114 protein-coding genes and 2 tRNA genes (2 of these 116 running past the window's edge) are annotated in these 112,601 nt (G+C 64.8%); 73 read left to right on the forward strand and 43 right to left on the reverse strand.

Features of this window, described 5'->3' with window-relative positions:
• Nucleotides 1-848, forward strand: partial view of a methyltransferase family protein gene (locus CH290_RS08345; RefSeq protein WP_033190717.1) — the 3' portion only. 454 nt of this gene lie to the left of the window's left edge; 848 of the gene's 1,302 nt are visible here — the last part of the coding sequence; its start codon lies off the left edge, out of view; its stop codon occupies nt 846-848.
• A gap of 77 nt (nt 849-925) precedes the next feature.
• Entirely contained in the window at nt 926-2,575 is a 1,650-nt protein-coding gene (locus CH290_RS08350; RefSeq protein WP_033190718.1) for a purine-cytosine permease family protein, read from the forward strand.
• A gap of 4 nt (nt 2,576-2,579) precedes the next feature.
• On the opposite strand, the gene CH290_RS08355 is transcribed toward CH290_RS08350, so the two are convergent.
• Nucleotides 2,580-3,380 (reverse strand): crotonase/enoyl-CoA hydratase family protein, encoded by an 801-nt coding sequence (locus tag CH290_RS08355; protein ID WP_033190719.1) that lies wholly within the window; start codon nt 3,378-3,380, stop codon nt 2,580-2,582.
• 2 nt (nt 3,381-3,382) lie between these two features.
• A complete protein-coding gene (locus CH290_RS08360) occupies nt 3,383-4,345 on the reverse strand; it encodes an ABC transporter permease (RefSeq protein ID WP_033190720.1) in 963 nt (320 codons plus the stop codon).
• 93 nt (nt 4,346-4,438) lie between these two features.
• On the opposite strand from CH290_RS08360, the gene CH290_RS08365 reads away from it, so the two are divergent.
• Nucleotides 4,439-5,020 carry a TetR/AcrR family transcriptional regulator gene (locus tag CH290_RS08365; protein ID WP_033190721.1) on the forward strand — a complete coding sequence of 194 codons (582 nt, stop codon included), beginning with the start codon at nt 4,439-4,441 and terminating at the stop codon, nt 5,018-5,020.
• A gap of 85 nt (nt 5,021-5,105) precedes the next feature.
• On the opposite strand, the gene htpG is transcribed toward CH290_RS08365, so the two are convergent.
• The gene (gene htpG / locus CH290_RS08370) at nt 5,106-7,031 is read right to left on the reverse strand and encodes a molecular chaperone HtpG (RefSeq protein WP_019664419.1); all 1,926 of its coding nucleotides are present in this window, start codon (nt 7,029-7,031) and stop codon (nt 5,106-5,108) included.
• A gap of 44 nt (nt 7,032-7,075) precedes the next feature.
• A complete protein-coding gene (locus tag CH290_RS08375; RefSeq protein ID WP_019664420.1) occupies nt 7,076-8,068 on the reverse strand; it encodes an ABC transporter substrate-binding protein in 993 nt (330 codons plus the stop codon).
• A gap of 65 nt (nt 8,069-8,133) precedes the next feature.
• Here CH290_RS08375 and CH290_RS08380 point away from each other — a divergent pair, with 65 nt between their 5' ends.
• From CH290_RS08380 to CH290_RS08435, 12 genes are all read left to right on the forward strand, one after another.
• The gene (locus CH290_RS08380) at nt 8,134-9,234 is read left to right on the forward strand and encodes an MBL fold metallo-hydrolase (protein WP_019664421.1); all 1,101 of its coding nucleotides are present in this window, start codon (nt 8,134-8,136) and stop codon (nt 9,232-9,234) included.
• Between the two features lie 19 nt (nt 9,235-9,253).
• Nucleotides 9,254-11,644 (forward strand): HAD-IC family P-type ATPase, encoded by a 2,391-nt coding sequence (locus CH290_RS08385; protein ID WP_026347669.1) that lies wholly within the window; start codon nt 9,254-9,256, stop codon nt 11,642-11,644.
• Nucleotides 11,645-11,686: 42 nt separating this feature from the next.
• Nucleotides 11,687-11,878: an antitoxin gene (locus tag CH290_RS08390; protein ID WP_019664423.1), complete on the forward strand. Its 192-nt coding sequence runs from the start codon at nt 11,687-11,689 to the stop codon at nt 11,876-11,878.
• A 60-nt stretch (nt 11,879-11,938) separates the two neighbouring features.
• Nucleotides 11,939-13,576 carry a Na+/H+ antiporter gene (locus CH290_RS08395; protein WP_033190722.1) on the forward strand — a complete coding sequence of 546 codons (1,638 nt, stop codon included), beginning with the start codon at nt 11,939-11,941 and terminating at the stop codon, nt 13,574-13,576.
• On the forward strand, nt 13,576-14,757 hold the full coding sequence (locus CH290_RS08400) for a lipase family protein (RefSeq protein WP_033190723.1): 1,182 nt from the start codon (nt 13,576-13,578) through the stop codon (nt 14,755-14,757). Before CH290_RS08395 ends, CH290_RS08400 begins: the two co-directional genes overlap by 1 nt.
• A 1-nt stretch (nt 14,758) precedes the next feature.
• On the forward strand, nt 14,759-15,133 hold the full coding sequence (locus CH290_RS08405; RefSeq protein WP_026347670.1) for an MmcQ/YjbR family DNA-binding protein: 375 nt from the start codon (nt 14,759-14,761) through the stop codon (nt 15,131-15,133).
• Nucleotides 15,134-15,144: 11 nt separating this feature from the next.
• Nucleotides 15,145-16,296 (forward strand): sensor histidine kinase, encoded by a 1,152-nt coding sequence (locus tag CH290_RS08410; RefSeq protein ID WP_371828072.1) that lies wholly within the window; start codon nt 15,145-15,147, stop codon nt 16,294-16,296.
• A 42-nt stretch (nt 16,297-16,338) separates the two neighbouring features.
• A complete protein-coding gene (locus tag CH290_RS08415) occupies nt 16,339-17,121 on the forward strand; it encodes a LytR/AlgR family response regulator transcription factor (protein WP_019664428.1) in 783 nt (260 codons plus the stop codon).
• Nucleotides 17,118-17,486 carry a DUF485 domain-containing protein gene (locus CH290_RS08420; protein ID WP_019664429.1) on the forward strand — a complete coding sequence of 123 codons (369 nt, stop codon included), beginning with the start codon at nt 17,118-17,120 and terminating at the stop codon, nt 17,484-17,486. The genes CH290_RS08415 and CH290_RS08420 overlap by 4 nt, the downstream gene beginning before the upstream one ends.
• 2 nt (nt 17,487-17,488) lie before the next feature.
• Nucleotides 17,489-19,225 (forward strand): sodium/solute symporter, encoded by a 1,737-nt coding sequence (locus tag CH290_RS08425; protein ID WP_033190724.1) that lies wholly within the window; start codon nt 17,489-17,491, stop codon nt 19,223-19,225.
• Between the two features lie 210 nt (nt 19,226-19,435).
• A complete protein-coding gene (locus CH290_RS08430) occupies nt 19,436-19,735 on the forward strand; it encodes a DUF485 domain-containing protein (protein WP_019664431.1) in 300 nt (99 codons plus the stop codon).
• Nucleotides 19,732-21,402 carry a monocarboxylic acid transporter gene (locus tag CH290_RS08435; RefSeq protein ID WP_052083321.1) on the forward strand — a complete coding sequence of 557 codons (1,671 nt, stop codon included), beginning with the start codon at nt 19,732-19,734 and terminating at the stop codon, nt 21,400-21,402. Before CH290_RS08430 ends, CH290_RS08435 begins: the two co-directional genes overlap by 4 nt.
• 84 nt (nt 21,403-21,486) lie before the next feature.
• On the opposite strand, the gene CH290_RS08440 is transcribed toward CH290_RS08435, so the two are convergent.
• The gene (locus CH290_RS08440; protein ID WP_033190725.1) at nt 21,487-22,050 is read right to left on the reverse strand and encodes a hypothetical protein; all 564 of its coding nucleotides are present in this window, start codon (nt 22,048-22,050) and stop codon (nt 21,487-21,489) included.
• 254 nt (nt 22,051-22,304) lie between these two features.
• Here CH290_RS08440 and CH290_RS08445 point away from each other — a divergent pair, with 254 nt between their 5' ends.
• The 3 genes from CH290_RS08445 (at nt 22,305) to CH290_RS08455 (ending at nt 26,153) form a co-directional block, all read left to right on the forward strand.
• Nucleotides 22,305-22,739 (forward strand): type II toxin-antitoxin system Rv0910 family toxin, encoded by a 435-nt coding sequence (locus CH290_RS08445; RefSeq protein ID WP_019664434.1) that lies wholly within the window; start codon nt 22,305-22,307, stop codon nt 22,737-22,739.
• A gap of 18 nt (nt 22,740-22,757) precedes the next feature.
• Nucleotides 22,758-24,407: a VWA domain-containing protein gene (locus CH290_RS08450; protein WP_371828601.1), complete on the forward strand. Its 1,650-nt coding sequence runs from the start codon at nt 22,758-22,760 to the stop codon at nt 24,405-24,407.
• Nucleotides 24,408-24,503: 96 nt separating this feature from the next.
• Complete coding sequence (locus CH290_RS08455; protein WP_033190727.1) at nt 24,504-26,153, forward strand: substrate-binding domain-containing protein; 1,650 nt, start codon at nt 24,504-24,506, stop codon at nt 26,151-26,153.
• 2 nt (nt 26,154-26,155) lie between these two features.
• Here the strand turns inward: CH290_RS08455 and CH290_RS08460 are convergent, their stop codons facing one another.
• On the reverse strand, nt 26,156-26,887 hold the full coding sequence (locus tag CH290_RS08460) for an energy-coupling factor transporter transmembrane component T family protein (RefSeq protein WP_019664437.1): 732 nt from the start codon (nt 26,885-26,887) through the stop codon (nt 26,156-26,158).
• On the reverse strand, nt 26,884-28,881 hold the full coding sequence (locus CH290_RS08465; RefSeq protein ID WP_230621137.1) for an ABC transporter ATP-binding protein: 1,998 nt from the start codon (nt 28,879-28,881) through the stop codon (nt 26,884-26,886). The genes CH290_RS08460 and CH290_RS08465 overlap by 4 nt, the downstream gene beginning before the upstream one ends.
• Before the next feature lie 65 nt (nt 28,882-28,946).
• Between CH290_RS08465 and CH290_RS08470 the strand changes: the two genes are divergently transcribed.
• Nucleotides 28,947-29,399 (forward strand): GNAT family N-acetyltransferase, encoded by a 453-nt coding sequence (locus CH290_RS08470; RefSeq protein ID WP_019664439.1) that lies wholly within the window; start codon nt 28,947-28,949, stop codon nt 29,397-29,399.
• A gap of 79 nt (nt 29,400-29,478) precedes the next feature.
• Here the strand turns inward: CH290_RS08470 and CH290_RS08475 are convergent, their stop codons facing one another.
• The gene (locus tag CH290_RS08475; RefSeq protein WP_052060188.1) at nt 29,479-30,969 is read right to left on the reverse strand and encodes a DEAD/DEAH box helicase; all 1,491 of its coding nucleotides are present in this window, start codon (nt 30,967-30,969) and stop codon (nt 29,479-29,481) included.
• Between the two features lie 252 nt (nt 30,970-31,221).
• The gene (locus CH290_RS08480; protein WP_019664441.1) at nt 31,222-32,559 is read right to left on the reverse strand and encodes an HNH endonuclease; all 1,338 of its coding nucleotides are present in this window, start codon (nt 32,557-32,559) and stop codon (nt 31,222-31,224) included.
• Nucleotides 32,560-33,077: 518 nt separating this feature from the next.
• Between CH290_RS08480 and CH290_RS08485 the strand changes: the two genes are divergently transcribed.
• Nucleotides 33,078-33,683 (forward strand): pentapeptide repeat-containing protein, encoded by a 606-nt coding sequence (locus CH290_RS08485; protein ID WP_019664442.1) that lies wholly within the window; start codon nt 33,078-33,080, stop codon nt 33,681-33,683.
• 6 nt (nt 33,684-33,689) lie between these two features.
• On the opposite strand, the gene CH290_RS08490 is transcribed toward CH290_RS08485, so the two are convergent.
• Nucleotides 33,690-33,762: transfer RNA gene (locus CH290_RS08490), tRNA-Arg, on the reverse strand.
• A 257-nt stretch (nt 33,763-34,019) separates the two neighbouring features.
• Complete coding sequence (locus CH290_RS08495) at nt 34,020-35,252, reverse strand: PucR family transcriptional regulator (RefSeq protein WP_019664443.1); 1,233 nt, start codon at nt 35,250-35,252, stop codon at nt 34,020-34,022.
• Between the two features lie 360 nt (nt 35,253-35,612).
• On the opposite strand from CH290_RS08495, the gene CH290_RS08500 reads away from it, so the two are divergent.
• Both CH290_RS08500 and CH290_RS08505 read left to right on the forward strand, forming a co-directional pair.
• Nucleotides 35,613-36,524 (forward strand): acyl-ACP desaturase, encoded by a 912-nt coding sequence (locus CH290_RS08500; protein ID WP_033190823.1) that lies wholly within the window; start codon nt 35,613-35,615, stop codon nt 36,522-36,524.
• Between the two features lie 167 nt (nt 36,525-36,691).
• The gene (locus tag CH290_RS08505; protein WP_033190824.1) at nt 36,692-37,549 is read left to right on the forward strand and encodes a universal stress protein; all 858 of its coding nucleotides are present in this window, start codon (nt 36,692-36,694) and stop codon (nt 37,547-37,549) included.
• Nucleotides 37,550-37,568: 19 nt separating this feature from the next.
• Here the strand turns inward: CH290_RS08505 and CH290_RS08510 are convergent, their stop codons facing one another.
• The 3 genes from CH290_RS08510 to CH290_RS08520 all read right to left on the reverse strand — a co-directional run bounded on the left by CH290_RS08510 (nt 37,569) and on the right by CH290_RS08520 (nt 39,264).
• Nucleotides 37,569-37,895 (reverse strand): cupin domain-containing protein, encoded by a 327-nt coding sequence (locus tag CH290_RS08510; RefSeq protein ID WP_019664446.1) that lies wholly within the window; start codon nt 37,893-37,895, stop codon nt 37,569-37,571.
• 62 nt (nt 37,896-37,957) lie between these two features.
• Nucleotides 37,958-38,461 (reverse strand): dihydrofolate reductase, encoded by a 504-nt coding sequence (locus tag CH290_RS08515; RefSeq protein ID WP_033190730.1) that lies wholly within the window; start codon nt 38,459-38,461, stop codon nt 37,958-37,960.
• Nucleotides 38,458-39,264, reverse strand: coding sequence for a thymidylate synthase (locus CH290_RS08520; protein WP_020111453.1), 807 nt, complete (start codon nt 39,262-39,264; stop codon nt 38,458-38,460). The genes CH290_RS08515 and CH290_RS08520 overlap by 4 nt, the downstream gene beginning before the upstream one ends.
• Before the next feature lie 91 nt (nt 39,265-39,355).
• Here CH290_RS08520 and CH290_RS08525 point away from each other — a divergent pair, with 91 nt between their 5' ends.
• Nucleotides 39,356-40,222: an Fpg/Nei family DNA glycosylase gene (locus CH290_RS08525; RefSeq protein ID WP_026347676.1), complete on the forward strand. Its 867-nt coding sequence runs from the start codon at nt 39,356-39,358 to the stop codon at nt 40,220-40,222.
• Here CH290_RS08525 and CH290_RS08530 read toward each other — a convergent pair.
• The gene (locus tag CH290_RS08530; RefSeq protein ID WP_020111451.1) at nt 40,215-41,759 is read right to left on the reverse strand and encodes a carboxylesterase/lipase family protein; all 1,545 of its coding nucleotides are present in this window, start codon (nt 41,757-41,759) and stop codon (nt 40,215-40,217) included. The genes CH290_RS08525 and CH290_RS08530 overlap by 8 nt on opposite strands.
• A gap of 65 nt (nt 41,760-41,824) precedes the next feature.
• Here CH290_RS08530 and CH290_RS08535 point away from each other — a divergent pair, with 65 nt between their 5' ends.
• Nucleotides 41,825-42,400, forward strand: coding sequence for a hypothetical protein (locus CH290_RS08535; RefSeq protein ID WP_019664451.1), 576 nt, complete (start codon nt 41,825-41,827; stop codon nt 42,398-42,400).
• A 3-nt stretch (nt 42,401-42,403) separates the two neighbouring features.
• On the opposite strand, the gene CH290_RS08540 is transcribed toward CH290_RS08535, so the two are convergent.
• Nucleotides 42,404-43,840 carry a dihydrolipoyl dehydrogenase family protein gene (locus CH290_RS08540; RefSeq protein ID WP_033190731.1) on the reverse strand — a complete coding sequence of 479 codons (1,437 nt, stop codon included), beginning with the start codon at nt 43,838-43,840 and terminating at the stop codon, nt 42,404-42,406.
• 29 nt (nt 43,841-43,869) lie between these two features.
• On the opposite strand from CH290_RS08540, the gene CH290_RS08545 reads away from it, so the two are divergent.
• On the forward strand, nt 43,870-44,628 hold the full coding sequence (locus tag CH290_RS08545; RefSeq protein ID WP_019664453.1) for an SDR family oxidoreductase: 759 nt from the start codon (nt 43,870-43,872) through the stop codon (nt 44,626-44,628).
• A 6-nt stretch (nt 44,629-44,634) separates the two neighbouring features.
• Here the strand turns inward: CH290_RS08545 and CH290_RS08550 are convergent, their stop codons facing one another.
• The 3 genes from CH290_RS08550 to CH290_RS08560 form a co-directional block, all read right to left on the reverse strand.
• Nucleotides 44,635-44,880: a DUF2630 family protein gene (locus tag CH290_RS08550; protein ID WP_019664454.1), complete on the reverse strand. Its 246-nt coding sequence runs from the start codon at nt 44,878-44,880 to the stop codon at nt 44,635-44,637.
• 64 nt (nt 44,881-44,944) lie between these two features.
• Nucleotides 44,945-46,153, reverse strand: a complete 1,209-nt coding sequence (locus tag CH290_RS08555) for a hypothetical protein (protein ID WP_033190732.1) — start codon at nt 46,151-46,153, stop codon at nt 44,945-44,947.
• The gene (locus tag CH290_RS08560; protein ID WP_027498754.1) at nt 46,150-46,905 is read right to left on the reverse strand and encodes a crotonase/enoyl-CoA hydratase family protein; all 756 of its coding nucleotides are present in this window, start codon (nt 46,903-46,905) and stop codon (nt 46,150-46,152) included. Before CH290_RS08560 ends, CH290_RS08555 begins: the two co-directional genes overlap by 4 nt.
• 60 nt (nt 46,906-46,965) lie before the next feature.
• Here CH290_RS08560 and CH290_RS08565 point away from each other — a divergent pair, with 60 nt between their 5' ends.
• Both CH290_RS08565 and CH290_RS08570 read left to right on the forward strand, forming a co-directional pair.
• The gene (locus tag CH290_RS08565) at nt 46,966-47,628 is read left to right on the forward strand and encodes a TetR/AcrR family transcriptional regulator (RefSeq protein WP_033190733.1); all 663 of its coding nucleotides are present in this window, start codon (nt 46,966-46,968) and stop codon (nt 47,626-47,628) included.
• Complete coding sequence (locus CH290_RS08570) at nt 47,625-49,250, forward strand: acyl-CoA dehydrogenase family protein (RefSeq protein ID WP_019664458.1); 1,626 nt, start codon at nt 47,625-47,627, stop codon at nt 49,248-49,250. Before CH290_RS08565 ends, CH290_RS08570 begins: the two co-directional genes overlap by 4 nt.
• Nucleotides 49,251-49,253: 3 nt before the next feature.
• On the opposite strand, the gene CH290_RS08575 is transcribed toward CH290_RS08570, so the two are convergent.
• The 3 genes from CH290_RS08575 to pgi all read right to left on the reverse strand — a co-directional run bounded on the left by CH290_RS08575 (nt 49,254) and on the right by pgi (nt 53,028).
• Nucleotides 49,254-50,237, reverse strand: coding sequence for a type IV toxin-antitoxin system AbiEi family antitoxin domain-containing protein (locus CH290_RS08575; RefSeq protein WP_230621139.1), 984 nt, complete (start codon nt 50,235-50,237; stop codon nt 49,254-49,256).
• A gap of 67 nt (nt 50,238-50,304) precedes the next feature.
• Nucleotides 50,305-51,261, reverse strand: coding sequence for a hypothetical protein (locus CH290_RS08580; protein ID WP_033190735.1), 957 nt, complete (start codon nt 51,259-51,261; stop codon nt 50,305-50,307).
• A 117-nt stretch (nt 51,262-51,378) separates the two neighbouring features.
• Nucleotides 51,379-53,028, reverse strand: a complete 1,650-nt coding sequence (gene pgi, locus CH290_RS08585; protein ID WP_033190736.1) for a glucose-6-phosphate isomerase — start codon at nt 53,026-53,028, stop codon at nt 51,379-51,381.
• Nucleotides 53,029-53,109: 81 nt separating this feature from the next.
• On the opposite strand from pgi, the gene CH290_RS08590 reads away from it, so the two are divergent.
• Nucleotides 53,110-54,561, forward strand: a complete 1,452-nt coding sequence (locus tag CH290_RS08590; protein WP_033190737.1) for an NAD-dependent succinate-semialdehyde dehydrogenase — start codon at nt 53,110-53,112, stop codon at nt 54,559-54,561.
• Nucleotides 54,562-54,659: 98 nt separating this feature from the next.
• Here the strand turns inward: CH290_RS08590 and CH290_RS08595 are convergent, their stop codons facing one another.
• Nucleotides 54,660-54,950, reverse strand: coding sequence for a chorismate mutase (locus CH290_RS08595; protein WP_019664463.1), 291 nt, complete (start codon nt 54,948-54,950; stop codon nt 54,660-54,662).
• 386 nt (nt 54,951-55,336) lie between these two features.
• Between CH290_RS08595 and pcrA the strand changes: the two genes are divergently transcribed.
• Nucleotides 55,337-57,811: a DNA helicase PcrA gene (gene pcrA, locus CH290_RS08600; protein ID WP_020111442.1), complete on the forward strand. Its 2,475-nt coding sequence runs from the start codon at nt 55,337-55,339 to the stop codon at nt 57,809-57,811.
• Nucleotides 57,812-57,897: 86 nt separating this feature from the next.
• Here pcrA and CH290_RS08605 read toward each other — a convergent pair whose 3' ends face one another.
• A complete protein-coding gene (locus CH290_RS08605; RefSeq protein ID WP_033190738.1) occupies nt 57,898-59,001 on the reverse strand; it encodes a M23 family metallopeptidase in 1,104 nt (367 codons plus the stop codon).
• Between the two features lie 265 nt (nt 59,002-59,266).
• Between CH290_RS08605 and CH290_RS08610 the strand changes: the two genes are divergently transcribed.
• The 12 genes from CH290_RS08610 to CH290_RS08665 all read left to right on the forward strand — a co-directional run bounded on the left by CH290_RS08610 (nt 59,267) and on the right by CH290_RS08665 (nt 75,422).
• The gene (locus CH290_RS08610; protein ID WP_230621140.1) at nt 59,267-61,075 is read left to right on the forward strand and encodes a hypothetical protein; all 1,809 of its coding nucleotides are present in this window, start codon (nt 59,267-59,269) and stop codon (nt 61,073-61,075) included.
• A 147-nt stretch (nt 61,076-61,222) separates the two neighbouring features.
• Nucleotides 61,223-62,386 carry an ADP-forming succinate--CoA ligase subunit beta gene (sucC, locus tag CH290_RS08615; RefSeq protein WP_019664467.1) on the forward strand — a complete coding sequence of 388 codons (1,164 nt, stop codon included), beginning with the start codon at nt 61,223-61,225 and terminating at the stop codon, nt 62,384-62,386.
• An 8-nt stretch (nt 62,387-62,394) separates the two neighbouring features.
• The gene (gene sucD, locus CH290_RS08620) at nt 62,395-63,306 is read left to right on the forward strand and encodes a succinate--CoA ligase subunit alpha (RefSeq protein ID WP_019664468.1); all 912 of its coding nucleotides are present in this window, start codon (nt 62,395-62,397) and stop codon (nt 63,304-63,306) included.
• Nucleotides 63,307-63,439: 133 nt separating this feature from the next.
• Nucleotides 63,440-64,666, forward strand: a complete 1,227-nt coding sequence (locus tag CH290_RS08625) for an acyl-CoA dehydrogenase family protein (protein WP_052083331.1) — start codon at nt 63,440-63,442, stop codon at nt 64,664-64,666.
• Between the two features lie 19 nt (nt 64,667-64,685).
• Nucleotides 64,686-65,798: a dimethylsulfone monooxygenase SfnG gene (gene sfnG / locus CH290_RS08630; RefSeq protein WP_019664473.1), complete on the forward strand. Its 1,113-nt coding sequence runs from the start codon at nt 64,686-64,688 to the stop codon at nt 65,796-65,798.
• Between the two features lie 96 nt (nt 65,799-65,894).
• On the forward strand, nt 65,895-67,133 hold the full coding sequence (locus CH290_RS08635; protein WP_033190740.1) for a DUF5336 domain-containing protein: 1,239 nt from the start codon (nt 65,895-65,897) through the stop codon (nt 67,131-67,133).
• 57 nt (nt 67,134-67,190) lie between these two features.
• A complete protein-coding gene (locus CH290_RS08640) occupies nt 67,191-68,651 on the forward strand; it encodes a cell division protein PerM (RefSeq protein WP_230621141.1) in 1,461 nt (486 codons plus the stop codon).
• A 127-nt stretch (nt 68,652-68,778) separates the two neighbouring features.
• Entirely contained in the window at nt 68,779-69,435 is a 657-nt protein-coding gene (gene purN, locus CH290_RS08645) for a phosphoribosylglycinamide formyltransferase (protein WP_052060217.1), read from the forward strand.
• Nucleotides 69,432-70,982, forward strand: a complete 1,551-nt coding sequence (gene purH / locus CH290_RS08650) for a bifunctional phosphoribosylaminoimidazolecarboxamide formyltransferase/IMP cyclohydrolase (RefSeq protein WP_033190743.1) — start codon at nt 69,432-69,434, stop codon at nt 70,980-70,982. The genes purN and purH overlap by 4 nt, the downstream gene beginning before the upstream one ends.
• Nucleotides 70,983-71,123: 141 nt before the next feature.
• The gene (locus CH290_RS08655; protein WP_033190744.1) at nt 71,124-71,990 is read left to right on the forward strand and encodes a DUF559 domain-containing protein; all 867 of its coding nucleotides are present in this window, start codon (nt 71,124-71,126) and stop codon (nt 71,988-71,990) included.
• 97 nt (nt 71,991-72,087) lie between these two features.
• Nucleotides 72,088-73,473, forward strand: coding sequence for a sigma 54-interacting transcriptional regulator (locus CH290_RS08660; protein ID WP_033190745.1), 1,386 nt, complete (start codon nt 72,088-72,090; stop codon nt 73,471-73,473).
• Complete coding sequence (locus tag CH290_RS08665) at nt 73,473-75,422, forward strand: vWA domain-containing protein (protein ID WP_033190746.1); 1,950 nt, start codon at nt 73,473-73,475, stop codon at nt 75,420-75,422. The genes CH290_RS08660 and CH290_RS08665 overlap by 1 nt, the downstream gene beginning before the upstream one ends.
• Here CH290_RS08665 and CH290_RS08670 read toward each other — a convergent pair.
• The 7 genes from CH290_RS08670 to rpmB all read right to left on the reverse strand — a co-directional run bounded on the left by CH290_RS08670 (nt 75,419) and on the right by rpmB (nt 78,557).
• Nucleotides 75,419-75,988: a DUF1707 SHOCT-like domain-containing protein gene (locus CH290_RS08670; RefSeq protein ID WP_019664481.1), complete on the reverse strand. Its 570-nt coding sequence runs from the start codon at nt 75,986-75,988 to the stop codon at nt 75,419-75,421. The two genes, CH290_RS08665 and CH290_RS08670, sit on opposite strands and share 4 nt — an antisense overlap.
• A gap of 13 nt (nt 75,989-76,001) precedes the next feature.
• Nucleotides 76,002-76,463: a hypothetical protein gene (locus CH290_RS08675; protein WP_019664482.1), complete on the reverse strand. Its 462-nt coding sequence runs from the start codon at nt 76,461-76,463 to the stop codon at nt 76,002-76,004.
• A 63-nt stretch (nt 76,464-76,526) separates the two neighbouring features.
• The gene (locus tag CH290_RS08680) at nt 76,527-77,450 is read right to left on the reverse strand and encodes an AEC family transporter (protein WP_020111432.1); all 924 of its coding nucleotides are present in this window, start codon (nt 77,448-77,450) and stop codon (nt 76,527-76,529) included.
• Between the two features lie 108 nt (nt 77,451-77,558).
• Nucleotides 77,559-77,813, reverse strand: a complete 255-nt coding sequence (rpsR, locus tag CH290_RS08685) for a 30S ribosomal protein S18 (protein ID WP_008719028.1) — start codon at nt 77,811-77,813, stop codon at nt 77,559-77,561.
• 17 nt (nt 77,814-77,830) lie between these two features.
• On the reverse strand, nt 77,831-78,136 hold the full coding sequence (gene rpsN, locus CH290_RS08690; RefSeq protein WP_019664484.1) for a 30S ribosomal protein S14: 306 nt from the start codon (nt 78,134-78,136) through the stop codon (nt 77,831-77,833).
• A 17-nt stretch (nt 78,137-78,153) separates the two neighbouring features.
• The gene (gene rpmG / locus CH290_RS08695; RefSeq protein ID WP_170947607.1) at nt 78,154-78,324 is read right to left on the reverse strand and encodes a 50S ribosomal protein L33; all 171 of its coding nucleotides are present in this window, start codon (nt 78,322-78,324) and stop codon (nt 78,154-78,156) included.
• Nucleotides 78,321-78,557: a 50S ribosomal protein L28 gene (gene rpmB / locus CH290_RS08700; protein ID WP_019664486.1), complete on the reverse strand. Its 237-nt coding sequence runs from the start codon at nt 78,555-78,557 to the stop codon at nt 78,321-78,323. The genes rpmG and rpmB overlap by 4 nt, the downstream gene beginning before the upstream one ends.
• Nucleotides 78,558-78,633: 76 nt before the next feature.
• Between rpmB and mrf the strand changes: the two genes are divergently transcribed.
• The 5 genes from mrf (at nt 78,634) to CH290_RS29940 (ending at nt 82,242) form a co-directional block, all read left to right on the forward strand.
• Nucleotides 78,634-79,917 carry a ribosome hibernation factor-recruiting GTPase MRF gene (gene mrf, locus CH290_RS08705; RefSeq protein ID WP_170947601.1) on the forward strand — a complete coding sequence of 428 codons (1,284 nt, stop codon included), beginning with the start codon at nt 78,634-78,636 and terminating at the stop codon, nt 79,915-79,917.
• Nucleotides 79,914-80,174 carry a type B 50S ribosomal protein L31 gene (locus tag CH290_RS08710; RefSeq protein ID WP_019664488.1) on the forward strand — a complete coding sequence of 87 codons (261 nt, stop codon included), beginning with the start codon at nt 79,914-79,916 and terminating at the stop codon, nt 80,172-80,174. The genes mrf and CH290_RS08710 overlap by 4 nt, the downstream gene beginning before the upstream one ends.
• Nucleotides 80,175-80,177: 3 nt before the next feature.
• Entirely contained in the window at nt 80,178-80,345 is a 168-nt protein-coding gene (gene rpmF, locus CH290_RS08715; RefSeq protein WP_033190748.1) for a 50S ribosomal protein L32, read from the forward strand.
• 133 nt (nt 80,346-80,478) lie between these two features.
• A complete protein-coding gene (locus tag CH290_RS08720; protein WP_033190749.1) occupies nt 80,479-81,627 on the forward strand; it encodes a lipase family protein in 1,149 nt (382 codons plus the stop codon).
• Nucleotides 81,628-81,738: 111 nt separating this feature from the next.
• Nucleotides 81,739-82,242, forward strand: a complete 504-nt coding sequence (locus CH290_RS29940; RefSeq protein ID WP_141216207.1) for a hypothetical protein — start codon at nt 81,739-81,741, stop codon at nt 82,240-82,242.
• Between the two features lie 109 nt (nt 82,243-82,351).
• Here the strand turns inward: CH290_RS29940 and CH290_RS08725 are convergent, their stop codons facing one another.
• Nucleotides 82,352-83,368 carry a magnesium and cobalt transport protein CorA gene (locus CH290_RS08725; RefSeq protein WP_027498747.1) on the reverse strand — a complete coding sequence of 339 codons (1,017 nt, stop codon included), beginning with the start codon at nt 83,366-83,368 and terminating at the stop codon, nt 82,352-82,354.
• Between the two features lie 76 nt (nt 83,369-83,444).
• Here CH290_RS08725 and CH290_RS08730 point away from each other — a divergent pair, with 76 nt between their 5' ends.
• From CH290_RS08730 to CH290_RS08775, 9 genes are all read left to right on the forward strand, one after another.
• The gene (locus CH290_RS08730; RefSeq protein WP_020111428.1) at nt 83,445-83,879 is read left to right on the forward strand and encodes a VOC family protein; all 435 of its coding nucleotides are present in this window, start codon (nt 83,445-83,447) and stop codon (nt 83,877-83,879) included.
• A gap of 7 nt (nt 83,880-83,886) precedes the next feature.
• Nucleotides 83,887-84,348, forward strand: coding sequence for a DUF6194 family protein (locus tag CH290_RS08735; protein WP_033190750.1), 462 nt, complete (start codon nt 83,887-83,889; stop codon nt 84,346-84,348).
• A gap of 55 nt (nt 84,349-84,403) precedes the next feature.
• A complete protein-coding gene (locus CH290_RS08740) occupies nt 84,404-85,021 on the forward strand; it encodes a trimeric intracellular cation channel family protein (RefSeq protein WP_033190751.1) in 618 nt (205 codons plus the stop codon).
• Nucleotides 85,022-85,060: 39 nt separating this feature from the next.
• On the forward strand, nt 85,061-85,753 hold the full coding sequence (locus CH290_RS08745; protein ID WP_170945144.1) for a response regulator transcription factor: 693 nt from the start codon (nt 85,061-85,063) through the stop codon (nt 85,751-85,753).
• Nucleotides 85,753-87,234 (forward strand): HAMP domain-containing sensor histidine kinase, encoded by a 1,482-nt coding sequence (locus CH290_RS08750; RefSeq protein ID WP_033190752.1) that lies wholly within the window; start codon nt 85,753-85,755, stop codon nt 87,232-87,234. The genes CH290_RS08745 and CH290_RS08750 overlap by 1 nt, the downstream gene beginning before the upstream one ends.
• A gap of 104 nt (nt 87,235-87,338) precedes the next feature.
• On the forward strand, nt 87,339-88,787 hold the full coding sequence (locus CH290_RS08755) for a S1C family serine protease (protein WP_080748812.1): 1,449 nt from the start codon (nt 87,339-87,341) through the stop codon (nt 88,785-88,787).
• Between the two features lie 89 nt (nt 88,788-88,876).
• A complete protein-coding gene (locus CH290_RS08760; RefSeq protein WP_019664499.1) occupies nt 88,877-89,374 on the forward strand; it encodes a MogA/MoaB family molybdenum cofactor biosynthesis protein in 498 nt (165 codons plus the stop codon).
• Between the two features lie 772 nt (nt 89,375-90,146).
• Nucleotides 90,147-90,815, forward strand: a complete 669-nt coding sequence (locus CH290_RS08770; RefSeq protein WP_052061961.1) for an MspA family porin — start codon at nt 90,147-90,149, stop codon at nt 90,813-90,815.
• Between the two features lie 169 nt (nt 90,816-90,984).
• The gene (locus tag CH290_RS08775) at nt 90,985-91,410 is read left to right on the forward strand and encodes a hypothetical protein (RefSeq protein ID WP_033190754.1); all 426 of its coding nucleotides are present in this window, start codon (nt 90,985-90,987) and stop codon (nt 91,408-91,410) included.
• Between the two features lie 154 nt (nt 91,411-91,564).
• Here CH290_RS08775 and mscL read toward each other — a convergent pair whose 3' ends face one another.
• A complete protein-coding gene (gene mscL, locus CH290_RS08780; protein WP_019664505.1) occupies nt 91,565-92,044 on the reverse strand; it encodes a large conductance mechanosensitive channel protein MscL in 480 nt (159 codons plus the stop codon).
• Between the two features lie 274 nt (nt 92,045-92,318).
• Between mscL and CH290_RS08785 the strand changes: the two genes are divergently transcribed.
• The 3 genes from CH290_RS08785 (at nt 92,319) to CH290_RS08795 (ending at nt 94,417) form a co-directional block, all read left to right on the forward strand.
• A complete protein-coding gene (locus CH290_RS08785) occupies nt 92,319-92,987 on the forward strand; it encodes an MspA family porin (protein ID WP_033190755.1) in 669 nt (222 codons plus the stop codon).
• Between the two features lie 43 nt (nt 92,988-93,030).
• Nucleotides 93,031-93,753, forward strand: coding sequence for an MspA family porin (locus CH290_RS08790; protein ID WP_033190756.1), 723 nt, complete (start codon nt 93,031-93,033; stop codon nt 93,751-93,753).
• 139 nt (nt 93,754-93,892) lie between these two features.
• Nucleotides 93,893-94,417 carry a hotdog family protein gene (locus CH290_RS08795; RefSeq protein ID WP_033190757.1) on the forward strand — a complete coding sequence of 175 codons (525 nt, stop codon included), beginning with the start codon at nt 93,893-93,895 and terminating at the stop codon, nt 94,415-94,417.
• A 5-nt stretch (nt 94,418-94,422) separates the two neighbouring features.
• On the opposite strand, the gene CH290_RS08800 is transcribed toward CH290_RS08795, so the two are convergent.
• The 3 genes from CH290_RS08800 to CH290_RS08810 all read right to left on the reverse strand — a co-directional run bounded on the left by CH290_RS08800 (nt 94,423) and on the right by CH290_RS08810 (nt 96,234).
• Nucleotides 94,423-95,136 carry an SAF domain-containing protein gene (locus CH290_RS08800; protein ID WP_033190758.1) on the reverse strand — a complete coding sequence of 238 codons (714 nt, stop codon included), beginning with the start codon at nt 95,134-95,136 and terminating at the stop codon, nt 94,423-94,425.
• A gap of 81 nt (nt 95,137-95,217) precedes the next feature.
• A complete protein-coding gene (locus tag CH290_RS08805) occupies nt 95,218-95,547 on the reverse strand; it encodes an FmdB family zinc ribbon protein (RefSeq protein WP_027498745.1) in 330 nt (109 codons plus the stop codon).
• 90 nt (nt 95,548-95,637) lie between these two features.
• Entirely contained in the window at nt 95,638-96,234 is a 597-nt protein-coding gene (locus CH290_RS08810; protein ID WP_170947600.1) for a 5-formyltetrahydrofolate cyclo-ligase, read from the reverse strand.
• 81 nt (nt 96,235-96,315) lie between these two features.
• Here CH290_RS08810 and CH290_RS08815 point away from each other — a divergent pair, with 81 nt between their 5' ends.
• The 9 genes from CH290_RS08815 to CH290_RS30190 all read left to right on the forward strand — a co-directional run bounded on the left by CH290_RS08815 (nt 96,316) and on the right by CH290_RS30190 (nt 102,902).
• Complete coding sequence (locus CH290_RS08815) at nt 96,316-97,257, forward strand: UTP--glucose-1-phosphate uridylyltransferase (protein WP_019664512.1); 942 nt, start codon at nt 96,316-96,318, stop codon at nt 97,255-97,257.
• Between the two features lie 34 nt (nt 97,258-97,291).
• Nucleotides 97,292-98,551, forward strand: coding sequence for a molybdotransferase-like divisome protein Glp (gene glp / locus CH290_RS08820; RefSeq protein WP_033190760.1), 1,260 nt, complete (start codon nt 97,292-97,294; stop codon nt 98,549-98,551).
• A 74-nt stretch (nt 98,552-98,625) separates the two neighbouring features.
• Complete coding sequence (locus CH290_RS08825) at nt 98,626-99,273, forward strand: GNAT family N-acetyltransferase (protein WP_019664514.1); 648 nt, start codon at nt 98,626-98,628, stop codon at nt 99,271-99,273.
• A gap of 150 nt (nt 99,274-99,423) precedes the next feature.
• Nucleotides 99,424-100,248 carry a divisome protein SepX/GlpR gene (gene sepX, locus CH290_RS08830; protein WP_019664515.1) on the forward strand — a complete coding sequence of 275 codons (825 nt, stop codon included), beginning with the start codon at nt 99,424-99,426 and terminating at the stop codon, nt 100,246-100,248.
• 52 nt (nt 100,249-100,300) lie between these two features.
• Nucleotides 100,301-100,376: transfer RNA gene (locus CH290_RS08835), tRNA-Ala, on the forward strand.
• 550 nt (nt 100,377-100,926) lie between these two features.
• The gene (locus CH290_RS08840; protein ID WP_019664517.1) at nt 100,927-101,382 is read left to right on the forward strand and encodes a GyrI-like domain-containing protein; all 456 of its coding nucleotides are present in this window, start codon (nt 100,927-100,929) and stop codon (nt 101,380-101,382) included.
• 8 nt (nt 101,383-101,390) lie between these two features.
• Nucleotides 101,391-101,813, forward strand: a complete 423-nt coding sequence (locus tag CH290_RS08845) for an effector binding domain-containing protein (protein WP_033190761.1) — start codon at nt 101,391-101,393, stop codon at nt 101,811-101,813.
• A 194-nt stretch (nt 101,814-102,007) separates the two neighbouring features.
• The gene (locus CH290_RS08850; RefSeq protein WP_026347686.1) at nt 102,008-102,685 is read left to right on the forward strand and encodes a ScbR family autoregulator-binding transcription factor; all 678 of its coding nucleotides are present in this window, start codon (nt 102,008-102,010) and stop codon (nt 102,683-102,685) included.
• Between the two features lie 43 nt (nt 102,686-102,728).
• Nucleotides 102,729-102,902 (forward strand): hypothetical protein, encoded by a 174-nt coding sequence (locus CH290_RS30190; protein WP_020111410.1) that lies wholly within the window; start codon nt 102,729-102,731, stop codon nt 102,900-102,902.
• On the opposite strand, the gene CH290_RS08855 is transcribed toward CH290_RS30190, so the two are convergent.
• A complete protein-coding gene (locus CH290_RS08855) occupies nt 102,899-103,603 on the reverse strand; it encodes a ferredoxin reductase (RefSeq protein WP_052083342.1) in 705 nt (234 codons plus the stop codon). The genes CH290_RS30190 and CH290_RS08855 overlap by 4 nt on opposite strands.
• Nucleotides 103,600-104,199: a molybdopterin-dependent oxidoreductase gene (locus tag CH290_RS08860; RefSeq protein ID WP_033190828.1), complete on the reverse strand. Its 600-nt coding sequence runs from the start codon at nt 104,197-104,199 to the stop codon at nt 103,600-103,602. The genes CH290_RS08855 and CH290_RS08860 overlap by 4 nt, the downstream gene beginning before the upstream one ends.
• Nucleotides 104,200-104,297: 98 nt before the next feature.
• On the opposite strand from CH290_RS08860, the gene CH290_RS08865 reads away from it, so the two are divergent.
• Nucleotides 104,298-105,137 (forward strand): SDR family oxidoreductase, encoded by an 840-nt coding sequence (locus tag CH290_RS08865; RefSeq protein WP_033190763.1) that lies wholly within the window; start codon nt 104,298-104,300, stop codon nt 105,135-105,137.
• Here CH290_RS08865 and soxR read toward each other — a convergent pair.
• Together soxR and arsC are read right to left on the reverse strand one after the other, a co-directional pair.
• On the reverse strand, nt 105,132-105,590 hold the full coding sequence (soxR, locus tag CH290_RS08870; protein ID WP_020111406.1) for a redox-sensitive transcriptional activator SoxR: 459 nt from the start codon (nt 105,588-105,590) through the stop codon (nt 105,132-105,134). The two genes, CH290_RS08865 and soxR, sit on opposite strands and share 6 nt — an antisense overlap.
• A gap of 19 nt (nt 105,591-105,609) precedes the next feature.
• The gene (gene arsC, locus CH290_RS08875) at nt 105,610-105,957 is read right to left on the reverse strand and encodes an arsenate reductase (glutaredoxin) (protein WP_027498741.1); all 348 of its coding nucleotides are present in this window, start codon (nt 105,955-105,957) and stop codon (nt 105,610-105,612) included.
• 54 nt (nt 105,958-106,011) lie between these two features.
• Here arsC and CH290_RS08880 point away from each other — a divergent pair, with 54 nt between their 5' ends.
• The 4 genes from CH290_RS08880 to CH290_RS08895 all read left to right on the forward strand — a co-directional run bounded on the left by CH290_RS08880 (nt 106,012) and on the right by CH290_RS08895 (nt 109,245).
• Nucleotides 106,012-106,677 (forward strand): SDR family oxidoreductase, encoded by a 666-nt coding sequence (locus CH290_RS08880; protein ID WP_033190764.1) that lies wholly within the window; start codon nt 106,012-106,014, stop codon nt 106,675-106,677.
• Between the two features lie 29 nt (nt 106,678-106,706).
• Nucleotides 106,707-107,060 carry a GntR family transcriptional regulator gene (locus CH290_RS08885; protein WP_019664527.1) on the forward strand — a complete coding sequence of 118 codons (354 nt, stop codon included), beginning with the start codon at nt 106,707-106,709 and terminating at the stop codon, nt 107,058-107,060.
• Between the two features lie 61 nt (nt 107,061-107,121).
• Complete coding sequence (locus tag CH290_RS08890) at nt 107,122-107,553, forward strand: DoxX family protein (RefSeq protein WP_019664528.1); 432 nt, start codon at nt 107,122-107,124, stop codon at nt 107,551-107,553.
• A gap of 78 nt (nt 107,554-107,631) precedes the next feature.
• Nucleotides 107,632-109,245: a BCCT family transporter gene (locus CH290_RS08895; RefSeq protein ID WP_230594181.1), complete on the forward strand. Its 1,614-nt coding sequence runs from the start codon at nt 107,632-107,634 to the stop codon at nt 109,243-109,245.
• Here CH290_RS08895 and CH290_RS08900 read toward each other — a convergent pair.
• On the reverse strand, nt 109,196-110,737 hold the full coding sequence (locus tag CH290_RS08900) for a dolichyl-phosphate-mannose--protein mannosyltransferase (RefSeq protein WP_020111400.1): 1,542 nt from the start codon (nt 110,735-110,737) through the stop codon (nt 109,196-109,198). The genes CH290_RS08895 and CH290_RS08900 overlap by 50 nt on opposite strands.
• A 36-nt stretch (nt 110,738-110,773) precedes the next feature.
• Between CH290_RS08900 and rsmI the strand changes: the two genes are divergently transcribed.
• Nucleotides 110,774-111,622, forward strand: a complete 849-nt coding sequence (gene rsmI, locus CH290_RS08905) for a 16S rRNA (cytidine(1402)-2'-O)-methyltransferase (protein ID WP_033190765.1) — start codon at nt 110,774-110,776, stop codon at nt 111,620-111,622.
• On the opposite strand, the gene CH290_RS08910 is transcribed toward rsmI, so the two are convergent.
• Complete coding sequence (locus CH290_RS08910; RefSeq protein WP_020111398.1) at nt 111,599-112,027, reverse strand: SRPBCC family protein; 429 nt, start codon at nt 112,025-112,027, stop codon at nt 111,599-111,601. The genes rsmI and CH290_RS08910 overlap by 24 nt on opposite strands.
• Before the next feature lie 15 nt (nt 112,028-112,042).
• On the reverse strand, nt 112,043-112,601 hold the 3' portion of the coding sequence (locus CH290_RS08915; RefSeq protein ID WP_020111397.1) for an alpha/beta hydrolase. It continues 473 nt past the right edge of the window; only the last 559 of its 1,032 coding nucleotides appear in the window; the start codon falls outside the window, past its right edge; its stop codon occupies nt 112,043-112,045.

Consider the following 112,601-nt stretch of genomic DNA (forward strand, 5'->3'; position numbering starts at 1 on the left):
ACCAGCGGGCGCTCAGGACCCGCGCGAGCATGCAGGTCGTGCTGTTCGGCGCGGTCCTCGTGTTCGGCCTCCCCACCGTCTCCTTCGAGCTCGCGAACGTCCTCCTGGCGTCCGATTCCGGATGGTCGACGGTCGGGAACCGGCTCGCGGCCGGCGGCGGTGGCGTCGTGGATTCCCTGTTGCTCCAACTTGCCCTCGTCGTCGTCGTGATCGCCCTGCGGGCTGTCGCCGATTTCGCGGTGATCGGCGGCGGCACACCGTTCCCGTGGGATCCACCGATTCGGTTGGTCACCACCGGGCCGTACGCATACGTCGCCAATCCCATGCAGGCGTCCGCCGTGATGCTCCTGCTGATTCTCGCGGGTCTGTTCCGCGAGCCGTTTCTCGCCGGCGCGGCGTTGCTCGCGGGCGCATTCGGTGCCGGGCTCGCGACATGGCACGAGAAAGCAGACCTGGTGACGAGGTTCGGGCCTGGCTGGGACGACTACCGCCAGTCGACGAGGGACTGGATTCCCCGGTGGACACCCGCTCGGATTCCGTCGGCGACGCTCTACGCGTCGGTCACGTGCGACCCGTGCTCGACCGTCGGACCGTGGTTCGCTCGTCGACGCCCGGTGTCGCTCGAGACCGCGGCCGCCGAGGACCATCCCGAGAGCTTGACTCGTGTGCGTTACGAAGGAGCGGTGACGCTGACCGGGACCAGAGCGATCGCGGCAGCGCTCGAACACGTCTCGTTGGGATGGGCCGTGCTGGGCTGGATCCTGCGTGCGCCGATCCTCGGGTGGTTCCTGCAGATACTCGTCGACGCAGCCGGGGGAGCCCCACGCACCGTCAGAGTGCCCGATTAGTCAGGTTTGCGGCTCTGCGTAACAGCATCTGTACTTCGCGTGACGTGGGCGACACGTAGCGCTTCTACCTTCCTTGCATGACCGCTGTGCAGCCTGCGCCGACAGATTCGGCACTGAAGGAAACGCTGGAGGACTACACGCTGCGCTTCGCGCCGCGTAGCTACCGCAAGTGGGGCACAGGCGTCGTCGCCACGTCCGCACTGGGCGGCATCGCGTACCTCGCCGACTTCGCGATCGGCGCCAACATCGGCATCTCCTACGGCACCGGAAACGCGCTGTGGGGAATTCTCGTCTTCGCCGTCGTCATCTTCCTCACCGGTCTACCGCTGGCCTACTACGCCGCCCGGTACAACATCGACCTCGACCTCATCACGCGCGGAAGCGGATTCGGGTACTACGGATCCGTCGTCACCAACGTCATCTTCGCGACGTTCACCTTCATCTTCTTCGCCCTCGAAGGTTCCATCATGGCGCAGGGCCTCGAGCTCGGGCTCGGCGTCCCGCTGCCGATCGGGTATGCGGTATCGACTCTGATGGTCATTCCGCTCGTCATCTACGGCATGAAAGCGCTGGCCAAGCTGCAGGTGTGGACGACGCCGCTGTGGCTCGTCCTGATGGTCTTTCCGTTCATCTACCTCGTTGCTGCACATCCCGATTCGGTCGGAACGTTCTTCGCCTACGGCGGCGCCGACGGTGCCGAGGGCAAGGGCGTCAACTTCGGCTCGGTCATGCTGGCGGCCGGTGTCTGTCTGTCGCTGATCGCGCAGATCGCCGAGCAGATCGACTACCTGCGGTTCATGCCGCCCAAGACTCCGGAAAACCAGCGCCGCTGGTGGACTGCAGTACTGCTCGCCGGGCCCGGCTGGGTCATCTTCGGTGCACTCAAGCAGGTCGTCGGACTCTTCCTGGCGGTGTACCTGATCGCCAACGTCGCCGACGGAGCCACCATCGCCAACGAACCCGTGCACCAGTTCCTCGAGATCTACGAGAACATGATGCCGGGCTGGCTTGCCATGACTCTCGCGGTCATCCTCGTCGTCATCAGTCAGATCAAGATCAACGTGACCAACGCGTACTCGGGCTCGCTCGCGTGGACCAATGCGTACACACGCGTCACCAAGACCTACCCCGGACGCATGGTGTTCGTGCTGTTCAACCTCGCCATCGCGTTGATCCTGATGGAAGCCGACATGTTCAGCTTCCTCAACGACATCCTCGGCTTCTACGCCAACTGCGGCATCGCCTGGATCGCGGTGGTGGCGTCGGACATCGTCTTCAACAAGTACATCCTGAAGTTGTCGCCCAAGGTCCCGGAGTTCCGTCGCGGCATGCTCTACAACGTCAACCCCGTCGGCTTCGTCTCCATGCTGCTCGCTGCCGGCCTGTCGATTCTGACGTTCTTCGGTGGCCTCGGTGGCGCATTGGAGCCGTATTCGCCGATCGTCGCACTGATCATCGCCATCGTCATGCCGCCTGTGCTGGCTGTCGCGACGAAGGGGAAGTACTACCTTCGCCGTACCGACGACGGAATCGATCTGCCGATGTTCGACGAGCACGGAAACCCTTCGGACGCAACGCTTCTGTGCCACGTGTCCGGCATGGAATTCGAGCGACCGGACATGATCGCCTCCAACGTTCCCGGTCCCGACGGCGAGAAGCAGTACATCAGCTCGCTCTCGCTCAGTACCGACAAGACGGGTGAACACATTCTGCCGGAACAGAAGTGAGGGTCTACCGGCCGGAGAACCTCGGATCGCGACGGCTCAGCATGGCGTCGACTGCTTCGGCGTGGTCGGCCGTGGTGTGGGCGACGGCCTGATACGCGGCGGACAGCTCCAACAAGGATTCGAGGCTCTGGTGCTGACCTTCGCGCAGTAACTTCTTGGTCATGCGCAGTACCTGAGGGGGATTGGCGGCGACACGGTCTGCCAGCGCGTGGGCGGCGCCGAGCAGGTCACCGGGCCCGACGACCTGCGACACCAATCCCCACTCGAGTGCAGTTGCCGCGTCGATCGCCTCACCGGTGAACGCCATCTCGCTGGCGCGCGCCATACCGATCGCTCGGGGAAGAAGCCAGGCCCCGCCGTCGCCGGGGATGATGCCCACTTTGACGAAGCTCTCGGCGAACGTGGCCGTCGTCGACGCGATGCGGAGATCGCACATCAACGCCAGATCGCAACCGGCACCGATCGCGGCACCGTTGACCGCGGCAATCGTCGGAATTTCGCAGTGATACAACGCTTTCGGGATCCGCTGAATGCCGTGTCGGTACCCCTGCCTCAGCTCGGCGGGGCTACCGCCGAACATTCCTTCCTTGTCGCGCATGTGCTTGACGTTTCCGCCGGAGGAAAACGCGGAACCTGCCCCGGTGAGAATCGCGACCCGAACGCTCGGATCGCGATTCACGTCGGAGACGGCGTCTTCGATCGCCTCCACCGTCTCGATGTCGGAGATCGGATTGCGCGACTCGGGATTGTTCAGCGTCCATACGACGGCATCGCCGCGGCGCTCGATCAGCAGGAGTTCGGTCATGCCTACAGTGCAACACGCTCGGGTTCGGTCTCCGACGAGGCGCGCACCGTGCTGCGGCTCGCAACGGTGAGCTTGCGGTGTCCGACGGCCATGAGTACCGCCCCGGCCGCCACCCACGCGGCGAGAACCAGCCAGGGCTGAGTCGTCGACGCGCCAGGGAAGTACGACAGGTCGCGGAGCAGGGTGGCACCTGCTCCCGGCGGGAAGAACTGCCCGACGGCTCCCCAGGGCTCGGGGAGGAACTGCCACGGCTGCATGGCGCCGGAGATCTGGTTTCCGATGAACATCATCAGGACCGCCACGACGCCGATTCCTGCGGGTCCGATCAGCGAGGTCAGGCCGACGATCAGCGCGCTCACCGCCAACACCGACAGCGCTACGGCGGCGATGTTCGGAACGAACGCGCCCTGCAGGATTCCGAACCACCCCTGCGTGATCGCGACGACGACGATACCGGCGCCGACGCCGTACAGCGCGGTCGCCAGAAGCCGTCGCCCTGTGCCCTTGACGAGCATGGAGATGATGACGCCGCCGACGATTCCGCCGATGACAAGGGGGAAGGCCATCGCGGAGAGCCCGGCACCTCGGGCGTCGGTCACCGCAAGGGGCACGATGTCGGTTGCCGTCGTGTTCAGGGCAGCGGCCACGCCGTCGAACATCTGAGTGACGACGGTGCCGTTGGCGGATGCGGTGAGGACCTCGGGCGAGGGTCCGGGAACGACGGCGCCGTAGACCTCGCGTGTGGTGATCAGATCGAGGGCCGCAGCGCGGTCGGGCACGGTGGTGACGTCGAACGACGATGCCAACTGGCTGGTCAAGGCCGGATTGTCGCCGACGACCGCGACAGGAACATCGTGGGCCGTCGACGTGACCGAGGGCCACAGAAAGGCAAGTACGACGACGGCGAGCGCGGCAGCGCCTGCGAGTGCGACGACCACTGCACGTGGCCACGGGGTGGACTTCATGACGACTCCTCATTTAAAACGAATAACCGTTCTTTATCTTGGGTGGGCGGGTCTCGGTTGTCAAGAACGAAGATTCGTTTTTAATATGGACGCGTGCCCAAGGTAAGCGAAGACCACCGTGAGGAACGCCGCAGGCAGATCATCGACGCGGCGATGACGTGCTTCGCGAGGTCAGGTTTCGAGAAGACGTCGATGGCGGACATCATCGCCGAGTCGGCGTTGTCCGCGGGCGCGATCTACAGCTACTTCAAGAACAAGCAGGATCTGGTTCTGCACGTCACGCGGGATGTGCTGAAGAGTCGGACCGAGGATCTCGACGGACTGGAGAAACAGCACCCTCTGCCGCCGCCTGCTGTCGTGGTGCGACTGTTCCTGGACGGCATGACCCGCGACGTCGGCAATCCCAGCATTCTGCTGCAGATCTGGGCCGCGGCAGCCAGGGAGACCGACGCGGACTCCACCGTGGTGCCGGTCGTGACGGAGTTGCGCGATCTGTACGAGCGATACTTGCGAGTGTGGTTCACCCGCAACGGCTTCGATGATCCAGACACCCGGGCGCAGTCGATGGCGCCGTTGGTGGTCGGCCTCTGTCAGGGATTCATCCTGCAGTCGGCACTGCTACCCGACTTCGATTCCGAGGGCTATCTGAAGGCCCTGGATCACCTCTCGCTGTGAGTGGAAATGTAGCGTTCCCTGGTCGCTCCGCAGGCTCCGCTCCTGACCCAGGGCCTACATTTCCACTCACGTGCGGCGGAGCCGCCTAGACGGTTCTGGTCAACCGATCGGCCAGCAGACGAGAGAACTTCGCCGGATCCTTCAACTCGGTGCCTTCGGCGAGAAGAGCCGTCGCATAGAGCAGTTCGGCGGTCTCGGCAAGGGAGGCGTCGTCGCTGCGCTCCTCGCGTGCCTTCTTGAGCCCCGTCACCAGATCGTGCGTCGGGTTGAGTTCGAGGATGCGCTTGGAGGTCGGAACGAACTGTCCCGACGCCTTGTACATCTTCTCGAGCTGCGGGGAGAAGCTGAACTCGTCACCGACGACGCAGGCGGGCGAGGTGGTCAGGCGGGTCGAGAGGCGAACCTCCTTGACGTCCTCGGACAAGGTCTCGGTGAGCCACTTCAGCAGCTCCTCGAACTCCTTGTCCTGCTCCTCGCGCTTGGCTTCGGCGTCCTTCTTCTCCTCTTCGGTGTCGAGGTCGACCTCGCCCTTGGAGATGGACTGGAAGGATTTGCCGTCGAACTCGGGGACGTTGCCGACCCAGACCTCGTCGACGGAGTCGGTCAGCAGCAGCACCTCGATGCCGCGCGCCTTGAACGCCTCCATGTGCGGCGAGCTTTCGATCTGCTGACGGGATTCGCCCGTCATGTAGTAGATCTGCTCCTGTCCGCCCTTCATCCGGTCGACGTACTCGGCGAGGGTGGTCAGACCCTCCTCGGAGTTGGTGGACGCGAACGACGACACCGACAGCAGCGTCTCGCGGTTGTCGGCGTCGGAGATCAGGCCTTCCTTGAGCGCGCGGCCGAACTGAGACCAGAACGTCTGGTACTTCTCGGCGTTCTCGCTCTGCAGCTCCTTGACGGTGGAGAGGACCTTGCGCGTCAGGCGACGACGGATCGCACGGATCTGACGGTCCTGCTGCAGGATTTCACGAGAGACGTTGAGCGAGAGGTCCTGTGCGTCGACGACACCTTTGACGAAGCGCAGGTACTCCGGTAGCAGCTCCTCCGAGTCGTCCATGATGAACACGCGCTTGACGTACAGGTGCACGCCCGACTTGCCTTCGCGCATGAACAGATCGAACGGTGCCTGCGACGGAATGAACAGCAGCGCTTGGTATTCGAACGTGCCTTCGGCCTTGAACGGGATGACCTCGAGCGGCTCGTCCCAGGCATGGGAGACGTGCTTGTAGAACTCCTTGTACTCCTCGTCGGACACTTCGTCCTTCGGCCGAGTCCACAGAGCCTTCTGCGAGTTGATCGTCTGCGTCTCGATTTCGACGGTGTCCTCGGCGCCCTCTTCGGTTGCCTTGACCGTCTTCTCGACGTCGATGCGGATGGGCCACGCGATGAAGTCCGAGTACTTCTTGACGAGCTGCTTGATCTTCGATTCCGACGCGTAGTCGTAGAGGTGATCCTCTTCGTCGGTCGGCTTGAGGTGCAACGTGATCGAGCTGCCCTGCGGTGCGCCGTCGACGTCGGAGATCTCGTAGGTGCCCTCGCCGGTCGACTCCCAGCGGGTGGCGCTGGTTTCGCCGGCCTTGCGGGTCAGCAGCGAGACCTTCTCCGCAACCATGAACGTCGAGTAGAAGCCGATGCCGAACTGGCCGATCAGCTCCTCCGACGCCGCGGCGTCCTTCGCTTCCTTGAGCTTCTTGCGCACCTCGGCCGTGCCGGACTTGGCGAGCGTGCCGATGAGGTCGATGACCTCGTCACGCGTCATGCCGATGCCGTTGTCACGGATCGTGAGCGTCCGTGCTTCCTTGTCGATGTCCAACTCGATGTGGAGATCGGAGACGTCGACGTCGAGGTCCTTGTTGCGGTAGGACTCGAGCCGCAACTTGTCGAGGGCGTCGGATGCGTTGGAGATCAGCTCCCTGAGGAAGCTGTCCTTGTTGGAGTAGATGGAGTGAACCATCAGGTCCAAGAGCTGGCGCGTCTCGGCCTGAAATTCCCGCTGTTCGGTGGTCATGAGTGTGTGCGATCTCCTTCTAGAGCAAAACCGTCGCGAGCATTCTACTTACGAGCCGCATCGCCCAGCTGCGGGACTATCTCGTTCAATGCCCAATCCAGACTGAGCGGCGACGGGAACGCGATCGATTGTGCCTGCGTGGGCGAGAGCGGCACGAACGCACCCCGTCCAACGGCGGGGAGAGACTGCACGGCGGGCTGGGCGGCGAGCTCGTCGACGGAACCTGGCAGGCCGGTCGCGATGATGACGTCCGCGTCCGTCTCCGACAGGTAGTCGTAGCTGATCTGCGCGCGGCCCGGGATGGTGCTGACGGGTTGGGCGGTGGCGAACTCCGTCGGGGTCATGCCGAGCTGTCCCAGCAAGCTGGCACCCGCGTCGTCCGGTGAGTTGACGATGTAGACCGCGCCCTCGCTCGGTCCGACGAAGAACGTGAAGGTCTTGCCGTTCAGTTCGGGGAACTGCGCGGCCGCGTCGGCGATGCGGGACTCGGTGTCGGCGATCACCTGCTCGCCCGTCTCGGGAACCCCCAGCGCCGACGCCACCGTCGCGGTCGCGCTCTGCCACGTCTCCGACGACGGGGTGTCGGCGAAGTGGACGACCGGCGCGATCTCTTTCAGCTGGTCGTACGCGCGCGCGAGGGTGAAGGACTTGGTGGCGACGATCAGATCGGGTTGCAGGGCCGCGATCTCCTCGATGGGGATCGTGGCTCCGCTCGCTTCCCACACGGGAGGGGTCTGCGGCACCGCGTTCTCGAACCACGGTTGATAGCCGGAGTCCGTCTGGGCCTGTGCCACGGAAATCGGCGTTACGCCCAGGGAGAACACGATGTCCGCGTCGGTCCACGTCAAGGCAACGACGCGTTCGGGCTTGTCCGGCACGTCGGCGGTGCCGAGGGCGCCGGCTACCGAGACCGGAAAAGCGCTGTTCGACGCCGTTTCCTGGGTCGGTTCGCCGTCGTCGGCCGAGGAGCATGCGACGAGGGTCAGAGCTGCGGTGGCGGTGACCAGCGTCATGGCCAGTGTGCGTCCGAAAGGCATGAGGTGAGGCTAGCCAACGACCGCCTGTCCTGTTCGCCCGGTTCGGCTCACCTATCCTCGCGGGGGTGACCAAACAGCGGATCGTGCCGATCGCCCTCGGCATCGCAGGTGCAGCATGGGTGGCCCGAGCGGCGTGGGGACTACCGGCTCAGATCGGTGCGACAGCAGGCAAGATCGCGCCGTACGCGGCAGGGTCGGCACGCTACCGCGACCGCCGATTCCACAACACCGAACCCAGCTCGAGCTTCTCCGGCGGCGGCGACGAGTCGATTCTGGTGTCCTTCCTCCGGCGCCGCGCGCTGGGCAAGCCGCAGCAACCGATTCCCCTCGCACCCCAGGTCGCTCCCGTCGACGCCGGTGAAACAGCCGTCACCTGGTACGGCCACTCGTCCGTGCTGATCGAACTCGACGGCAAGCGCATCCTCGCCGACCCGGTGTGGAGCCACCGAGTGTCGCCCTCGCGCACCGTGGGGCCGTCGCGGCTGCATCCGACGCCGGTTGCCCTCGACGCGCTTCCCTCCGTCGACGCGATCGTCATCTCCCACGACCACTACGACCACCTCGACAAGGCGACCATCGTGCGCCTCGCGAGCCTGCAGACGGCGACGTTCGTCGTCCCGCTGGGGATCGGTGCCCACCTGCGCCACTGGCGGATACCCGAGGACCGAATCGTCGAGTTGGACTGGGACGAACAGACCGAGGTCGCCGGCATCACCATCACCTGCACCGAAGCCAGGCACTTCTCGGGTCGAGGGCTCAAGCGTGATCTGACGCAGTGGGCGTCCTGGGCGTTCGCTGGACCGAAGCACCGGGTCTTCTTCGGCGGTGACACCGGCTACACGGTCAAGTTCGCGGAGATCGGCGCCAAGTACGGCCCGTTCGATCTGACGTTGCTGCCGGTCGGTGCCTACGACCCACGCTGGGCGGACATACACATGAACCCGGAGGAAGCCGTGCGGGCACACGGAGATCTGGGCGGCAACGTGCTCGTCCCCGTGCACTGGGCGACGTTCAATCTGGCGTTCCACCCGTGGTCCGAACCCATCGTTCGGCTGAAGGCCGCAGCCGACAGCGTCGGCGTTCCCACGGTCGTGCCGATGCCGGGTCAGCGGATCGATGCATCCAGGGGAACACAGGACGATCGGTGGTGGGCGAGGCTCGGCTGACGACCACTACTCTGTGTCCATGTCGATCGAGACGGACGCGCAGTGGGAACGTGGACTCACCGAAGCGGAAGTAGCGCAACTTCGAGCCGACGGAAAATCCAACGACGTTCCGGCCCGGGCGAGTCGTTCGGTCAAGGACATCGTCCGCGGCAACGTGTTCACGCGGATCAATGCCATTCTGGGTGTCCTGCTGATCATCGTGCTCTCGACGGGATCGATCGTCGACGGCATGTTCGGGTTGCTGATCATCGCCAACAGCGGTATCGGCATCATCCAGGAGATCCGGGCCAAGAAGACTCTGGACGAACTGGCGATCGTCGGCCAGAGCAAACCGGTCGTTCGACGGGACGGCGTCGCGCGCGAGGTCGCCCCCGACGAGGTGGTTCTCGGTGACGTCATCGAGTTGGGCCCGGGTGATCAGATCGTCGTCGACGGCAGCGTGGTCGAAGCGTCGTCGCTGGAGGTCGACGAGTCGCTGCTGACCGGTGAAGCGGACGCGGTGCACAAGGAGATCGACGCGCCCATCCTGTCCGGCAGTTTCGTCGTGGCCGGTAGTGGTGCCTACCGCGCGACGAAGGTCGGCCGCGATGCGTACGCCGCCAAGCTCGCCGAGGAGGCGAGCAAGTTCACCCTGGTGCACTCCGAGCTGCGGAGCGGCATCGACAAGATTCTGAAGTTCATCACCTACCTGATGATCCCGGCAGGCGCGCTCATCATCTACAACCAGCTGTTCTCGTCGGGGCAGTCGCTGGGCCCTGCGCTGAACGGCATGGTCGCAGCTCTCGTTCCGATGGTGCCCGAAGGTCTGGTGCTGATGACGTCGATCGCGTTCGCCGTCGGTGTCGTTCGGCTCGGGCAACGCAAGTGCCTCGTCCAGGAGCTTCCTGCAATCGAGGGGCTTGCGCGAGTCGACGTGGTCTGTGCGGACAAGACGGGCACGTTGACCGAGAACGGTATGCGGCTCGCGGAGCTTCGCGTCGTGGAGGAAGGGGACACGGCCGTGCTGCCCCGCGTCCTCGCCGCGCTCGCACACGACGATCCACGCCCGAACGCCAGTGTTCTGGCGATCGCCGAAGCGTTCCCGGAGGATCCGGGGTGGACCGAAACCGCGGTCGCGCCGTTCTCGTCGGCGAAGAAGTGGAGCGGCCTGTCCTACGGAGACGACGGCAACTGGCTTCTCGGAGCGCCCGACGTGCTGCTGGACCCGACCAGCGACATCGCCCGCCAGGCAGAGGAAGTCGGCTCGTCGGGACTGCGTGTTCTGCTGCTCGCCAGCAGTGATCTCCCGGTCGACGACGACGCGGCCCCCGGTGTGGTCACTCCGCGGGCGCTGGTGATCCTGGAACAGAAGGTGCGGTCCGACGCCCGCGAGACACTCGAGTACTTCGCGAGCCAATCCGTTGCCGTGAAGGTCATCTCCGGGGACAACGCCGTGTCGGTGGGGGCCGTCGCGGGATCTCTCGGCCTCGCCGGCAGCCCCATCGACGCACGCAACCTACCCGAGCGCACCGAGGACCTCGCCGACACCGTCGAGAATTCCACCACGTTCGGACGAGTGCGCCCCGATCAGAAGCGTCGGATGGTCGGCGCCCTGCAGTCCCGGGGACACACCGTGGCGATGACCGGCGACGGCGTCAACGACGTGCTCGCACTCAAGGACGCCGACATCGGTGTCGCCATGGGCTCGGGCAGTGCCGCGACACGCGCAGTCGCGCAGATCGTGTTGCTGGACAACAAGTTCGCGACGCTGCCGTACGTCGTGGGTGAAGGCCGACGCGTCATCGGCAACATCGAACGCGTCTCGAACCTGTTCCTCACCAAGACCGTGTACTCGGTGTTGCTGGCGTTCCTCATCGGCCTGTCCGGGGTGCTGTCGCAGATCTTCCACTTCGAGCCGATTCCGTATCCGTTCCTGCCGCGTCACGTCACCATCGCCGCGTGGTTCACGATCGGCATCCCTGCATTCATCCTGTCGCTCGCCCCCAACAACGAGCGTGCGCGGTCCGGGTTCGTCCCGCGCGTGATGCGCCTCGCGGTGCCGTCGGGCCTGATCGTCGGCGTCGCGACGTTCGTGTCCTACCTGCTCGCCTACCAAGGACCGCAGGCGACCGAGGAACAGGTGACCCAGGCCAGCACGACGGCACTGATCACGTTGATCATGATCGCCGTATGGGTGCTCGCCGTCGTCGCTCGGCCGTACGTGTGGTGGAAGATCGTGCTGCTCGCCGGTTCGGTGCTGGGCTACCTGGCGCTGTTCACCATCCCGTTCTGCCGCACGTTCTTCAAGCTCGACCCGTCGAACATCGCGCTGACGACTTCGGCGTTCGTGATCGGCGCCGTCGGAATCGTGCTCGTGGAGGTGTCCTGGCGCATCAGCGCGGCCCTGCAACGAAACGGTTCCGCGAAGTAAGCTTCATCCCGCCAGCACAATCACAGCGAATGGAGTGATCTCATGGGTTTCGCAGACAACCTCAAGGGCATCGTCGACAAGGGCAAAGAGCTCGCCGCCGAGAACTCCGACAAGATCGAGGACGTCGTCGACAAGGCAGGCGATTTCATCGACGACAAGACCGGTGGCAAGTACGCCGACAAGGTCGACAAAGTGCAGGAAGCGGCGAAGAAGGCCATCCCGGACAAGCCGTGAACGGATGATCGTGTGCGAGTCGGCTGCGCGAGGCCGCGCAGCTGACGGCATGATCTAGCTGTGGACGGACCAGTACTACTACTCGTCGTGATCGCGGCCGTCGCGGTGGCGGGTTTCGCCAAACGCTTCGACCTTCAGGTGCCGCTGGTGCTCGTCGCGGTCGGATCGGCGGCGTCGTTCGTTCCAGGAGTTCCTCAGCTGACCCTGTCACCCGAGCTGATCCTCGGCGTGGTGCTGCCTCCGCTGTTGTACTCGGCCGCCCTCGACTTCTCGTTCGTCAGCTTCCGCAAGAACCTGGGACACATTCTCCGGCTCGGCATCGTCATGGTCATCGTGACCGCGGTGGCCGTGGGGTACTTCGCCAACTGGCTGGTCCCCGAACTCACTCTCGGCGCCGCACTGGTCCTGGGCGCTGTGGTGGCGCCGCCCGACGCCGTGGCCGCGATCGCCGTCGGCCGCAAACTCGGACTGCCCTCCCGCATGATGGCGATCCTTACCGGGGAAAGCCTGGTCAACGATGCGGCCGCCTTGACTCTGTTCACCCTCGCCGTCGCGTCGGTGACGGGCAAGAAGATCGAGATCGACTCGCCCGTACTGTTCTTCGCGTACGAGATCGCGGGCGGAGTGATCGTCGGCTACGTACTGGCCCGCATCGTCCGCTTCGTTCGTTCGCGCATCCGCGATTCCTCGCTGGAAACCGTTCTGGGACTCGTGCTTCCGTTCACCGCGTATCTGGCTGCCGAGGAGATCCACGCGTCGGGAGTGCTGGCCGTCGTGACCGCGGGATTCGTGCTCGGCAGGGTCACCGCCGACGTCGCGGTCCCGACGCGGATCCAGGAACGCCAGGTCTGGCCGTTGATGGACCTGCTGCTCGAAGCATTCGTGTTCGCCTACATGGGGTTGCAACTCAAATCGGTCATCGAGGAAGTGCAGCGGGACGGACTGCCGGTGCACCACATCTTCGCCTACGCCCTGCTCGTTCTGCTCGTCGTCATTCTCGTCCGGCCGGCCTGGATCTTCGTCAACACCTCCAGACGATCCGTGGTGCGCAAACTCCTGCGCAGAAAGGCGTCGGAGACGTCCGACGTACTCGGACTGACGTGGCGACAGAACCTCGTCCTGTCCTGGGCGGGGATGCGCGGCGTGGTGACGCTGGCCGCGGCGTCGGGTGTGCCGCTCGCCACCGTGGCGGGAGATCCGTTCCCGGGCCGCGCCGTCATTCAAGCGGTCGCATTCGTCGTTGCGGTGGGGACGTTGGTGATCCAGGGGCTGACGTTGCCGATGCTGATCCGGAGACTCGACGTCGCCGACGCCGACGAGCAGCGTCGAACCGACGAACAGGCGGCTCTCGCACGGTCCATCTCGAGGTCGGCGGCCGAGCAGTACCTCTCCGAGGCCGCGGTGAACGGGATCGACGGAGCCAGCCGAGAATCCGTCGAGCACGTCCTGGAGCGGGTGCGGCGATCGGTTCGCGCGCGACTCGACGCCGACGAAACCGAAGACCACGAAGAGCGGATCGCCGCAGCAAGCGCACTGTTCGACACGTTGCGGCGCAACGTCCTCGTCGCGCAGCGCGCAGCACTGGTGCACGCCCGTGATGCGGGTGAACTGGACGACGAGGTCCTGCGGACCGTGCTCGACGGTCTCGACGTGGAAGAAGCTGCGGCCGAAGCGCGACTGGAACGGAGAAACCGATAGTGCGGCGGTGGCTGGTCGGTGCCCTGGCTCTGACTCTTCTCGCCGGGTGCGGCGGGCCCGAGGCGCAGCCTGCGCTCGATTCGTCCGTACCCGCTGTCGCACCGGCACCCGTCGGCGACGAACGTGGTGCGATCGTCTCGCAGACGGACATGGGTCATCTCGACCTAGCTGTGCGGTTCCTCGGTGCGTCCGCCACCCGCGTGGTGTACGCGTCCACGTCGGGTGACGGCACGTCGCGGACCGAAGTGTCCGGGGTGATCTTCGCCCCGAAAGGTGCACCGCCGCAGGGTGGTTGGCCCATCGTGTCCGTGGGTCACGGCACGACCGGAGTCACCGACGAGTGCGCTCCGTCGCTGTACCCGAACCTGTTGGGCACCATCGGCACGGTCGCCCCGTTCCTCGAACGAGGCATGGTCGTCGCGGTCACGGACTACGAGGGCATCGGCACTCCCGGTATTCATCCCTACCTGGACCCGAATGCCGCGGCGTACAACGTCATCGACGCAGTCCGCGCGGCCGCGAACGTCGTACCCGGCACCGGTGCCCGGTGGGGAGCGATCGGTAATTCCCAAGGTGGACAGGCCGTGTGGGCGGCAGCGGAGCATGCGGACTACGCCGACGGGTTGGAGCTCGTCGGCAGCGCCGCGCTGTCTCCCGTCCTCGATCTCGCGCCCATGTTCGACGCGGGGCACGTGAACACCCTCCCGCAGATTCTGCTGACACCGTTTCTCGTCGACGGCCTGCAGTACCGGCATCCGGAGGTGACCGGAACGGAGTTCGTCCGGGGCGCACTCGAGGCCGACAGGCGCGCGCTGACCGCGTGCACGGACCTCCTCGGTGTGCAGAAGGCGGAAGCCGCTGTGCGTCTGACGCCGTCGGACGCGATGCCGGCCACCGAGGCGTCACGTCTGAAGATGGTGGAGTGGTTGACGTCCGTCGCACTGCCGCGGACGCGGACGGATGTGCCGTTGCTGGCTGTCGTCGGGCAACAGGATCAATTGATCGACCCGAAATGGACACGCGACGCCGTAGCGCGGGCATGCTCGATGGGAGACGTCGTGTCCCTCCGGGAAGAGCCCGGCCAGGGGCATTCGGACCAGGCGGCCGTCGCCGACGGGGTGGCGTGGTTGGCCGACAGATTTGCCGGCGTACCACCGCCCGACACCTGTGCAGGAGGATGACATGGATCCGAACCCACTGACGATGGTGCGGGCGCTGTGCCTGGCGCTTCCCGAGGCCACCGAGCGCATCAGCCACGGCGAACCGTCCTGGTTCGTCAGAAAGTCTCCACAGTTCGCGATGTTCTCCGATCATCACCACGACGACCGCGTCGGATTCGTCGCCGCCGCCCCGGCCGGGGCGCAGCAAGCCTGGGTTGCGAAGGACAGCACCCGCTTCTACGTACCCCCGTACTTCGGCGGGCGAGGGTGGATCGGCGTCTACCTCGACGTGCCGCAGGACTGGGAGGACATCGCGGACATCGTGGAGGATGCGTACCGGACGGTGGCGCCCAAGACGCTGCTGACCCAACTCGATGCCGAGCGCCAACCCGAATGACCTCGGCTCTGATGTGGTTCGCGGTCATCGTGGCCTGCGCGATCGTTGCCGTCGCCGTGATCAGTCTGCGGGGACGGCGGGATCTGACGACGCCCGAGGAGCGCGCGGTCCACGCGACGCTGCACACCGCATCGTTGGCAGCCCGCCCGCTGCGCCGCGGCCTGGACACCCAGTCCGCGGCTGAGGCCGCGCCTCATCTGCGCGCGCTCACCGGTGGTGACGCACTCGGCGTCGCCGACGCCGACGCGCACCTGCTGGCGTGGAACGGTCCCTTCGAGGAGGTGGTCGGGCAGTTCCTCGAGGCGGCCGCGCGGGCAGTCGGCGGCCAGCGCCGAATTCTGATCACCGCGCCTGCGGGTGCCACGTGGCGCACCGTGGTGGTCCAACCGTTGCTCGTCGAGGACGTCGGTGTCGTCGGGGTCCTCGGTGTCGTCACCACGTCGACGCCCGGACCGGGCATGCTCGGAGCCGTCGGCGAGGTCGCCCGCTACGCCTGCGGGCAGATCGAGTTGGCCGAACTCGACGCCTCGCGTGCACGCCTCGACCGCGCCGAAGTCCGAGCACTGCGCGCTCAGATCAGCCCGCACTTCATCTACAACGCTCTCGGCACGGTCGCCTCGTTCGTCCGTACCGATCCCGACAGAGCACGAGAGCTGGTGCTGGAGTTCGCGGATTTCACCCGCTACTCGTTCCGTAACTCCGGCGAGTTCACCGTCCTGTCCGACGAACTACGCAACATCGATCGGTACCTGACGCTCGAGCGGGCACGCTTCGGCGACACTCTGCAGGTCACGTTGCAGGTCGCGCCCGAGGTACTGAACGTCGCACTGCCGTTTCTCGCGCTGCAGCCCCTGGTCGAGAACGCGGTGCGGCACGGGATCGCGGGTCGCGCCGGTGGCGGCACCATCACCATCGTCGCGGCCGACGAGGGAACCGACTGCCTTATCAGCGTCGAGGACGACGGCGTCGGAATGGATCCGGAACTGCTGCGATCGGGAACGCTGGACTCCGACGAGGCCGCGCACGTGGGTCTGTCCAATGTGGACGATCGACTGCGCGCGGCGTTCGGCAACGACTACGGTCTCGTCGTGGACACGGGCATGGGTGCCGGAACGAAGGTCAGCATGCGGGTTCCCAAGTTCAAAGCGGGGATTCGGGCATGACCGCCGTGGTCGGCAGCGCTGGATGTCTGGGATGATGCGGTGATGACCGGTCTTGTTGTGCTCGCAGTCGACGACGAGAAGCCGGCGCTCGACGAGTTGGCTTTTCTGCTGAACGCGCAGGATTCGGTGGCCGAGGTCTTCGTCGCGTCGGACGCCACGACGGCACTGCGACGACTGCAACATCCGGTCGACGCGTCCTACCCGGCGATCGACGCAGTGTTCCTCGACATCAACATGCCCGGTCTCGACGGGTTGGAGCTCGCCGGGATCCTCTCGAACTTCGTGCGTCCACCGGCGGTCGTGTTCGTCACCGCCCACGACGACCGAGCACTGGCCGCATTCGACCTCGGCGCCGTCGACTACCTGCTCAAACCCTTGCGCGAGGACCGTCTGGCGGAATCTCTGCGCCGAATCACCGCCGCGGGCCGACGACCGGAGGGTCAGGAACCGGCTACAGGGGACGAGATCATCCCGGTCGAGCTCGGCGGCACGACGACGCTCGTGCAACGTGCGAGCGTGGGGTGGGTGGAAGCGGACGGCGATTACGCCCGGCTGCACACCTCCACAGGCTCTCACCTCGTGCGGATCCCTATCTCCACCCTCGAAAGTCGTTGGGCAGAAGTCGGTTTCCTCCGAGTGCACCGGTCCTACCTGGTGTCCCTGTCGTTGGTGACGGGCATCAAGAGCGTCGGATCGGGGCTCGTGGTGTGCCTCCGACGCCACGGAGACCTCGCGGCCGTCGAACTCCCGGTGAGCAGGCGTCACACCCGGGCACTCAAGGATCGTCTCGTCCGCGGCCCGCTGCAATCCTGGTCGAATCGGTGACGGAGCCCGGTCGGAACCCGCGTGAACGCGTGGTCCTTGCCCGCAGGCGCGGCGCCCGGATCGTCAGAACGCGGGTGGAAGTGCAGGAACACACCGAGGTCGGCGACGCCATGGTGCGCGGCCTCGTTCGCGCTCAACTGCTGCTGTCGATCCGCCTCGCCGTGGTGACGCTCGCCGTACTGTTCTCGATTCCGTTGCTGGGCCTGCTCGTTCCCGCGTTCTCCGACGCCGTGGTGTTCGGAGTTCGGTTGCCGTGGGTCGTGCTCGGGGTCGCGGTCTACCCGTTGCTGCTGGGTGTCGGCTGGATCCACGTCCGCCGCTCCGAGCGCATCGAGCAGCAATTCCTCGACCTGGTGGACGACTGATCATGACGGGGGTGCCGTGGCTCACGGTGGGAGCGTTGCTGATCGCTGCCGCCGCGACCGTCGCCATCGGTGTGTACGGCGTGCGCCTGGCCCGCACCACGTCGGACTTCCTCGTCGCGTCACGCACCGTGGGGCCGAAATGGAATGCGGCCGCCATCTCCGGCGAATACCTCTCGGCTGCATCGTTTCTCGGGGTCGCCGGCCTCATCGCGAAGTACGGTGCCGACGCCCTGTGGTATCCGATCGGTTTCACTGCCGGGTATCTGGGTCTGCTGCTGTTCGTTGCCGCGCCGCTCCGGCGCAGCGGCGCCTACACCGTTCCCGATTTCGCCGAGTTCCGGCTGGGCTCCGGGCGATTGCGCACCCTCGCGATGTTCGTCGTCGTGGTCATCTGCGCTCTGTACCTCGTGCCGCAGTTTCAGGGTGCGGGCCTCACTCTGAATATCTTGCTGGGAGTTCCCGGGTGGGTGGGCGCGGCGGTCGTCGGGTTCATCGTCATCGCCAACGTCGTCGGTGGAGGCATGCGCTCCATCACGTTCGTGCAGGCCTTCCAGTACTGGTTGAAGCTGACGGCCGTCGCTGTTCCGGCCCTCGTGCTTGCCGTGCACTTCTTCGCCGACGATCGTGCGGTCGGTAGTCCGGCGCCACCGACGGTGGACCGGGTGACGACGGTCGAGATCAACACCGATGTTCTCGTTCAGGTGGATTCACCGATCGGCGCGCTCATCAGCGGCACTCTCGACGGTGACAGCGTCGACGGCGCGGTGGTGCTGGGTGCAGGCACGCACGAGTTGTCCGAGGGAACGTCCCTGGTGCTCGACGCGGGTTCGGCCGTTCCCGTCGTGGCGGGCGCACCGACGACGGACCGTCAGTGGGCGATGCCCGGTGGCGGGCTCGGCGGCATGCATCCGCTGTACCAGGTGTATTCGCTCATTCTGGCGACGTTCCTCGGCACCCTCGGTTTGCCTCACGTGCTCGTGCGGTTCTACACCAATCCCGACGGTCGTGCCGCGCGAGTGACGTCGCTGACGGTCCTCGGTCTGCTCGGCTTGTTCTATCTCTTTCCGACTCTGCTGGGAGTCTTCGCGCGTTTGTACGTTCCGCAGTTGTTGATCACCGGGAACTCCGACGCGGCGGTACTGCTGCTCCCCGGGTCGGTGTTGTCCGGTGTGGGAGGCCAACTCCTGGCCGCTCTCGTCGCAGCCGGGGCCATCGCGGCGTTCCTGTCGACGTCGTCGGGTCTGTTGGTGAGCATCGCCGGGGTGCTGAGCACCGATGTTCTTCGTGGACGCGTCCGAGACTTCCGCATCGCAGCGGTGCTCGCAGGAGCCGTGCCGCTCGCGATGTCCCTCGGGCTCGCGTCGCTCGATCTGTCTCGCACGGTGGGGCTGGTGTTCGCGGTTGCCGCGTCGACGCTGTGCCCCCTCCTCGTGCTGGGCATCTGGTGGCGCGGACTGACCGCGGCCGGTGCAGCAGCTGGGCTGATCGGCGGCGGAACCGTCTCGCTCGTGGCAGCGTCGCTGTCGGTGTTCGGAATTCCGGAGGCATGGTTCGGGGGATGGGCGGCGACCGTCCTCGGGTACCCGGCCGCCGTCAGCGTGCCCCTCGCTTTCGGGTTGATGTACCTGGTCAGCAAGGCGACATCGCGGACGGTTCCCGTCGACATCGGCGGCATCTTCACCCGATTGCACGCTCCCGAACGCCTGGATGTCGGCAAGGACCGCGAGCGCGAACTCTGACACCTCGGCCGTTTGTCGCGGTGAGACAACCGTTCGGCGCAGACCTACGCAGCTGAACGTGTGACCGACGCCACCACGTTCTTTTGTGATCCCCATCTCACTACTCTCAGTCCAGATCTTCCGTCACACTCCGTGACGCCACGACGAGGGAGCACTTTCGTGACAACACCGGACACATCTCCACCACCGGACGAGCAGGCGTTCATCGACATGCAAGCAAGCCCGGAATTTCAGGAACTGCGTCGACGCCTGCGCAGCTTCGTCTTCCCGATGACCGCGTTCTTCCTGATCTGGTACATCGTCTACGTGCTGCTGAGCAACTACGCGCACGACTTCATGTCCACCCCTGTGTGGGGCAACGTCAACGTCGGCCTGCTCCTCGGACTGGGGCAGTTCGTCACCACCTTCGCGATCACGGGCATCTACGTTCGCTTCGCGAACCGTGAACTCGACCCGCGCGCCGAGGCGCTGCGCAACGACATGATCGCATCCCAGGAGGCCAAGCGATGACCTCGAGCCAGATTCCGATTCCTTCCGCAGGCACTCACTTCCTGGCGCAAGCCGCAGACACCACCGTCGGCGAACCACTCGTCAACATCGCGATCTTCGGAGCGTTCGTCGCCGTCACGATGTTCGTCGTCATCCGCGCCTCGAAGAAGAACGCGACCGCCTCCGAGTTCTTCACCGCCGGTGGCGGATTCTCCGGACCACAGAACGGCGTCGCCATCGCAGGCGACTACCTCTCCGCGGCAAGCTTCCTCGGCATCGCGGGCGCTATCGCCGTCTACGGGTACGACGGCTTCCTCTACTCCATCGGCTTCCTCGTCGCCTGGCTCGTCGCGCTGCTGCTCGTGGCCGAGTTGCTCCGCAACACCGGCAAATTCACGATGGCCGACGTGCTGAGCTTCCGCCTCAAGCAACGTCCGGTGCGCACCGCGGCCGCGCTGTCGACACTGACGGTGTCGCTGTTCTACCTCCTCGCGCAGATGGCGGGCGCAGGCGGACTCGTCGCACTCCTGCTCGACATCTCCGACCGCACCGGGCAGTCCATCGTCATCGCCGTCGTCGGTGTGTTGATGATCGTCTACGTCCTCGTCGGCGGCATGAAGGGCACCACGTGGGTCCAGATCATCAAGGCGGTTCTGCTCATCGCCGGTGCACTGTTCATGACGGTGCTCGTTCTCGCGAAGTTCGGCTTCAACATCTCCGAGCTGCTCGGTAGTGCACAGGAAACGATCACCGGCTCCGCCGATGATGCAGTCGCAGCCCGCCAGGTTCTCGAGCCGGGCGCTCAGTACGGCGGCAGCAACATGTCCAAGCTCAACTTCCTGTCACTCGGTATCGCACTCGTGCTCGGAACTGCGGGTCTCCCACACGTTCTCATGCGCTTCTACACCGTCCCCACCGCGAAGGAAGCCCGTCGCAGCGTCGTCTGGGCCATCGCACTCATCGGCGCGTTCTACCTCTTCACCCTGGTGCTCGGCTACGGAGCCGCAGCAATCGTCGGACCGGACCGCATCCTGGCGTCGGCAGGCGGACAGAACTCCGCGGCACCGCTGTTGGCCTTCGAGCTCGGTGGCGTCATCCTGCTCGGTGTCATCTCGGCGGTCGCCTTCGCGACGATCCTCGCCGTGGTCGCCGGACTGACCATCACCGCGTCGGCGTCCTTCGCTCACGACATCTACGCCAGCGTCATCAAGAAGGGCGATGTCGACGAGAAGAAGCAGGTCAAGGTCTCGCGCATCACCGCCGTCGTGATCGGTGCACTCGCCATCGGCCTCGGCATCCTGGCGAACGGTCAGAACATCGCGTTCCTCGTCGCACTCGCCTTCGCGGTCGCTGCCGCGGCGAACCTGCCGACCATCGTGTACTCGCTGTTCTGGCGTCGCTTCAACACCACCGGCGCACTGTGCAGCATGTACGGCGGCCTGATCTCGACGCTCGTGCTCATCGTCTTCTCCCCGGCCGTGTCCGGATCGAAGACCGCGATGATCCCCGGCTCGGACTTCGCCTGGTTCCCGTTGTCCAACCCCGGAATCGTCTCCATCCCACTCGCATTCGTGCTGGGAATCGTCGGTACGCTGCTGTCGAAGGACAGCGAGAGCCGCGCCAAGCAAGCCGAGATGGAGGTTCGCTCGCTCACCGGTATCGGTGCGGAGAAAGCCACCGCCCACTGAGGGTTCCATCTCTCTCGCACACCTTCCAGTCCCTCGCACAGGTTGCAGCCTGTGCGGGGGACTGCAGTGTGTGCGGGAAGGGGGTCACCTTGCCGACCGCCGGACCACGGTGCGTGGGGTGGGGAGTGCGGCCGCGAGCTCGATCGACGCTCGCAGCTTGGACACCAGCCTGTCGGGGTTCTCGAGGTCGGACCACGTCAACCGGAGAACGATCCAACCGTGCGCTCGCAGCGCGTCCTCGCGCTTCTTCTCGGCGACCACAGCAGCAGCCGGTGTCTGCCCAGGTTTCAGATACTCGAGAGGTGCGGGATGAACGTTCCGCCCACCGGTCTTACGGCCACCACCGCTACGACCGACGGTGAAATGAACACGCTGCAGATCCGGGGCCCACAGTGCGATCCCGTGGACCAGGGCAGCGGACTGGTGACTCACGACGAGTCGGCCACCGGCGGCGTTCGCGTGCGCCCGCGTCCGGAGAACGTGGCGATCCTCGGGCCCCAGAGCCTGGAGCGCCGACCAATCGGCGAATGCGCCGCGTCGGATTCGCTTCATCGTCCCGTTCCTGGTCGCGGTCCGTATCTCGCTGTCCAACGTTCCGGTGCGCACGAGCTGGCTACGCATCAGCAACGGGTCCTCGTCGAATCGCATGGCGACGATCGTGGTCGATCGGGCGCGTTCGCGATAGCTGTGGATGAACGATCCTGGGGATAACTCGATTGTGTTGTACGATGCGCGATTTCGTTCTGCTCCCGCACACCTTCCAGTCCCTCGCACAGGTTGCAGCCTGTGCGGGGGACTGCAGTGTGTGCGGGGGTGGGAGCTGGTAGCTATCACAACTCCGCGGGCCCCGGTGAGGTCTGCCTCACACATCGGGGTTGACGCGTTTGGTTACGATCCCTTCCGTGGCCAAGCTGAAGGTAACCGTCAACGTCCCGCTCGACCCCGAGACCGCGTGGACTCATGCGTCCGATCTCGCCGACTACGACAAGTGGTTGTCCATCCACGAGGGATGGCGCTCCGACCTGCCGGAACAACTGTCCGTCGGCACCACTCTGGAGTCCGTCGCGTCGGTGAAAGGGATGCGTAACCGCGTCCGGTGGACCATCGAGAGCTACGACCCGCCGAAGAAGCTGAAGTTGAAGGGCAACGGCAAGGGCGGAGTGAAGATCGGGCTGGTGTTGTCGGTCGCGGAGGGCAAGAGCGGCGGCTCCGACCTGACGCTGGACGTCGAGCTCGGTGGTGCCCCCTTGTTCGGCCCGATCGGCTCCGGCGTCGCTCGGGCGCTGAAGGGCGACATCGAGAACTCGATGAAGACCTTCGAATCGCTGTACGCCTGACAACGGAGAGGCCTTTCCATGCCCGGCAGACACAGTGCCCCTGGTAGACACAGTGCCCCCGCGTCGGGTGCAAGCGCCGTTCCGGCGGTGAAGTACGGGATCATCGCCGTCGTTCTCCTGCTCGTCGTCGGCGGTGGAGTGTTCGCGGCGCAGAAGGCCTTCGGTTCCGATTGCACGGATCCGGCCACGTACTCCCTGGCCGCGGACCCTGCTATCGCCGGAGTGGTCCAGCAGGTCGTCGGCGACACCTCGGCCGAGGATCTCGGGTGCGCGACGGTGGAGGTCACCGCGACCGATTCCGGCACGGCGTCGGCTGCGGTGTCGATGGGTGCGGATGCGCCGTCGTTGTGGATCCCGGATTCCGCACTGTGGGTGGGAAAGGCCGTGCGCGCGACGGGTTCGCTGGTGGATGTGGCAAGCCAGTCGGTGGCGAGTTCCCCGGCGGTGATCGCCGCACGCAAGGACGAGGTTCCGTTCTTCGACTCCTGGTTGACTGCTCTGCAGCTGAAGAGTCTGCGCATCGGAAATCCGTTGACCAACACCATCTCCGACGCTGCCATTCTCGGGGCGCTCTCGGAGGCGGGCTCCGACGCGGACGCCGTGGATTCGGTGTCGGCCGCGCTGGTGCCGATCGCGCAGGCGCAGGCCGCTACCCGCGGTGAAGCAGATCCGACGGTGCGTCTGGAGGAGATGGTCGCCGACGGCGGAGTGTCGGTGGTGTCCGAGCAGTCGTACCTCGACTTCCAGAAATCCACCGGCGCCGAACTCGGCACGACGACGCCTCCCACCGGCAGTTTCTTTCTCAACTTTCCGCTGGCCGTAACCGAACCGGCCGACGATCGCGTCGAGGGCGCGAAGGCCGTCGGGCTCGCCGTGGCGCAGGCCCTGGCGTCGGAGACGGGGTTGCAAGCTCTGTCCGACGCCGGATTCCGAGCACCCGACGGCACTCCGCTCAGCGACGGCCGTGGCGTCGGGGACATCGAGGCGTTGACCATCGCCGACCAGCAGACTGCCGAGGAGACCCTGCGTCGCTACCAGGTTCTGGCCCTGCCGTCGCGCACCCTCGTGATGGAGGACGTGTCGGGGTCGATGGGGTACAGCGCGGGTGCGGACACCCGTATCGGGCTCACCGTGCAGGCCAGCGATACCGGCAATCGGTTGTTCCCGAACAACGCCGCGCTGGGGTTGTGGGCCTTCTCGGTCGGCCTCGGTGGGGGAGACCAGGACTACCGCGAGTTGGTTCCGATTCGTCGGCTCGACGAGGACGTGAACGGCACGTCGCAGCGTGACCTTCTGCTGCAGGCGACGCGCACGCTCCCAGGTCTCGTGGGCGGCGGAACAGGCCTGTACGACACGGCGCTCGCGGCGTTCCGCCAGGTCAAAGAGGGATACGACCCCGATTACATCAACAGCGTCATCATTCTCACCGACGGTTCCAACGAGGATCCGGGCAGCATCTCGCTCGACGAACTCCTCTCGACGTTGCGTGCCGAGCAGGATCCCACCAAGCCTGTCGTCATCGTCACGATCGGTATCACCGACGACGCCGACGCCGGGGTTCTCCAGCAGATCTCCGCGGCGACCGGCGGAACCAGCTTTCTGGCCAGAAATCCGGCGGAAATCCCCAACGTTTTTGTGAATGCTCTCAAGAGCCGCGCAGGACGCTGATTTTCCCGCTATTTTTGGGTTTGCCGTTTGCTCGGCGCGCTTCGTCGTGCATGATGCAGCGTGCAACGGAAGCTGACTGTTTGGGGGAACACGGGGATGTCGGGGCGTCACGGAACGGGAACGCGCAGAAATCCGCTGTACGTGGGGGGCGCGATCGTCGTCACGGCAGTAGTGGTCGTCGTCGGCGGATACTTCGGAGTGCAGGCCGTCCGTGCAGGTGGCGCCGAGTGCGACACCGTCGCGCAGGTGTCCGTTGCAGTCGATCCCACCGTCGCCCCGGTCGTCACGGACGTGCTGTCCACCGTGGAACCCGTCGACCGAGGGTGCACCGATTTCGACATCAGGGCCGAGGCGCCGACGGACACGGCCACCGAACTTGCCGGCAACAACGAGAACCGTCCGGACCTGTGGATCCCTGATTCGACGCTGTGGCTGCTGAAGACTCTCCGGTCGACCGGGGCTCTTCCCGAGGTGGCCAAGTCCTCGGTGGTCAACACCATGCCCGTCGTCGTCACGCGTCCGGGTGAGTCGGTTCCGGTGAACACCTGGCTGGAGGTGCTGCAGAATCCGGGCCTTCGGATCGGCGATCCGCTGGACAGCAGCGGATCCCTCGCCTCGATTCTCGGAGCTCTGTCGGAATCGGAGGTCGCGATCTCCGACGCCAAGGCAGTCTCTGCCGCACTGGTCCCGAAAGCTCAGGACTACGGCCGGATCGCGAATCTGCCGCACGGAACGGCGGATCTCGTCGACCAGGTCGCGGCCGAGGGTGGAACGTCGGTTGCAACCGAGCAGAGCGTGCTCGCGTACAACGCCGCGCATCCCGATGCCCCGCTCGAAGCGTCGGTTCCACCGACGGGCAGCTATTTCCTGAACTATCCGCTCGCGGTCACCGCGGCAGCAGGCCCGGACTACGACCGCGTCAAGGATGCCGGTACCGCGTTGGCGTCGGCGCTGTCGACCACCTCGGCTACCGAGGCCCTGACGGCCGCCGGTTTTCGGCAGGCCAGCGGTGTTCCAGTGGCCGACGGTAGGGGTGTGGGTTCGGTCGCGTCGCTGGAGTTGAAGAATCCGCTGGCCATCGAATCGACGCTGCGTGACTGGTCGGTGCTGGCCCTTCCGCTTCGCACCCTCGTCGTCGAGGACGTATCCGGGTCCATGGCGGCGCGGTCCGGTGACTCGACACGGATAGCTCTGACCGTCGATGCAAGCCTCGGGGCCAACGCTCTCTTCAGCGACCAGACCGAGATGGGGCTGTGGGCGTTCTCCATCGGTCTCGGCGGAGGACAACAGGATTATCGCGAGTTGGTTCCCCTGGGAGCGGTGGACACGGTGTTCAACGGTCTGCCACAGCGCGAAGCGATTCTGTCTGCAATCCGCGGGCTTCCAGGCATCGTGGGTGGCGGAACCGGTTTGTACGACACCACTCTCGCTGCGTTCCGTCGGGTCAAGGAAGGGTACGACCCGAATTTCGTCAACAGTGTCATCCTGCTGACGGACGGTACGAACGAGGACGAAGGCAGCCCCAGCTTGGATCAGCTGATCGAAACCTTGCAGCGCGAACAGGATCCGGTGCGCCCCGTCGTCATCGTCACCGTCGGTATCACCACCGACGCCGATCCTGTTGCGCTGCAGAGAATTGCCGCTGCGACGGGTGGTACCAGCTACGTCGCCGAGGATCCGCGTGACATCCCGAACGTGTTCGTGCAGGCACTGAACAGCCGAACCCAACGCATCGGCGGCGAGTAGCTCTAGACGAACGTCAGCACGATCCCGGCGGTGCAGCACAGTGCGACGACGGCGAGGGCCAGCGCGTCGGACAGCCCCGGTCGGCTCGGGTGCGCGGTGATCTGGCCGGTACCGCCGCGGGCGGTGATCGCTTCGCCCATCTCGGTTGCCCGACGAATGGCGATGGACATCGTCGCGGTGATCAGGTCGACGATCGAGTTGTCCGAAGCGCTGTTGAGCACCGATTTCGGCCGGAGTTTGCGGGCTGCGATCATCGTGCGCATCTCTTCGATGAGCAGGGGTAGCGATCGCAAACACAGTGCCAGGGTCGCGGCCCATTCGTCGACCGGCAATTTCAGCTTCTTCAGCGGCGAGACCAGTACGGCCACTGCGGGTGCGATGTCGCTCATCGACGTCGTCCACCCGATCATCAACGAGGCCCCCAGAAGAACGAAGGCGAAGACGGTCGAGCGTAGGAACAACAGAACCGCATCGAGACCGAGCGGAACGTTGATGAGTGCGCCGACGAGAAACAGCACCCAGATCCACCACGGAGGCCGCGGAACGGCGGTCGGTGGAACTCGGCCGATCACCGCCGCGACGACGAGCACTCCGACGACGAGTCCGATGGATGCCCAGGACGGTGCGACGACGATCGTGATGCTGATCAGCAGCACCGCGAGCAGTTTGGTTCCCGCCCAGAGTCGATGGATGGGCGAGGAACCGGGGACCTGACGGAGAACGACTGTGGTCACGACGCGACCCTGCCGGCGTCGAGTACGACGGTCCGATCGCAGATTCGATCCATTCCGTCGACGTCGTGCGAGATCACCACGATGGCAATCCCTTGTCGTCGCAGCGATCCGAGCACGTCGATGATCTCCGTTCGGCCGGGCGGATCCAAGCCGGCAAGGGGCTCGTCGAGCACGAGAATTCGAGGTTTGTTGACAATCAGGCCTGCAATCACGACGCGACGCATCTGCCCGCCGCTGAGCGAGTCGATCTCGCGGCCCGCAAGGGTGCGATCCAGCCCGACGGCGTCCATGGCCACCGCGACCTTGGCGGATCCCACCTCCGGACCTCCCGCGGACTCGATGTCCTCGGCGACGGTTCGACGCTGCAGTTGCAGACGTGAATGTTGGAAGGCCAGGCCCACGGCACCGACGTTGCCCGCGATGTCGCGTCCGTCCAAGCGAGCGGTGCCTGCCGACGGTGACGTCAACCCGGCGAGAATCCAGGCCAGCGTCGACTTGCCGGATCCGTTGCCGCCGAGGACAAGAATGCCGTCGCCTTTCGAGATGGACAGATCGATGCCGTGCAGAGCGTCCTGAGACCACGGGGTCCGGCTGTTGTAGGTGTGGGTGACGCCGGTCAACGTCATCAGGGGCGCGCCGGTGTGGAAAGCGTCCGCGGAGTAGGCGAAGTGCCCGCGCATCCAATCGGGTGTATGTGCGACCTGGAACCCGCTGTGCAGGTGTACGACGCGATCGGCAGCCACCGTCTCCAACTCCTGATGCGTGACGAGCACGACGGACATCGGGTGTCGTTTCGGAAGTGCCGCAAGCAAGGCCACCAGACTCGCGCGACCATCCGCGTCGATCATCGCGGTGGCCTCGTCGGCGATCAGAAGAGCGGGACGCCGAGCCAGGGCCGACGCCACGGCAAGTCGTTGCAGCTGGCCGCCGGACAACGACGACGTGTCCCGCTCGCCCAGACCTGCCAGCCCGACTTCGGACAGTACCGATTCGACGTCGATGTCGTAGCCGGGCGGAAGCCCCCACACGACGTCGTCGGCGACGCGGCTGCCCAGCACCTGACTTTCCGGGCGTTGCAGCACGACGGCCGTTCCTCCGGTCAGTCCGAGTCCGGCTGTGCCCGGGCGTTCCACCGTCCCCGACGTCGGCTCACGGCCCGCGAGGATGCGTGCGAGTGTGGATTTGCCCGACCCGTTGTGTCCGACGACGGCAACGAACTCACCGAGCTCGATCCGCAGGTCGATGTTGTCCAGTGCGGCGAATGTGCTGTCCGGATAACGGAATCCGACGCCGCGCAGTTGTACCGGAAGTGGTCCGACGGCACCGTCCGTTGCGACGGGCAACCGGTCGATCACCGGGATGGTGGCGAGCCGATCCAGGACGGCGCCGAGGATCAGCCAGGCGAACAGGGCGCCGAAGACGATCGACAGTGTGGTCGTGCCGAGAATCCACCACCACCAGTGATCGAGGATGGTTCCGACGCTGTCCCGCAGAACATTCGCGGGGGTGACGAGGAATTCGGCCCGAGACATCAAGCGGGCCAAGCCTTCCACGGTGTTCTCGATGGTCCGCAGAAACAGCTCTCGCAGTGGCGACAGAATCAGCAGCAGGCCGACCATGATTGCCCCGGTTGCCGGACCCACCACCATCGACGTGGCCAGAACGGACAGCAGCCCCTGCTTCTTCCGTTTGGCCCGGCCGACGAGGCCACCCAGGATCGCGGACATGGCGACGGTGAACGCGGTGGTGGTGCCGGCTGCGACGAACGCCACGAGCACGCCCGCAACCGCCGCTGCCACGAGTGCTCGGGTGCGGTGACGCTGCACCACGACGGCCATCGGCACGGCCGCCACGATCTGAAGCGCCGTGGCCATGGGAACGAGAATCGCGACGACCGACAGGGCGACCGCGAAACTGCTCATCACCGCTGCCGTAGCCAGCTCGGTAGGCGATAGAGCCCCGGACGTGCGAGGCTCGGCGGGGCTGACTGTCACTTGTCCAGTGTGCCAGCAACCGAGATGGGCGTTTCACGCTCTGCGAACGAAAGAGGCACAGCACAGTGATCACAGTCGACGAAGAGGACTGGGAAACCCCCGTCGGCGCGCAACTGCGCGCAGCACAACGCGCTGAACTGGACGCGCGTTACGGCAACAGCAACCACGAGCCCGGCGCGGCGCCCACCTCCGAGGACATCCTGGTGTTCGTCGTCGCACGGGACGACACCCACGTCGGAATCGGGTGCGGGGCGCTACGACTGCTCGACGAGGGCGAAGCGGAAATCAAACGGATGTACGTCATCCCTCCCGAACGGGGACGAGGCGCTTCGGTGGCGATACTGCGACGGCTGGAAACCAGTGCCCGAAATCGGGGGATCCGTGTCCTCAAACTGGAGACCGGATCCGGACAACCCGACGCCGTTCGCTTCTACGAGCGCGAGGGGTACTCCCGCATCGACGGATTCGGGCCTTACACCGACTCGCCGACATCCATCTGTTTCGAACGGACGCTGTAAGCCAGGATCCAAGACACACAACAAGAGCACCCGACCAGGTCGGGTGCTCTTGTCATGTCTTCGGGTAGGTCGAGTCCGACTACCTGGTTCGCTGGCTTGTCGCCGGGCCCGCGGGACGGCGACGACGGCCACCGCCTGCGGCGTGCTGCCGCTGATCCGGCTGTCCCTGGCTGGAGCGTCCCTGGCTCGGCTGGCCCTGCCCGGAACGCGCCTGGCCCGAACGGGTCTGCTGCCCGGACTGCGCGCGGTCACCCTGGCCGGCGCCACGAGCACTACCACCACGAGCACTGCCACCACGAGCACTGCCACCACGGGCACTGCCGCCGCGGGGTGCGCCGTTGCGGGGCCGAGGGGTTCCCTGACGCTGCGGTTGCGGTGCTGCCTTCGGTGCGGGCTCGACGTAGCGAGCCTGCTCGCCCACGAGTTCTGCAACCTGCGGTGAATCTGCCGTGACGCGGACGGGAGTCACCGTGATCGCGGCCTTGCGAAGCAGCACGGCAGTGTCCTTGCGCTGCTCGGGAAGGACGACGGTGACGACGTCTCCTGCGCTTCCAGCTCGGGCGGTACGGCCTGAACGGTGCAGGTAGGCCTTGTGCTCGGCAGGCGGGTCGACGTGCACGACGAGCTGAACGTCGTCGACGTGGACTCCGCGAGCCGCGACGTCGGTAGCGACGAGAACTCGAGCGGTGCCGGACGAGAACGCGAGCAGGTTCCGGTCACGGGCAGCCTGCGACAGGTTGCCGTGGAGGTCCACCGACGGGATACCCGCCTCGGTGAGCTGCTTGGCAAGCTTGCGCGCCTGGTGCTTGGTGCGCATGAACAGGATTCGGCGGCCGGTGCCCGACGCCAACTGCTGAACGAGCTTCTTCTTCGCCTCGACACCGTCGACCTCGAACACGCTGTGGGTCATGGCTTCGACGTGCGACGTTGCTTCGTCGACGGAGTGTGTGACCTGGTCGGTGAGGAATCGCTTGACGAGCTTGTCGACTCCGTTGTCCAGCGTCGCAGAGAACAGCAACCGCTGTCCCTTCTGCGGTGTGGCAGCGAGGATCCGGGTCACGACGGGAAGAAAGCCGAGATCGGCCATGTGGTCGGCCTCGTCGAGGACGGTGATCTGCACGCCGTCGAGGCTGACGTGGCGCTGCTTCATCAGGTCTTCGAGGCGTCCCGGGCAGGCGACGACGATGTCGACGCCTGCGTTCAAGGCGGACACCTGGCGGCCCTGGGACACACCGCCGAAGATCGTGGTGACCTTCAGCTTGTAGGCGGCCGCCAGCGGTTCGATGGCGACGGCGATCTGGGTCGCCAGTTCACGAGTGGGGGCGAGGATCAGCCCACGCGGACGACCGGGCTTGCGGTTGCCCGCGAGCTGGCCGGCGAGGCGAGCGACCATGGGAATGGAGAACGCGAGGGTCTTGCCGCTTCCGGTCTTTCCACGTCCGAGCACGTCGCGTCCGGCGAGTGTGTCGGGAAGAGTGTCGGCCTGGATGGGGAAGGGCTCGGTCTTGCCTTGTGCTGCAAGTGCCTCGGCGAGTGCATTCGGCACGCCGAGTGAAGCAAAGGTAGTCATAGTGATGGGTTGCGCCTTTCGGGCATGGTGCTGCACCGCAAGGTTCACTGCTGTGACCTGTGAGTGCAAGGTTGGCGAGACTGCCGGTGGGCAATTTCGATCGCCGTAAGAAAAGCCTGTGCAGGGTGCACATGGACAACACGGCCGAGGCCGGGCGGAAGTTGAAGCATTCCACGACGTCTGGCGTGCAGCTACACACACCGTTGCCCAGTGTAACCGCTGAACCCTCCATCGCCTTCCCGGAGTGACGTATCAGGCAGCTCTGTGGGTCGTCGCCAGCAGTTTTGCCGCGTATTCCTCGGCGAACTCGTGTTCGACGAACGAGCAGTACCGTCGTGCGACCGGCATCGGGGGCGCCTGCGAGCTGTACCTGTGCCCGGTAGGAGTCTCGAAGTCGTAGACATGGATCGCCCGCGGCTCCGCTCGCTTCGGTGTGGACGTCCACCCGTCGGCTTCTTTGGCGTAGTTGCACGCGGCGCACAATCCCGCTCCGTTGTGCGCACTGGTTGCACCGCCGTGTGCGTGGGAGCGAATGTGGTCGCGGTGACGTATCGGGGCGTCGCACCACGGTGTGCGGCACGTTCGGTCACGCACGTCGATCAGCGTGGCCAACGCTGTGGGAAAGCTCCGCGCCTTGGATTCCATCGCGGTCAGAGCGCCGGAGAGTGGTTCCGCGTACAGCTTGCGCAGCTCGGTGCGCACAGGTGATGCGGCGGCGTCGGCGACGAGCTTGCGTGCGATCGACGCGGGGATCTCGCCGTAGCCGCTCAGATGAGCCGGCTTCGAGTCGTGTCCGAACAGCGTCTCGTCGGAGATGACGAGATTGACCGACACCGCGGCCCCCGAGGCTGCGTGCGCTGTACCGGTGATGCGCTCGAACGCGAGGTCGGCCATGATCTGATCGCGGGTGCGACGTTCGTCCCCCACACCGACCAAGGAGTCGGCGTCTCTTCGTAGAGTTGCCCACATCGAGACACCTCTGTCCATCGATGTCATCACCTTGAACTCGCACATGAAGTCGGGATGGGGCCGAGTGCTCGCACGGCGTTGTTCGAACGCTCTTGCTTTCCTCCTGGCCACGGAGGCGGGGTCCAGTTCAGCTGCCAATGCCCGGGCTCGACGCTCGATCGCGTTGTCTCCCAGATTCTTCAAGGTTGCCGAGTCGGAGCACAATTGCTCGTCGATCGACCGCCTGTCCTCTGCGGTCAAGCACGCAGTTTCTCTGGCGATCAGAGTTGCTCGCCACTCGTTCAGCTCACCCGAACGCAGGCGTGCGTGGGTATGGGGCATCTCGTGGACGAGGGCCCGGGCGAGGCCCAACAGCCGGCCACCCTTGTTCGGTGACTCACGACGGGCGAGGCCGATCTGCGACGCGACTCCCTTGCGCCACTCTGCCTTCGGTCGACCCTTCGCCTTACGTTCTGCGGCAATGCTGTTCGCCACGGCGTCCGTGACGGTGGCTTGGTGCGCGGAGCCCGCGCTCTTCAAGTCCTCGAGCGCGGAGATGAGGTCGATTCCCGCCGCCGCGTCGTCGTCGAACTCGCTGGTGCGCAGACGGGCCACGAAACCGAGTACTTCTGAAGCGTTCACAAGTCCCCCCAAGGAATGCATTCGAACGTATGTTCTACAGTAACCGACGGGGGCTCACGCCGCAACCACGCGCTTCCCTCAGTGGCGAACGGCTTGGTATCGTTCGCGCATCGACACATATTCTCTGTGAACCAGGCCTCTCACGACGGCTGTGTACGCCGCGCACGCGCGGTGGTGATTACGTGCGCCACGGGAGGAACCCGATCGAGGGTTCCCAGCTCCCGTCCCGTACCGAGCCCAACATTCATCGGAGTTCTTTCACCATGTCGTCGACACCTCTTCCCTTCACGTCTTCCATCGGCGCCCGCGCTGAACTGCGGGCAGACTGCAGCAACTGTTTTGCCCTGTGCTGCACAGCTTTAGGATTCTCTCGATCGGCGGATTTCGCCGAGGACAAGGCAGTCGGTGCACCGTGCCGACACCTCGGGTCGGATCACTCCTGCTCTGTTCACGACAGTCTTCGCAGCCGCGGTTTTCGTGGGTGCACGGTATTCGACTGCTTCGGCGCAGGGCAGGCTGTGTCGCAACGTCTTTTCGGCGGTGTCGGCTGGCGTGATCGACCGGACACGCGTCAGTCGATGTTCGCGGCGTTCACGACCGTCAAGCTACTGCACGAAATGCTCTGGTATCTGGCCGAAGTGGGGGAGCGCACGTACGACCCGGATCATGCGGACGAAGCACGCAGCGTCACGAACACGATCACCACGCTGACGGCATCAGGTCCCGAGGAGGTGCTCTCGGCCGACGTCGAGAACCTTCATCTCACCGTGAGAGTGCTTCTGATGGACGTCAGCGCTGAAATACGGTCTCGCTACTTCGCCGAAGGGGATCGCCGGGATCGACGGCTGACACCGGGCGCGGACCTGGCTGAAATCGACCTGCGCGGACTGCCCCTGTGCGGAGCCGATCTTCGTGGCGCGTGCCTCATCGCGGCGGACCTTCGACACTGCGATGTCACGGGCGTCGACCTGCTCGGAGCAGACCTGCGAGACGTACGCGTCGAGGGAACAGATCTCTCGGGTGCTCTGTTTCTGACCCAGTCGCAGGTGAACTCCGCGCAGGGTGACGAACGAACACGCCTTCCAGCCGGGATCGAACGCCCACGGCATTGGAACGCGGAGTGACCGAAGTGCCCTCGGCAGGATTCGAACCTGCGACCTACCCTTTAGGAGAGGGTTGCTCTATCCCCTGAGCTACGAAGGCGAGTTGTGCACGTGCGAGTGTACCGGCTCCCTTGGGCGAGATGAACTCGTGCCCGCTACGCCCATCGAGGGCTGGTGAACGCGAGAAGCCGCCCACACGAATGTGGGCGGCTCCGCTGACAGTGTCCGCCAGTGCGCCTCTCGGCAAGAGGCCGCTCGAAGCGGCAATGTGTTGGTACCCGGGGCATGGATCGAACACTGTCGATCGGTTCAACTCATGCCGGTGGAAAATGATTCCCCGCGTCGCCGACGGACGTTCTAGGCAGCGCCCTGTGCTGCTTCCAGTCTGCGAGCGACCAGAGCTGCCTGCAGATGGCGGATGCCCGACGGCCGTGTCGGGTCGAATCCGGTGAGCTGCGCGATTCTTTTGAGGCGGTAGTCGACCGTATTGGTGTGCAAGTGCAGTTGCCGCGCGGACCGCTGACGGTTGAGGTCGTGCGAGATGTGGATCTCCAGCGTTTCCAACAGTTCCGGTGACGCGTCGAGCGGTTCGAGGATCTGCCGGAGGTGGCGTCGTCCTGGGCCTGGGCGCGTCAGCTGGTACTCGAGAACCAGATCGTCCATCCGGTACAACCCTGCCGGGCGGTGGAGTTGGTGCGCGAGCGCAAGCAGTTCGTGCACCTGGTCCGCGGCCGTCGGGATGTCCGCGGTGGCTGCTTGTTCGGCGGTGACGGTGAGTTGTACTTCGGCGGCCGTGCTGAGGCGGTGCACGAGTGCTTCCACCCATTCCTCGTCCTGCACGCCGGGAATGAGGACGGTGCCGCCTTCGGTGCTGAGCATCGACAGGGGGCTACGTCCGCAGACGGTGGCCAGTTCGGCTTGGACCCGCCGGAGTTTGCGGCGAGCAGCGACGGTGCGTTGGATTGCCGGATCGTTCTCGTCGGGATGAGGCGGCACGGACAGAGCGAGGACGAGGTAGCTGTCCGCGAGCTCGATGCCGGACTGCCGAGCGATCGAGACGGCGTTGTGTCCGCTGAGCAAGGAGGACACGAGGGTGTGCGCGGCGGTGTGGTGCTCGCTCGCGACGGACTGCAGTTCCTCGACGTAGCTCTTCGACGCGGCGATCGAGACTTTCTCCGACAGCAGGACGAACATCCGTGCTGCTTCGATCAGATCGCTCGTGTCGCCTTCGCCTGCGCGTTTGGACACCAGGTTCCAGCCGATCTGAATTCCTTCGTGGTACACGGTCAGTACCGATTCCAGCGGCACGCCCTCGCGTGCCCACTGGCTGGCCTTGGCGCGGAGCTCTGCCAGGTCGCTTTCGTTGGGCGGGCGTCGTTCGTCGAGCATCTGCACAGCGATGCTGATGCATTTGACGGTGAACTCGGTGACGTCGCCGTGCAGTTGTTCGCCGGGCAGCGAGCCGCAGGGTGTATTGGCCGCGAAGTGGCCGACCAGCAATCGCGCGACAGCGCGGAAGTCGCGGAGCGGCGCCGACGCCGGCTGGCCGGCAACCATGATTCCGAGGCTTGTCGTGTTGTGAGCGGTCACAGATCAGCCTTTCGTGTAGGAACTTCAGCTCTGTCCGAAAAAAAGTTACTGATGCGTATTGTTGCGCATCCACGCAAAAATGGTTGGAAACTTGACCGAAACCCCGGCGATTCTGAACCCGAAGTTTGTTTTCAGGCGTCTAACAAACTTGATCATAGGATGTTATCAACGCGTTATCCAGTCTTTCAACGGAGAAATTTGTGAAGGCTCTCAACTCGTCTCGGATTCGGGTTGCGACATTGCCTAAACAATCCGGGGAACCTACTCACGGTGCCGATCGTGGGCTTAGCGTCGTCGTGTGCCGATCGGAGTCTGTGGTCGGCACAGAGAATCGGATCCGATCACGAGGGGGTGGGGACAGTGAACGGAGCACCAGGTCGAACGACCTTGCTTCGAGATCTCGAGCCAGTGATCGAGCAGAGACTCGAGCGTCATCTACGTACCGCGCAGAGGTGGGACCCGAGCGCCTACGTTCGGCCGGAACTGTATTGGGGGCAGCGCCGCTCGTCGCTGACCGAGACGGCGAAGGCCGCGCTCGTCACCACGCTGCTCACACACAACAACACTGCGCTCGTCGACCCGGCCCGGGAACTCTTCACGAGTTCACCTGCGTGGGCCGAGTGGAGCGCGGTCTGGTCCGACGAGAAGCGTTCACATGCGGATGCGATCCAGCGATACCTGGTCGCCACCAGGAGCGTCGACGCCGTCGCGCTGGACCGAGCGAGGGTGCAGTGCACCACCATCGGGATCGAGTCGTCGATGGAGGGCGACAACTTCCTTCGCTCGATCGTCCACTCCACGATCGATGTCATGGCGACGATGGTGAGCCACCGCAACACGGCCGTCGAGTGCGCGGATCCGGTGGCGGAGGAGCTGCTCGAGCGCATCGTGGCCGATCAGGAGCGGCACGTGGCGTTCTTCTCCGACGTCGTCGCGGGTGCTTTGGAGTCTGCGCCGGCGCAGACGCTCAAGGCGATCACCGAGGTTCTGATGAATTTTCAGCTGCCCGGGAGTGGGCTCGTCGGTTTCGAGCGCAGCGCAATGCTGCTCGCCCGCGACGGAATCTACGATCTCCGTCTGCATCTCGACGACGTACTCCTTCCCGCTGTACGGATGTGGCGCATCTTCGATCGGTCGGCCGTGGATTCGTCCGACCGCAATCGCAGGATCCTGTCCGACTTCCTCGATGACATGGAGGTCCAGGCGACCACCTTCGAGCAACTGCGGATTCGCGCTCGTGCGCGGGACGCAGCAAGACTGCGCGCGTCCTAGAACGCTCGCACGAGACCCCCGGGGGGTCTGTGGGAAGGCGCCCTCTCTCCGGTTCTCCGATGATTGCTCTCGGAGAACCGGAGAGAGGGTACTTGCCGTTCGAGAACCCGCATGCGCCCGTGGTGTGGACTATCGTGTGGGGCGGCACAGCGAGCGGAGGCAGCCACGTGAGCAGCAGCACCATCGTCGTCGGAATCGACGGGTCGGAAGCGTCGGATCTGGCGGTCGTGTGGGCCGCGCAGACAGCGTCCAATCGGGATTGCACCCTGCGGATCGTCGCCGCTGTCGACCTTCCTTCCTATCTACCCGAGGACAACGACGTTCGAGCCGTGTTCGGCTCTCGGCTCGTCGCCGCGGAAACCCTTGCGCGTGAAAGCATCGAGGGCTCCGCGTTGTCCGTCGTGACCGAGGCCCGGGACGGAACGGTCGTCGACGTTCTGCTGTCCGAGTCCGAGAACAGCGCCCTCGTCGTCCTGGGTGCACGCGGGCTGGGCGAATCGGATTCCGGACTGCTCGGATCTGCTGCCATTGCACTCACCGCCCACGCGTCGTCCCCTGTCGTCGTGGTTCGGGGCCGCAGTATCGACGGACGCCCGCCCACAACGGGGCCCGTCGTCGTCGGAGTCGACGGGTCCGCCGTCGGCCAGGCAGCGGTGGCAGCGGCCTTCGACGAGGCGTCGCACCGCGGTGCGCCCCTGGTTGCGGTGCATGTATGGGCCGACGTGGCCCTCGCTCCGATGTCGGCCGTGCCACTGCAGTGGGACGACATCGCGTCGTCGGAGGAAGCGGTTCTGGCGGAAAGCCTTGCCGGATGGCAGGAGAAGTATCCCGATGTCGAGGTCAGGCGAGTCGTCGCGCAGGACAGGCCGGTGCGGGTGCTCGCACAGTTGTCCGAGCAAGCGTCGCTGATCGTCGTCGGGAATCGCGGCCGCGGTGGTTTCCGCGGGATGTTGCTGGGCTCGACCAGCTACGCCCTCATCCACACGGCGGACTGCCCCGTACTGGTTGCCCGAGGCGAGTCCTGACGCGGCAGAGTATGCCGAACTAGACGGCGACGGTCAGTAGGAACGCGACGTCCTCGATTGCTTCGACGCTGTGGCGGGCATCCGGCACTACGAGGAGGTCGCCTGCCGAGCCCTTCCAGGATTTCTCGCCGCTCACCAGGGTGAGCTGACCGCTGATGACGAGGACGGTGGACTCACCGGACAGGTCGTGCTCGGCCAGTTTGTTCCCGGCGGCCAACGCGACGACCGTCTGGCGCAGGTGACGCTGGTGCCCGCCGTAGACGGTCTGCGAACTGCGGCCACTCGACGTGCCCACGGCGAGCTTCAATTGCTGGCGGGCAAGGGCGGTGAGTGACTTCTTGTCCATGCGCCCCAGTATGGCCCAACCGCAGCCGCGGTGAGGGGCATCGGAGCGAAATCCACTGTGAATCAGGTAGTTCGGTAAGCCTTGCCGTACTGGTTCCAGCGGAAGCGGTGGCCGCTCTTCTCGCTGACACGCCACTCGCCGAGCGTTGCCGCCCAGCCGTCGGGAATGTGCGGTGCACGAGTTTCTCCCTCGACCGAGAGGTCGATCTCGGTGACTTCCAACCGTGTCGTGAACGGCAGTGCAGCGCGGTAGATTTCGCCGCCGCCGATGATCCAGACCTCACCGTCGACGAGGGCGAGCGCGTCCTCGACGCTGCCGGCGGTGTCTGCTCCGTCGGCGTGCCAACTGCGGTCTCGGGTGACGACGATGTTGCGCCGACCGGGCAGCGGTCGAAATCGTTCCGGCAGCGAATCCCAGGTCCTACGACCCATGACGACGGGATGGCCGCGGGTGATCTCGCGGAAGTGAGCCATGTCCTCGGGGATGTGCCACGGGATGGTCGTGCCGTCGCCGATGACTCCGTCGTGGGCCTGTGCCCAGATGGCGCCCACCGTCGTCGGGCTCATACAGCGACCGGCGCCTTGATGGACGGGTGGTGCTGGTACCCGACGACCTCGATGTCCTCGAACTGGTAGTCGAAGATCGAATCACGCTGTGCAAGCTTCAGTTTCGGGTACGGGAACGGTTCCCGGCTCAGTTGCTCGGCAACTTGCTCGCGGTGGTTGTCGTAGATGTGGCAGTCGCCGCCGGTCCACACGAAGTCGCCGACTTCGAGGCCCACCTGCGCAGCGACCATGTGCGTCAGCAGTGCGTAGCTGGCGATGTTGAACGGAACTCCGAGGAACAGATCGGCGCTGCGCTGATAGAGCTGGCAGGACAGTTTGCCGTCGGCGACGTAGAACTGGAAGAAGGCATGGCAGGGCGGCAGTGCCATCTGCGGAATCTCGCCGACGTTCCACGACGAAACGATGTTGCGTCGCGAATCGGGATCCGAGCGCAGAAGGTCGAGAGCAGCCGAGATCTGGTCGATGTGCTCGCCCGACGGTGTCGGCCACGACCTCCACTGGACCCCGTAGACGGGACCGAGTTCACCGTCGGGTGCTGCCCATTCGTCCCAGATGGTGACGCCGTGCTCCTGCAGCCAGGACACGTTGGAGTCGCCGCGGAGAAACCACAGCAATTCGTAGACGATCGACTTCAGATGCACCCGTTTGGTGGTGATCAGCGGGAATCCCTCGGCGAGGTCGAACCGCATCTGGTGGCCGAAGACGCTGGTCGTGCCCGTCCCGGTGCGGTCGGACTTGGCGGTGCCGGTCGCGAGTACGTGCCGCAGCAGATCTTCGTACGGGGTGGAAACCATGTGGAACATTATGCGCTCCGTGCTGTCGATCCGCGCCGAGCACCCGACCGGCGCTGTGTCGATGGTGCGCAAGTGTCGGCGCCGAGCGCATAATTGCGCCATGCCCGAGTTGCCCGAAGTCGAAGCCCTCGCCGGTTTCCTCCGTGAGCACGCCGTCGGCGCTGTGATCGGTCGTGTCGACATCGCCGCACTGAGCGTGCTCAAGACGTTCGATCCGCCCATCACGGAGTTGCAGGGACGAGACGTGACCGACGCAGCGCGGTTCGGCAAGCACCTGGCTGTCCAGGCAGGGGATCTCTGGCTGATCACGCATCTGTCCCGCGGCGGATGGCTTCGGTGGACGGACAACCCGTCGGCGGCTCCGCCGAAACCGGGGAAGGGTCCGCTGGCGCTCCGTGTCCACTTCTTCACGCCGGAGGGGCTGACCCCCGCCATCGACCTCACCGAAGCGGGCACGAAGAAACGGCTGGCAGTCTGGGTGGTGCGTGATCCGCAGGAAGTGCCGGGCATCGCTCGCCTCGGTCCCGACGCCTTGGCCGTCACGGAAACGGAATTCGCGGACATCCTGAAGGGCACGACGGCTCGGCTGAAGACGGTTCTCGTCGACCAGTCGATGCTGGCCGGGATCGGCAACGCCTACTCCGACGAGATCCTCCACGTGGCCAAGCTTTCACCGTTCGCGTCGTCGGGCAAGCTCGATGCCGAGTCGGTCGGAGTGCTGTACGCCGCGATGCGCGAGGTGCTGCTGGACGCCGTCGCCAGGTCGACCGGTCAGGATGCGGCCCGGCTGAAGGGCGAGAAGAGATCGGGAATGCGGGTGCATGCCCGGGCGGGTCTGCCGTGTCCGGTCTGCGGGGACACCGTCCGCGAGGTCTCCTACGCCGAACGTTCCTTCCAGTACTGCGCGACGTGCCAGACATCCGGCAAGATCCTGGCGGATCGCCGGATGTCCCGCCTGCTCAAGTAGCCGACGCTTCGGTCTTCTGGCTCGCGTAACCGCGGTAGCCCTCCCAGGCCCGTCGCCGATCGCTGCGCGGGTCACGTTGGACCCGGGTTCTGGTGTCGAAAATGAGTGTCTCGCGCGTACTTTCGTCGTACTTCGGCCAACTCGGGAGCGGCGAGCCCGTGCGCGCGAACTCCAACCACTGCGACTGGACGTGTTCGGTGACCTCTTGGAAGGCGCGTCGTCCACCGGGAACGGTCATCAACTTGCCGAACGACGTCTCGTTGATTCCGAACACTGCGAACAGTTCGAATCCATGTGTGGCGTCGAGTCCGAGCCACTTCATCACCCGCGGCGCGAAATCGAATCGATAGCTGTAGGTCGGAGCCCTGCGCGAGTGTGTTTCCGCGACCTCGATGGACGGTTTCCAGAACGTGAAATCGCCTCCGACGTCGATCGCTGCCGATTCCTGCGGATAGTCGGGGTACGCCTCGAGGACAACGTCTTTCGCGGCAGGGTCGGTCAGTGCGAAGAGTGTGTCGATGCGTGACGGATTGGTCGGGAGGGCGTCGAGCACCTTGGGGAACAGCGTGCCCTCGCGTCCGTTGGTGCCGATGATCAGCGGAACCGCGTGGGCAGTGCCGTCGGCGCAGGCGTCGACCGGGTTCTTCGGCAGAAAGTCACCGTCGACGACCGGGCCGAACGGATGGAGGCCGGGAGTGCTCTTGACGACCGACAGAGCCAGCTTCGAGCCCGTGCTGCCGAGAGTCTTCACGTCGGCGCTGTCCAGGGTGCTCGCTACGTTGCCTCCGTCGCCGAGGAGTTCGACGAACTGACGTGCCCAGTCCGTCGCTCGGTCCTGGGTGGCGACGAGTCCGGGAGCCGAACTTTCTGCGATGGCCCGCGCGAACAAACCCTTCGCCGACGGTGTCGCCAACAAAGTCGTCACCGCGTTGCCGCCGGCGGATTCGCCGAAGACGGTGACGTTGTCCGGATCGCCACCGAACGCGCTGATGTTGCGCTGCACCCATTCGAGCGCGGCCACCTGATCTCGCAAGCCGAGATTGGAGTCGAATTGCCTGGTCGGTGTCGAGAACTGGGAGAAATCGAGGTAACCGAGCGTGCCCAGGCGGTAGTTGATGGACACGTAGACGATTCCGTCCCCGTCCTTCAGCGCCCGACGCACCAACGAGCCCCCGCCGTAGAGCGGGGTGGCCGACGTTCCCAGCGTGTAGGCGCCGCCGTGGATGAAGACCATGACCGGCAGAGACCCCACGCTCCGGCGTCCGGGAGCCAGAACGTTGAGGGTGAGGCAGTCCTCGCTCGACGGTTGGTACTTGTTCACCGACAGCATGGTTCCGCGCTTGTGCTGGACCGAGGCGTTGCCCCATTCGGTGGCGTCCCGCACTCCGGTCCACGGCGCTACCGGCTGTGGTGCGCGCAGGCGGAGCGGGCCCACCGGAGGAGCTGCATAAGGGATTCCCCGCCACGTGACAAGGTCAGCCACGGTCTTTCCCTGCAGGACGCCGTCCACGGTGGTGACTCTGGTGTTCGCGAGCATGACACGCAGTCTACGCGGAGATCTTACCGACGGGTAAGTATCGGGGAGTATGGACAATCGGGGTCATGGAGTTCCAGTACCGCGCCGATGTGGTGCAGCTGCTCGTCTCGCCCGCCCACGCGTATTTCGGCCGCGCCAAGGACGGACCTGCGAAGGAGGTGCCGACGCAGTTCCCCGAACAGGTGGACATCGTTGCGCACAAGGGAATTCGCGGTGACCGCTTCTTCGGCGTCAAAGCGCACACCGAAGCCGCGGTGACGTTCCTGGCCGCCGAGGCGTGGGACGCCGTCGGCGACGCACTCGGAATCTCGATGCCCGACACCGCGGTGGCCAGGCGAAACATCGTCGTACGCGGTCTGGAACTCGATCCGTTGCGCGGTGAGGAATTCGAGCTCGATTCCGGTGACGGTCCGGTGAGATTTCGAGGCGGCAGGCCGGCGCATCCCTGCGTGTGGATGGACACCATGGCGGCCGAGGGTTCGCGCAAGGCTCTGATCGGCCGCGGAGGACTCCGCGCCGAGCCGCTCACCGACGGGATTCTCCGCGTGGGAACCGTGGTCGTCGGATCGCCCGTCGAACTGCGTGCCGTCGACGCGGCACGGCAGGTCAAACGGGCTCAGCCACTCCGCGACGGGCGATGAACCCTAACCGCGCCGTGATTCGAGGAGGCGCAGCCAGACTTCGCTGACCGTGGGGTACGACGGTACGGCGTGCCACAAGTCGTCGAGCGTCACCTTGCCGACGACGGCGACGGTGGCGGCGTGGACCAGTTCGTCGACGCCGGGTCCGACGAAGGTGGCGCCGACCACGATGTCCTTCGCTCTGTCGACGACCAACTGAGCGTGCCCGGAGTAGTCGTCCTGCTGAAGCGACGATCCCGCGACCTCGATGTCGACCCCGAGGATTTCGACGTCGATGTCCGCCGAACGCGCCTGCTTCTCGGTGAGACCGACGGACGCGACCTGCAGCGGGGTGAACACCACCTGCGGCACCTGTCCGTGATCGGCCGAGGCGGTGAAGCGCTTGCCGTCCAACGGCTTTCCGTCGGCGCGGGCGGCGATGACGTCGCCGACCACGCGCGCTTGGTATTTGCCCATGTGGGTCAGCGGCGCGCGACCGTTGATGTCGCCTGCCGCATAGAGCCAGGGGACACCGGGTACCTGGAGGTGGTCGTCGGTGTCGACGTAACCTCGATCGTCGACCCCGATGGACGACAGACCGAGGTCGGCGCTCGCCGGCGTGCGGCCTGCGGCGACCAGGATCTCGTCGACGACGATCGTCTCGCCGTTCACCGTCAATTCTGCTGCGCCACCATGGATTCTGCCGATTCCCGTGTCCGACGCGTCCGGCCGCGACACGGCTGTGAGGTCGGCGTCGAACAGTATCGTCGCGCCGCGGGATCGAAGCGCGTCGGCGACGAGGTCGCTCGCGAAGGGTTCGGCGCTCGCCAGCAGGGCCGAGCCGCGCACGATCATCGTCACCTCGGCGCCGAACGACAACAGCCACGTCGCCGCTTCCGACGCCACCACACCGCCTCCGATGACGGCGACTCGGTGGGGGATCTCGTGAATGTTGGTGGCGTCGCGGGAAGTCCAGGGGAGTGCGTCACGCAGGCCAGGGGTGCCCGGAACCGACGCGGTGGTCCCGGTCGCGAGGACGACGGCGTGCCGGGCCGTCAAGGTGCGCCCGCCGACGTCGACCGTTCGGTCTCCGGTGATGCGGCCGTGGCCGCGGACCACGGAGATCCCGGCGGACTCGGCCCACGACACCTGCGAGGAATCGTCGAGGGAATGGGTGAAGGATTCCCGACGCGCCAGCACGGCGTCGACATCGAGGCCGCGGTCGCCGACGAGTTCCTTCACCCCCGGCATGTTGCGTGCGGTGGTGAGCACTTCGCTGGGCCGCAGCAACGCCTTGCTGGGCATGCACGCCCAGTAGGAACACTCGCCGCCGACGAGTTCGTGCTCGACGATCACCGCGGTGCGGTCGCTGCCTGCGATGGCGTAGCTCGCGGCGTTCTCGCCGACGGGGCCCCCGCCGACGACGATGACGTCGAATTCGTCAGTAGTGTTCACGGTCATCTTTCAAGAGTGGCATAGGGTCTTCGGGCATGGGGACGATGCGGAACAAGATTCTGATCACCGGTGCAAGCTCGGGGCTCGGTGAGGAGATGGCCAAGCGATTCGCCGCGCAGGGTAAGGATCTGGCCCTGTGTGCCCGACGCCTGGACCGGCTGGAGGCGCTTCGCGACGAGCTGATCGTGGCCAACCCCGGCGTCACCGTCGCCGTCAGAGCGCTGGACGTGACCGACCACGATGCCGTGGGCCGGGTGTTCGGCGAGTTGCACGACGAACTCGGTGGACTGGATCGGGTTGTCGTCAACGCGGGGCTCGGCAAGGGCGCAAAGATCGGTACCGGCCGCGCCGACGCCAATCTCGCCACCGCCCGAACCAATTTCGTCGGCGCGCTGTCACAGATCGAGGCAGCGCTGGAGATTTTCCGCAAGCAGAAGTTCGGGCACCTGGTGCTCGTGTCCTCGGTCAGTGCCGACCGCGGACTTCCCGGCCCCAAGGCGGTCTACTCCGCGAGCAAGGCGGGCGTTGCGGCGCTGGGTGACGCCTTGGCCACCGAACTCTCCGGCACCGACATCGTCGTCACGACGCTGTTGCCGGGCTTCATCGAGACGGACATGTCCGCGAAGGCCGGCGACAAGAGCGTGCTGACGGCGAGCCTCGACCAGGGCGTGACGGCGATGATCAGCGCAATCGAGAAGGAACCGAGGCGCGCAGCGCTGCCTGGCCTGAAGTGGCGGGGCATCGATGTCGCGCTGCGGTTCCTGCCCAATCGGATCACCGACAGGCTCGTCTGACGCGGTCTACTGGAGGTAGTGCTCTACCTGCTCGACGCTGCCTGCCTGTGCGTCGTCCGGGTCGAGCCCCGCGTCCAGACGCGCTCGGCGCTGCCGAAGCAGATCCCAGCACTGGTCGAGTGCGTGCTCGATCTTCGTCAGCTCGGCCTTTTCGTCTGCCGGATCGATGTCGCCTGCCTGGGTGTCGGACCGAAGTTTGTGCTCGGTGGCCACCAGCTGCTGGATCGTCGTGTAGATGTCGTGCTCGCTCATAGCGACCACGGTAGACCGGTACGAGCTGTGGCGACCCCCTGCTACCACCAAATTTCTCGGTGGTTCACCAAGGCGTGGCGTTCAGACCTCGCCGGGCCAACACCTGGGCCGCGACCTCACCGAGAACAGTCGCGTATCGAGGCTCGGTGCCGACGAGTGACAGCGTCGACCGGTTGTCGAGGAAGGACACGTAGGCCGAGACCGCGGTCGTGGTGCGTGCACGTCCGGCTCGTGGGTGAACAGCGCGCGTCGCGACGCTCGATGCGCGGTGCCCGCCGATCGATGCCACTGCCGCCGGGATGTCGCCGATGTTCGAGCACAGCACCCGAGCAGTTCCGGGCGCCGCCGTCAGTGCAGCGGCACGACGATCGGACAGCAATTGCACCACCTCGGCAGGAAACCCACCGGGAGCACCGGCGGGACGGGAGAACGCGCTCTTGGTGGCCTGCTTGATCCCGTCGACGGTATCGGTCACCGACAGGTTCAGGGTTGCCATTCCGATGCGGTTCGTGCCGCCTCCGGTGGTCCGAAAGGGAACGTTGATGCGGATCGGTTGCGGCTCACCCAGTTCGGCGGCGATCTCCGTGACGACGGAGATGAACTCCGAGTTGGTCAGGACTGCCTCGATGTCGAAGGTTGCGCTGCTGCAGACGATCTCGTGTGCCGTCACGGCTCGCGACACTCGACGGTAGTGGGTCAGCTCGCGTCGGGACGCCTTCTCGAACGCCAATCGTGCCGCGGCACGCACGGATGCCGGCGCCACCCGTCTCACCAGAGACACCGCGTCCATCACATCCGACGTTCGGCGTGGGGCAGGCTCGGGTGCAGTGCCTTCGAACGCCACTCCGGCTGCTGCCACCAGTCCGGCAGCGTCGGCCAGGGTGTGTGAACACGCCAACGACATGACGGTGCCGCCGGCGTCGGTGGTCGCCACCGCCATCCGCCAACCGGGTCCGAACTCCGGGTCGAGGTCCACGTCGGCCTGTCGGTCGGCCCAGTCGAGGATCTCGGAGGTCTTGATCGGCGAGGGTTCGAAGGCCAGCGGATAGGAGTGCGCCTCCTCGACCCAGCGTCGACGTGCGCCGGGAACTCTGGGGCTGACTATTCGTCGGCCCAGACGTCCGAGACTCAGGTTGGCGTGGACGGCAGCGAAGTCGACTCGGTCGACCGCGTCGTCGCTACGCCAAATACCCTGCAGTGCAATGGGTAAGCCGTAACCCCTGTGTGTTCTGAGGAAGATCTCGTCGACGACGGACAGTCGGCCCGGAGTCAACGCCCGTGTCTTCCCGCGCCCGACGCGAAGTGCTGTGCACCGCTGAGTGCATCTGCGGCCATCGAGATGGCGCCGTGCCGGAATTCGTTCACGATGGCCGCCTCCTCGTCGAGTCCGTCCTGCTCGAGCAGGGACAACCGATCCTCCCGCATGCAGGTCTGTGGCAGCAAGGCCAGTTCCGCTGCAAGTGCTTCGGCCTCGGAGCGGGCACGCCCGACAGGAACGACACGGTTGGCGAGACCGATGGCGAGGGCTTCCTCGGCGTCGACGGCGCGACCGGTGAGGATCAGATCCATGGCGCGCGACGTGCCGATCAACCGAGGAAGACGCACGGTACCGCCGTCGATCAGCGGAACACCCCACCGCCGGCAGAAGACTCCGAAAGTGCTGTCGTCCTCGATGATTCGGAGGTCGCACCACAGAGCGAGTTCGAGACCGCCGGCAACCGCGTACCCGGAGACAGCGGCGATGACGGGCTTGGACAGGCGCATACGCGTCGGGCCCATCGGTCCGTCGCCGTGTTCGGTGGCGTGGTTGGAGCGTTCGGTGCCGAGCGCTTTGAGGTCTGCACCGGAACAAAAAGTTCCGCCCTCGCCCCACAGGACCGCAACTGCGGCCGAGTCGTCGGCGTCGAACTCCTCGAATGCGCTGACCAACTGCTCCGCAGTGGGACCGTCGACGGCGTTTCTCGCCTCCGGCCTCGACAGGACGACGGTGGTGACGGGCCCCGAGCGTTCGATCCTCACTGGCATGACTCGACCGTACTCGAGAGGGCTTGCGTGAAGCAATGAATCAGTGCTTCACTTCTTGGCATGCCCTACCGACGGACCTCCGCCGTACAAGCACGAATCGACGCCGGACGCGAGAAACTGTTCGACGCCGCCGTCGAGGTGCTGTCCTCACAGGGCTACCGAGGGCTGTCCATCGCGTCCGTGGCCGCAGCTGCGGGAGTGTCGGCGGGAAGCGTCTACACGCACTTCGACAGCAAGTCCGACCTCGTCGTCGCGATCTTCCGCACCGTCTGTGGACGGGAAGTTCAGGCCGTCGTCGACGCAGCCGGCGCGAGTGGAGCCCGCGGAATGAGCAATTCAGGCGCGAGTGGAGCCCGCGGAATGAGCCGAACGGGGTCAGGGAGCGTCGTGGAACGGGTCACGGCGATCGTCGAGACCTTCGCCGGGCGCGCGATGAAGAACCGCACCATGGCCTACGCGCTGCTGGCCGAGCCCGTCGACCCAGCCGTCGACGCCGAGCGTCTGGTGTTCCGCCGCAGCTTCGCCGCGGCGATCGGCGATGCCGTGGCCGACGGCATCGCGGCGGGGGACATCCCCGAGCAGAACGTCGAGATCGCTGCCGCGGCCCTCGTCGGAGCGGTGGGGGAAGTGCTCGTCGGCCCGTTGAGTCCGGACCGCACCGACACCGCCGACGTGATTCCGGATCTAGTTGCCTTCGCCTTGCGATCGTTAGGAGTGTCATGACCTTCCCAGCTACCCACACAGTCTTCAACCAGGTCCCCGATCTGCTTCCGTACGACACGTCCGACGACGCGTCGCTGCTCGAGGGTCTGCGCCGCGAGGGGGGCGGGTGGGCCGAGGACGAGGTTCGGCAGCTCGGAGCTCGTGCGGGAAGCGTCGAGGCCCAGGAGTGGGGACGCCTCGCGAACGAGAACCCGCCTGTCCTGCACACGCACGACAGGTACGGCAATCGCGTCGACGAGGTCGAGTTCCATCCGCACTGGCACGATCTGATGAACGTCGCGATCGAGAACGGACTGCACGCGACGCCGTGGCAGGACGCCCGGCCCGGGGCGCACGTCGCGCGGGCGGCGAAGTTCTACGCGTGGGGCCAGGCCGACGCCGGCCACATGTGCCCCATCTCGATGACCTACGCGGCCGTACCCGCGTTGCGGCACAACCCGGACCTGGCCGAGACGTACGAACCGCTGTTGGCGTCGACCCACTACGATTTCGGGCTCCGCATTCCCACCGACAAGCGCGGTCTGACCGCGGGGATGTCGATGACCGAGAAGCAAGGCGGCTCGGACGTCCGGTCGGGAACGACCACCGCGACGCCGTCCGCGGACGGCACGTACACGATCGTCGGACACAAATGGTTCACGTCCGCGCCGATGTCGGACATGTTCCTGACCTTGGCGCAGGCGCCAGGCGGGCTGTCCTGTTTCCTGCTGCCGCGCGTACTGCCCGACGGCTCCCTCAACCGCATCCAGGTGCAACGGCTCAAGGACAAGCTGGGCAACAAGTCCAATGCGTCCGGTGAGCTCGAATACCTCGGTGCCACAGGATGGCTCGTCGGCGACGAAGGCCGGGGTGTGAAGACGATCATCGAGATGGTCAACATGACCCGCCTCGACTGCGTCATCGGTTCCGCAGCAGGAATGCGCAATGCCGCCGTTCGAGCGGTGCATCATGCTCGCCACCGCTCCGCCTTCGGTGCCGCCCTGATCGAGCAACCGTTGATGCGGAATGTGTTGTCGGACCTGATCGTGGAATCGGAGGCCGCGACAGCGGCAATGATCCGCCTGGCCGGAGCGACCGACCGGTCCGCGCGTGGAGACACGCAGGAGACCGAATTGCGCCGAATCACGTTGGCCATCACGAAGTACTGGGTGTGCAAGCGTGCACCGTCCCACGCGGCCGAGGCGCTGGAATGTCTGGGCGGCAACGGGTACGTTGAGGAATCCGGTATGCCGAGACTGTTCCGTGAATCCCCGCTGATGTCGATCTGGGAAGGGTCGGGCAACGTCGCAGCACTGGATTCCCTTCGCGCACTGGCCAAGCAACCCGACGTGGTGGAGGCGTACTTCACCGAGGTCACGTCGGCAGCGGGGGCGGATTCTCGTCTGGACGACGCCATCGCGCGCGTGGGCAAGGAGCTCGCGGACAGCACCGACATGGAGTACAGGGCACGCCGAGTGGTCGAACTCATGGCACTGGTGTTCCAGGGTTCGCTGCTGGTGCGGCACGGTGATCCCGCGGTGGCCGACGCATTCTGCGCGAGCCGGCTGGGAGAAGACTGGGGAGGAGCATTCGGGACCCTGCCTACGGGACTGGACACCGCGGCGATAGTGGCCCGAATCTGATGGTTACTTCGAGGTGGAGCTGTAGTGGCCCAACGGTATTCGATTCGATGCGGCCTGCACGAACGCTCGGGCGATCCGGTCGGTGAATTCTCGCGGCGTAGACAGGTCCTCCCAGTCCCACTGCACCACCGTCCATCCGAGCTGTTCCATTCGATGTCGCTCGCGTCGACCATCGATGTCCGTCAGCACCGGATCTGCGCCGTACACCCCTTCACCCTCGTAGCGTCCGACGACTCCTTGATCCGGGTACAGGAACGGAGCACTTCCGACGTACCCGCCCACCTCGTCGTACACGGACTGCCTCAGCAATGGAGGTGGTAGCGGCAGCGTGTCCAACAACATCCTGCTGCGCGTTTCACCGGTGCTCTGACTGCGGCTCGACATCGACTGCACCGCCTGGCGGGCCTTGGCGATTCCGGTTCGGTTCCGGGCGTCGGTGAGCGCACCCTGAAGTTCCCGGTGGGTGGTGAGCCCGGCGCGCATCGCGTAGTCGCCGATACAGACAGCCGGATGCAGTGGAAGCGACCGAGCCAGGTCCACGATCGTTCGAGTCGGTGCGGTGACCGGAAACCCGTCTCGCTCGGTCAGATCCGTGGGCGGAAGCGGCGACCCGTGCAGCACTCGCTGGCGCCCCTTCTTGCCCGCGTAGGACCGCGCAATGGTGAACGTGACCTTGTCCAGCGGAATGTCCCACGTTTCCATGCGATGCAGAACCGCCGCCGACACATGACTGAACACCGCATCGGTGCTCGACTCCGCATAGATCGCCTCGGCGAGCACAGCATGGCGGCGATGCGCGTCGAGCCGTCGATAGACGTCCGCGCGCACGAAATAACCGCGCCGGATGGTGACGATCTGTCCGCTGGCACGGCCGCGTCGCAGATCGTCGTCGGTGTACCCCCGTGCAAGCGCCTCGGTGCGCGAGAACATCCCCTGCTGATCGAAGTCCATACTGAATTGGACGCACTGGAGGTCCGTTCGGTTCACTCCGGGCAAATCCACCCACCCGTTGTGAGTTTTCAGACCCACTCAACACACAACAGGTGGGTGGATTTCAGGGTCGGTACGGGGGAAGCGGTTCGGCTCGAAATGTCCCCTCGGGTTCCGGCATTCGCGCTCCACGAGCAAGCATCCGTCGGACCCGTTCGGTCAGCGCGTCCGGTTGCGCAAGATCACGCCAGCTCGCCCGAGCGAACGGCCATCCAGCGTCGCGGATGCGATTCTCACGGTCCTTCTCGTCGAGCACGCTTGCCCGCGTGTCGGCCGCGTTCACGCCGTATTTGTCGGCCCCGTCGAACTCGAAGCATCCCCACGGCCCGGTGAACAAGAAGTCCGTTCGGCCCAGGAACGTGCCGCCGGCGTCGTACACCGACTGATTGAGAAGGGGAGCGAACCCGGCGTCGACGAGAATCAACCGGGTGCGGGATTCGCCGACGCTGTCGCTGCGATCGGTCATCGCGGCTACGGCCCGGACGGCGTTCTGGATACCGGTGCGGTGCCGTGCGCTGTAGAGAGCCTCGTCCAGTTCGGTCCTGGTGACGAGGCCTCGACGCAACGCCGAGTCGCCCACGCACACCGACTGTTCGAACGTCGTGGATCGCGCAATGTCCACCACCGTCCGGGCTGGGGTGGTGAGCAAAATTCCCTGAAAGACTGTGCTTTCCGATTCCGACAGCGTCGAACCGTGCACAATTCGGCGCCGGCCCTTCCTCGCAGTGATGGTGCGTCCGGTCGTCGAGTGGACGTAGGCGAGGGGCAGCGCCCAGACATCCATTCCCCACGCGATTGCCGCCGACTGGTGGCTCAGAACCACCGGGGCTTCGTGAGCAATCGCGCGCGCGAGCAGTAGATGCTGCTGCTCGGAATTCAAGGTGGCGAAGAACGCTGCCGACACGAACGCGCCCGGCCGGACCGCGATCAGTTCACCGCGCAACCGCGCGTGCCGCAGTTGACCGTCGGTGACGCCCGATGCCAGCGCGTCGGAGCGAAAGAGCAGGCCCTCGAAGTCCATACCTACTTGGACGCGACGGAGGCAGGCTCGGTTCAGTCAGGTCGGCAAATTCACCCACCTGTTGTGAGCTCCGGGGCCCTCGCAACGCACAACAGGTGGGTGGATTCGGAAACAGTGCTACTTGGTGCGACCCCGCTGATCGCGGTACCAGCGCACGAGTGCGTCGGTCGACGAATCGCTCTGCGATGCAGGGGCATCGGCGTCGGTCAGGACGGGCGTCAGTTCCAGCGCCTGGGTCTTGCCCAGCTCCACACCCCACTGATCGAACGAGTCGACGCCCCACACGACGCCTTCGACGAACACCTGATGCTCGTACAGTGCGATCAGCTGCCCGACCACCGACGGCGTCAGCTTCGGGGCGAGGATCGAGGTGGACGGACGGTTGCCGGGCATGACCTTGTGCGGAACGACGTCGGCGGCCGTACCTTCGGCGGCGATTTCGTCGGCGGTCTTGCCGAATGCCAGAACCTTGGTCTGCGCGAAGAAGTTGCTCATCAGCAGGTCGTGCATGGACCCGGTGCCGTCACGCGTGGGGAGGTCGTCGGTGGGCTCGGCGAATCCGATGAAGTCAGCGGGAATCAACCGTGTGCCCTGGTGCAGCAGCTGGTAGAACGCGTGCTGCCCGTTGGTGCCCGGCTCACCCCAGAAGATCTCACCGGTCGACGTGGTGACGGGGGTGCCGTCGGCCTTGACGGACTTGCCGTTGGATTCCATCGTCAGCTGCTGGAGGTAGGCCGGGAAACGAGACAGGTCGTTGGAGTACGGCAACACAGCTCGGGTCTCCGAGCCGAAGAAGTTGCTGTACCAGAGCCCGATCAGGCCGAGCAGTGCAGGCGCGTTGCGCTCGAGAGGCGTCGTGCGGAAGTGCTCGTCGATCTGGTGGAAGCCGTCGAGGAATTCGCCGAACGCCTCCTTGCCGATGACGGCCATGACCGACAGGCCGATCGCGGAATCCACCGAGTACCGGCCGCCGACCCAGTCCCAGAACCCGAACATGTTGGCCGTGTCGATGCCGAACTCCGACACCCGCTCCGCGTTGGTCGAGACCGCGACGAAGTGCTTGGACACGGCGTCGTCGCCCAGTGCGTCGACGAGCCACCGCCTGGCCGCCGTGGCATTGGTCAGCGTCTCCAGAGTGGAGAACGTCTTGGACGCCACGATGAACAGGGTCGTGGCCGGATCGAGCCCGTCGAGAGCAGCAACCAGATCGGCAGGGTCGACGTTGGAGACGAACTTGGCGGAGATGCCGGCGTCGGCGTAGTGGCGCAGCGCGTCGTACACCATGACGGGGCCGAGATCGCTGCCGCCGATGCCGATGTTGACGACGGTGGAGATCTTGGATCCGGTTGCGCCGACCCACTCGCCCGACCGGACTCGATCGGTGAAATCACCCATACGCGTGAGGACTTCGTGCACATCGGCGACGACGTTCTGGCCGTCGACCTCGAGGGTCGCGTCCGCGGGCAGGCGAAGGGCGGTGTGCAGTACCGCGCGGTCCTCGGAGGTGTTGATGTGGGCACCCGAGAACATCGCGTCGCGACGGCCTTCGACGTCGGCCGCTCGCGCGAGTTCGACCAGAAGCGAGACGGTCTCGGAATTCACGATGTGCTTGCTGTAATCGATGTGAAGATCACCCGCGGCGAGAGTGAACGTTCGTCCTCGATCGTCGTCCGCAGCGAACAGCTCGCGGAGCGTCGTGGCTCCGAGTGCGTCGTGGTGTGCCTTCAGGTTCTTCCAGGCTTCCGTGCCCGTGATGTCGACGCTCATATCGTCCTACAATAGTGCCGAGCGCCTCGCTGTGCGCGCCTTCCTCGTTTGTCGCGGCCCCGGCACGGGCACACTCGGAGCATGGAGATCAACGCACTCATCGAATCCATTTCACCGAAACTGTGGATCGGCGGCAGGCCGGTCGACGCGGAGAACGGCGCAACGTTCGACGTCGTCGATCCCGCCACCGGCACACCCTTCGCGAAGGTCGCCGACGCAAGTCCGGCCGACGCGAAGAAGGCAATCGACGCCGCTGCATCGGCGCAGAAGTCCTGGGCGAAGACCCCCGCGCGTGAACGCGCCGAGCTCCTACGCGCAGCCTTCGAGAAGATCACCGAACGAGCGGACGACGTCGCGGCGATCATGACCAAGGAAATGGGCAAGGCGCTCGCAGAGTCCAAGGCCGAGGTCAAGTACGGTGCCGAGTTCTTCCGGTGGTTCGCCGAGGAAGCGGTGCGCATCGAGGGCCGATTCACACCCGCACCGGCAGGCAACGGCCGCATCCTGGTCACCAAGGTGCCCGTCGGGCCGGTCCTGGCCATCACGCCGTGGAATTTTCCGCTGGCCATGGGCACGCGCAAGATCGGGCCGGCGCTCGCAGCCGGGTGCACCATCATCGTCAAGCCCGCAGGCGAGACGCCGTTGACGATGCTGTTCCTCGCTCAGCTCCTCGCCGAGGTGGGACTGCCCGACGGGGTTCTCTCGGTCATCACCTCGTCGAAATCCAGTGCGGTCAGCGCTCCCATCCTCGAAGACCCGAGACTGCGCAAACTCACCTTCACCGGATCGACCGAAGTGGGCCGAAAGCTCGTCGAACAGTCCGCAGGCGGACTGCTGCGCACGTCGATGGAGCTGGGTGGTAACGCACCGTTCGTCGTCTTCGACGACGCCGACATCGACGCGGCCGTCGACGGCGCCATGCTGGCCAAGATGCGCAACGGCGGCGAGGCATGCACCGCCGCCAACCGGCTCCACGTAGCCAACAGCGTGCGCGAGGAATTCACCACCAAATTCGTCGCCAAGATGAAGGAAATGACGCTCGGTGCGGGCCTCGACCCGGACACCAAGCTCGGACCCCTGATCAACGCAGACCAGCTGAGCAAGGTGCAGGAACTCGTCGACGACGCAGTCGAAGCAGGTGCGACAGTTGCCCTCGGCGGCAAAGCACCAGGAGGCGACGGCTACTTCTACCCGGCAACGGTGCTGACCGACGTCCCGGCGAACGCCAGGATCCTGAAGGAAGAAGTCTTCGGTCCGGTCGCCCCCATCGTCGGGTTCGACACCGAGGAAGAAGGAATCGACGCGGCCAACGACACCGAATTCGGATTGGCGTCGTACATCTACACCCGCGGCCTCGACCGCGCACTACGAGTCGCCGACGCCATCGGCAGCGGAATGGTGGGCGTCAACCGCGGAGTCATCTCGGACGCGGCCGCACCGTTCGGTGGAGTGAAGGATTCAGGCTTCGGCCGCGAAGGCGGAAGCGAAGGCATCGAGGAGTACCTGGAAACCAAGTACATCGCCCTGACCTAGACAAGCGGGCCGGAGCCCCGGTGGAACCGAATGTACCGTTCGGTCACTCCAAGTGACCGAACGGTACTTTCGCTCCCGAAAAGTCAGCTGGCGACAGGTCAGCGGCCGAGACGCCCGCGGCCGAGACGGAGCAGCAGCATGGCGAGGGTGTGGCCTTCCTGGCCGAGGCTGCTGAAGCGGTCGAGCACCTTCATTTCGCGGCTGTGCACCATGCGCGGTCCACCCGACGCCATGCGGGTGCGGCCGATGAGCTGGGAAACTTCGCTGCGACGCTGGATTGCCGCAAGAATTTCGGAATCGAGGCGGTCGATCTCCTGACGCAAGGAATCGATCTCAGCCTCGGACGTCGGCACTGCGCTCTCGGTCTCGATCTTGGTCGTGGATGCCATTTTTTCTCCTCGTGTCACAAGTGTGGATCGTTGCCCTGCTCGTCACCGTTACGTCCTTAGGTGATTCGTGGACGCTCCGCTCCAGAGACGGGCTGATGTGGTATGAGTCACATCGAATGGCCCGGGGAAGCCACATGTCTGGACTTCCGGGCGCACCTTCTTATGGACAGCCTCCGCTACCGAGAGCCGAAGAACAGGCTGCACAGAGGGGGTGGCGACGAACGGCTATTTCGATCACCGATCCAGTGTGCCACCTCTGTGCAGTCCTGAAAAGTCGGTCGACGGGCCGAATGTCCGCATTGCGGGCGGTCGGCAGAACTGGGCTGGCGGCGCCTGGCAGGTTCGGGTAAAGGACTGTCGGAGCCCGCCGGTAACCTGGGCAGGCGATGAACACGAACCTCACTGCGGTACCAGCCCCCGGAAAATCCAGGTCCGAAACGCTGTTGGAGGGTCTCAATCCGCAGCAACGTCAGGCCGTCGTGCATTCTGGGTCTCCGCTGTTGATCGTCGCAGGCGCCGGGTCGGGGAAGACCGCGGTGCTCACTCGTCGTATCGCGTATCTGCTTGCCGAGCGAGGCGTGGGTCCCGGCCAGATTCTGGCCATCACCTTCACCAACAAGGCCGCCGCCGAGATGCGTGAGCGTGTCGCTGGCCTCGTCGGTCCACGCGCCAACAGCATGTGGGTTTCGACGTTTCACTCGAGCTGTGTGCGGATCCTGCGCAACCAGGCGTCGTTGCTGCCCGGTCTCAACTCGAACTTCTCGATCTACGACGCCGACGACTCTCGTCGCCTGCTGACGATGATCTCGAAGGATCTGCAGATCGACACCAAGAAGTTCTCGGCGAGATTGCTCTCGACGGCGATCTCCAATCTCAAGAACGAACTCATCGGGCCCGAGGACGCCGCCGCGGACGCGGACAAGCAGATGGTGGAGCTCCCGAAGCTCGTCGCGCAGGTCTACGGCATCTATCAACAGCGACTTCGCGCGGCCAACGCCATGGACTTCGACGACCTCATCGGTGAAACCGTCGGTTTGCTGCAGGCTTTCCCTCAGGTCGCGGAGTACTACCGTCGACGGTTCCGGCACGTCCTGGTCGACGAGTACCAGGACACCAACCACGCGCAGTACATGCTCGTACGGGAACTGGTCGGCCGGGAGGACTCCGACGGCGCCCTGGAGGGCACGGTCGCTCCCGGTGAGCTCTGTGTGGTCGGTGACGCGGATCAGTCGATCTACGCGTTCCGCGGCGCGACCATCCGCAACATCGAGGAGTTCGAGCGCGACTACCCCGACGCCACCACCATCCTGCTCGAACAGAACTACCGGTCGACGCAGAACATTCTGTCGGCCGCCAACTCCGTCATTTCGCGTAATACCGGCAGGCGGGACAAAAAGCTGTGGACCGACTCCGGCGAAGGTGAGCTCATCGTCGGGTACGTCGCGGACAACGAGCACGACGAGGCGTCGTTCGTGGCGTCGGAGATCGACCGTCTGGTCGACAACCACGATGTCCGTTACGACGAGGTGGCGGTTTTCTATCGCACCAACAACTCGTCACGTGCGTTGGAGGAGATCTTCATCAGGCTCGGCCTGCCCTACAAGGTGGTGGGCGGTGTCCGCTTCTACGAGCGCAAGGAAGTCCGCGACATGGTCGCGTACCTGCGCGTGCTGTCCAACGAGGATGACACGGTCAGCATGCGACGCATCCTCAACACCCCGCGCCGGGGGATCGGGGACCGCGCCGAGGCCTGCGTAGCCGTTCACGCCGAGCAGCGAGACATCAGTTTCTCCAAAGCTCTGCACGACGCCGCCGACGGCAAGGTTGCGTTGCTCAACTCTCGCTCGCAGAAGCTCATCGGCCAGTTCCTGGATCTGCTGGACGAACTCCGGGAGGTTCTCAACACCACCGACGACGACGGCAACGACATCGCCGATATCGGTGACGTCGTCGAGGCCGTCCTGGACCGCACGGGATACCGCGCCGAGTTGGAGGCCAGCAGTGATCCTCAGGACGGTGCCCGCCTGGACAACCTCAACGAGCTCGTCAGCGTGGCAAGGGAATTCACGTCCGAGGCACGTAACCTCGCCGCTCTCGAAGCAGAAGCCGAAGCAGAAACCGAAGCAGTCTCCGACGACGAGGTCGAAGTCGAGGAAGGCACCCCCGAGCCTGGTTCCCTCGCGGCGTTTCTCGAGCGGGTCTCGCTCGTCGCGGACACCGATCAGATCCCCGATTCCGGCACTGGCGTCGTCACCTTGATGACGCTGCACACGGCCAAGGGCCTCGAATTCCCGGTGGTCTTCGTGACCGGCTGGGAGGACGGCCAGTTCCCGCACATGCGTGCCCTCGGCGACCCAGCGGAGTTGTCCGAGGAACGACGACTCGCCTACGTGGGCATCACGCGTGCGCGTCACCGTCTGTACGTCACTCGCGCCATCATGCGGTCCGCCTGGGGGCAGCCGATCAACAACCCGGAATCACGATTCCTCCAGGAGATTCCGCAGTCCCTCATCGACTGGAAGCGGGAAGACCCCGGCGTCGGCGGACGGTCGATCGGCGGCGGCCGCGCCCGGCCGGGTGGCTTCGGGGGCGGCGGTTTCGGTGGTGGTGGCTTCGGCGGCGGCGGGGGATTCGGAGACCGACGCGGGCAGCAGTCGTCGCCGAGTTTCGGTGCCGCACGCGCACGCAACAACACTCTCGTGCTCGCGGTGGGAGACCGGGTCAATCACGACAAGTACGGTCTCGGAACGGTTCTCGAATCCACGGGCTCGGGCACCTCGGCCATGGTTCTGGTGGATTTCGGTACGTCGGGGCGAGTGAAGATGATGCTCATCGGCGGCGTTCCGATGACCAAGCTCTGAGAAGCAGAACAGCCGCGCACCGAGGAATCGGTGTGCGGCTGTATGTTTCGCCGGGCCGGTAGGCCGGGAAGAGAGAGTGGGAGTTCTCAGTCCATCTCGGGTCCGAGGCCGATGCCTCGGGACGCGAGCCAGGGGAGAGGATCGATCTTGTTCTCGCCGGGGAGGTGAACCTCGAAGTGCAGGTGAGGGCCGGTGGAGAAGCCGCGGTTGCCCATGCGGGCGATCTGGTCGCCTGCCATGACTTCCTGGCCGACGCTGACGGTGGCGCTGTCGATGTGTCCGTAGACGGTGATGGTGCCGTCTACGTGCTGCAGGCGAACCCACATGCCGAAGCCGGACGCGGGTCCTGCGTCGATGACCTTGCCGTCGGCGACAGCGAGAATCGGGGTACCGATGGCGTTCGCGATGTCGACGCCTGCGTGCAGGACGCCCCAGCGCTGCCCGAAGTTCGAGGTGTACGTGCCGACTGCCGGGAGCACGAACAGGGGCCGGCGCGCAGCGGCCTCGCGTGCGGCGCGCTCTTCGCTGAAGCGCTGACCCTTGGCGAGCAGATCGTTGAACTGGCTCAGATCCACCGGGTTGGCCACGTTCAGGATCTGCGGGGCCGAGGAGGGAGCGACATCCGTCGTGGTGTCAGCGGCGAAACCGGCGGCCTGGGGGACGGCAGTTGCGGCGATTCCGGGGGCCGCGGGTGCGGCGCCGGCAGCAAGTGCTACTTCCTCGGAAGTGGTCGGCGTAGTAGGACCGTGATCGATGACTGCTTGCCCTGCTGCGACCACGGCGCCGGCGGCGACAGCGAGAACCGCTGCACGTCCCTTCAGCGCGGTGGGAGGCGTCGGGATGCGGTGAGCTCCGCGTCGACGAGACACGGCGATCTCGTTCGCTGCGACGACATCCGAGGAGGGCCCGGAACCGACGGAAGGCTCCGCCGAGACCTCGACATCGGGAGTGCTGTGCAACTCGTTGTCGTGGTAGCTCTCGGCAGAGCCGTAATTGCTGGCAAAGTAGTCGTATCCGTTGGCCTGGAGATCCGACGCGGCCTGGAGATCCGACGCGGCCTGGAGGTCCGACGATTGGTAACTGTCGGCTTCCCAGCTGGTCTGGGTCGAGTACACCGTGGGTGCGGTTTCAACAGCCGCGGCCGGTTTGACGAACCGACTGGTGGTGAAGGACGCGCGGTGTTGCGACAAGACCCTGCGACCTCCGTTCCGTGATCTGCTCGTGACTTAAGACTCGGCAGACGGTAACGAAACGATTGCAGGGCGCGCAAGTTAATCGGCTTCTCGGCGGGCATATGTGAGATGGCTCACAAGCCGAGCAGGGGTTTTGTCGAGATCGCCTGTGATCCCGGACAGCGCTGCAATACCCACGACGCCGTTACCGAAACGCATCCACCGAAATCCTACGGCGCGTGCTCTGCCGTCCATCGTCCACCGACCGATAGCGTCGTCAGGCGTGGCTACTTCTCCGCACGCGTCACCGCAAGTGATCTCCGCACGCTCGCAGGCCGGACCGTCGGCCCGCGGTGCGGCTCTCGCTGCAACCGAGCTCGTCTCGATCGCGGCCCTGCTCGGGCTGGCCTCGATGGCGATGGAGGCCGCCTCGTCGACCTCGGACGGGCCTGGCGCCGGCGTGTTCGCGGCGGAAGTGCTGGCCGTTGCCCCGGTGTTCGTCGTGGCCGTCCTCGCGATCCTCACAGTGCTCGCACGGCCCGCGTCGGCGGGCGCGCTCACGGCCGGGTTCGGGGCGATCTCGGCAGGCCTCGCGGTTCTCGACGCGGGACTGCTGGCGTCGCCGATCGACGCGAACAGACTCGAGCTGCTGCGACCGACCACTGCGGAGGCCCTCACGCCTGGTCTCGGCGCGTATGTCGTTCTCGCTGCGCACGCCCTCGCCGCTCTCGCGGGAGTGTTCGGCCTCGTCGCGATCAGCAGGGCGTCGTACGACGACGGCTACGGCATCTCGTCGCGGACCGATTTCACGGGTCGTGCGTCGGCGGTCCGCATCGGGGGCGCACTGTCCGTGGTGGCTGTGCTCGCCGCGATCGCTGCCGCGGCCGCCATGTTCGCGGTTCCCTACGTCTCGACCGACTCCATCGTGCTGATCCGCGCGGTCGTCGAATCTCCGTGGACGACCGCTGTCGGGTCGGGTGTTCTCGCGTGCGCGGCGGTGATCGTCGTGTCGGCGGCACTCGCGTCGATCTCGCCGACGGTTGCTGCAGGCAGCCTGCTCGGTGCAGGCCTCGGCATCGCCGGAGTGTTCGGTGCTCGCGTGATCGCCGGCGAGAGCTCGGGCCCGAACATCGGGGTCTCCGCGGGGAGCTGGATCGGCGCCGTGGCCGGTGTCGCGCTGATCGTGGTCGCACTCGTGGCGCTGCCGGCGTCGGCGATACGGGATCGGGCCTCGGCAGGCGGTCCCGTCACGAGGGGCGAGCTGGACGGCTCGGCGCACTTCATGCGGTGGCACGCCCTGGCAGGGACCACGGGTGTCCTGGCGGGGGTTCTCGTCGGCGCAAGCGCGTTCCTGCCGGTCCTGGACGTACCCGCCGGGTTGCCGGAACCCGACGTACTTGCCACTCGCGTGGCCCTCGTCGCTGGGTTCGTCCTGGTCGTCGTGTCCATCCCACTGTTCTTCTCGCTGTTCGCGGCGGTCGTCAGGCCAGCTGTCGGCGTGCTGGCCGTTGCCGCAGTCTCCGCGTCGGCAGGAGTGCTGCAGGCGGTGGTTCTCGCCACGGACATCGACGGCGTCGGACTCGGTGTGGGCGGCGCCGCCGCGGCCGTCGGAGCCGTTCTCGCCATGGCGTGCGCCGGTGCCGTGCTGTTGGCGGGCAGCGCCGAGCGCGACGACGTCGACACCTCCGACGTGCGCTCCAACAGAACCGTCGGCGCGGTGGCCCTCGTCGGCGGCGTCGTCACAGCCCTCTCCTTCGCACTCCCGCTCTACACCGGAACCGATGTCTCCGCGCCGTCGCTCCTCGGCGTTCCCTGGGGTGCCGAAGGGTGGGGATGGGACGCGTGGGGGCAGGCCGCGTCGGCGTCGACGATTCTTCTTGCCGCCCTCGTGGCGTCCAGGTCGCGCCCGGCCCGCGGGGCCGCACTGCTCGTGGGCTGCGTGATCGCGACAATCGTGCATCTGCTCGGTTGGCCGCTGACGATCGGGCGATCGGTGGACGCCTCGGTGGGGGCCGGCCTGCTGGTAGGAGTCCTCGGCGCGGTCATACTTGCTGTGGCAGCACTACTTTCGGCCAACAGCGCTCGCAAGTGAGGCGTAGGACACACCTACCTCGTCGGTGAGATAGACCACATACCATCTGGCCGGGCGTAACGGCGTCGGAGCACGTGGATAAAGTCGGTGATCGGACCCGCTCACACCCCTGGAGCGGGCAGTCAACGTAGACGAGACGGTGAGCTGATGGATCTCTTCGAATACCAGGCGAAGGAATTGTTCGCCAAGCATGGCGTACCCACCTCCGCCGGTCGTGTCACGGACACGGTCGCAGGAGCAACAGAAATTGCCGAAGAAATCGGCAAGCCAGTAATGGTCAAGGCGCAGGTCAAGGTCGGCGGCCGAGGCAAGGCCGGCGGCGTCAAGTACTCCAAGGACGTTGCAGCAGCTACCGAGAACGCAGAGTCGATTCTCGGCCTCGACATCAAGGGCCACGTCGTCAAGAAGCTTCTCGTTGCAGAAGCCTCCGACATCGCCGAGGAGTACTACATCTCCTTCCTGCTCGACCGCACCAACCGCACCTACCTCGCGATGTGTTCGGTCGAAGGTGGAGTCGAAATCGAGGTGACGGCGGAGGAGAACCCCGACGCACTCGCACGTATCCCGGTCGATGCCGTCAAGGGCGTCGACCTTGCTTTTGCTCGTGACATCGCCGAGAAGGGCAAGCTGCCCGCCGAGGTGCTCGACGCCGCTGCGGTGACCATCCAGAAGCTGTGGGAGGTCTTCATCAAGGAAGACGCTCTCCTGGTCGAGGTCAACCCGCTGGTTCGCACCCCGGACGACCAGATCCTCGCCCTCGACGGCAAGGTGACGCTCGACGCCAACGCAGACTTCCGTCAGGCCGGCCACGCCGACTTCGAGGACAAGGACGCTGCCGATCCTCTCGAGGCCAAGGCCAAGGAGAACGACCTCAACTACGTCAAGCTCGACGGACAGGTCGGCATCATCGGTAACGGTGCCGGACTCGTCATGTCGACCCTCGACGTCGTCGCATACGCAGGCGAGGCACACGGCGGCGTCAAGCCCGCCAACTTCCTCGACATCGGTGGCGGCGCCTCGGCAGAGGTCATGGCCGCAGGCCTCGACGTCATCCTCGGCGACGAGCAGGTCAAGAGCGTGTTCGTCAACGTCTTCGGCGGAATCACCGCCTGCGACGCAGTGGCCAACGGCATCGTCGGCGCACTGAAGAAGCTGGGCGACGACGCCAACAAGCCGCTCGTGGTTCGTCTCGACGGCAACAAGGTCGAAGAGGGACGCAAGATTCTCGCCGACGCCGCGCACCCGCTGGTGACGCTCGCCGGAACCATGGATGAAGGCGCCGACAAGGCCGCCGAGCTGGCAGCGAAGTAGAGGAAACCATGTCTATCTTTCTGAACAAGGACAACAAGGTCATCGTCCAGGGCATCACCGGCGGCGAAGGCACCAAGCACACCGCCCTGATGCTCAAGGCAGGCACCAACGTCGTCGGCGGTGTCAACGCACGCAAGGCCGGCACCACGGTCAAGCACGTCGACGCCCAGGGCAACGACATCGAGCTTCCCGTCTTCGGTTCGGTTGCCGAGGCAATCGAGAAGACCGGCGCCGACGTGTCCATCGCGTTCGTTCCGCCCGCATTCTCCAAGGACGCCATCGTCGAAGCGATCGACGCGGAGATCCCGCTGCTCGTCGTCATCACCGAAGGCATCCCCGTGCAGGACTCCGCATACGCGTGGGCCTACAACGTGGAGAAGGGCAAGAAGACCCGCATCATCGGCCCGAACTGCCCCGGAATCATCACCCCCGGTGAAGCTCTCGTCGGCATCACGCCTGCCAACATCTCCGGTACCGGCCCGATCGGCCTGGTCTCGAAGTCCGGCACGCTGACCTACCAGATGATGTTCGAGCTCCGCGACTTCGGCTTCTCGACGGCCATCGGCATCGGCGGAGACCCGGTCATCGGCACCACGCACATCGACGCCATCGAGGCATTCGAAGCGGACCCCGAGACCAAGCTCATCGTCATGATCGGTGAAATCGGTGGCGACGCCGAAGAGCGCGCAGCCGACTACATCAAGGCCAACGTCACCAAGCCGGTCGTCGGCTACGTCGCCGGCTTCACCGCTCCCGAAGGCAAGACCATGGGCCACGCAGGCGCCATCGTCTCCGGCTCCTCGGGCACGGCACAGGCGAAGAAGGACGCACTCGAGGCCGCAGGCGTCAAGGTCGGCAAGACGCCGTCCGAAACCGCTGCTCTCGCACGCGAAATCCTGGAATCGCTCTCCGTGAAGTAAGTTCCAGCTCGAACGAAGCCCGCCGGGAGCCAGTGCCGGCGGGCTTTTTCGTTCTGTTTCGGATGTGAAGTTCTCAGAATCATCGTGATGCGAAATGTGTTCATTACTCCGCGTAACAGTTTCACTTGCCCACATGACAACCACGGAAAATCGCAGTGCACTGACCAAGGACTGGCCTGATGCGCCGACGTCCGCCGAGGGCTGGATTGCTCGGGCGGGGGAGGTGGCGCAGCTGCTTGCCGTCGATGCTGTTGCTCGTGACAAGGGCCATCAGGCTCCGCACGACGAGGTGCAGCTTCTGAAGGATGCTGGGCTCGTCACGTTGCTGGGGCCGGTCGAGCACGGGGGCGGCGGTCAGGATTGGCCGACGGCGTATCAGGTGATTCGTCGTGTCGCGGCAGCCGACGGGTCGATCGGCCAGCTTCTCGGCTACCACCTGCTGTGGTTCTGGGCTGCGCGGCTGATCGGCACGAAGGAGCAGATCGAGGCAGTCGAGGCCGATGCGACGAAGAACAAGTGGTTCTTCGGGGGCGCCGTCAACCCGCGTGACAACGACGTCGCTGTCACCGACGAGGGCGACACCATCGTCTTCGAGGGCGCGAAGTCCTTCTCGACGGGCAGCCGCGTCTCCGACGTCACGGTCCTCGAAGGCGCTTTGACCGGCAGCGATGCACACGTTTTCGCTATTGTGCCGTCGAACATCGAGGGTTTGACGTTTCACGACGACTGGGACAACATCGGCCAACGCCAGACCGAGAGTGGCAGCGTCACCATCGACAAGGTGCGGGTCGACTGGGCGAGTGCGGCGGGATTCGTGGACAAGCAGTTCCAGCCACGGGTCTACAACACGTTGAACGTGCCGACGATTCAGCTGGTGTTCGTCAACTTCTACCTCGGCATCGCTCGCGGCGCCTTGGAGGAAGCGGCGTCGTACACCAAGGACAAGACGCGTGCGTGGCTGCACAGCACCGTCGACAAGGCGATCGACGAGCCGTACATCATCGACATCTACGGTGACCTGACGTCCAAGCTGTGGGCCGTGGAAGCGCTGGCCGACGCAGTTGCGTTGGAAGCGCAGAAGATCCACGACAACGCGTGGGATGTGACGGCGGAACAGCGCGGTGATCACGAGGTTCGCGTCGCTGCGGTGAAGGCGCGTGCCACCGAGGTGTCGCTCGAGATCACGTCGACGGTGTTCGAGGCTCTCGGTGCCCGAGCGACGGCGAGCAAATACGGTTTCGATCGCTTCTGGCGCAACGTCCGCACCCACACGCTGCACGATCCGGTCGCATACAAGCGCCGCGAGGTCGGTCGATGGGTTCTGACCGGCGAGTTGCCGCAGCCGACCTGGTACTCGTGAGCATCACCGAAGGAGAACGATGAGTACCGAAAGAATTTCCGACGCCATCAAATTCGCCTACTGGGTGCCCAATGTCAGTGGCGGATTGGTGACCAGCGACATCGAACAGCGCACCAGCTGGGACTACGAGTACAACAAGAAGCTGGCGCAGACCGCGGAGAACAACGGCTTCGAATACGCGCTCAGTCAGGTTCGCTACGAGGCCAGTTACGGCGCCGAGTTCCAACACGAGTCGACGAGCTTCTCCCTCGCGCTGCTGCTTGCCACGGAACGACTGAAAGTCATTGCGGCCGTTCATCCCGGCTTGTGGCAGCCGGCGGTTCTGGCGAAGCTCGGCGCTACGGCGGACCATCTGTCGAACGGCCGTTTCGCGGTCAACGTCGTCAGCGGCTGGTTCAAGGACGAGTTCACGCACCTGGGTGAGCCGTGGCTCGAACACGACGAAAGATACCGTCGCAGTGCCGAATTCCTCCAGGTTCTCCGCAAGATCTGGACCGAGGACGACGTCGACTTCCGTGGTGATTTCTACCGAATCCACGATTTCACGTTGAAACCGAAGCCGTTGAACACTCCGGAACGACCCAACCCGGAACTGTTCCAGGGCGGTAACTCGTCGGCTGCGCAGGAGAACGCCGGTCGATACTCGGATTGGTACTTCAGCAACGGCAAGGATTACGACGGAGTCACCGAGCAACTCGACAACATTCGTCGCGTCGCTCAGGCGAACGATCGTGAGGTCAAGTTCGGTCTCAACGGGTTCATCATCGCGCGCGACACGGAGAAGGAAGCCAAGGACACTCTCCGCGAGATCATCGAGAAGGCCAACAAGCCCGCTGTCGAAGGTTTCAAGGGTGCTGTGCAGCAGGCCGGTTCGTCGACGAAGGACGGCAAGGGCATGTGGGCGGACTCGACGTTCGAGGATCTCGTGCAGTACAACGACGGTTTCAAGAGCCAGCTGATCGGAACTCCCGAACAGGTGGCACATCGCATCGTCGAATACCGCAAGCGAGGGGTCGACCTGATCCTCGGCGGCTTCCTGCACTTCCAGGAAGAGATCGAGTACTTCGGGGCGAAGGTCCTACCGCTCGTGCGTGAACTGGAGTCGTCCCAGGCGCTCGTCGACGCAGGGTGAGAAGGGAGCCTCGCGGCGAGCGGGGCAGTCGAGTCGGGTCCGTAGACTAGCTTGGTCTACGGACCCGTACTCATTTTTTCTATCGAGGAGAGTGCCATGACGTATCCAGCAGAAGGCCAGCGTCCGCAGGGGCCCGGTCCCGGCGGTTATGGCAGTCAATCACCGGAGGGTGCTCGGTCGGCCGAGTCGACTCCGGGTAATTACGGCGGTTACCCGACGCCCAGCCAGTCGTACGGCACTCAGCCGTCCTACGGAACGCAGCCACCGTCGTACGGTCAGCCGCCGTCGCAGCAGTCTGCACCGACGGGTCAGTACAACCCGCCGCTGGCGTCGGACCGATCGTCCTCGCTGCCGCGAATTCTGACGCTCGTTGCCGTGGCACTCGGCGTCGTGAACTTCCTGGTCGGTCTCGCCGGTCAGTACGAGTTCTTCAGCGAAGGCGTCAACTTCTTCTTCGTACAGGCCGGCGACCCGACGTCCATCGCGCTTCTGCTCGCCGCGGGCCTCGTCGCGGCGGTCGGACTGCTGCCGAAGCAACCCAACACGGTCGGTATCGCTGCCGCTCTTGCGTTGTCCGGGTGGCTCGTACTGGTGTTCCAGAGCTTCAACGTCGGCGACGACTCCGCGGTGGGCGCGCCGGTTCAGTTGGGGATCGGCACCTTCGTCGTACTCGTTCTCGGTTTCGTCCAGACCGTCGTGGCCGTCGCTGCCACGCTTTTCGGTGCGGGCATCCTCAAAGCTCCGCAGCCCAAGCCCGCGGGTTACGGTCAGCAGAACCCGTTCCAGGGATACGGCCAGCAGGCACCCGGATACGGCCAGTCGGCGCAGAACCAGAATTACGGCGCCTACGGCCAGACAGCCCAGAACTCAGGTGCGCAGGCTTACGGCGCCCCGCAGGAACGTGGGCAGTGGAGCGATCAGGGAAATGGTCCTCAGCAGGGGTACGCCCCGCCTGCCTACACCGGGCCCTCGCAGAACCAGCAGAATCAGCCGAACCAGCACACCACCGGCAGCCTCGGTTACCCGGTCGGAACGTCCAAGCCGGATGCGGGAGCCAGCGGATTGACCGGCCCGGCCGGTCAGAATTCGCCGTTCAATCAGCAGCCGTACAGCCAGCCTCCGGTCGGTTCGGGTGGCTACGGCGCGCCGCAGCACGCAGCGCCGAGAGCGGAGCCTGCAGGAGCGACATCGGCTGGAGCACAGTCGGCCGGACAACAGCCTGCGGGAGCATCGCGTCAGGGCGACGAGCCCGAGGACACGTCGGACACCCCGCCGTACAGCGCGCCCACGCAGGCCTTCGGCCAGTCGGCCGCGCCGGAGGACGACAACAAATAAGGCTGTGTCGGCGCGCCTGAACCACCCGTCGGCAGCTAGGTGGAACGCTCGACACCGATGAGCGCCGTATTGAATCAGGAGAGGAAACGCGCCCGAGGGACGTCTCGTCCGCCGGAGCGTCGACCTCTGTTGTCTCCTTCCGAATCCACCACCATGCTGACCGTCGGGTTCCGGATTCCGGGTGTGCTCGTCGCGATCATCGCGACGGTCGTTCTCGTGACGCTGGTGTCGGTCAACAGTGAGCTCACCGGGACGTTCGGAGCAATCGCCGGGCTGTGGTTCGCGATCCATCAGGTCCCGTTCAGCATCGAGGGCACCTCCCTGGGCGTCTTCCCGCTCGTCCCGACGCTTGTTCTCGTCCTCGTCGTGGCGCGGGGCGTCGCGCGGGCAGTCGGCCGGGCGGAGACTCGTCGGGAACACGGTCTGATCGTGGGCGCGGCGGTGTTCGGTCCGGTTCTCGTGACCGCGATCGCGTTGGCGGTGGCCGCGGATGCGTCGTCGGTGATCGGGCTCGACACACCCAATGCTCTGCTGGCTTTCGCGTGGGTGGCGGCCGTCCACGCGGTGTCCGCGGGCATCGGACTGGTGTGTGGGGTGTGGGACACCGAGTCGGATCGTCTGCCGGAATGGCTGCGCGGAATCGTGGCTCCGACCATCCGGGCGGCGGCCGTCCTCGTCGCGGGCGGCGGTGCGATCGTGCTGGCCGCGATGCTGGCGTCGTGGTCGACGATGGAGATGTTGCTGGAATCCGGAAACGGCTTCGTCGGTGTACTCGGCTTGACGGTGCTGTCGATCCTGTACCTGCCCAACGTGCTGCTCGGCGCGATCGCGGTGTCGGTCGGATCGTCGGCGCACGTGGGCGACGTATCGGTCAGCATGTTCCAGGCCACGGGAGGTCCGCTTCCCCCGCTGCCGGTCTTGGCCGTCCTGCCCGAGGGGCCGTCGCAGACGCTGTGGATGCTGATGCTCGTGATTCCGATCGGCGCCGGCCTGCTGCTCGGACGTGACAGCGCGAGGCGCACGGTGGACGTGCACTACGCACTGTCCGCGGTGTGGGTGGCGAGCGCCGTGATCGGCGTGTCCACGCTGGTGCTCGGCTTCGCGGCAGGCGGAAACCTGGGCACGTTCGGAACCGTTCAGGTGACGGTATGGTCTCTCGGCCTGCTCGTCTTCGCCTGGCTTGCCGTCGTCGGATCCCTCGCGGCCGCCGTGACCGCATGGCGCGGAGGGTCCAAGCAGACCCCGATCGCCGACGACGTCGACACGGAACCCCGGCGCGAGCAGGAACCCATCGCCGCCATCGCCGCGCCCGTCGCGCATCCAGAACATGCAGTGGACGCGGAAATCGTCGAAGAGCCCGACGCCCTGCCCGAGACCGTCGATTCACCCGACGTCGACGCTGCCGTGGTTGCCGAGGACACAACGGAGACCGAGGACATCGTCGACGCCGAAATCGTCGAGGAAGTGCCCTCGGAAGCTACGCCGCCTGATGATGGCAACACCGACGACCGGTCCTGAACCCGCTGGCGGGCTCGAGTAGTCGTGACAGCCGGGTCACCGGCACTCGCGCCCGAGGACCTGCCTGACGGTGGCCTACACGTGGGCGACTATTCTTTCGAGCGAACCCGTCGGTGATCGTCGGGCGATTTTCGGAGAACGACACATCAGGAGAAGTGCGCTGACTGCCACCCGTGAGCACCCAGCACGCGTCGTTGTCCTCGCTTCGGGCACCGGATCGCTTCTGCAGTCCCTGATCGATGCGACGAAGGCCGAGTCCTATCCGGCGCGGATCGTTGCGGTCGGTGTCGATCGTGATTGCGACGCTGCCCGGCATGCACACACTGCCGGGATTGCGCATTTCCGCGTCGGGCTGAGGGAGTTCGCGGACCGTGATGGCTGGGATGCGGCTCTCACCGAACGTGTGCTGGCGCACGAGCCCGATCTGGTGGTGACCGCCGGCTTCATGAAGATTCTCGGTTCCGATTTTCTCGGTGCGTTCGCCGGACGCATCGTCAACACTCATCCTGCGCTGTTGCCGTCGTTCCCCGGTGCGCATGCAGTGGAGGATGCGCTCGCCTACGGCGTCAAACTGACCGGGTCGACGGTGCATCTCGTCGACGCCGGTGTCGATACCGGGCCGATTCTGGCTCAGGAAGCTGTGCCCGTGCTGGGCGACGACGATGTCGCGACTTTGCACGAGCGAATCAAGACCGTGGAACGCAGGCTTCTGGTCGATGTGATCGCAGCTGTTGCCACCCGAGGTGTTGTCTCCGATGGACGAAAGGCTCAGATTCAACCATGAGTGAACGTAAAGCAGTGCGCCGCGCACTGGTCAGCGTCTACGACAAGACCGGTTTGATCGAACTCGCAACCGGCTTGCACAAGGCAGGCGTCGCTCTGGTCTCCACCGGATCGACAGCATCCAAGATCGCCGACGCCGGGATCCCGGTCACCAAGGTCGAGGATCTCACCGGGTTTCCCGAGACCCTCGACGGCCGTGTGAAGACGCTGCATCCGCGTGTCCATGCGGGTGTTCTGGCCGATACCCGTCGGCCGGAGCATGTTTCGCAGCTCGAGGAGCTCGGGATCGAGGCGTTCGAGTTGGTCGTGGTGAACCTCTATCCGTTCACCGACACCGTTGCCAGTGGCGCGACACCGGACGAATGCGTCGAGCAGATCGACATCGGTGGCCCGTCGATGGTCCGCGCTGCCGCGAAGAATCACCCGTCGGTGGCGGTCGTGGTGGATCCGGCTCGGTACTCCGATGTACTCACCGCAGCGTCCGGCGGCGGGTTCACGCTCGCCGAGCGCACTTCGCTTGCGGCACAGGCGTTCCAGCACACCGCTGCGTACGACGTCGCGGTCGCCTCGTGGATGAGCAGCGTTCTCGTGGAATCGGACTCGCAGTTCCCCGAATGGATCGGCGGCACCTGGGACCGCGCGGCAGTGCTGCGCTACGGCGAGAACCCGCATCAGGCCGCAGCCCTGTACAAGGACCCGGCCGGCACCGGCATAGCTCAGGCCGAGCAGCTGCACGGCAAAGAAATGTCCTACAACAACTTCACCGACGCCGACGCAGCGTGGCGTGCCGCTTTCGATCACGAGGGCCCAACCGTCGCGATCATCAAGCACGCCAATCCGTGTGGCATCGCCGTCGGCGCGGATATCGCCGAAGCGCACCGCAAAGCCCACGCCTGCGACCCCGTCAGTGCTTACGGCGGCGTGATCGCAGCCAACCGCGAAGTGACGGTCGCGATGGCCGAGCAGGTCGCGGAAATCTTCACCGAGGTGATCGTCGCTCCGTCCTACGCAGACGGTGCACTCGGAGTTCTGCAGCGCAAGAAGAACATTCGGGTTCTGCTCGCGGCCGCGCCGTCGGGCAAGGGTGTCGAGCTCAAGCCGATCTCCGGTGGGACTTTGCTGCAGGAACGCGACGCCATCGACGCCGACGGCGACAACCCGGCCAACTGGACTCTGGCAGCCGGTGACGCAGCGGACGAGCAGACCCTGAAGGATCTCGAATTCGCCTGGCGTGCAGGCCGTGCCGTCAAGTCCAACGCAATCCTGCTGGCCAAGGACGGCGCGTCCGTCGGCGTCGGTATGGGCCAGGTCAACCGCGTCGACGCAGCTCACCTCGCCGTCCAGCGCGCGGGCGATCGCGTCGTCGGTTCGGTTGCCTCCTCGGACGCCTTCTTCCCGTTCCCCGACGGCCTGCAGGTTCTCCTGGCCGCAGGCGTCAAAGCCGTCGTGCAGCCCGGCGGATCCGTCCGCGACAACGAAGTCATCGCCGCAGCCCAGGACGCCGGCGTCACGCTGTACCTCACCGGTTCGCGTCACTTCGCGCACTGATCCAGTTCGCACTTGTGCAGGCCGAAGCGCCTGATTGGTCTGCACAAGTGCGAACTCGCGCCCTGTGGATAGACCGGAATCTATCCACAGGCTCCGGCTTCAGACAGCTTTTCGGGTGGGTAGCCGTGCAATCGTGGGCGGGTGCCCGCCGACCAGCCGTTCAGAGGTTCCCTCGCAGTCCGCGACGGTAGCCTGACTCGACATCAGCTGACCCACGGCTTCAAGCGCATTCACCGCGACGTCTATGTGCGCAAGGACGTTCGGATCGACGCCGTTGTCCGGGCGCGGGCAGCCCATGAGTTCGCTGGTAGGGCGGCGGTGTGTTGCGGGATGTCGGCAGCTGCATTGCACGGCGCACGATGGATCGACCCCGACTCGCCTGCGGAGGTGATCTGGCTCGGACGCCGACGCCAACTCGACGGTATCCGCATCCGATTCGATACCGTCCGCGATGTCGAGATCACCACCGTCGCAGGTCTGCCGGTAACCACGATCCCCAGAACCATGTTCGATCTGGCGAGGCGGCTCCCCAGGGTGCGGGCCGTGCAGGTGCTGGACGACCTGTCAGGAGTGTCCGGAATCTCGGCTGCAGACGTTCTTCCGTTGTGCGCACGGTATCCGGGCTTACGGGGAGTATCTGCGGCGCGATCGGTTCTGGCACTCGTCGACGGTGGTGCAGAGTCTCCGCAGGAAACCGCCACTCGGCTGTTGCTCGTCGATGCAGGACTGCCTCCACCCGAGACACAGATTCGCGTTGCCGACGAACACGGCATGTTGTTCGCTCGCTGCGATCTGGGCTGGCCGGAGTGGAAGGTGGCCGTCGAGTACGACGGGGTGCAGCACTGGACGTCGGAGAAGCAGCGGTCCTGGGACATCGAGCGGTTCGAGAGGCTCGAGCGCGCCGGCTGGCTGGTGGTCCGAGTGAATTCGGAACAACTGCGCCTCCGTCCGCGCGAGGTGGTCGAGCGTGTTCGACGCAAACTGCGGCAAGCGGGCGCGCCTGTGTGACGAGTTCGCACTTGTGCAGACGAAAGACCCCCGTTTCTCTGCACAAGTGCGAACTCGACGAACGGTGCTTCTTCTGAGACGGGCGTACTTTGGTGAAGTGACCTCTAATCGACCTGGCATCACCACTGTCGGCGAGTTGCGTGCGTCCGGACACGTGCAGCGCTCCGTGAAAGAAGAACTCCGGGAAAATCTGCTCGACGCGTTGCGTGAGGGCAGGGATGCGTGGCCGGGAATTCTGGGCTTCGACAAGACTGTGCTTCCGCAGTTCGAGCGAGCGATTCTTGCTGGTCATGACGTTGTTCTGCTCGGTGAACGCGGGCAGGGAAAGACGCGCCTTCTGCGTACGTTGAACCTTCTGCTCGACGAGTGGGCGCCTGTCATTGCAGGTTCCGAGCTCGGTGAGCATCCGTACGAACCCATCACTCCGGCGAGTATTCGACGCGCACGTGAGCTCGGCGACGGGTTGCCCGTCGAGTGGCGTCACCGTAGCGAGCGATACTCGGAGAAGCTGGCGACTCCGGACACGTCGGTTGCGGACCTCGTCGGCGATGTCGATCCGGTGAAGGTCGCCGAGGGTCGGAGTCTGGGAGATCCGGAGACCATCCACTTCGGGCTCGTGCCGCGGAGTCACCGGGGGATCGTGGCGATCAACGAACTCCCCGATCTCGCGGAACGTATTCAGGTTTCACTGCTCAACGTCATGGAGGAGCGGGATATCCAGGTCCGCGGCTACACGTTGCGGCTGCCGCTGGATGTCGTCCTCGTCGCGAGCGCGAACCCCGAGGACTACACCAACCGTGGGCGGATCATCACTCCACTGAAGGACCGCTTCGGCGCCGAGATACGCACTCACTACCCGCATGCGTTGGCCGACGAGATCTCGGTGATCGAGCAGGAGGCCAACCTCCCGGCGAACGTACCGTCGTATCTGCTCGAGGTGCTGGCTCGGTTCACACGGCTGCTGCGTGAGTCGCCGTCCGTCGACCAGCGTTCGGGTGTGTCGGCGCGGTTCGCCATCGCGGCGGCGGAGACCATCGCGGCCGCAGCGGTGCATCGGGCTGCGGTTCTCGGCGAGAGCGACGCGGTGGCGCGGCCGGTGGACCTCGGAACCATCATCGAAGTGCTCAGGGGCAAGGTGGAATTCGAGTCCGGTGAAGAGGGCCGCGAGACCGAGGTGCTCGAGCATCTGCTTCGGCGCGCGACGGCCGACACGGTGCGGGACCGGTTGGGCGGAATCAACCTGGCACTGCTCGTCACGGCCATCGAACAGGGTGAGCCGGTGGTGACGGGCGACCGAATCGCCGCCAAGACACTGATCGGTGAGCTGCCGGACCTCGAGGTGCTGCAGGACATCGACGAGCGTCTGAACGCGACCTCCGACGGCGAACGCGCTGCCGCAACGGAACTCGCGCTGGAAGGGTTGTACCTTGCGCGGCGGATTTCCAAGGATCCCGACGACGACGGACAGACGGTGTACAGCTGATGCCTGCCAGTAGATACGGGCGGTATCACGACGGCCCCGATCCACTGGCACCGCCGGTAGACCTCCGCGAAGCACTGGAGTCGATCGGCGAGGACGTGCTAGAGGGCGCATCGCCTCGCCGGGCGATGCAGGAGATGCTCCGGCGGGGTACCCGGAACATGAGGGGCCTCGACGATCTGGCGGCCGAGGCCAACCGTCGGCGACGGGATCTTCTGCGCAAGAACAACCTCGACGGAACACTTCAGGAGGTCCGCGAACTCCTGGACAAAGCTGTGCTCGAGGAGCGTAAGGCGCTGGCGCGTGCGCTCGACGACGATGCCCGTTTCCAGGAGATGCAGATCGGGGATCTGTCCCCGTCGACGGCGCAGGCCGTGCAGGAGTTGGCCGATTACGACTGGCGTTCGTCGGAGGCTCGTGAGAACTACGAGAAGATCAAGGATCTGCTCGGGCGCGAGATGTTGGACCAGCGCTTCGCGGGTATGAAGAATGCGCTCGAGAATGCGACGGACGAGGATCGACAAGCCATCAGCGAGATGCTGAAGGATCTGAACGAGCTTTTGGACAAGCACAATCGAGGCGAGGACACCGAGCAGGACTTCTCGGAGTTCATGGCCGAGCACGGCCAGCATTTCCCCGAGAATCCGTCGAACGTCGAGGAGCTCCTCGATTCGCTTGCTCAGCGCGCCGCGGCAGCTCAGCGTCTGCGGAACTCGCTGAGCCCGGAGCAGCGAGCGGAATTGGATGCGCTGGCGCAGCAGGCATTCGGAGATTCCACTCTTTTGCAACAGCTCGACCAGCTGGACCAGAACCTCCAGCAGGCCAGGCCGGGGGAGGATTGGGACGGTTCGCAGAACTTCCGCGGCGAGAACGGGATGGGCCTGGGCGACGGGACCGGTGCGCTGCAGGACATCGCTGATCTGGAGAACCTCGGAAATCAGCTTTCGCAGCAGTACAACGGCGCCGCGCTCGACGACATCGACGCCGACGCGTTGCTGAAACAGTTGGGACCGGAAGCCGCGGCGGATGCTCGCATGTTGGCCGAGCTCGAAAAGGCGCTCGAACAGCAAGGTTTCATGGACAAGGGTGCCGACGGCCAGTGGCGGTTGTCGCCGAAGGCGATGCGTCAGCTGGGACAGTCTGCCCTCAAGGATGTCGCGGGACGAATTTCCCGACGCGGCGGCGAGCGCGACACGCGCAAGGCCGGTGCGATGGGGGAGCCGACGGGTGCTTCTCGGGCATGGGAATTCGGTGACACGGAGCCGTGGGACGTCACCCGCACCGTCAACAATGCAGTTCTGCGCACCGCAGCCGAAGGTTCGACGTTCCCGGTGCAACTGCAGGTGACCGACGTCGAGATCAGCGAGACCGAAACGCGGACGCAGGCGGCCGTCGCGCTGCTCGTCGACACGTCGTTCTCGATGGTGATGGACGGTCGCTGGGTGCCGATGAAACGCACCGCGCTTGCGTTGAATCACCTTGTCAGCACCAGGTTTCGCGGTGACGATCTGCAGCTGATCGGCTTCGGTCGTCACGCGCAGACGTTGACGGCGTCGGAACTGGCCGGGCTCGACGGGGCGTACGACCAGGGCACCAATCTGCATCACGCGTTGATGCTGGCGGTGCGGCACCTGCGTCGGCATCCCAACGCGCAACCCGTCGTGCTGATCGTGACCGACGGCGAGCCCACCGCGCACCTCGAGCCCGACGGGCACGCGTATTTCGACTATCCGCCGTCAAACAGAACTTTGGGGCTGACGGTCCGTGAACTCGACACGGTGGCGAAGCTGGGTGCGCAGGTCACCATCTTCCGGTTGGGAGACGATCCGGGGTTGGCCCGCGTCGTGGACAAGATGGCCGAGCGGGTCGGCGGGCGAGTCATCGCCCCCGAGCTGGACGGGCTGGGAGCTGCGGTGGTGTCGGACTATCTGAAACGCAGGAAGTCCCGCTAGTCCTTGGCTTTGATGCTGACGCCGCCCCAGAAGGCGAAGCCTGTCACCACGATTCGTGGGGCTCCGGGAGCACCTTGCTGGCTCAGGTGGTCGAAGCCGCCCATGATGCCTGCGCCGCGTACTTCGACGGCGACGTTGCGGGGGACCGTGATGTCGATGCCGCCCATGATCGCGACGCAGTTGAGCGTCACCTCGGGAGCCGAGAAGTGTGCTCGGCGTAGGTCGATCTCACCGCCGCCCCAGAACGCGACGGCCTCGACGCGCGGTGCGACGGTCCATTCTCCCTTGCGCTCGAATCCACTCATGATGGCGACGGCACGATCGGTGGAACGGCTGGGAGCCGAGTAGAGAGCTTCGGTGGGCGGCGTCAGCGCAAGGTCGCTGGTGAGAACGTCGAGTTCACCGTAGGTTTTCGCGCGATACGCGGCGGCCGTGCGTTCGTCGTACTCGGACACCGTGAGCTGGCCACCGGCCAGAGCGTCACTGAGGAGCTTCGCGACGAGGTTGCGGTCCGCGTCGGCGGCACGGACGGATTCACGGTTCTGTTCGGGCAGGTGATCGCTCACCTGGGTCAGGTTACTAGGCCGCGTTGACGATGGCGCGGTCTCCGACGGGCGAACTCAAGGTCATCTGCATCGTGCCGTACACGGCGACCATGATGCAGGCCTTGTCCGCGGCCTCGGGAAGCGTTCCGGTGCGCAGTGCGATGACGACTTCGGTGTCGGACTCGGTGACCTCCACCTCGGCCCCGTAGCACTCCGGGGTTCCGGTGACGAAATGGATGGCGATGGTGTTGGGGGAGATCTGGCTCCACGACTCGAACGGCGTCGACACCGCGCGCACCAGTCCTGGGGTGGATTCGAACATCGTCCCGACGTCGCCTACCGGAACCTCCACGGGCACCGGCGGTGCACTGGGACTGTGCATCAGCTGCGCAGACGTAGGGGTGGTGGCTTCGACGTCGTCACCGCCGTCGGCAGGGTCGTTGCCGCACCCGACGAGCAGGACGCACAGCAGAACTCCTGCAGCCAGAAACCTCATGATTCCAAAGTAACCGCGGGAGCTGAGGAGAACCTTTGGGTAGTCCAAGAATCGGGCGATCGGTCAGGCCAGCAGGGCCGTCACCAGTGCGATGACGGGTATCGCTGCGATGGTGGTGACGAAGGCCGTGTCCCGTGCCATGACGACGGCGCGGTTGTAGCGGTTCGCGAAGACGAAGACGTTCTGGGCGGTGGGCAGCGCGGAGATGACGGTGATGGCGAAGAGTTCGTGCCCTTCCAATCCCATGGCGAGTCCCATGAGGTAGCCGAGGACCGGCTGGAGCACCATTTTCATCGTCGTCGCGAGGAGCACGTCTCGCCTGGGGCTCGTGCCTTTCTGGAGAACGCGGGCGCCGTAGAGCGAGAGACCGAACGCGAGAAGAGCGCCGGGCACGGCGGCGCCGCCGACCAGGTCGAACGGCTGCATGATGGCTTCGGGCAGTTCGATGCCGAAGATGGACAGCAGGAGTCCTGCGGCGCCGGCGAGGACGATGGGGTTCTTGAAGGGCGTGACGACGATATTGCGGATGGATGCTTTCTTGCCCATGGTCGACAGGTCCAGGATGGTCAGCGCCAACGGCGAGTACACCATGATCTGGAAGAGCAGCAGCGGTGCGACGAAGTTGGCGTCGCCCAGCACGAACACCGCGATGGGAATGCCGAGGTTGGCGGCGTTGACGTAGGACGACGCCAGGCCGCCGATCGTTGCCTCGGGCACGCGGCGTTTCAGCACGAGCCGGGCCAGGAGGAAGTACAGGGCGCCGACGGCGAGGGCGGTCACGCCGGCGATCACGAGGATCGGCGACAGGATGACGGCCAGGTCGGCCTGCGCGAGTGTCACGAACAGCAGCGAAGGTGTCGCGACGAAGAACACGAGCCGGCTCAGGACGAACTGGCCGTGCTCGCCGAGAACTCGGAACTTGGCGAGTACGTAGCCGAGCGCGATGACGATGAAGATGACCGTGAAGCCTTCGAGAACACCGGACATGGAGCGGTAGGTCTCGTTTCTCTCGGGGAGGCTGGCCAGGACTAACTCTAGTGCTCACGCAGAAAGGCCACGCACCCGAGAGTGCGTGGCCTTTCCTACGAGAAATTCTTACCGGCTGGTGAACGGCAGCAAGGCCATCTCACGAGCGTTCTTCACTGCGACGGCGACCTGACGCTGCTGCTGCGGCGTGAGGCCGGTGACGCGGCGGCTACGGATCTTGCCGCGGTCCGAGATGAACTGACGAAGAAGGTTGATGTCCTTGTAGTCCACCGTGGTCACCTTGGCGGCGTTCAACGGGTTCTTCTTGGGTCGACGTCCTGCCTCTGCGCGGACCTTCTTCGACGGTGCTCTCTTGACTGCCATCTGTTCTTCCCTGTTCCTTACCAGCTCGACTTGTGGACGCCTGGCAGCTCCCCACGGTGAGCCATCTCGCGTACCTTCACGCGTGACAGCCCAAATTTCCGCAGGTGACCGCGCGGACGTCCATCCGCAGCGTCACGATTGCGCAATCGTACCGGACTCGCGTCGCGCGGTAGACGCTGCAGTGCCGCTTGGGCCTCTGCTCGCTCGGAATCGGGTGTCGACGGCTTCCGGATGATCTCCTTCAGTTCGCTCCGGCGGGCTGCCCACCGGGCGACGACGACCTTCCGCTGCTCGTTCTTGGCGATCTTCGATTTCTTGGCCATGTCAGCGCTCCTCGCGGCTAGCGTTCTTCACGGAAGTCGACGTGCTTGCGGACGACGGGGTCGTACTTCTTGAGCACGATGCGATCGGGGTCGTTTCGACGGTTCTTGCGGGTCACGTAGGTGTATCCGGTGCCTGCGGTCGACTTGAGTTTGATGATCGGACGGACGTCCGTGCTCTTTCCCATCAGAGCTTCTCCCCTCGTGCTACGAGCTTGGCGACGACGGCGTCGATTCCGTCACGGTCGATGGTCTTGATCCCCTTCGCCGAGAGCGTCAGGGTGACGCGGCGGCCGAGGCTCGGGACGAAGTAGGTCTTCTTCTGGATGTTCGGGTCCCAGCGACGGCTGGTCCTGACGTGCGAGTGCGAAACGGACTTACCGAATCCCGGCTTCCGTCCCGTCACCTGGCAGTGCGCGGACATACGCGGTCCTCTCTAGCTGACATGACAATCGTTTTCGACAAAGCGTTGTTTCGAATGTAGCGTGACAACGCAAGAAATGACAATCGTTGTCGATAGAAGGGATCTGCTTGTGGACGGCCGCACACCACTCGTACTCGTATCCGGTTGGACGGGTGCCATGGACGACGTGGTGACCTCACTGCTCGGGCCGGGCACCGTCGCCGTACGCCACGACCTCAGTCGCGTCTACGAGGGCGTCGTCCGCCGGACGCTCTACGCGGACGGCGACGCACCGCGCGAAACCATTCTCGAGCTCGCGCACGGCTGTGTCTCCTGCACGCTGCGTGAGGACCTCCTGCCGCTACTGAGGACGCTGTCCACCCGTAATTCGGTGCGACGGATCGTCCTGGCGATGGATCCTGCCCTCGAGCCGGAAGCGTTGTGCTGGGCGATCGAGAACGTCGTCGTCGCGGGCATCGTCGGTCAGGTCGACGGATCGGCCTCGCGAGACGTCCGTATCGAAGCCGTGATCGACTGCCTCGACGCCGCCACCTGGCTCGCGGACGCCACCGGCGACGACGCCCTGGCCGACCGAGGAATCGTGGCCAGCGGCGACGACGACCGGACCGTCGCGCAGGTCGTCGTCGGGCAGGTCGACTATGCCGATGCCCTCGTCGTCACTGCAGGCCCCGAGGTCGACGCGTGGGAACGCGCCAAGCTCGCAGCCGTGTTGGAGCGTCTGGCACCCGGTGCGCCCATCGCGTGGGTGGGGCCAGGGGACAAGCTCGACGCCGACGCGCTTGTCGCTGCTGTTCCGCAGGGTGCGCGACGCGGCGCCATCACCGACGCCCACTCGCCGCTGCTGCGCGGTGAACCTCCACTCACGGCGGATTGCGGAGTGACTCTCGTCGAATTCTCGGCGACGCGACCCTTCCATCCCGAACGACTCCACGAGGCAATCGACGTTCTGCTCGACGGTGTCGTCACCGCACGCGGACGCGCCTGGGTGGCAACCCAGCCCGACGAGGCCCTGTGGATCGAGTCCGCCGGCGGCGGCCTGCGCGTCGCCAGTGCCGGAAAATGGCTGGCCGCAATGACACCGGAGGAACAGGACGGCGTCGACACCTCGCGTCGGGCCATGGCTGCCCTTCGGTGGGACGACGACTTCGGTGACCGCGACACCTCGCTGGTCGTCCTGGTCCACGCCGCCGACCCCTCCGAAATCGACCGGACGCTGCAGTGGGCGCTGGTGTCCGACGACGAGATGACCGACCGGCAGGCATGGGCCGAATGGAACGACCCGTTCGGTCAGTGGCACGAAGACCCGTGCGAAACAACAGAATCCCCGTACTCGGAGCAGAAGAAAGAGGCACAGGAATGAAGGCAGGAATCCATCCCGACTACCACCCCGTGGTATTCCAGGACGCAGGAACAGGAACCAAGTTCCTCACCCGGTCCACCATCACCTCGACCCGCGAGGTCGAATGGGAAGACGGCAACACCTACCCACTCGTCATCGTCGACGTCACCAGCGAATCCCACCCCTTCTGGACCGGCGCCGCACGCATCATGGACACCCAGGGTCGCGTGGAGAAGTTCGAGAAGCGCTACGGCCGTCGCAGCCGTAAGGAGGCCTGAGACATGGCTGTACCGAAGCGGAAAATGTCGCGGTCCAACGCCCGCAGTCGCCGAGCACAGTGGAAAGCCGTCGCTCCCGACCTCGTGAGCGTCCGCGTCGGCGGGCAGGAATTCAAAGTCCCTCGCCGACTCGTCAAGGCCGTACAGACCGGTGTCTACGACCCGAGCTGAACCCGAGCAACCTTTTCGAGAGCGAACGTGCCGTTCGGTCACTTCAAGTGACCGAACGGCACGTTCGCTCCGCTTCAGGGGGGGGCAAACAAAACCCTGGCGTCCGGTGTGGAGAAGCCGTTAGTCTGTCGAAGTGTCCACTTCCTTCGCTTTTCGGTCCGCTGCTGCCCTGACGTGCGCTGTTCTTGCGTGCACCATGGCAGGTGCTGTTGCATCCGCAGAGCCGGTGGACAGGACGCCCGGCACGATTGTGGAGACGTCCCCGCTGCCCACTGATCTGTGGATTCCCGGAACCGGTGAGGCGCAGCGCATCACGTACTGGACTGTCGGATCCGACGGTGCTCCGGCGCTCAGTAGTGGAACGTTTTTCGTTCCGGAAGGACCGGCGCCCGAGGGTGGTTGGCCGGTCGTCGGTTGGGCTCATGGCACTTCCGGTCTCGCCGACGAGTGTGCGCCGTCCCGTGTCGGCCCCGCCGACCGTGAGCGAGATTTCGGCTACTTGTCGACGTGGATCGAGCAGGGATACGCGATTGCCGCGACCGACTATGTCGGCCTGGGCACGCCTGGCTTGATGCCGTATCTCGACGGCAAGGTGTCTGCGCACAGTGTCGTGGATTCGGTGAAGGCGGCCAGATCCGTCGAGCCGTCGTTGTCGAACAAGTGGGTAGTGATCGGCCAGTCCCAGGGCGGTGGCGCAGCGATCACCACTGCCCGATACGCGACGGAATACGGTGGCCCCGAGCTGGATTACCGCGGAGCCGTCGGGACCGGGGTGCCGGCGAACATCGAGCTGGCACTTCTGCCGCTGGGCCCGGGAGTTCTTCCGGTCGCCGCGGGCAAGGGTCTGACGACGTATCTGCTGTACATCCTGGCGGGTCTGCGATATGCGCATCCGGAGATCGACCTCGACTCGTACCTCACCGAACAGGGAAGACAGCTGGTCGACCGCGCGGAAAGGGTCTGCGTGTTCGATGCTGAGGACGAGTTCGTGGGCACCGTCTCCGGTGATCTGTTTGCCAAACCGTTGAACCAGATTCCGAATTTCTACGGTCTGTTGAACGACTACATGGGCGTGCCCGTCTCCGGCTACGACCGACCTGTCTTCATCGGCCAAGGCCTGACGGACGTGGATGTGCCTGCACCCGCTGCTCTTTCACTGGTTGCTCAGATGAAGGCGAACGGTCAGGACGTCACGCTCCACACGTACCCGACGGATCACAGCGGTGCACTACTGCAATCACAGGCGGATTCCGTTCCGTTCGTGAAACGACTTTTCGAATAACGCTTTCTCAGCGGCCGACGCTTGCGGTTCGTTCGGGCAGATTTCGGGTGCGAGAATCTGTCAGAGCTGTATGGGACCATGTCCCCCTAGGTCAAGTGCTAAGGGGGAAGTGTGGAACTGGATCTTATGTATGTCGCTGGCTTTTTCGATGGAGAAGGCTCTGTTGGAATTTATAAAGGTGGCCAGTTAGGACGCACTTTGCGGGTGCAAATAACTCAAGCGGACAGCGTTCGCACTCGGGAGATTCTAAAATACTGCCAAACGAGGTGGCGTGGTTCAATAAGCAGTCTTAACAAGCAAAAGCGGCGCAAGGCTCTTATTTGGCAAACCGGCGGTAGTGGGGCCCTCGAGTTTTTGGATGACGTTTGCTCTCGGGTTGTACTGAAAACGGAGCAAGTTGATTTAGCAATTGCATGGCAGAAGTCGAGACCGGTCCGCGTTCGCGATGTAGGTGGACGATGGCAGAGCTGGGATGCTGACCAGCAGCAGTTGGATGAAGACGTCGCCGCGCTGCTGTCGGTGATGAAAACGAAGGATGTGCTCGCGGATTCAGTGCTGCGCGAAACTCTGACATCACTACATTTCAGGATCCGCGCGCTGAGTTCCTTGGTCTGACTAAAATAGATTATTCCAGTGAGTGGCTGTGTAACAGTACGGAAGTCTCGTGCGAGGCCGCGTCGCGGCTAATCGGTCGCCGATCCTTCCCCTCTTCCGTTACATTTTTTCACAGCCACTTCTGGCGTTTGAAGACCAGGTAGAGGACGGAGGACAGGACGACCATGCCGAGGATGGCCATGGGATATCCCAGGTGCCATTTGAGTTCCGGCATGTCCTCGAAGTTCATCCCGTAGATGGCGGCGATCAGCGAGGGAGCGAACAGGATTGCGCCCCAGGACGATATTTTCTTGGTCTGCTCGGTCTGATCCAGGCTGACCTGCGTCATGGCGCGCATTTCCTCGTTCTGCTGCTGCGCGACGAGTGTGGCGTGGGTCTGCAGCGCGTTCTGCAGCGTCGCTTTGAAGCCCTCCACGCGTTCGGTTATGCGGACGCAGTGGTCGAGGACGTCGCGGAGGGATCGTTTAAGTTCGACGTCGAGTTCGTACTCGTTGTTGCCGCGTTTCAGGGCGTCGATCATCGACACCAATGGTTCGGTTGCGCGCTGGAATTCGGCTACTTCACGCGAGAGCGTGTAAATGCGTCGGGACACGGATGGGTCGCCGGAGAAGAGCTGGTCCTCGATTTCGTCGATGTCGTTCTGCAGCCCTTCGACGACGGGCTCGTATTCGTCGACGACCTGGTCGAGGATGGCGTACATGACGGCTTCGGTGCCGAGCGTCAACAGCTCGGGGTCGGCTTCCAATCGCGATCTGACGGCGGACAATTCGGGCGATTCGGCGTGGCGGATAGTGACGACGAAGTCCGGTCCGAGGAAGACGTGCAGCTCACCGAACTCGACCTTCTCGGTTTCATCGATGTAGCGGGCGGGCCTGAAGACGACGAAGAGTTGGTCGCCGTACTGCTCGAGCTTGGGACGCTGGTGCGCGGCGATGGCGTCTTCGACGGCAAGGCGGTGGAGTCCGAATTCGGCTGCAACCGAATTGATCTCCTCTTCCTCGGGTCGGTAGAGACCGATCCACGCCATGCCGTGTCGTTCTCGCATGGCCTCGTAGGTGCTGTCGAGGTTGTCCGGGGTGACGGCACGCTTGCCGTCGACATAGACCGCGTTGTCGACGATCGGCAACTTTCTCACCTGCACTCTCTTCGGTAGTGACCGTGGAAAGCCTGCCAGACCGGGGCGGAGGCGTCAGACTGGGTGCATGGATCAGCGCGTACATTTCCTGACACTCGCTACTCCCGACGTCGATGCGTCCCGAGCGTTCTACCGCGACGGCCTCGGGTGGACACCTCTTCTGGATGTACCGGGAGAGATCATCTTCTTCCAGATCGCGTCGGGCTTGGTTCTGGGCTTGTTCGACGCACAGAAATTCACCGAGGACCTCGGGCGGAACGACGGGCCCGCAACGGTGGGCGGGTTGACGCTCTCCCACAACGTCAGCTCGCCCGCCGAAGCCGACGCAGTGGTGAAGGCAGCCGTCGAGGCAGGTGGGACATTGATCAAGCAGCCGCAGAAAGCTGCATTCGGTGGGTACAACGGTCACTTCGCCGACCCCAACGGCGTCATCTGGGAGGTATGCCACAACCCTGGCTGGAGTGTGGACGAGGACGGGACCGTGAAGCTGAGGGAAGTCTGACCACACCATGTCGATTCAACGGATTCTGTCGGAGGTCGAAACCTACGAGGGTGTACTCGACCTTGCTCCAGGACCTGGGAGTGCACACCCAGAGATATCGTGGGGCGATCACTTCTTCTATTACGCGCCCGACGGACAGATTCCGCGCACCCGTCAACCGTTCGCGACGATCGTGACGAAAAACTATCCTGGGGACACGGGTTCGCGTCTGGACGACACCGATCGTTGGCGCCTGAACATTCATTCGGGAGCGGACCGGTTCACCGAAGATGCGTCGGTGAGTGACGTCGGCGCCGTGGATGTGTTTCATCCTCATCCGGTGTACCCGGGTTGGGTGTGCGTGGTGAATCCGGAGACTCGAAGCCTAGATACTGCTCTGGAGCTTCTTCGGATCGCGTACCTGGCCGATCGGCAACGCGTCGAGCGCCGAGCGCGTCGATCGGACTCCGCGTCCGACGGATCGGAGTAGGGGACTCGTCCACCAGCGAGTTGGAGGCGTCGACCACTCGTGCGACGCTTGTCCCGTGCTGGTCGAGGTGCTGGGGTATGTGGGGATTGTGGCGTTTGCGGCCTCCGGGGCGCTGATCGGTGTTCGTAAGCGGTTGGATTTGTTCGGGGTGTGCGTTGTCGGGATCACGACGGGTATCGGCGGGGGCATCATTCGCGACGTGCTGCTGGGCATTCATCCGCCGACGTCGTTGGATCAGTGGCCGAATGTGACGGTTGCTCTGGCGACGTCGTTGGTGGTGTTCGTGGCGCATCCGGTGATGAATCGGATTTGGCGTGGGGTTCTGTTGTTCGATGCGTTCGGGATGGGGCTGTTCGCGGCGACGGGTGCGACGGTGGCGTTGGCTGCTGGTGGCAGCTCGTTGTCGGCATGCTTGATCGGCGCGACGACGGCTGTGGCCGGTGGCGTCATCCGGGATGTTCTCGTCAACGAGGTTCCGCTGCTGCTGCGCCGGGACTTGTATGCGGTGCCGGCTCTGCTGGGGTCGACGGTGGTGGCGATAGTCGAGGGGTCGGGCCTTCCGGACAACGTGGGCCTGGTCGCGGGCACGATCATTGCGACGGGTCTGCGGGTGTTGGCTCTGTGGCGTCGGTGGAATCTGCCGATTGCGCGGCGCCTGCCGAATGTGGACTAGACCCCTTCTCAGACATATCTCAGTCCGTCAGGACAAACTATGACAATGCGCATTTTGGTTGTCGACGACGATCGAGCAGTCCGGGACTCGCTCAGGAGGTCGCTCACCTTCAACGGGTACACGGTGGAATTGGCGGTCGACGGGCTCGATGCGCTCGAGAAAGTCGCTGCGGCTCGCCCGGATGCTTTGGTTCTCGACGTCATGATGCCGAGGTTGGACGGGTTGGAAGTCTGCCGTCGGCTGCGCAGTACGGGCGATGATCTGCCCATCCTGGTGCTGACTGCGCGTGACTCCGTGTCCGAGCGCGTCGCGGGCCTCGACGCCGGCGCCGACGACTATCTGCCCAAGCCTTTCGCGCTCGAAGAACTACTTGCTCGCTTGCGTGCGCTGCTTCGCCGGACGGCGATGGACGCCGAGGGTGAATCGGAGGCGATGACCTTCGCCGATCTGTCGCTCGATCCCGTGACCCGTGAGGTCACCCGCGGGGAGCGGTCGATCAGTCTGACGCGTACCGAGTTCTCGCTGATGGAGATGTTGATGATGAACCCGCGTCGGGTTCTGACTCGCAGCCGCATCTTGGAGGAGGTGTGGGGGTACGACTTCCCGACGTCGGGCAACGCTCTCGAGGTGTACGTCGGATACTTGCGTCGTAAGACCGAGGCCGAGGGTGAGCCTCGGTTGATCCACACTGTCCGCGGCGTCGGTTACGTTCTCCGCGAGACGCCTCCGTGATGGTCGCTCCTTTCGGTCAACGTTCGACGGCAGGGCAGCGTTCGTCGGATCCGGCCGCGATGCGTCCTCCGATGCCGCTGACCCGCACGGTCTCCTTGCGCTGGCGGGTGACGTTGTTGGCGGCGTCGGTGGTGGCTGTGGCGGTGGCCGTGATGGCGATCGCGGCGTACGCGGTGGTCTCGCGGGCCCTGTACGGCGACGTGGACAGTCAGCTTCGCACCCGTGCGGACGCTCTGATCAACAGCAACATCGTCACGTTCGACCCTCGTTACGTTGCCGGCGCGACGCTCTACAGCACCGACGTGTCCGTCGCGCTTGTCTTTCCGGACCTGAGCAAGTACGTGCCGCCGGGTTCGAAGGTGCCGATCGGCGAGCCGGAAATCGCTGTCGCGGAGGGCCGGACGGATCTGTCCTTACGCACGGTCGACGATCAGCGTGTTCTGAGTCAGCGTGCACAGGACGGCAGTGCGATCGTCATCGCGCAAAGACTGTCGCCGACGGGTGCAGTGCTGGACCGGCTGGCGTGGGTGCTTCTGGTCGTCGGCGCCTTCGGCGTCGTGCTCGCGGCGGGTGCGGGTATGGCGGTCGGCAGAACCGGGTTGCGACCTATTGCGCGCCTGACCGCTGCCGCGGAACGGGTTGCGCGGACGGATGATCTGACGCCGATTCCGGTGACCGGCGACGACGAATTGGCCCGGCTGACGACGAGTTTCAACACGATGCTTCGTGCGTTGGCGGAATCGCGTGGGCGGCAGAGCCGATTGGTCGCCGACGCCGGCCACGAGTTGCGTACGCCTCTGACGTCGCTGCGGACCAACATGGAGTTGTTGATCGCTGCCGGCCGTCCCGGGGCGCCGGCGATTCCGGACGAGGACATGGCAGAGCTGCGTACGGACGTCGTCGCGCAGATTCAGGAGTTGTCCACGCTCGTCGGTGATCTGGTGGATCTGGCTCGGGAGGACGCACCGGAGACGGTGTTCGAGCGGGTGGATCTGGCCGACGCCGTCGAGCGGAGTCTCGAGCGAGCGAGGCGTCGCCGCAATGAAATCGACTTCGATGCGACGCTGGAGCCGTGGTTCGTCTACGGCGATCAGGCCGGATTGTCACGTGCAGTTCTGAACGTGTTGGACAACGCCGCCAAGTGGAGTCCGGCGGGCGGTGAAGTTCGTGTCGTCATGCGCAGGATCGGCGACGGGTTGATGGAGCTGACCGTCGACGATGCGGGCCCTGGAATTCCCGAAGAGGACCGGGAATTGGTGTTCGAGCGGTTCTATCGCTCGACGGCATCGCGGTCCATGCCGGGTTCCGGTCTCGGGTTGGCGATCGTGCGCCAGGTCGTCGTCAAGCACGGTGGAACCATCGGCGTCGAGGTGTCGGAGCGCGGAGGTGCGCTCATTCGGATCGTTCTGCCGGGGGAATCGGCACCGGACCTGGTGGCCGCCGAAGAGGGCGATTCCGACGGCACAGTCATGGGAAACTGATAGGCGCATCTCAGCGCACTCTCAGTACGGACCGGCAATGTAGTCGACAACAGAGCGGGTGACTTCGCACCACGCGAGGTTTCTAGTGAAAGAAGCGACTGCAGATGACCGACGATCGTAACGACTCCGAGCCGAACACGACCCCGCACGATCCTGCCCAGCAGAATCCGACGCGGCAGAACCCGGCTCCGCAGTCCGATCCGCATGCGACACAGCAGTTCCCGACTCAGCAGGGGCAGCCGGGTTCGCACAACCCGTACGCCGCCCCTTCGTACGGCCACAATCCGTATCAGCAGGGCGCGCCCACCCAGAGCTACGGGTACAACCAGGCTCATGCAGCTCCGACGCAGCACGACGCTCCGGTGCAGGCTCCGCCCGCTCTGCGTAGGCGACCGGGCCGCGCGACGATCGCAGCGGGTGCAATCGCACTGGTTCTGGTCGGCGGCGGTATCGGCGGGGCAGTGGGTGTCTACGCGGCGGGAGGCGGCAACGGAGCCGGCAACGCCACCAACTCCCTCAACTCGACGGTGACGGCCGCTCAGCCCGCAGCGAACATCCCCGACGGCTCCATCCAGGCCGTCGCGAACAAGGTCCTGCCCAGCGTCGTGCAGATCCAGGTGACCGGCAGTCAGGCCGAGGGCGAGGGCTCCGGTGTGATCCTCTCGTCGGACGGTCTCATTCTGACCAACAACCACGTGGCGACGGGCGCCGGAGCCAACGGCAAGCTCACGGTCGCCTTCAACGACGGTTCGACGGCTCAGGCGACGCTCGTCGGCGCCGACGCGGTCTCGGACATGGCCGTCATCAAGGTCGAGGGTCGCACGGACCTGACGCCGATCGAACTCGGAACGTCGTCGAACCTCCAGGTCGGTCAGCAGGTCGTGGCCATCGGCTCGCCACTGGGCCTGGCCGGAACCGTCACGACGGGCATCGTGTCCTCGCTCAACCGCCCGGTCTCGACGAGCGGTGAATCCGGCAACCAGAACTCCGTCATCGACGCCATCCAGACGGATGCGGCCATCAACCCCGGTAACTCCGGTGGTGCGCTCGTGAACACCGAAGGTCAGCTGATCGGCATCAACACCGCCATCGCGACACTCGGCGGTGGCCAGTCGAGCGGATCGCAGAGCGGATCGATCGGCCTCGGCTTCGCGATCCCGGTCGATCAGGCAAAACGCATCGCCGACGAACTGAGTACGACGGGCAAGGCCACGCAGGCGATGATCGGCGTGCAGGTGCCGTCTCAGGACAACGCGAACGGTGCGACGGTCGTCGAGGTCACCGAAGGCGGGCCTGCGGCAGGAGCCGGGATCCCGACGGGTGCCGTCATCACCAAGGTCGACGATCGCGTCATCACCAGCGGTGATGCATTGATCGCAGCCGTGCGCTCGCACGCGCCGGGAGACTCGGTGAAGATCACCTACACCGAGAGCGGCAGCGAGAAGACGGTGGACGTGACGCTCGGAACAGCAGAGCCGCAGACGGCAGCGGTGCAGGCACCGTCCGAGTCGCAGTCGCCTCTGCAGATCCCCGGCTTCCCCGGCGGTCGATGATGCCGATCGACACCGAACGTCTGGCAACCGTGGCAACGATTTACGCACAGCGTGAATCGGGAGCGGGCTCTACTACTACGGTTATCGGTATGGAACACGAGGCACCTCTGGCCGGGCGGGCGTTGGTCGTGATCGTCGACGATCGGACCGCACACAGCAACGAGAAGGATTCGACGGGTCCGTTGGTAACGGAGCTGCTCACCGAGGCGGGCTTCCTGGTCGACGGGGTGGTCGCGGTGACGTCGGACGAGGTCGACGTCCGCAATGCCCTCAACACCGCGGTGATCGGCGGTGTCGATCTGGTGGTGTCCATCGGCGGGACCGGTGTTTCGCCCCGCGACGTGACTCCCGACGTCACGGCCGAGGTACTGGATCGCGAGATTCCGGGCATCAGCGAGGCGCTGCGGTCCTCGGGTCTCGCGGCCGGTTCACTCGACGCCGGACTCTCGCGTGGTCTCGTGGGGGTATCGGGAAGCACCCTGGTGGTCAATCTGGCGTCCTCGCGGGCGGCTATCCGCGACGGTATGGCGACGTTGACTCCGCTGGCTGCTCAGGTCATCACCGAGCTGTCCGGGTTGGACGCTTGAGCATCGCCGATGCCTGAGGACGAGAAGCCCGCGACAAGCAGGGCGAAGCAGGACAAGACAGAGCAGGACGCTGAGAGCCGGGCCCGTGCGCAACGGGCCCGGCTCGCTCGCGTTTTCGGTGACGTTCTCCCGGAACAGACGGCCGACGATCGGAGTGAGTCGACGTCCAGGACGTCGGCAGATTGGTTCGAACGCGAACGTCCACCCCACCACTTCTGATGTGATCCACAACACATTTTTATGTGTGAATCACAGTCCTGTTAGTAGTTCGTTTACGCGCCGTTAGCGTCGGCTCATGTCCGATGCGCACTGCTGGACTTCCAATCAGCGCGATTCGAAACCTCGTGCTCGATCGTCAGTCTCGGGGCGGGCACCGTGTTACTCGAGCGTCTTCCCATATCAGCGCGTGTTTACGCCGCAGTGAGGTTTGTAACGGATCGACAACGGCGGCGATGAATGTGACCGGGGTTACTGTCCGGTATGGTGTGAAAACCGTTCACATGCATGAAACACATCACGATTCGGGCATGTACGACGGCCAATCGTAGGGATTGTCACGATCCGGCAACTCCTCTAATGTTCCCCTCAGCTTCTGGCAGACCGGGTGCGAGCAACACGCTCCGGACGCGGCTGGCAGAACTGATATACGAACCTGATCCAAGGATCTAGTTCTGCTCGGGGAGTCGCGGCGTCGTTGCTGACGAGGAACCGAGGGTGAAAGCCACAAGCTTCCCGTGCGACTGCGCTGGGACTGAACATGATGAGGAAGTAAATGACGGAGATCCAGAAGCCGCGGCGTAGCCGTGGACTGAAGTCCATGGGCGCTGCAGTTGTTGCCGGCGCTTCGGTTGTCGGCCTGGTGCTCGGTACGGGTACCGCGTCCGCCGCTGTCGACAGCACCAACTCGGTTGTGGATGCCAACGGCAACCTCATCACCGTGACGCTGTCCGACACCTTCATCAATGGTGTTGCACCGCTCGACGGCAACCCGCTCACCCGTGAGTGGTTCGCCAACGGCGTTGCAGGCTGGGAAGTTACCGGACCTGACGCTGACGACTTCGAGGGCACCGTCGCAATCGGTTACCAGGTCGGCTACCCGGCCAGCCTCGGCGGCAAGGTGACGTTCGACTACAAGACGCCTTCGCTGGACCTCACCGTTTCTGACAGCCTCTCGGCTGACATCGGTGGAATCGTCCCGCAGCTCGGCTTCTCCGCTGAGATCGCTCCCGGACCCGGCATTGTCGATGCCACCGCTGCCTCGGGCGAGATCCAGGGCACCAGCGGCGACGCAACCGGCGCTTCGGGCACCATCCAGATCGCCAACGCACACGGCACCGCGACCGGCATCCTCGGCAACGTCCGCGTTCGCCCCTACGTGTCGGTCACCAGCTCCACCGGTGACGTTGCAGTCACCTACGGTGTTCCGGTTGTCTTCAACTGATCTCGATCAGTTGACATCCTGCTTCATCCAGTGTTGACACACTGACATCACGATCGGGCCCGTCCGGAATCATCCGGGCGGGCCCGATCTTTGTTCTCTCCCTTCCATCTTCGATGACGTGCGGCAGGTGCCGGTGTGCCTGCACGACACGAGAAATGGCTGAAACCAGATGCGTTCCACTCTGATCTCCGCGGTCGCACTGACCGCGCTGGTCGCCCTTGCCGGATGTAGCAGTGACAGCGGCGATTCCGCGTCCGGAGCGAATGCCGACACGTGCACACAGTTCGCGGCCGCGCACGACGAGTTGACCGACTTGACAGCAGCCGGTCCCGTCGACGGCGACGCCGAGAAGTGGACGGCGGACAAGGATGCCGCGATCGCCAAGTTCGCACCCCTAGGGGACGCTGCCTCGGGTGACGTGCAGACGAAGCTGCAGACGTTGGTGACAGCACTTCCGGCGGACTCACTGGAACTTGCCGAGCCAGGAAGCGAGTCCGGTCAGGCGTTCGTGGACAACTCTGCTGCTGTGGCATCGGCGTGCGAAGGCGACGGGACCACGATCACTCTTGCCGAGTTCCCGCTCCAGAAGTTCTGACCGCCCAGTTCAGAATGAAAATGGCCCCGGTGAATCGCCGGGGCCATTTCTCGTAAGTTCGAAGAGTTGCGAACCGAAAGATTGTTTGGATAAAGAAAAGCGCCTGCTTCTACCGATTCGTCGGTAGAAGCAAGCGCGCTATTTTTCTCGATTTTCAGGACTTGCTGTGCGCCCCACCGCTCGGCTCGTCGGTGTCGCCGATGGCTTCGCCGCTGCCGCCGGTGGTGTCCGCGGGAGTCGAGAGCTTACGGCCGACGTCGGTGCCGCCCGCGAGGATGTCGCGAATCTGGACGAGGACGTCGACGTCGCTCAGTTCCTTCTCCGGCTGGCTGACAAACCGCTTCTTGGCCGTGTTGACCGGCAGGATGAGGACGAAGTAGACGACAGCCGCGATGATCACGAAGTTGATGACTGCGGTCACCACTGCACCGACGTTGATGAAAGTCTCGGCGCTGGAGGTGATTTGGAAGCCCCAGCCGTACTCGTTGGAGCCGCCGATGGCGGAAACGAGGGGGTTGACGATGTTGGTGGTGAATGCGGTGACGATCGCGGTGAACGCTGCGCCGACGACAACCGCGACGGCGAGGTCCACGACGTTTCCTCGGAGCAGGAAGTCCTTGAATCCCTTGAGCATGAGCCCTCCTCATTTTCGATCGGACGTGCGCGTTGTGTACTGAGGCAAGACGTTAGTCGACCGAGAAGCGGATCTGTCGGACGTCGGAAGTGATTGAATGTGCGCGTATGTGAGGGTTACACACAAAAATCATTCGAAGTTGTTAATGACTACGGGCTTTTCATCCCGTATCCTTCCCCAGGAATGAGTCTCGGTGATGTAAGTCGAGGCGGTCGGATTCGGCAGGAGTGGAGCCTGCGAAACGACTCGATGTGTTGCTTCAACGAGGGGAATTATGAACAAGTCTCGTTTCACGGCGCTGCGCCGAATCGGCCGAATTGCGGCGCTCGGCGCAGCCGCATCGATGGCCGTCGGGCTGATGTCCACCGGGGTGGCCAATGCCGAAACCTTCGTGCCCCTCCCCAACGGTGAGAAGGTGGCAGGGCCCTACAAGATCGCCCACTTCGACGAGTCCGCGAAGGTCGCTCCGCAGATCGCCTTCAACGGGCTGAACCGGAACGCGTGGGCGACAGGCACTGCGCTGTCCGAGGTTCCCGAGGGTGCCACCGGCACGCTCAAAACCGGGTACCTCGTCGGCTGCCAGCTGGACATGGAAGACCTCAACCTCGGGTTCGACCTCGGTGCAGGCATCGAAGGTGGCAACACCAACATCATCACGCTGTTCCCGATTCCGTTCCTCATCGGCGGCGAAGGTGAAACCACCAACAAGATCGAGGGCGGCTTCTCGTTCGATGTTCCGCTGAAGGACCGCGAAGTCGCTGCAGTCGAGATCGCATCGAAGGACGTCAAGGGCGGCACGACGGCAGTCCAGTACCAGGACGTCGCAATCTCTGTGCAGAACTGCGGTGGGTACGCCCAGGCCCGCTCGTACACCACGCTCGAGCTGACCGGCGATTACCGCTACAAGGGCACGCTCTACGGCCAGCCGTTCAGCCTCGGCTGACGCTCGAACGACTTCGCAGAACTTACGAGGGGAACAGACCAACGTGAAGAACAACAAGAGCGCAGCCGCACGCATCGCGGCGCTGGGCGCAGTAGGGGCCGTCGCAGTCGGCTTCTGGTCGGCCGGCGCAGCCAACGCAGACACCTTCGTGCCGCTCGCGGACAACGAGATCTCGAAGACGCTCATCGACGGAACCGTCGTGACCATCAAGGGATTCGGCCAGAGCGGCCTCATCTCGCCCTCCATGGGCGCAACCCCGACCCAGCGCAACGTGTGGGTCACGGGCAACTACACCGTCGAAACCTCCAACCCCGGAGGCGGGTCCATCGAACCGGGCTTCCTCGTCGGATGCCAGGTGGACTTCGCGGCCGGCATCAGCGGCGGCGTCGAGGGATCCTTCGGCCAGGGCAACACCATCAGCCTGCCCCCGGGCACGCTGGATCTGGAGATCACCCGCACGCAGCCGAACACCTACGACATCGGCGCAGGCGTCAACCTGGACCTGGCTCCCGGTCAGCTCAACGACATCAAACTGGTCGCCGACGAGACCAGCGCCAAGATCGACGGCGTCACCGTTGCCACGGACACGTCCAACAGCTTCGACTTCTCCGGCAACGGTGGCGGCTACACGTACGCCGACGAGACTCTGGCTGTCTCGGGCTGCGCAGGATTCGCCGAGGCGCGTTCCTACGTCAACGTCACCATCGACAACGACGCGGTCACGTCCACGGTGACACTGTGGGGACAGCCTTTCAGTATCGGCTGACCTGTCGCTTTTCTCGCCTCTGCCGGTGACGCACACTTGAGCGTCCCCGGCAGAGGCGTATCTACCGCCTGGTAAGAAAAGTGATTGTGATTTTTAACAGAGTTAGTATGCGGTGACCTCGCACGATAGGATCCCCGTTATGGGTCGTCACAGAGCAGGGGATGCTGCACCGTCACGCGACTGGATCGACGCTCAGATCGGCAAGCGGCACCGGCTGTCGGTGTTCCACGATCCGGGCATCGCGCAGGACGATCGGTCCGCGCTGCTCTGGCTCTTCCCGACGCGTGCCGACGTGGGGGACTACGCCCACCGCGACGAGGCGTACCGGAATCTCGGCACCTCTGCGGCCCTCAATGTCATGCGAAACGTCTTCGCCGACTTCGACTCCTACGTGCTTCACCTCTCGGACCAGCGAATCGTTGAGCACCGGCCCATGCGCGCCGACGATACGTTGCACAGTGACGTCTTCATCGAGACGTACGAGGCCTCCGACGGCGCCGACGTGTACGGTGTCCGCGTCGTCTTCACCGATACGATCGGCGCTCTCGTGTTCACCGATCACGCCACGTTCGTCGGCAAGTTGGAGCCGCAGCAGGCTCCGATCCACGACGAAGAAGTGAAGCCTCCCGCGAAGTCCGATCCGGGGCTTGCCGCCAGCAGCTGATCGCCTCACCTCAAGGTGACCGCAAGCGAGCTGGTCAACGACGCGCCGGCAACAGTGGTTGCGTCCTCCGCCGACATGGCGATCAGCACCACACGGTCACTGCCGCGCTGTTGTGGGGTGTCGGCCGATACGAGAACGACTACGGCCTCCCTCGCCAGAATGCGGGGCGACTTGTCGTCGCCACCGTCGCCGACGGTCAGAACGTCGACGACATCTCCGGATCGGAGTAATTCGGTCACGCCGGGATCGCCCAGACGAACCGGAACCACTCGTGCGTCCGCCGACTCGGTGATGGCCTCGGCCAGGCGCGACGACAACAAGCGCACATCTGTCAACGGCTCACCGGCACGGATCGGGCCGGCAAGTGTGCGGGCCGACGCGTCGTCGACATCGGTGATCGCACCGTCCGGCACGGACGACGGTGCGTACTCACGAAGTTCCACGTCGTCGACCGTCAACTGGACTCCTGGCGTCAGATCCCGCGCGGCGACGATCACGACGACATGATCGTCGGCCGCCGCGTCGCGCGCGAACAGAGCCACAGCGCAGGCGGCGAGAACGCCCGCCGCAATGCGGCGGAGCAGAACAGCGTGCATCCAGGTCGGCCGAGCCGACAGGCGATCGAGCAGGGTGGCGTCGAGACGAGAGGACGCAGAGAGTTTCGACGGGTGCCGGCCGGAGGACCGGCGGCGATCACGGGAAGGCGGCATGTCGGTCACGCTAGCGACCGCGGAGTCCTACACCGACGAAAACAGGCCCCGGCTGTGGATGAAGCCGGAGCCTGTGGACAACTGGAAAAACTAGGAGCTGGCAGCAGCCTTCGACGGCGTGCTCGACGTGGTCGTGCTGGAGTTGGAGGACGAGGAATCGCTGGTAGACGACGTCTTGGTCTCCGTCTTGGTCGACGAGTCGCTCTTGGACTCGCCTGCGCTCTCGCTCACCGAGCTGGATCCGCCCCGGCTGTCGGTTCGGTAGAATCCGCTGCCCTTGAACACGATGCCGACAGAGTTGAACAGTTTGCGCAGCTTGCCCGAGCAGGCCGGGCACACCGTCAGGGAGTCGTCACTGAAGGACTGCACGATGTCGAATCGGTTGTCGCATTCGGTGCAGGCGTACGAATATGTGGGCATCGATGATCCTCCGCGCTGGTCCACTCCATCGGTGAAAGAGAGAGCATTGGCACTCTACAGTCATGACTGCCAACGAAGCCATTCGGCCGACTATTCCCCAGTGAGTTCCACCAGGCCTCCGTCCGGTGTCAGCGCGTGCGTCGAGCGACGATCGTGCGGTTCCTCGGGCAACTTCTCCACCAGTTCCCCGTCGCGCACGATCGCGACGATCGGAACGCCTGGTTCGACGAAGTCCAGCGTCCTGTCGTAGAAACCGGCACCTCGGCCCAGCCGAACGCCCCGGAAATCGACGGCGAGAGCGGGCACGAACACCAACGAACACCGCGTCACGGACTCCGGGTTCAACACCGGACCGCTCGGTTCGAGCAATCCGTAGGGAGCCGCCCGAAGGCTGCCCCGGCCTGTGTATTCTGCCCAGTGCAACGGCCCCGGTTCCCTCGCGACCGGGACCAGAACCTGGGGGGTTCGATGTAGAAGTTCGTCGAGCAGATCGAGTGAGCCCGGTTCACTCCCGACCGGCACGTACGCAGCCACGGCACTCGCTCCCCGCGCCGAATCAGCCGCGGCATGACAGAGTTTCCTGGATTCCTCGGCGTGAACTTCGGCGCTGAGAGCGCGACGAGAATTCAAGACATGACGTCGCCACGCGTCCTTGGACACAGGCGTCGGGAATTCACCATTCGTCATAAGTTTTCAGCTTAAGCACCAACGGGAAACAGCCATCACACGCGGAGCGAATCCGTAGCGAGCATGGATAGGGTAGGCAATATGACAGACGCGTCGACAGGTCCGGTACGGCATTTCAGAACGGCGATCGTTCCCGCCGCAGGAATGGGAACCCGATTCCTTCCTGCCACCAAAACGGTCCCGAAGGAATTGCTGCCCGTCGTCGATACGCCAGGAATCGAGCTGGTCGCCGGCGAGGCTGCCGACTCCGGCGCGCAGCGTCTGGTGATCGTGACATCGCCGGGTAAGGACGGCGTCGTCGCACACTTCGTCGAGGACCTCGTCCTGGAAACGAAGCTCGAAGCCAGCGGCAAGCTCAAGATGCTCGAGAAGGTTCGTGTGGCACCCGCGCTTCTCGACGTCCAGTCGGTCGTGCAGCAGGAGCCGCTCGGACTCGGCCACGCTGTCGCGTGCGCCGAGGAAGTGCTCGACGACGACGAGAGCGCCGTCGCAGTGCTGCTTCCCGACGACCTGGTGCTTCCTCGTGGCGTTCTCGACGTCATGTCGCGCGTCCGCGCCAAGCGCGGCGGCTCGGTGCTGTGCGCATTCGAGGTTCCCGAAGAGAACGTTTCCGCGTACGGCGTCTTCGAGGTCGAGAAGGTTCCCGACGCCGTCAACCCGAACGTGCTCAAGGTCACCGGCATGGTGGAGAAGCCCAACCGAGAAGACGCGCCGTCGCTGTTCGCTGCGGCGGGCCGCTACCTGCTGGACCGCGCGATCTTCGACGCACTCCGACGCATCGAGCCCGGTGCGGGCGGCGAACTTCAGCTGACCGACGCCATCGCCCTCCTCATCGAAGAAGGACACCCGGTCCACGTCGTCGTCCACCGCGGACCCCGACACGACCTCGGAAATCCCGGAGGATACCTCCGCGCTGCGGTTGACTTTGCTCTCGAACGTGATGATTACGGTCCGGCGTTGCGTGAGTGGCTGACCGAGCGTCTGAGTGACGACTGGGCGCCGCAGCTCACGAAGTACGAGTAGGCCCGCGAAGTGTGAAAATCGGAGGAAGGGCCAGATGCGCTCGGTTGAGGATCAGCAGACCCGAGTGACTGCTGCGGCAGTTGCACCGCGGCCTGTTCGGGTCGCGATCTCGGAAGCGCAGGGCCTGCTCTGCGCGGAGGAAGTCGTCACCGAGCGCCCCCTGCCCGGCTTCGACCAGGCGGCCATCGACGGTTACGCCGTCCGCAGCGTCGACGTCGCGCATGCAGGCACGGACCTCCGCAACGAGGACGACGAGCGGATCGAACTCACCCTGCCCGTCGTGGGTGAGGTGAGCGCAGGGTCGCGTCAACCGATCCGATTGCAGCCACGGCAGGCCGTCCGCGTCGACACCGGCGCGCCGTTGCCGACGCTCGCCGACGCGGTGCTACCGCTCGACCGCACCGACGGCGGGCACGCACGGGTGAAGGTGTATCGCCCGGTGCGTTCGGGTGACTACGTCCGCAAGATCGGCGACGACGTGCAACCCGGCGACGTCGCCGTCCGCTCCGGAACCATCATCGGCGCTGCCCAGGTCGGCCTGCTCGCCGCCGTCGGACGCGACAAGGTGCTGGTCCATCCGCGCCCGAGGCTGTCCGTGATCTCGGTGGGCGGCGAACTCGTCGACACCGACCGGACGCCGGGGCCGGGGCAGGTCTACGACGTCAACTCTTATTCACTGGCCGCCGCGGCCCGAGACGCGGGTGCCGACGTCAACCGCGTCGGCATCGTCAGCACCGACCCGAAGCGACTGCGAGAAGTGGTCGAAGGTCAGCTGATCCGCTCGGAGATCGTCGTCATCGCCGGCGCGGTCGGTGGCGGTGCATCGGACTCGGTACGCGAAGCACTCTCGGACCTGGGCGATCTCGAAGTCGAACGTGTCGCCATGCACCCCGGATCGGTTCAGGGCTTCGGCCAGCTCGGACGGGACGAGGTCCCGACCTTCCTGCTGCCCGCGAACCCCGTCAGCGCGCTGGTGGTCTTCGAGGTGATGGTCCGGCCGCTCATTCGTATTGCGCTCGGACGCAGACAGCCGATGCGCCGCACCGTCACCGCACGCACCGTCGCCCCCATCACGTCCATCGAGGATCGCAAGGGATTCCTGCGCGGCCAGCTGATGCGCGACGAGGAAACCGGTGAATACCTCGTCCAGGCACTCGGGGGAGCGCCGGGAGCGTCGTCTCACCTTCTGGCGACCCTCGCCGAGGCCAACTGTCTGGTCGTCATCGACCCAGACGTCACCGAAATCCGCACCGGCGAAGAGGTCGACGTGTCCTTCCTGGCGCAGAGGGGATAGAGGTCCAGGTGAGTGGAAATGCGTCCTGGGGGACGCATTTCCACTCACATACGGAGGGCGCCTAATATCGAAAAATGTCACGCACGTGGTCGAGCCACCCTGGGTGGCCGGCGAAGTTGGGTCCTCTGACGGTGTCGGCCGGAACGGTGACGCTCCGCCCGGTGCGGCTGCGTGACGGTGCATCCTGGAGTCGGACGAGGATTGCCGACCGTGCACACCTCGAGCCGTGGGAGCCCACGGGTGAAGGCGCATGGGTTGCGCGCCACCACATCTCCGCCTGGCCAGGCCTCGTATCCGGTCTGAAGTCGGAGGCCCGCAAGGGCCACATGCTGCCGATGGCGATCGAGCTGAACGGCGATTTCTGCGGTCAGCTCACCGTCGGCAACATCGTCCGCGGGGCGCTCCGATCGGCGTGGATCGGATACTGGGTCGCCAAGGAAGTCAACGGCCACGGCGTCGCGACGGCGGCGTTGGCGCTGGGCCTGGACCATTGCTTCGGCCCCGTCGGCCTGCACCGAGTCGAAGCGACGGTGCGGCCGGAGAACCACGCGAGCCAGGCCGTGCTGCGCAACGTTGGGTTCCGCGAAGAGGGCCTGCTGAAGAACTACCTCGACGTCGACGGACGGTGGCGCGACCACGTTCTGGTGGCCATGACGTCCACCGAGGTACAGGGGACCGTCGCGGATCGATTGGTACGGGCAGGCCGAGCTGCCTGGGCGTGAGCATCTCCGCTGACGGCTCGAGACTCGTGTGACTAAAGTGACGTGTGTGTAATTCGGGTCGGCGCGTCTCCGCGGTAAGGGCACCTCTTCCGCATAGCCTGATCCAGTCACCGATGTAACCGGATCTGCCTCGGAAGGAGAACGCGCGCGATGCCCAACTCGATCATCTGGATCGGTCTGGTCGCCATCTGGGTGTTCGTTCTGCTCCCGATGATGACGAGCAAGCGTCCTCGGATCATGCAGACATCCGACGTCGCCTTGGCTACCCGCGTACTCCATCGCGGCGGCACCAAGCGGACGGCACGCGGACCGGCAACCGGCCACGCCAGCGACCCGGACTGGCGGCCCGAATACGACGAGCGCGTATCCGCTCCGGCAAGCGTCGTCTTCGGGCGGCGCACCGAGCACACCGACCCATCCGGTCGCGAACACCCGAACACCCAGGCGGAGGACCGTATGGACACTCACGCAGATCCCGACATGGACGACACGGACGTCGCCGACGAGCGGGACTACGTTCCCAACCGCCGGGGGCGCGGCGGATTCGATCCCGAGGCCGACGCCATCGCGCGCGCCGCTCGGTACTCGTTCCGTCAGCGCGCAGTGCTCGGGTTGGTCTTCGCGGCCATCACCACCGGCGCGCTTGCCGTGATCCTCACGCCGATGCTGTGGTGGGCGTGCGGTCTGGCAGTGCTGTCGTTGGTCGGGTACCTCTACTACCTCCGCCGTCAGGTGCAGATCGAGCAGGAAATCCGTCGCCGACGCATGACTCGCATGGGCCGCTCCAGGCTCGGTGTCGAGTCTCGTACGGACGACGAGCTCAAGCTGGTACCGCAGCGTCTGAAGCGACCAGGTGCCGTCGTCCTCGAAATCGACGACGAGGACCCGGAATTCGACCACCTGGACCACTACGACGAGCCGTTCCAACAGCAAGGTTCGATGGACGACGACATCCGACGCGCCTCGGGAGCATGACGCCTACGCGCCTTTGATATGGTTGCTCAGCGGTTCGCAAGGATCGCAAGAAGGGGCTGTGGCGCAGTTGGTAGCGCGTCTCGTTCGCATCGAGAAGGTCAGGGGTTCGATTCCCCTCAGCTCCACCAAAGATTCAGATCCACCAGAGATGGTCGTACATACAAGATGAGGCTCGGCCCGGTTGTCCGGGCCGAGCCTCATTTGTTCGGTGCGTCTGGGATCAGTTGGAGGAACCAGCGCCCAGCAGGTCGATGATCGGGATGTCCGATGCGGAGCTTCCCGTGGTGCTGCCGGTGGAGAGAAGGCTGGAGATGAATGCTGCGAGATCCATGCGGTGAGCTCCTTGTACTGAAGGGGTGGTGTTCGCGAACGTCGGCACTCTCACCGACAAGGAGTATTGATACAGGATTCAATTCGGGTACGTCCACGGTTACGGAAGAAATTAATCCATCGCAGTCTGTTTTTGAGAGGTATCACAAGCGGATGGTCTCGGCGGCGCCATCCGATCGTGATGAATTACTGGTCCATGGGCCGAGTCCGTCGTGATGGCGGGGAGATCGAACCGGTAGGCTTTGGCCGGAAAATGTTTCAATCAGTATCGATGGTCGACGTCTACTGGGGAAGCGTCACCCCGGTCGCGGGCTCGTTCGCCGCGGCCCCGAGGTAGTGGAGTGGTGTATGGCTTTCGAGATCGTCGACCTCGAAGAAACCTGGGTTGCCGGTCTTCCGGTCCGCAGCCCCAAGCGTGCGCTGGGGCGGTTGAACGACCCTGCTCTCGATCAGGCGTGGTCTTCCGTTCTGAAGCAGGACATCGGCGGCCCACTTGCGTCCGTCTACACGGATTTCGCTCCGGGCATCGGTTCGTACAACACTCAGATCGTCGGTTACCGGTGTTCGACGCTCGCCGAGGTCACGCGTGGGCATCTGGTCGCGCGTATTCCGGCTGCCAAGTACGCAAAATTCTCGTCCGTCGGTCATTTCCCCGACGTGATGGTCCGGTTGTGGCAGCAGATCGAGCACGCGGAAGAGCAGCACGAGATCACGCGGACGTTCACCGCCGATTACGAGTGTTATCCGCACGCCTACAAGATCGACCTCTATCTGTCGATCGAGCTGTCGGGTGCTCGGGCGTGAGTCATCGAGTGACCGCACGTAGCGCGGAGTTGTTCGGCGGCCTCGTGGCGCCCAGGATCACTCCGGGCGCCGAGGCCAGCACCAGTGAACTGTTCCGATTTCTGCGCGAACGTATTCGCGATCAGCACCTGGAGCCCGTCGACATCAGCACCGTCTACGTCCCGGACGCGGCCGGTGATTACAACGCCGTGGTCGCGACGCCGTTCGATTCTCCGTCGGACGTTCCCGTGGGTGATGTCTTCGTGTCCGTACCCAGTGGGGTGTATGCGGTATTCGTCCCCGATGGGGTAATTCAGGACCCGGTCGAGGACGTGTGGGCCCAGGTCGAAGACGCAACAGCAAATGGCGAGCTATTTCGTGCGTACAAAGAAGACATCGAAGTCGTTACAAAAACCGGCGAAGTGGAACTTTTTATTTCGATAGTTATCTGATTCGTCCAAGGCGTCACTTATTCGTCACTCGTGGATCACAATAGTGATACATGTGAGGTTAGTATTGTCCTGCGCAACCGGACTGTCGGGTGGGTCGGCGAATTCGAGAAGACGGGTTCGGAGCATTCCTCGAGCGGTCTCAGCAGGGCGGCGTCGGTGTCATGAGTAGGCAACTGAGCAGGGGTGAGTAGTTCATGGTTAGGCAACTGAGGGCAGAAGCCACGCGTGCAGCCGCATTGCGTGCAGCCGCAGATCTCTTTCTCGAGGTCGGTCACGCAAATGCCACACTGAGTCAGGTGTCGGCGAAGTCCGGAGTGACCAAAGGTGCTCTGTATTTCCATTTCGCGTCCAAGGAAGAGCTCGCGCGCGCCATCGTCGACGAGGGCCATGAGCGCGTATCCACCGCCTGTGCAGGCCTCGTTGATTCGCGATCGCCCGCCCTCGAGTCGGTCATCGGTATCTCCTACTCCGTCCTCGAACTTGCCGCGTCGGATCCGTTGGTCCGTGTGATGTACCGCCTGCAGATGGAGATCGACGGCTCGGAGACGGCTCGCGGCAGCGTGTTCGGCACCTGGGGCAACATCTTCGAGCACCTCTTCGACCGGGCGATCGAGCACGGTGACGTGGCCGATCATCTGGATTCGTCCAACGCTGCGCTTCTCGTGTGCGAGATGCTGGCCGGCGTGTTGATGGTGTCCGAGGCTCAGTCGACGCTGGAAACCGCTCCGTCGCGGATGGAGAAGGTGTGGAACACCGTTCTGCCGTCCCTGGTACCGCCGAACAAGCTCGGGTACTTCCGCGAATTCGCGGCTCGCAGCCTGTCCAGTTTCGTTCCCGCTTCCGAGTTGGTGAACGAGTCCGTCCACGTCTGACACCTGCTTGCGGAGTCTCGGAACCAGGCGGACACTGTGTGACATGAACCACACAGCATTGACCGAGCATCGAATGTCCGACGCCGAGCTCCGCAAAGCAATCAAGACGCTGCAGAGCAGGGCCGACGACGCCCGCCACCGCGGAGACGAGGACGATGCAACGCGCATCGAGTCGACCGTTGCCGATTACCGTGAGGAAATGTCGAAGCGCCTCTAACCGAATCGTTCGGTTCTGATGCGCGGCGGTAGGTGGCCGTCCTGCACCAGGAGGTCCGCTGCCGCTTCGACGAATCCCGTCGGTCCACACACGAAGCACGACGGCGCGAACTCGGCGGGCCATCCGTCGACGACGAGGTCGTCCGACGTGAGTCGGCCGACGCGGCCTCGGTAGCCCTCGGGAGCTTCCCGGGTGAAGCGGTATGCGACGTCGATTCCGCCGGGCATCGCGCGAAGTTCGGAGGCGTACAGGATCTCCGCGGGTGTCCGGACCGAGTAGATGAGGCGAAAGGGGGTCTTGCGTTCGGCCGTCCTGCGCGCGCGGAGCATCGACATCAGAGGAACGACGCCGGAGCCACCTGCCAGGAGCAGCACCGGGGCAGGGTCGGATTCGTTCCAGACGAACCATCCGCCGATCGGGCCGCGCATTTCGACCTGCTCGCCGACCTCGAGGACTCCGGTGAGATACGGCGACACCTCGCCGTCGTCGACGGTCTGCACGGTGAGCGCGACGGCCGTGCCGTCCGTAGGAGTTGCTATCGAGTAACTACGCTGCGCCGAGTAACCGTCCTCCGCGGTGAGGCGCACGTCGACGTGCTGCCCCGGCATGTGGCCCGGCCAGTCCGGAATGTCGAAGACGAGGGTCTCGGCGGTCGAGGTTTCCTTGATCTTCGCGACGAGTGTTGCAACCAGCCAGTTCAATCTCCCTGATACCTCTGCTCCTGCCACGGATCGCCGTAGTCGTGATATCCGTTGCGTTCCCAGAATCCGGGCTCGTTGCGCATGAGCAAGGTCAGCTTCTCGATCCACTTGGCCGATTTCCAGAAGTACAGGCCCGGAACCAGCAGGCGGGCCGGCCCACCGTGCTCGGGGTGCAACGGCTTTCCGTCGTATTCGTATACGAGCCAAGCTTTTCCGTTACGCAGTTCACCGAGCGGGAGGTTGGTGGTGTACCCGTCGCGTCCATGAGCTATCACGTGGGTTGCGGTGGTCTCGATTCCGTCCAGCACCGTGTCGAGTGACACCCCGCGCCACCGAGTGTCCAACTTGGACCACTTGGTGACGCAGTGGATGTCCACCGTCGGCTTCTCTGCGGGCAGAGCGCGCATCTCGTTCCACGTCCAACGATGTTTCTCGCCGCGCTCGGTGACGACCGTGAACTCCCAGCCCTCGGTACGAACGCGAGGTGTCGGCCCGGCGGACAGAACCGGGAAATCGTCGGTTCGGTACTGGCCGGGCGGGATACGGGACGAGTCGCCTCGGTTCTTGCCGACGAATCCCCTCGACACTATTGCCATCGGCCCAGTCTCCTCCGTCGACACCACCAGCGACAACCGGACAGGCGCGTAGGGTGCGAAGGACACATTCTTCGAGTTCGTGGGGGACGAGACACACGATGACCATCAAGGATCTGCGAGGAAAGAAGACGCTCGTCACGGGGGCGGGCAGCGGGATCGGGCGTGCCACGGCCATCGCCGCATCCAGAGCAGGCGCGAAGCTGTATCTCACCGACATCAACGAAGTGGGATTGAAGGAGACCGTCGCGGCGGTCGGCTCGTCGGTCGAGATGCACGCGGCCTTCGACGTCTCGGACTACGAAGCAGTGACGTCGTTCGCGTCCACGGTGCACGAGTCCGTCGACAGCCTCGACATCGTCATGAACGTCGCAGGAATCTCGGCGTGGGGAACGGTGGAGAACCTCGAGCACCGGCACTGGAAGTCGATGATCGACGTCAACCTCATGGGACCGATCCACGTCATGGAGAACTTTCTTCCCCCGATGGTCAAGGCAGGTCGCGGAGGTCACCTCGTCAACGTCTCGTCCGCGGCGGGCCTGATCCCATTGCCGTGGCACGCCGCCTACAGTGCCAGCAAATACGGTCTGCGCGGTGCGTCGGAAGTCCTGCGCTACGACCTCAAGCGGCACGGCATCGGCGTCAGCCTCGTCGTACCGGGTGGGGTCAAGACCGGCTTGGTGAACACCGTGGAGATCGCAGGCGTCGACCGCGACGACCCGCGCGTGCAGAAGCTGCAGCATCGCTTCGAGAAACGAGCTGTCGAACCCGACGTGGTGGCCGATGCGATCATCACGGGAATCGTCAAGAACCGCTATCTTGTCTACTCGTCCAACGACATCCGCTTCGGATACTGGTGGGCTCGAAAGTTCGCGCTGCCCTACGAGTTCGTGCTGCAGAAGGCCAACGACCAGTTCGGGAAATTGCTGAAGAAGTCATAGGTCGACGTCCAGACGCCGTGCGCCGGGCCCGCTGTCGGCCAACTCGTCGCCCGGATTGGCCAGCGCGCAACTGGAGAGCGACAGGCAGCCGCACCCGATGCAGCCCGTCAGGTCGTCCCGAAGCCTGACGAGTTGCTCGATACGACGGTCCAGGTCGGCATGCCAGTGGCCCGAGAGCTTGGCCCAGTCGCGTTTGGTGGGTGTCCGCTCCTCCGGGAGGTCGGCCAACGCGTCGCGAATGCGTGAGAGCGGAATGCCGACCTTCTGCGAGATGCGAATGAACGCAACGCGCCGCAGAGTGTCGCGGTGGTAGCGCCGTTGGTTCCCCGACGTACGTCGGCTGGTGATGAGGCCCTGCTTCTCGTAGAAGTGCAAGGCCGACACCGCAACTCCGCTGCGCTCGGACAGTTGGCCTGGGCTGAGCTCACGCACTTTCCAATCGGGCATCGGCATACCTCGACATTACTTGCGCTTACAGAACCTCGTGCACCTTGTCGGCCGGCCTCGCGAGCACGGTGCCCTTGTCCGTCACGACGATCGGGCGTTCGATGAGGATCGGGTGTTCGACCATTGCCGCGATCAGACCGTCCTCGGATGCGTCCTTCAGCCCGAGTTCCTTGTACAGCGCTTCCTTTCGACGGATTGCCTGGGCGGCCGTCAGGCCCGCGTCGTCGAGAAGTTTGCGCAGTCCGTCCTTGGTGGGCGGGGTTTCGAGGTATTTCACGACGGTCGGCTCGATCCCCGCCTCCTGGATGGCTTTCAACACGGTGCGCGAGGTGTTGCATCGGGGATTGTGGTAGATGGTCGCAGTCGAAGTCATGGACATAGATAGTGCCACTGTTTGTGGTCCGAGCCGGTCGGGTAGTCGAGTGCAATGACTGATCGACGAGTAGTGATCGCAGGCGGACACGGCAAGATCGCGCAGCACCTGATTCAGGTTCTCACGGCACAGGGCGACCGAGCGGTGGCGTTGATTCGAAACCCGCACCACGTTGACGCTGTGACGGCGCTGGGCGCACTCCCCGAGGTGGTGGACCTCGAGAATGCATCCGTCGAGGACGTCGCTGCCCTGTTGCACGACGCCGATGCCGTGGTCTTCGCGGCGGGAGCCGGGCCATCCGGTGGCGTAGAGCGTAAGGACACCGTCGACCGCGCGGCGTCGGTGCTGCTGGCCGACGCTGCCGAGAAGGCCGGTGTTGCACGGTTCGTGCAGATCAGCTCGTTCGGAGCGGGTGAGCCGGTTGCGGACGACGCCGAGGACACTTGGAAGGCGTACATCGCGGCCAAGACGGCGGCCGAGGAAGATCTGAAGTCCAGGCAGAAGCTGGACTGGACGATTCTGCGCCCCGGGGGATTGACGGACGACGACCCGTCGGGCCATGTCACGCTGACCGCGCCGCCGCTGGAGCGCGGGACGGTGCCGCGCGCCGATGTCGCGGCCGTCATCGCAGCGTTGATCGACACCCCGGCCACCGCGGGCAAGACCTTGATGTTGACGTCGGGCGATGTCTCCGTGGAGGACGCTGTCTCCGCGGTGTGACCGCGTGAGTGCGTGATAGAAAGTCCTGCATGCGCATCCACGTCGACCCGGCGTCCGGGACCCCGTTGTTCGAGCAGGTGAGGTCGGGGATTCTCGATCTGGTGCGGAGCGGTGAACTGGTCGCGGAGACCAAGATTCCGACGGTGCGTGGTCTGGCCGAGGAGTTGTCGATCGCGCCGCACACCGTCGCGAAGGCGTACAAGGAACTCGAGGCGCAGGGCGTCATCTCCGCCCGTGGGCGTCTGGGGACGTTCATCGCGTCGGGCGGGGATCCGACGGAGGACAACGCGGCGCGCGCAGCGCGGAAGTACGTCACCGAGTTGCGCGCCCTCGGGTTGTCCGACGAGAAGATTCGCGGACATGTCGACACCGCACTAAGTTGACGCTTCAACATAACTGTGTCAGGGTAGTCCGGTTCCCATTGCCGTGCCCGAAGGATCTGACATGAACTCGACCATCTTCCGCGACATTGCAACACTCGTTGCCCGAATCGGCCTGGGCATCGTGTTCATCGCCCACGGGTGGCAGAAACTCAACACCAACGGACTCGACGCGACCAAGGCCGGTTTCGAAGGCATGGGCGTCCCGCTGCCTGCAGCCTCCGCGTACTTCGCGACCTTCGTCGAACTCATCGGCGGTGTCGCGCTGGTGGTGGGTATCTTCACCCCGATCATCGGCATCCTGCTGTTCCTCGACATGCTCGGCGCATTCCTGTTCGTGCACTACGACCTGGGTGTATTCGTGTCCGAGGGCGGCTACGAGCTCGTCCTGGCGCTCGGCGTCGGCGCCCTGCTGATCGCCGCGACCGGAGCCGGACGGTTCAGCCTCGACGCAGCCACCGGCGGCCGAACCAGCTTCGCGAAAGCGCGCGCCTGACACGTCGCTCGACCCGGAACCCTGGCACCTACTCGGAAATTCGCCACGCCACCACGGTGATAGTGCTTCACTTCACCTATGGCAACGAATACCGAGCGGTCCCAGGGTTCAGTCGTTTCCGGATCGACACCGCACCCACCGCGCACGGATTACCTGGTGTTCGGCACGACGGCAGCGATCACCGCCGCGATTCTGGTGTGGGGCCTGCTCGCTGCCGACTCGCTCGAATCCACGACGACGTCGATCCTGAGCTGGTTGGTGACCAACATCGGGTGGCTGTTCATCATCGCGGCCTCGGGGTTCGTCGTGTTCTCGATCTACCTCGCAGTCAGCAAGTTCGGCAGGATTCCGCTCGGAAAAGACGGCGAGAAGCCGGAATTCAAGACCGTCAGCTGGATCGCCATGATGTTCAGTGCCGGCATGGGGATCGGGTTGATGTTCTTCGGCGTCGCAGAACCCCTGTCTCACTTCGTTTCTCCGCCCCCGGGATCGGACGGCACCGTCGGGGCGGCGATGGCGACGACGATGTTCCACTGGAGTCTGCACCCGTGGTCCATCTACGCGGTGGTCGGACTCGCCGTGGCCTACGGAACGTATCGACGCGGCCGTAAGCAGCTGATCAGTTCGGCGTTCATCCCGTTGCTCGGGCGCCGCGCGGAGGGCCCCATCGGCAAGGTCATCGACATCCTCGCGATCTTCGCCACCATGTTCGGCACCGCCGCGTCGCTCGGCCTCGGCGCTCTCCAGATCGGCTCGGGATTTCAGGTTCTCGGCTGGCTGGGGGAGGCGGGCACCCTGTTGCTCGTCGCGATCGTGGCACTGTTGACGCTCGCCTTCGTCGCCTCGGCAGTCTCGGGCGTCGCGAAAGGCATCCAGTGGTTGTCCAACATCAACATGGTGCTGGCGCTGGTTCTCGCGGTCTTCGTCTTCGTCCTCGGACCGACCGTGTTGATACTCAATCTGATTCCGACGACCATCGGTGACTACGCCAGCCAGCTCGTGCACATGTCGGCTCGGTCCGCAGCGGCAGGCGACGGCGGCGAAACCGCCACGTGGTTGTCGTCGTGGACCATCTTCTACTGGGCATGGTGGGTGTCCTGGACGCCGTTCGTCGGCATGTTCCTCGCACGAATCAGCCGCGGCCGCACCGTCCGCGAGTTCGTCATCGGCGTCATCCTCGTGCCCAGCACGGTGAGCCTGGTCTGGTTCTCCATTTTCGGTGGAGCGGGCATCGCCGAACAACAGAACGGAATCGATCTCGCGGGCCGGGACAGCAGCGAGTCCCAATTGTTCGGCATGCTCGAGAATCTGCCCGTCGCAGGGATTTCGAGTGTCCTGGTCATGGTGCTCGTGGCCATCTTCTTCGTCTCGGGAGCCGACGCCGCATCGATGGTGATGGGCACACTGAGCCAACGCGGTAGTCAGGAACCGAGCAGATGGGTCGTCGTGTTCTGGGGCGTGCTCACCGGCGGCATCGCCGCGCTGATGCTGTGGACCGGCGGCGCCGACGCACTGAACGGGCTCCAGACCATGACCATCATCGCCGCCGCACCGTTCGTGCTCGTGATGATCGGGCTGTGCATCTCGCTCTACCGCGACCTCTCCCACGACCCCCTTGTGAGCAGAACTCGGACTCCGGGGTCTAACGCCAGGAAGGCAACCAGAGCTGCTGCTGCCACAGATCCGGAGTGATGGGCATTCCCGTCAGGATCGGCCACAACCAGATGAAGTTCGCCACGACGAGCGCCACGTAGAGGCACACGAGCATCAGCCCCGTGCCACGTCGCTCCACCGACGCTCGCGCCCGGCCGATGATCTGCCCCAGGATCAGTGCGAATCCCATGACCATGAACGGCGCGAGCGCGACAGCGTAGAAGTAGTACATCTGCCGATCCAGCGTGGCGAACCACGGCAGATACGCTGCGCCGTAGCCGGTCAGCACGACGGCGAATCGCCAATCCCGACGGACCAGCATCATCCACAGGCACCACAGCAGCATCGGAACCGCGAGCCACCACATGGCCGGGGTGCCGATGAGCATGATCGCCTTGACGCACGAGCTCGCCGAGCATCCCTGAACGGTGTCGCCCTCGGCGAAGTAGTACAGCATCGGCCGCAGACCCATCGGCCACGTCCACGGCTTCGACTCCCACGGGTGGACGTTGCCCGCCGAGTTCGTCAGACCCGAGTGGAACGTGAGCACGTTGCCGCTGTAGTACCACAGTGATCGCAGCGCAGCGGGCACGAACGAGAACGGCCCGTCCGTGCCGATCTGGTTGCCGACGGCATGTCGGTTCACGCTGGTCTCGCTGGCGAACCACCCTGCGTAGGTGCACAGGTACACGATCAGCGGAATCACCACCAGCGCGTAGAGCGCGGGTCCGATGTCGCGTACTGCCGTGCCGATCCACGGCCGCTGCACCCCGCTCGCACGCCGCGCTGCGAGATCGAACGCGACCGACAACAGACCGAAGAACACGATGAAATAGATCCCGGACCACTTGGTTCCGCACGCCAAGCCCAGCAGGATTCCCGCGCCGAACCTCCACCAGCGCACCCCCATTCGTGGGCCGTACACGCTGGCGGCGATGCGACCCTCCGCCTGGACCTTCGCCATGCGTCGTCGAACGTCGTCTCGGTCGACGACCAGACACCCCATCGCGGCCGTCACGAAGAACGCCAGGAAGATGTCCAACATCCCGATGCGCGACGAGACGAACGTGACGCCGTCGACGGTCAGCAGAATGCCCGCGATCGCACCGACCAGTGTCGAGCGGGCAAGACGCCGCACGATCCGAATCACGATCAGCACCAGCAGAGTTCCCGCAACCGCCGCGGAGAACCGCCATCCCCACCCGTTGTAGCCGAAGAGTGCCTCGCCGACGGCGATCAGCTGCTTTCCGACCGGAGGGTGAACCACCAATCCGTACCCGGGGTTGTCCTCGATCCCGCCGCCGGTGAACACCTGCCAGCCCTGCGGCGCGTAATGCTTCTCGTCGAACACCGGAGTACCGGCATCGGTGGGGTAGCGCAGCATCGCGAACCGCGTGACGGCCGCGAGCGCCGTGATCACCAGAGTGACGATCCACCCCCGCCGACGATCGGTGTCGCGGTAATAGTCGGCAGCGGGTGTACTCGGCCCCGGACTGACTACGTATCGCTCGGTCGACTCGCGTAGGGCCACACACCGATCGTAGGGGTCGAGGCCCGGTGGAGAAGAATGGGCGCCATGCTGATCCTTGCCGCAACACCGATGGGCGATCTGGGTGACGCGTCCCAGCGACTCCGCGACGCCTTGGCCACGGCCGACGTCGTCGCAGCCGAAGACACCCGCCGGACGAAACAGCTGGCGTCGGGGCTCGGGGTCGCCATCACCGGCAAGATCGTCAGCTTCTACGACCAGGTGGAGACGACCCGGCTTCCCGGGCTGGTCGACGCTGTCCGCGACGGCAAATCGGTCCTGCTCGTCACCGACGCCGGAATGCCGTCGGTCAGTGACCCCGGCTACCGCCTCGTCGCCGCATGCGTCGACGCCGACCTGCCGGTGACGTGCCTACCCGGCCCGTCCGCAGTCACCACCGCCCTCGCACTCTCCGGATTGCCCGTCGAACGCTTCTGCTTCGACGGCTTCCCGCCGCGCAAACAAGGCGGCCGACGCCGATTCTTCGAATCCCTCGCGACCGAATCGCGCGCCTGCGTCTTCTTCGAGGCCCCTCATCGCCTCTCCGACTGCCTCGCCGACGCCGTCGCAGTACTCGGCCCCGACCGCCGCGCCGCGGTCTGCAGAGAGCTCACCAAGACCTACGAGGAAGTCAAGAGAGGCACCCTCGGCGAACTCGCCGACTGGGCTGCCGACGGAGTACGCGGAGAAATCACCGTCGTCCTCGCCGGAGCCGTCGCCGTGGCGTCGGAACCGGAAGACCTCATCGACGACGTCGAGGAGCTGGTGGCGTCGGGCATGCGGTTGAAGGATGCCTGTGCCCAGCTGGCAGTCGGCGGCGTGTCCAAGCGGGATCTCTACGAGGCGGTCCTGGCTGCGAGAAGCTCAGCCGACGACTTGCTGACGTAGCCCTTCGGTTGCGGCCGCGAGGATAGTCTTGGTGCCCTTCTTGACGAGGAAACCCGGGATCGGGATCTTCGGGTCGACCGTCAGTGAGAACGTCACGTGTGTTCCCTTGTCGGTCGGAGTGAGGGTGTACTCGCCGTGCTGGGACTTCTGCTGCGAACCCTCGACGAGGTCCCAGACGACTTTGTCGTCCGCCCAGGTGTATTCGACGGTCTGCTCGTCGTTGATGCCGAGGATCGATACCGACATCTTCACGTGATGGGGCTTGCCGTCGTCGAATCGGTCGATGATCTCGATCTTCTTGTGGACGGGCGACCACGCGGGTAGCCCCTCGACGTCCATGAGTACGTCCAACACCGCTGCCGGCTCGGCCGCGATGTCGACCTCTGTATCTGCTGTGACTGCCATGAGAAGAAAGGTAACTCAGGCGGAGTCGGCAGTGGCCGACATTGGGCTGTGGGCTTTGACGAACGCGCCGAATTTGCGTACCGCGCGGTGCGCTTCGGGCACGAAGTCGGCGGCCTGGAACACGTGTACCTGGTTGTCCCACACCTGAAGTTCGCAGTCGACGCCTGCTGCGGCGAGGCGCTCGGCCATCAGTTCGGCGTCGGCGAGCACCATTTCGGTGGAACCCGCCTGGATCAGAACCGGAGGTAGGCCGACGAGATCCGCGTCGACGGGTGAAACTCGTGGTCCCCGTTCGCCTTCGACGACGATGCGGGCATCCACTCGGTCGGCGAGGACCGTCAGGGCGGGTACGGCCCCGGCAGGGAAGACCGCGCACTTCGATGCGTTGGCGTGTTCGAGCTTGCCGCTGGGGTCCATGTCGGTCAGCGGCGACATGGTCGCGATACCAGCCGGTGTCGGCAGTCCGAGATCGCGCAGCATCAGAGCGACCATGAAGGCGAGGTACCCGCCTGCGGAGTCGCCGGCGATGACGATCTGGTCGGCGCGGTACCCGGATTCCAGCAGGAAGCGGAAA

Source organism: Rhodococcus sp. 06-156-4, assembly GCF_002259345.1.
GTDB classification, from domain to species: Bacteria; Actinomycetota; Actinomycetes; order Mycobacteriales; family Mycobacteriaceae; genus Rhodococcoides; species Rhodococcoides fascians_E.

Bases quoted from the DNA above. Each gene is read 5' to 3' on its own strand.
- CH290_RS08350 (WP_033190718.1), top strand. From the start codon at position 926: ATGACCGCTGTGCAGCCTGCGCCGACAGATTCGGCACTGAAGGAAACG.
- CH290_RS08355 (WP_033190719.1), bottom strand. From the start codon at position 3,380: ATGACCGAACTCCTGCTGATCGAGCGCCGCGGCGATGCCGTCGTATGG.
- CH290_RS08360 (WP_033190720.1), bottom strand. From the start codon at position 4,345: ATGAAGTCCACCCCGTGGCCACGTGCAGTGGTCGTCGCACTCGCAGGC.
- htpG (WP_019664419.1), bottom strand. From the start codon at position 7,031: ATGACCACCGAACAGCGGGAATTTCAGGCCGAGACGCGCCAGCTCTTG.
- CH290_RS08375 (WP_019664420.1), bottom strand. From the start codon at position 8,068: ATGCCTTTCGGACGCACACTGGCCATGACGCTGGTCACCGCCACCGCA.
- CH290_RS08385 (WP_026347669.1), top strand. From the start codon at position 9,254: ATGTCGATCGAGACGGACGCGCAGTGGGAACGTGGACTCACCGAAGCG.
- CH290_RS08390 (WP_019664423.1), top strand. From the start codon at position 11,687: ATGGGTTTCGCAGACAACCTCAAGGGCATCGTCGACAAGGGCAAAGAG.
- CH290_RS08405 (WP_026347670.1), top strand. From the start codon at position 14,759: ATGGATCCGAACCCACTGACGATGGTGCGGGCGCTGTGCCTGGCGCTT.
- CH290_RS08410 (WP_371828072.1), top strand. From the start codon at position 15,145: ATGTGGTTCGCGGTCATCGTGGCCTGCGCGATCGTTGCCGTCGCCGTG.
- CH290_RS08415 (WP_019664428.1), top strand. From the start codon at position 16,339: ATGACCGGTCTTGTTGTGCTCGCAGTCGACGACGAGAAGCCGGCGCTC.
- CH290_RS08425 (WP_033190724.1), top strand. From the start codon at position 17,489: ATGACGGGGGTGCCGTGGCTCACGGTGGGAGCGTTGCTGATCGCTGCC.
- CH290_RS08430 (WP_019664431.1), top strand. From the start codon at position 19,436: ATGCAAGCAAGCCCGGAATTTCAGGAACTGCGTCGACGCCTGCGCAGC.
- CH290_RS08435 (WP_052083321.1), top strand. From the start codon at position 19,732: ATGACCTCGAGCCAGATTCCGATTCCTTCCGCAGGCACTCACTTCCTG.
- CH290_RS08440 (WP_033190725.1), bottom strand. From the start codon at position 22,050: ATGCGATTCGACGAGGACCCGTTGCTGATGCGTAGCCAGCTCGTGCGC.
- CH290_RS08450 (WP_371828601.1), top strand. From the start codon at position 22,758: ATGCCCGGCAGACACAGTGCCCCTGGTAGACACAGTGCCCCCGCGTCG.
- CH290_RS08455 (WP_033190727.1), top strand. From the start codon at position 24,504: ATGTCGGGGCGTCACGGAACGGGAACGCGCAGAAATCCGCTGTACGTG.
- CH290_RS08475 (WP_052060188.1), bottom strand. From the start codon at position 30,969: ATGACTACCTTTGCTTCACTCGGCGTGCCGAATGCACTCGCCGAGGCA.
- CH290_RS08510 (WP_019664446.1), bottom strand. From the start codon at position 37,895: ATGGACAAGAAGTCACTCACCGCCCTTGCCCGCCAGCAATTGAAGCTC.
- CH290_RS08515 (WP_033190730.1), bottom strand. From the start codon at position 38,461: ATGAGCCCGACGACGGTGGGCGCCATCTGGGCACAGGCCCACGACGGA.
- CH290_RS08520 (WP_020111453.1), bottom strand. From the start codon at position 39,264: ATGTTCCACATGGTTTCCACCCCGTACGAAGATCTGCTGCGGCACGTA.
- CH290_RS08525 (WP_026347676.1), top strand. From the start codon at position 39,356: ATGCCCGAGTTGCCCGAAGTCGAAGCCCTCGCCGGTTTCCTCCGTGAG.
- CH290_RS08530 (WP_020111451.1), bottom strand. From the start codon at position 41,759: ATGCTCGCGAACACCAGAGTCACCACCGTGGACGGCGTCCTGCAGGGA.
- CH290_RS08535 (WP_019664451.1), top strand. From the start codon at position 41,825: ATGGAGTTCCAGTACCGCGCCGATGTGGTGCAGCTGCTCGTCTCGCCC.
- CH290_RS08540 (WP_033190731.1), bottom strand. From the start codon at position 43,840: ATGACCGTGAACACTACTGACGAATTCGACGTCATCGTCGTCGGCGGG.
- CH290_RS08545 (WP_019664453.1), top strand. From the start codon at position 43,870: ATGGGGACGATGCGGAACAAGATTCTGATCACCGGTGCAAGCTCGGGG.
- CH290_RS08550 (WP_019664454.1), bottom strand. From the start codon at position 44,880: ATGAGCGAGCACGACATCTACACGACGATCCAGCAGCTGGTGGCCACC.
- CH290_RS08560 (WP_027498754.1), bottom strand. From the start codon at position 46,905: ATGCCAGTGAGGATCGAACGCTCGGGGCCCGTCACCACCGTCGTCCTG.
- CH290_RS08565 (WP_033190733.1), top strand. From the start codon at position 46,966: ATGCCCTACCGACGGACCTCCGCCGTACAAGCACGAATCGACGCCGGA.
- CH290_RS08570 (WP_019664458.1), top strand. From the start codon at position 47,625: ATGACCTTCCCAGCTACCCACACAGTCTTCAACCAGGTCCCCGATCTG.
- CH290_RS08580 (WP_033190735.1), bottom strand. From the start codon at position 51,261: ATGGACTTCGAGGGCCTGCTCTTTCGCTCCGACGCGCTGGCATCGGGC.
- pgi (WP_033190736.1), bottom strand. From the start codon at position 53,028: ATGAGCGTCGACATCACGGGCACGGAAGCCTGGAAGAACCTGAAGGCA.
- CH290_RS08590 (WP_033190737.1), top strand. From the start codon at position 53,110: ATGGAGATCAACGCACTCATCGAATCCATTTCACCGAAACTGTGGATC.
- CH290_RS08595 (WP_019664463.1), bottom strand. From the start codon at position 54,950: ATGGCATCCACGACCAAGATCGAGACCGAGAGCGCAGTGCCGACGTCC.
- pcrA (WP_020111442.1), top strand. From the start codon at position 55,337: ATGAACACGAACCTCACTGCGGTACCAGCCCCCGGAAAATCCAGGTCC.
- sucC (WP_019664467.1), top strand. From the start codon at position 61,223: ATGGATCTCTTCGAATACCAGGCGAAGGAATTGTTCGCCAAGCATGGC.
- sucD (WP_019664468.1), top strand. From the start codon at position 62,395: ATGTCTATCTTTCTGAACAAGGACAACAAGGTCATCGTCCAGGGCATC.
- CH290_RS08625 (WP_052083331.1), top strand. From the start codon at position 63,440: ATGACAACCACGGAAAATCGCAGTGCACTGACCAAGGACTGGCCTGAT.
- sfnG (WP_019664473.1), top strand. From the start codon at position 64,686: ATGAGTACCGAAAGAATTTCCGACGCCATCAAATTCGCCTACTGGGTG.
- CH290_RS08635 (WP_033190740.1), top strand. From the start codon at position 65,895: ATGACGTATCCAGCAGAAGGCCAGCGTCCGCAGGGGCCCGGTCCCGGC.
- CH290_RS08640 (WP_230621141.1), top strand. From the start codon at position 67,191: ATGAGCGCCGTATTGAATCAGGAGAGGAAACGCGCCCGAGGGACGTCT.
- purH (WP_033190743.1), top strand. From the start codon at position 69,432: ATGAGTGAACGTAAAGCAGTGCGCCGCGCACTGGTCAGCGTCTACGAC.
- CH290_RS08665 (WP_033190746.1), top strand. From the start codon at position 73,473: ATGCCTGCCAGTAGATACGGGCGGTATCACGACGGCCCCGATCCACTG.
- CH290_RS08675 (WP_019664482.1), bottom strand. From the start codon at position 76,463: ATGAGGTTTCTGGCTGCAGGAGTTCTGCTGTGCGTCCTGCTCGTCGGG.
- CH290_RS08680 (WP_020111432.1), bottom strand. From the start codon at position 77,450: ATGTCCGGTGTTCTCGAAGGCTTCACGGTCATCTTCATCGTCATCGCG.
- rpsR (WP_008719028.1), bottom strand. From the start codon at position 77,813: ATGGCAGTCAAGAGAGCACCGTCGAAGAAGGTCCGCGCAGAGGCAGGA.
- rpsN (WP_019664484.1), bottom strand. From the start codon at position 78,136: ATGGCCAAGAAATCGAAGATCGCCAAGAACGAGCAGCGGAAGGTCGTC.
- rpmB (WP_019664486.1), bottom strand. From the start codon at position 78,557: ATGTCCGCGCACTGCCAGGTGACGGGACGGAAGCCGGGATTCGGTAAG.
- mrf (WP_170947601.1), top strand. From the start codon at position 78,634: ATGACAATCGTTGTCGATAGAAGGGATCTGCTTGTGGACGGCCGCACA.
- CH290_RS08710 (WP_019664488.1), top strand. From the start codon at position 79,914: ATGAAGGCAGGAATCCATCCCGACTACCACCCCGTGGTATTCCAGGAC.
- rpmF (WP_033190748.1), top strand. From the start codon at position 80,178: ATGGCTGTACCGAAGCGGAAAATGTCGCGGTCCAACGCCCGCAGTCGC.
- CH290_RS08730 (WP_020111428.1), top strand. From the start codon at position 83,445: ATGGATCAGCGCGTACATTTCCTGACACTCGCTACTCCCGACGTCGAT.
- CH290_RS08735 (WP_033190750.1), top strand. From the start codon at position 83,887: ATGTCGATTCAACGGATTCTGTCGGAGGTCGAAACCTACGAGGGTGTA.
- CH290_RS08745 (WP_170945144.1), top strand. From the start codon at position 85,061: ATGACAATGCGCATTTTGGTTGTCGACGACGATCGAGCAGTCCGGGAC.
- CH290_RS08750 (WP_033190752.1), top strand. From the start codon at position 85,753: ATGGTCGCTCCTTTCGGTCAACGTTCGACGGCAGGGCAGCGTTCGTCG.
- CH290_RS08755 (WP_080748812.1), top strand. From the start codon at position 87,339: ATGACCGACGATCGTAACGACTCCGAGCCGAACACGACCCCGCACGAT.
- CH290_RS08760 (WP_019664499.1), top strand. From the start codon at position 88,877: ATGGAACACGAGGCACCTCTGGCCGGGCGGGCGTTGGTCGTGATCGTC.
- CH290_RS08770 (WP_052061961.1), top strand. From the start codon at position 90,147: ATGACGGAGATCCAGAAGCCGCGGCGTAGCCGTGGACTGAAGTCCATG.
- CH290_RS08775 (WP_033190754.1), top strand. From the start codon at position 90,985: ATGCGTTCCACTCTGATCTCCGCGGTCGCACTGACCGCGCTGGTCGCC.
- mscL (WP_019664505.1), bottom strand. From the start codon at position 92,044: ATGCTCAAGGGATTCAAGGACTTCCTGCTCCGAGGAAACGTCGTGGAC.
- CH290_RS08785 (WP_033190755.1), top strand. From the start codon at position 92,319: ATGAACAAGTCTCGTTTCACGGCGCTGCGCCGAATCGGCCGAATTGCG.
- CH290_RS08795 (WP_033190757.1), top strand. From the start codon at position 93,893: ATGGGTCGTCACAGAGCAGGGGATGCTGCACCGTCACGCGACTGGATC.
- CH290_RS08805 (WP_027498745.1), bottom strand. From the start codon at position 95,547: ATGCCCACATATTCGTACGCCTGCACCGAATGCGACAACCGATTCGAC.
- CH290_RS08810 (WP_170947600.1), bottom strand. From the start codon at position 96,234: ATGACGAATGGTGAATTCCCGACGCCTGTGTCCAAGGACGCGTGGCGA.
- CH290_RS08815 (WP_019664512.1), top strand. From the start codon at position 96,316: ATGACAGACGCGTCGACAGGTCCGGTACGGCATTTCAGAACGGCGATC.
- glp (WP_033190760.1), top strand. From the start codon at position 97,292: ATGCGCTCGGTTGAGGATCAGCAGACCCGAGTGACTGCTGCGGCAGTT.
- CH290_RS08825 (WP_019664514.1), top strand. From the start codon at position 98,626: ATGTCACGCACGTGGTCGAGCCACCCTGGGTGGCCGGCGAAGTTGGGT.
- sepX (WP_019664515.1), top strand. From the start codon at position 99,424: ATGCCCAACTCGATCATCTGGATCGGTCTGGTCGCCATCTGGGTGTTC.
- CH290_RS08840 (WP_019664517.1), top strand. From the start codon at position 100,927: ATGGCTTTCGAGATCGTCGACCTCGAAGAAACCTGGGTTGCCGGTCTT.
- CH290_RS08850 (WP_026347686.1), top strand. From the start codon at position 102,008: ATGGTTAGGCAACTGAGGGCAGAAGCCACGCGTGCAGCCGCATTGCGT.
- CH290_RS30190 (WP_020111410.1), top strand. From the start codon at position 102,729: ATGAACCACACAGCATTGACCGAGCATCGAATGTCCGACGCCGAGCTC.
- CH290_RS08860 (WP_033190828.1), bottom strand. From the start codon at position 104,199: ATGGCAATAGTGTCGAGGGGATTCGTCGGCAAGAACCGAGGCGACTCG.
- CH290_RS08865 (WP_033190763.1), top strand. From the start codon at position 104,298: ATGACCATCAAGGATCTGCGAGGAAAGAAGACGCTCGTCACGGGGGCG.
- soxR (WP_020111406.1), bottom strand. From the start codon at position 105,590: ATGCCGATGCCCGATTGGAAAGTGCGTGAGCTCAGCCCAGGCCAACTG.
- arsC (WP_027498741.1), bottom strand. From the start codon at position 105,957: ATGACTTCGACTGCGACCATCTACCACAATCCCCGATGCAACACCTCG.
- CH290_RS08880 (WP_033190764.1), top strand. From the start codon at position 106,012: ATGACTGATCGACGAGTAGTGATCGCAGGCGGACACGGCAAGATCGCG.
- CH290_RS08885 (WP_019664527.1), top strand. From the start codon at position 106,707: ATGCGCATCCACGTCGACCCGGCGTCCGGGACCCCGTTGTTCGAGCAG.
- CH290_RS08890 (WP_019664528.1), top strand. From the start codon at position 107,122: ATGAACTCGACCATCTTCCGCGACATTGCAACACTCGTTGCCCGAATC.
- CH290_RS08895 (WP_230594181.1), top strand. From the start codon at position 107,632: ATGGCAACGAATACCGAGCGGTCCCAGGGTTCAGTCGTTTCCGGATCG.
- rsmI (WP_033190765.1), top strand. From the start codon at position 110,774: ATGGGCGCCATGCTGATCCTTGCCGCAACACCGATGGGCGATCTGGGT.
- CH290_RS08910 (WP_020111398.1), bottom strand. From the start codon at position 112,027: ATGGCAGTCACAGCAGATACAGAGGTCGACATCGCGGCCGAGCCGGCA.